This window comes from Pseudomonas sichuanensis, from assembly GCF_003231305.1.
In the GTDB taxonomy this organism is placed as follows: Bacteria; Pseudomonadota; Gammaproteobacteria; order Pseudomonadales; family Pseudomonadaceae; genus Aquipseudomonas; species Aquipseudomonas sichuanensis.
Genome location: NZ_QKVM01000023.1, coordinates 1 through 86627, shown reverse-complemented (window position 1 = coordinate 86627; position 86627 = coordinate 1). Strand labels below are relative to the sequence as shown.

The 86627-nt window shown below is 65.4% G+C and carries 78 protein-coding genes, 1 pseudogene and 1 riboswitch; of the genes and pseudogenes, 40 read left to right on the top strand and 39 right to left on the bottom strand.

Annotated elements, in window-relative coordinates:
- Position 1: 1 nt before the first annotated feature.
- On the bottom strand, positions 2 to 739 hold the full coding sequence (locus tag DM373_RS14265; protein ID WP_110994183.1) for a substrate-binding periplasmic protein: 738 nt from the start codon (positions 737 to 739) through the stop codon (positions 2 to 4).
- Between the two features lie 225 nt (positions 740 to 964).
- Here DM373_RS14265 and DM373_RS14260 point away from each other — a divergent pair, with 225 nt between their 5' ends.
- Complete coding sequence (locus DM373_RS14260) at positions 965 to 1417, top strand: GNAT family N-acetyltransferase (protein WP_110994182.1); 453 nt, start codon at positions 965 to 967, stop codon at positions 1415 to 1417.
- A 202-nt stretch (positions 1418 to 1619) separates the two neighbouring features.
- Here the strand turns inward: DM373_RS14260 and DM373_RS14255 are convergent, their stop codons facing one another.
- The 9 genes from DM373_RS14255 to tkt all read right to left on the bottom strand — a co-directional run bounded on the left by DM373_RS14255 (position 1620) and on the right by tkt (position 11097).
- The gene (locus DM373_RS14255) at positions 1620 to 1922 is read right to left on the bottom strand and encodes a winged helix-turn-helix domain-containing protein (protein WP_110994181.1); all 303 of its coding nucleotides are present in this window, start codon (positions 1920 to 1922) and stop codon (positions 1620 to 1622) included.
- A 14-nt stretch (positions 1923 to 1936) separates the two neighbouring features.
- The gene (locus DM373_RS14250) at positions 1937 to 2437 is read right to left on the bottom strand and encodes a M48 metallopeptidase family protein (RefSeq protein WP_110994180.1); all 501 of its coding nucleotides are present in this window, start codon (positions 2435 to 2437) and stop codon (positions 1937 to 1939) included.
- A gap of 39 nt (positions 2438 to 2476) precedes the next feature.
- Positions 2477 to 4594, bottom strand: a complete 2118-nt coding sequence (locus DM373_RS14245) for a putative bifunctional diguanylate cyclase/phosphodiesterase (RefSeq protein ID WP_110994179.1) — start codon at positions 4592 to 4594, stop codon at positions 2477 to 2479.
- 233 nt (positions 4595 to 4827) lie between these two features.
- Complete coding sequence (gene fba / locus DM373_RS14240; RefSeq protein ID WP_008093958.1) at positions 4828 to 5892, bottom strand: class II fructose-bisphosphate aldolase; 1065 nt, start codon at positions 5890 to 5892, stop codon at positions 4828 to 4830.
- Between the two features lie 100 nt (positions 5893 to 5992).
- Positions 5993 to 6322 (bottom strand): MliC family protein, encoded by a 330-nt coding sequence (locus DM373_RS14235; RefSeq protein WP_110994178.1) that lies wholly within the window; start codon positions 6320 to 6322, stop codon positions 5993 to 5995.
- A gap of 158 nt (positions 6323 to 6480) precedes the next feature.
- Complete coding sequence (locus tag DM373_RS14230; RefSeq protein WP_110994177.1) at positions 6481 to 6699, bottom strand: hypothetical protein; 219 nt, start codon at positions 6697 to 6699, stop codon at positions 6481 to 6483.
- A gap of 32 nt (positions 6700 to 6731) precedes the next feature.
- Entirely contained in the window at positions 6732 to 7895 is a 1164-nt protein-coding gene (locus DM373_RS14225) for a phosphoglycerate kinase (RefSeq protein WP_110994176.1), read from the bottom strand.
- Between the two features lie 12 nt (positions 7896 to 7907).
- Positions 7908 to 8969, bottom strand: a complete 1062-nt coding sequence (epd, locus tag DM373_RS14220; protein WP_110994175.1) for an erythrose-4-phosphate dehydrogenase — start codon at positions 8967 to 8969, stop codon at positions 7908 to 7910.
- A 130-nt stretch (positions 8970 to 9099) separates the two neighbouring features.
- A complete protein-coding gene (gene tkt, locus DM373_RS14210; protein ID WP_110994173.1) occupies positions 9100 to 11097 on the bottom strand; it encodes a transketolase in 1998 nt (665 codons plus the stop codon).
- Between the two features lie 324 nt (positions 11098 to 11421).
- Here tkt and DM373_RS14205 point away from each other — a divergent pair, with 324 nt between their 5' ends.
- From DM373_RS14205 to DM373_RS14190, 4 genes are all read left to right on the top strand, one after another.
- The gene (locus tag DM373_RS14205) at positions 11422 to 12405 is read left to right on the top strand and encodes an ArsR/SmtB family transcription factor (protein ID WP_110994172.1); all 984 of its coding nucleotides are present in this window, start codon (positions 11422 to 11424) and stop codon (positions 12403 to 12405) included.
- A 12-nt stretch (positions 12406 to 12417) separates the two neighbouring features.
- Entirely contained in the window at positions 12418 to 13608 is a 1191-nt protein-coding gene (metK, locus tag DM373_RS14200) for a methionine adenosyltransferase (protein ID WP_110994171.1), read from the top strand.
- Between the two features lie 145 nt (positions 13609 to 13753).
- Positions 13754 to 15424 (top strand): NAD-dependent DNA ligase LigB, encoded by a 1671-nt coding sequence (ligB, locus tag DM373_RS14195; RefSeq protein ID WP_110994170.1) that lies wholly within the window; start codon positions 13754 to 13756, stop codon positions 15422 to 15424.
- 59 nt (positions 15425 to 15483) lie between these two features.
- Entirely contained in the window at positions 15484 to 15879 is a 396-nt protein-coding gene (locus DM373_RS14190; RefSeq protein WP_110994169.1) for a DUF1090 domain-containing protein, read from the top strand.
- A gap of 101 nt (positions 15880 to 15980) precedes the next feature.
- On the opposite strand, the gene DM373_RS14185 is transcribed toward DM373_RS14190, so the two are convergent.
- Positions 15981 to 16427 (bottom strand): c-type cytochrome, encoded by a 447-nt coding sequence (locus DM373_RS14185; protein WP_110994168.1) that lies wholly within the window; start codon positions 16425 to 16427, stop codon positions 15981 to 15983.
- Positions 16428 to 16546: 119 nt separating this feature from the next.
- Between DM373_RS14185 and mltA the strand changes: the two genes are divergently transcribed.
- Entirely contained in the window at positions 16547 to 17698 is a 1152-nt protein-coding gene (mltA, locus tag DM373_RS14180) for a murein transglycosylase A (RefSeq protein ID WP_110994167.1), read from the top strand.
- 64 nt (positions 17699 to 17762) lie between these two features.
- Here the strand turns inward: mltA and DM373_RS14175 are convergent, their stop codons facing one another.
- A complete protein-coding gene (locus tag DM373_RS14175; RefSeq protein WP_110994166.1) occupies positions 17763 to 18149 on the bottom strand; it encodes an MAPEG family protein in 387 nt (128 codons plus the stop codon).
- 30 nt (positions 18150 to 18179) lie between these two features.
- Complete coding sequence (locus DM373_RS14170) at positions 18180 to 19013, bottom strand: DMT family transporter (protein WP_110994165.1); 834 nt, start codon at positions 19011 to 19013, stop codon at positions 18180 to 18182.
- A 240-nt stretch (positions 19014 to 19253) separates the two neighbouring features.
- Between DM373_RS14170 and DM373_RS14165 the strand changes: the two genes are divergently transcribed.
- Positions 19254 to 20492 carry a cation:proton antiporter gene (locus DM373_RS14165; RefSeq protein WP_110994164.1) on the top strand — a complete coding sequence of 413 codons (1239 nt, stop codon included), beginning with the start codon at positions 19254 to 19256 and terminating at the stop codon, positions 20490 to 20492.
- 105 nt (positions 20493 to 20597) lie between these two features.
- Here the strand turns inward: DM373_RS14165 and DM373_RS14160 are convergent, their stop codons facing one another.
- Positions 20598 to 20999, bottom strand: a complete 402-nt coding sequence (locus DM373_RS14160; RefSeq protein ID WP_110994163.1) for an acyl-CoA thioesterase — start codon at positions 20997 to 20999, stop codon at positions 20598 to 20600.
- Between the two features lie 178 nt (positions 21000 to 21177).
- Positions 21178 to 21273: riboswitch (S-adenosyl-L-homocysteine riboswitch) on the top strand.
- 21 nt (positions 21274 to 21294) lie between these two features.
- Between DM373_RS14160 and ahcY the strand changes: the two genes are divergently transcribed.
- From ahcY to rhlE2, 5 genes are all read left to right on the top strand, one after another.
- Entirely contained in the window at positions 21295 to 22704 is a 1410-nt protein-coding gene (gene ahcY, locus DM373_RS14155; protein WP_110994162.1) for an adenosylhomocysteinase, read from the top strand.
- Positions 22705 to 22844: 140 nt separating this feature from the next.
- On the top strand, positions 22845 to 23690 hold the full coding sequence (gene metF / locus DM373_RS14150; RefSeq protein ID WP_110994161.1) for a methylenetetrahydrofolate reductase [NAD(P)H]: 846 nt from the start codon (positions 22845 to 22847) through the stop codon (positions 23688 to 23690).
- Positions 23691 to 23768: 78 nt separating this feature from the next.
- The gene (locus DM373_RS14145) at positions 23769 to 24845 is read left to right on the top strand and encodes a hypothetical protein (protein WP_110994186.1); all 1077 of its coding nucleotides are present in this window, start codon (positions 23769 to 23771) and stop codon (positions 24843 to 24845) included.
- Positions 24846 to 24882: 37 nt separating this feature from the next.
- Positions 24883 to 25683 (top strand): substrate-binding periplasmic protein, encoded by an 801-nt coding sequence (locus DM373_RS14140; RefSeq protein WP_425272582.1) that lies wholly within the window; start codon positions 24883 to 24885, stop codon positions 25681 to 25683.
- Between the two features lie 222 nt (positions 25684 to 25905).
- Positions 25906 to 27819: an RNA helicase RhlE2 gene (gene rhlE2, locus DM373_RS14135; protein WP_208642800.1), complete on the top strand. Its 1914-nt coding sequence runs from the start codon at positions 25906 to 25908 to the stop codon at positions 27817 to 27819.
- A gap of 127 nt (positions 27820 to 27946) precedes the next feature.
- Here rhlE2 and DM373_RS14130 read toward each other — a convergent pair whose 3' ends face one another.
- The 3 genes from DM373_RS14130 to DM373_RS14120 all read right to left on the bottom strand — a co-directional run bounded on the left by DM373_RS14130 (position 27947) and on the right by DM373_RS14120 (position 31265).
- The gene (locus DM373_RS14130; protein WP_110994160.1) at positions 27947 to 28525 is read right to left on the bottom strand and encodes a YceI family protein; all 579 of its coding nucleotides are present in this window, start codon (positions 28523 to 28525) and stop codon (positions 27947 to 27949) included.
- A gap of 34 nt (positions 28526 to 28559) precedes the next feature.
- Positions 28560 to 29111 carry a cytochrome b gene (locus DM373_RS14125; RefSeq protein WP_110994159.1) on the bottom strand — a complete coding sequence of 184 codons (552 nt, stop codon included), beginning with the start codon at positions 29109 to 29111 and terminating at the stop codon, positions 28560 to 28562.
- Positions 29112 to 29393: 282 nt separating this feature from the next.
- The gene (locus DM373_RS14120; protein WP_110994158.1) at positions 29394 to 31265 is read right to left on the bottom strand and encodes a flavin monoamine oxidase family protein; all 1872 of its coding nucleotides are present in this window, start codon (positions 31263 to 31265) and stop codon (positions 29394 to 29396) included.
- Between the two features lie 238 nt (positions 31266 to 31503).
- On the opposite strand from DM373_RS14120, the gene DM373_RS14115 reads away from it, so the two are divergent.
- Both DM373_RS14115 and DM373_RS14110 read left to right on the top strand, forming a co-directional pair.
- The gene (locus DM373_RS14115; protein WP_110994157.1) at positions 31504 to 32910 is read left to right on the top strand and encodes an adenosylmethionine--8-amino-7-oxononanoate transaminase; all 1407 of its coding nucleotides are present in this window, start codon (positions 31504 to 31506) and stop codon (positions 32908 to 32910) included.
- A 105-nt stretch (positions 32911 to 33015) separates the two neighbouring features.
- Complete coding sequence (locus tag DM373_RS14110) at positions 33016 to 33735, top strand: 16S rRNA (uracil(1498)-N(3))-methyltransferase (RefSeq protein ID WP_110994156.1); 720 nt, start codon at positions 33016 to 33018, stop codon at positions 33733 to 33735.
- On the opposite strand, the gene trhA is transcribed toward DM373_RS14110, so the two are convergent.
- The 7 genes from trhA to pilG all read right to left on the bottom strand — a co-directional run bounded on the left by trhA (position 33732) and on the right by pilG (position 43678).
- On the bottom strand, positions 33732 to 34349 hold the full coding sequence (gene trhA, locus DM373_RS14105) for a PAQR family membrane homeostasis protein TrhA (RefSeq protein ID WP_110994155.1): 618 nt from the start codon (positions 34347 to 34349) through the stop codon (positions 33732 to 33734). The genes DM373_RS14110 and trhA overlap by 4 nt on opposite strands.
- 128 nt (positions 34350 to 34477) lie before the next feature.
- A complete protein-coding gene (locus DM373_RS14100; RefSeq protein ID WP_110994154.1) occupies positions 34478 to 34951 on the bottom strand; it encodes a chemotaxis protein CheW in 474 nt (157 codons plus the stop codon).
- Positions 34944 to 40226, bottom strand: coding sequence for an Hpt domain-containing protein (locus DM373_RS14095; RefSeq protein ID WP_110994153.1), 5283 nt, complete (start codon positions 40224 to 40226; stop codon positions 34944 to 34946). The genes DM373_RS14100 and DM373_RS14095 overlap by 8 nt, the downstream gene beginning before the upstream one ends.
- Before the next feature lie 11 nt (positions 40227 to 40237).
- Positions 40238 to 42262: a methyl-accepting chemotaxis protein gene (locus tag DM373_RS14090; protein WP_390966087.1), complete on the bottom strand. Its 2025-nt coding sequence runs from the start codon at positions 42260 to 42262 to the stop codon at positions 40238 to 40240.
- Positions 42263 to 42310: 48 nt separating this feature from the next.
- Positions 42311 to 42865 carry a chemotaxis protein CheW gene (locus DM373_RS14085; protein ID WP_110994151.1) on the bottom strand — a complete coding sequence of 185 codons (555 nt, stop codon included), beginning with the start codon at positions 42863 to 42865 and terminating at the stop codon, positions 42311 to 42313.
- Positions 42862 to 43227, bottom strand: a complete 366-nt coding sequence (gene pilH / locus DM373_RS14080) for a twitching motility response regulator PilH (RefSeq protein WP_110994150.1) — start codon at positions 43225 to 43227, stop codon at positions 42862 to 42864. The genes DM373_RS14085 and pilH overlap by 4 nt, the downstream gene beginning before the upstream one ends.
- 49 nt (positions 43228 to 43276) lie before the next feature.
- Positions 43277 to 43678 (bottom strand): twitching motility response regulator PilG, encoded by a 402-nt coding sequence (gene pilG, locus DM373_RS14075; RefSeq protein ID WP_110994149.1) that lies wholly within the window; start codon positions 43676 to 43678, stop codon positions 43277 to 43279.
- A 183-nt stretch (positions 43679 to 43861) separates the two neighbouring features.
- Here pilG and gshB point away from each other — a divergent pair, with 183 nt between their 5' ends.
- From gshB to DM373_RS13995, 14 genes are all read left to right on the top strand, one after another.
- The gene (gene gshB / locus DM373_RS14070) at positions 43862 to 44815 is read left to right on the top strand and encodes a glutathione synthase (RefSeq protein WP_110994148.1); all 954 of its coding nucleotides are present in this window, start codon (positions 43862 to 43864) and stop codon (positions 44813 to 44815) included.
- 102 nt (positions 44816 to 44917) lie between these two features.
- Positions 44918 to 45817 (top strand): energy transducer TonB, encoded by a 900-nt coding sequence (locus tag DM373_RS14065; protein WP_110994147.1) that lies wholly within the window; start codon positions 44918 to 44920, stop codon positions 45815 to 45817.
- A gap of 189 nt (positions 45818 to 46006) precedes the next feature.
- Complete coding sequence (locus DM373_RS14055) at positions 46007 to 46576, top strand: YqgE/AlgH family protein (protein ID WP_110994145.1); 570 nt, start codon at positions 46007 to 46009, stop codon at positions 46574 to 46576.
- A complete protein-coding gene (ruvX, locus tag DM373_RS14050; RefSeq protein ID WP_110994144.1) occupies positions 46576 to 47001 on the top strand; it encodes a Holliday junction resolvase RuvX in 426 nt (141 codons plus the stop codon). Before DM373_RS14055 ends, ruvX begins: the two co-directional genes overlap by 1 nt.
- A 51-nt stretch (positions 47002 to 47052) precedes the next feature.
- On the top strand, positions 47053 to 47571 hold the full coding sequence (pyrR, locus tag DM373_RS14045) for a bifunctional pyr operon transcriptional regulator/uracil phosphoribosyltransferase PyrR (protein WP_110994143.1): 519 nt from the start codon (positions 47053 to 47055) through the stop codon (positions 47569 to 47571).
- 12 nt (positions 47572 to 47583) lie between these two features.
- Entirely contained in the window at positions 47584 to 48588 is a 1005-nt protein-coding gene (locus DM373_RS14040; protein ID WP_110994142.1) for an aspartate carbamoyltransferase catalytic subunit, read from the top strand.
- Positions 48585 to 49856 (top strand): dihydroorotase, encoded by a 1272-nt coding sequence (locus DM373_RS14035; protein ID WP_110994141.1) that lies wholly within the window; start codon positions 48585 to 48587, stop codon positions 49854 to 49856. Before DM373_RS14040 ends, DM373_RS14035 begins: the two co-directional genes overlap by 4 nt.
- Positions 49857 to 50035: 179 nt before the next feature.
- Positions 50036 to 50566: an ATP-dependent protease subunit HslV gene (gene hslV / locus DM373_RS14030; protein ID WP_011536056.1), complete on the top strand. Its 531-nt coding sequence runs from the start codon at positions 50036 to 50038 to the stop codon at positions 50564 to 50566.
- A gap of 73 nt (positions 50567 to 50639) precedes the next feature.
- Positions 50640 to 51983 carry an ATP-dependent protease ATPase subunit HslU gene (hslU, locus tag DM373_RS14025; RefSeq protein WP_110994140.1) on the top strand — a complete coding sequence of 448 codons (1344 nt, stop codon included), beginning with the start codon at positions 50640 to 50642 and terminating at the stop codon, positions 51981 to 51983.
- Positions 51984 to 52117: 134 nt separating this feature from the next.
- A complete protein-coding gene (locus DM373_RS14020) occupies positions 52118 to 52495 on the top strand; it encodes a gamma-butyrobetaine hydroxylase family protein (protein ID WP_003249306.1) in 378 nt (125 codons plus the stop codon).
- A gap of 336 nt (positions 52496 to 52831) precedes the next feature.
- Positions 52832 to 54511, top strand: coding sequence for a class II poly(R)-hydroxyalkanoic acid synthase (gene phaC, locus DM373_RS14015; RefSeq protein ID WP_110994139.1), 1680 nt, complete (start codon positions 52832 to 52834; stop codon positions 54509 to 54511).
- Between the two features lie 64 nt (positions 54512 to 54575).
- Positions 54576 to 55427, top strand: a complete 852-nt coding sequence (phaZ, locus tag DM373_RS14010; RefSeq protein WP_110994138.1) for a poly(3-hydroxyalkanoate) depolymerase — start codon at positions 54576 to 54578, stop codon at positions 55425 to 55427.
- Positions 55428 to 55604: 177 nt separating this feature from the next.
- Positions 55605 to 57287, top strand: coding sequence for a class II poly(R)-hydroxyalkanoic acid synthase (phaC, locus tag DM373_RS14000; protein WP_110994137.1), 1683 nt, complete (start codon positions 55605 to 55607; stop codon positions 57285 to 57287).
- Between the two features lie 4 nt (positions 57288 to 57291).
- The gene (locus DM373_RS13995; RefSeq protein WP_110994136.1) at positions 57292 to 57906 is read left to right on the top strand and encodes a TetR/AcrR family transcriptional regulator; all 615 of its coding nucleotides are present in this window, start codon (positions 57292 to 57294) and stop codon (positions 57904 to 57906) included.
- Positions 57907 to 57982: 76 nt separating this feature from the next.
- Here the strand turns inward: DM373_RS13995 and DM373_RS29920 are convergent, their stop codons facing one another.
- From DM373_RS29920 to DM373_RS13980, 3 genes are all read right to left on the bottom strand, one after another.
- Complete coding sequence (locus DM373_RS29920) at positions 57983 to 58714, bottom strand: phasin family protein (RefSeq protein ID WP_110994135.1); 732 nt, start codon at positions 58712 to 58714, stop codon at positions 57983 to 57985.
- A gap of 10 nt (positions 58715 to 58724) precedes the next feature.
- Positions 58725 to 59141 carry a phasin family protein gene (locus tag DM373_RS13985; protein ID WP_110994134.1) on the bottom strand — a complete coding sequence of 139 codons (417 nt, stop codon included), beginning with the start codon at positions 59139 to 59141 and terminating at the stop codon, positions 58725 to 58727.
- A 239-nt stretch (positions 59142 to 59380) separates the two neighbouring features.
- Positions 59381 to 59656, bottom strand: coding sequence for a polyhydroxyalkanoic acid system family protein (locus tag DM373_RS13980; protein WP_110994133.1), 276 nt, complete (start codon positions 59654 to 59656; stop codon positions 59381 to 59383).
- A 125-nt stretch (positions 59657 to 59781) separates the two neighbouring features.
- Here DM373_RS13980 and ubiE point away from each other — a divergent pair, with 125 nt between their 5' ends.
- The 12 genes and pseudogenes from ubiE (at position 59782) to DM373_RS13925 (ending at position 70052) form a co-directional block, all read left to right on the top strand.
- Positions 59782 to 60552, top strand: coding sequence for a bifunctional demethylmenaquinone methyltransferase/2-methoxy-6-polyprenyl-1,4-benzoquinol methylase UbiE (gene ubiE, locus DM373_RS13975; RefSeq protein WP_110994132.1), 771 nt, complete (start codon positions 59782 to 59784; stop codon positions 60550 to 60552).
- Entirely contained in the window at positions 60552 to 61175 is a 624-nt protein-coding gene (locus DM373_RS13970) for a ubiquinone biosynthesis accessory factor UbiJ (RefSeq protein ID WP_110994131.1), read from the top strand. Before ubiE ends, DM373_RS13970 begins: the two co-directional genes overlap by 1 nt.
- The gene (ubiB, locus tag DM373_RS13965) at positions 61172 to 62785 is read left to right on the top strand and encodes a ubiquinone biosynthesis regulatory protein kinase UbiB (RefSeq protein WP_110994130.1); all 1614 of its coding nucleotides are present in this window, start codon (positions 61172 to 61174) and stop codon (positions 62783 to 62785) included. The genes DM373_RS13970 and ubiB overlap by 4 nt, the downstream gene beginning before the upstream one ends.
- A gap of 73 nt (positions 62786 to 62858) precedes the next feature.
- Positions 62859 to 63251, top strand: a complete 393-nt coding sequence (gene hisI, locus DM373_RS13960) for a phosphoribosyl-AMP cyclohydrolase (protein WP_110994129.1) — start codon at positions 62859 to 62861, stop codon at positions 63249 to 63251.
- A 2-nt stretch (positions 63252 to 63253) separates the two neighbouring features.
- Positions 63254 to 63589 carry a phosphoribosyl-ATP diphosphatase gene (locus tag DM373_RS13955; RefSeq protein ID WP_110994128.1) on the top strand — a complete coding sequence of 112 codons (336 nt, stop codon included), beginning with the start codon at positions 63254 to 63256 and terminating at the stop codon, positions 63587 to 63589.
- 180 nt (positions 63590 to 63769) lie between these two features.
- Positions 63770 to 64042, top strand: coding sequence for a twin-arginine translocase TatA/TatE family subunit (locus DM373_RS13950; protein ID WP_110994127.1), 273 nt, complete (start codon positions 63770 to 63772; stop codon positions 64040 to 64042).
- A gap of 3 nt (positions 64043 to 64045) precedes the next feature.
- Positions 64046 to 64423: a Sec-independent protein translocase protein TatB gene (tatB, locus tag DM373_RS13945; RefSeq protein WP_110994126.1), complete on the top strand. Its 378-nt coding sequence runs from the start codon at positions 64046 to 64048 to the stop codon at positions 64421 to 64423.
- Positions 64420 to 65211, top strand: a complete 792-nt coding sequence (gene tatC / locus DM373_RS13940; RefSeq protein WP_110994125.1) for a twin-arginine translocase subunit TatC — start codon at positions 64420 to 64422, stop codon at positions 65209 to 65211. Before tatB ends, tatC begins: the two co-directional genes overlap by 4 nt.
- Positions 65208 to 65915, top strand: a complete 708-nt coding sequence (locus DM373_RS13935; RefSeq protein WP_110994124.1) for a 16S rRNA (uracil(1498)-N(3))-methyltransferase — start codon at positions 65208 to 65210, stop codon at positions 65913 to 65915. The genes tatC and DM373_RS13935 overlap by 4 nt, the downstream gene beginning before the upstream one ends.
- A 99-nt stretch (positions 65916 to 66014) precedes the next feature.
- Positions 66015 to 67076, top strand: a pseudogene (locus DM373_RS29665) (methyl-accepting chemotaxis protein); the annotation flags it as partial.
- The gene (locus DM373_RS29660) at positions 67059 to 67931 is read left to right on the top strand and encodes a methyl-accepting chemotaxis protein (RefSeq protein WP_425272583.1); all 873 of its coding nucleotides are present in this window, start codon (positions 67059 to 67061) and stop codon (positions 67929 to 67931) included. The pseudogene DM373_RS29665 and the gene DM373_RS29660, both read left to right, overlap by 18 nt.
- A 168-nt stretch (positions 67932 to 68099) precedes the next feature.
- The gene (locus DM373_RS13925) at positions 68100 to 70052 is read left to right on the top strand and encodes a methyl-accepting chemotaxis protein (RefSeq protein WP_110994122.1); all 1953 of its coding nucleotides are present in this window, start codon (positions 68100 to 68102) and stop codon (positions 70050 to 70052) included.
- Positions 70053 to 70173: 121 nt separating this feature from the next.
- Here DM373_RS13925 and DM373_RS13920 read toward each other — a convergent pair whose 3' ends face one another.
- From DM373_RS13920 to hutU, 12 genes are all read right to left on the bottom strand, one after another.
- A complete protein-coding gene (locus DM373_RS13920; protein WP_110994184.1) occupies positions 70174 to 70908 on the bottom strand; it encodes an amino acid ABC transporter ATP-binding protein in 735 nt (244 codons plus the stop codon).
- On the bottom strand, positions 70901 to 71863 hold the full coding sequence (locus tag DM373_RS13915; protein ID WP_110994121.1) for an amino acid ABC transporter permease: 963 nt from the start codon (positions 71861 to 71863) through the stop codon (positions 70901 to 70903). The genes DM373_RS13920 and DM373_RS13915 overlap by 8 nt, the downstream gene beginning before the upstream one ends.
- Positions 71864 to 72088: 225 nt before the next feature.
- The gene (locus tag DM373_RS13910) at positions 72089 to 72886 is read right to left on the bottom strand and encodes a transporter substrate-binding domain-containing protein (RefSeq protein WP_167409836.1); all 798 of its coding nucleotides are present in this window, start codon (positions 72884 to 72886) and stop codon (positions 72089 to 72091) included.
- Between the two features lie 236 nt (positions 72887 to 73122).
- Entirely contained in the window at positions 73123 to 75690 is a 2568-nt protein-coding gene (mdoH, locus tag DM373_RS13905; RefSeq protein WP_110994119.1) for a glucans biosynthesis glucosyltransferase MdoH, read from the bottom strand.
- Entirely contained in the window at positions 75683 to 77350 is a 1668-nt protein-coding gene (locus DM373_RS13900) for a glucan biosynthesis protein G (RefSeq protein ID WP_110994118.1), read from the bottom strand. Before DM373_RS13900 ends, mdoH begins: the two co-directional genes overlap by 8 nt.
- A gap of 320 nt (positions 77351 to 77670) precedes the next feature.
- The gene (gene dtd, locus DM373_RS13895) at positions 77671 to 78108 is read right to left on the bottom strand and encodes a D-aminoacyl-tRNA deacylase (RefSeq protein WP_110994117.1); all 438 of its coding nucleotides are present in this window, start codon (positions 78106 to 78108) and stop codon (positions 77671 to 77673) included.
- The gene (gene pip / locus DM373_RS13890; RefSeq protein ID WP_110994116.1) at positions 78105 to 79076 is read right to left on the bottom strand and encodes a prolyl aminopeptidase; all 972 of its coding nucleotides are present in this window, start codon (positions 79074 to 79076) and stop codon (positions 78105 to 78107) included. The genes dtd and pip overlap by 4 nt, the downstream gene beginning before the upstream one ends.
- A 509-nt stretch (positions 79077 to 79585) precedes the next feature.
- The gene (gene hutG / locus DM373_RS13880) at positions 79586 to 80401 is read right to left on the bottom strand and encodes an N-formylglutamate deformylase (protein ID WP_110994115.1); all 816 of its coding nucleotides are present in this window, start codon (positions 80399 to 80401) and stop codon (positions 79586 to 79588) included.
- Positions 80402 to 80411: 10 nt separating this feature from the next.
- Positions 80412 to 81617 (bottom strand): imidazolonepropionase, encoded by a 1206-nt coding sequence (gene hutI / locus DM373_RS13875; RefSeq protein ID WP_110994114.1) that lies wholly within the window; start codon positions 81615 to 81617, stop codon positions 80412 to 80414.
- 15 nt (positions 81618 to 81632) lie between these two features.
- Complete coding sequence (locus tag DM373_RS13870; protein ID WP_110994113.1) at positions 81633 to 83036, bottom strand: amino acid permease; 1404 nt, start codon at positions 83034 to 83036, stop codon at positions 81633 to 81635.
- A gap of 151 nt (positions 83037 to 83187) precedes the next feature.
- Positions 83188 to 84720 carry a histidine ammonia-lyase gene (hutH, locus tag DM373_RS13865; protein ID WP_110994112.1) on the bottom strand — a complete coding sequence of 511 codons (1533 nt, stop codon included), beginning with the start codon at positions 84718 to 84720 and terminating at the stop codon, positions 83188 to 83190.
- Positions 84721 to 84828: 108 nt separating this feature from the next.
- Entirely contained in the window at positions 84829 to 86523 is a 1695-nt protein-coding gene (gene hutU / locus DM373_RS13860; RefSeq protein WP_390965750.1) for a urocanate hydratase, read from the bottom strand.
- Between the last annotated feature and the right edge of the window lie 104 nt (positions 86524 to 86627).

The window sequence follows — 86627 nt, the reverse complement described above, 5'->3', positions numbered from 1 at the left end:
ATCAGAAGCCGTGCTGGCGCAACAACCGGGCGTAGCTGCCATCGGCCTTCATCGCGGCGATGGCCTTCTCGAACCGTGCCACCACCTGCCGGTGCTCCGGGTGCTTGAGGCTGACCAAAATGTGCAGGCTGTTCTCGCTCAGCGGCGGGTCGACGAAGCTCACCCCATCGCGCACCTGCTGCGGTTCGCGCTGCAGGTTGTAACGCGCCACGTACTCGTCCTCCACCGTCAGGTTGACCCGCCCGGCCGCGAGCATCCGCACCGCCGACGAGAAACTGCGCACCGGCACTTTGTTCAGACGCTCGTCGCTGTCGAAGCCCGGTGAGTAGGCATAGTCGCGCACCACGGCGATGGTGTAGGGGTAGAGGTCGGCCTGACGCTTGAAGACGAAGCCTTCGCCCTGGCGCTGGAGCAGGCGGATGCGATTGATGAGGTAGGGGCCGGAGAACGCGCCGATGCGCGTGCGCTCATCGTTGTACCAGGCGTTGACCAGTACATCGTAACGCCCCTCGCCAATGCCCATGAGCGCCCTGGCCCAGGGCACTTCCTCGAACGAAGTGGCGAAACCTGCACGGTTCAGCGCCGTGGTGACGATGCTGGTGGCCAGGCCACCGCCAGGCATGGCGGCGTCGGTAAAGGGCGGCCAGCTGTCGGCCACCAGTCGCAGTTTCTCCTGGGCGACTGCCGGCATCGCGCACAACACACCCAGTATTCCAAGAACGCAAAGCAGTGGCCGCATGCTCAAATCCTTTCGCAGTTGGGGGCCCCACGCTGAAGATGGCGATCTCTACTCACAACAGATCTTGCAGATTACACAAGCCGCATCCCGGCGACAGCGGACAATAATGTCATTTAGCCTCTATTTTGGCCGAACGGCATCTGACGTGATTTGCAGCAAAGCCAGGCTCGTGCGCAGCGGCCGGATTTGCGATGATCGAGCGCCCATACAAGGAGCCCATACCCCATGTCCATCGAGTGGATTTGCAAACACCACAGCGACCTCGGCAAGGAACAGCTGTATGCCGTCCTGCAACTGCGTACGGCCGTGTTCGTGGTCGAGCAACGCTGTGCCTACCAGGAAGTCGACGGGCAGGACCTGAGCGGCGACACCCTGCACCTGATGGGTTGGCAGGACGACAAGCTGGTGGCCTATCTGCGCCTGCTCGACCCGCAATCACAGGGTGGCGACGTGGTCATCGGGCGGGTGGTGACCTCACCCGAAGTGCGCGGCCTGAAACTGGGCCACCCGCTTTTGATGAAGGGGTTGGAAGCGGCCGGGCATTGCTGGCCAGGTGTTCCGGTGTACCTGTCGGCGCAGGCGCATTTGCAGGCGTTCTATGCCACACACGGGTTCGTGGCGGTGGGCGAGGAGTATCTGGAAGACGACATTCCCCATATCGGCATGCGCAAGGGTTGAAACTACTGGGGGGCGCGCCGGCAAGCCCACACAATGAACTTGCACGTCCTCTGTAGGAGCGGCCTTGCGCCGCGAAAGGGCCGCATAGCGGCCCCAGCGATTTTTGTTGCGTAGCTGAAAACTGGGGCCGCTTCGCGACCCTTTCGCGGCACAAGGCCGCTCCTACAGTGAGTCAATCCCGGCCACCAGTACCGCGGTGAAATCACGGATAACCCAGCACATCCCTGATCTGGCGCAGATGCTGGATGATCCACTGCTTGTCGATCGCCCCCCAGTCACGGATGCGGTAATGCCCGGCATGGTTGCGGGCGCCGCTCTGCTGCTCGAACTCACAGACGATGTCCAGGTCGGCCAGCGCAGCGATGGTGTCCTGGGCGGTGCGCCGGGGCATGCCGGTGGCCTCCATCAGCGCCGGCACGCTGGTGGCGGTCTGGCTGTCGATCAGCCAGGCCACGTACAGGCGGCGGTAGAAACTGCTGCGGGTCTTGCTCACTTCCGTGGTCATCTGGTGCTTGTCCCTCAGGTGTTGCCCGGCAGCTCCCGATAAGTCAGGTAGACGCGCAGGTCGAATTCCAGTTGGTGGTAGTCCGGCTCCATGTGCTGACAGAGCTGGTAGAAGGCCTTGCTGTGGTCGCGCTCCTTGAGATGCGCCAGTTCGTGCACCACGATCATGCGCAGGAACTGCGGCGCCGCCTCCTTGAACAGCGAGGCGATGCGGATCTCTTTCTTGGCCTTGAGCTTGCCGCCCTGTACCCGCGACACCGCGGTGTTCAAGCCGAGCGCGCGATGGGTCAGGTCCAGGCGGTTGTCGAACAGCACCTTGTCCAGCGGCGGCGCGCTGCGCAGGTATTCCTGCTTGAGATCCTGCGCGTAGCCGTACAACGCCTTGTCATTCTGGACCGTATGCCGCTCGGCATAGCGTTGCTCCAGGTAGGCGCCCAGGCGGCCGCTGGCGATCAGTTGTCGCACCTGATCCTGTAGATGCGGCGGGTAGGCTTGCAGGTAGCGTAAGGCGGTCATCAGGGTGCAGATCGGGGTAAAGGGAGCCGAGTTTACCAATCACTCGCCCCAAGGGAATACCGCCGGGAAGTCGCCGGCATCGGCGGCGGTCATCGGCCTTGCCACCAAAAACCCCTGCACGTAGGCACAACCCGCGCCCTTGAGCCATTGCGCCTGCGCCTGCGTCTCCACGCCCTCGGCAATCACGGTGATGCCATAGGCCGCGCACAGCTCGATGACACTGCGTACCAATGCAATGTCGGCCACCGAATCCGGCAGCCGCGCCACCAGGTGACGGTCGAGCTTGAGGGTATCGATGGGCAGGTCGCGCAGCATGCGCAGCGAGCAGTCACCCGCACCGAAGTCGTCCAGCGCCACGCGGATGCCCATTTCGCGCAGCCGATTCACCTGCTTCACCGCCGCGTCGATGTTGTACATCAGCGAGGTTTCGGCCACCTCGACCTCCAGCTGGGCAGGCAACAGGGCATATTCGTCGATCACCCGCGCCAGTTCGTCGGCAAGGCCCGGCATGGCGAACTGGGCGCGGCTCAGGCTGATGGCCAGTACCAGCCGGGCCCCGAAGCGCGCCCCCCACTCCTTGCGCTGGGCAGCGCCCTTGCGGTAAATCCAGCTGGCCAGGCGATTGATCAGCCGCGCTTCTTCGAGCAAGGGGATGAACAACCCCGGCGGTACATCGCCGACACTCGGGTGCTTCCAGCGCAGCAAGGCTTCGAAGCCCCGCAATTGACCATCGCCGAACGCCACCTGCGGTTGATAGACCAGGTTGAAGTCGTTCTGCTCGATGGCCGCGCGCACGCCATCTTCGAGCATCAGCCGCGAGCGCGCCCGGCCATTGAGCTCCTGGTCATAGAAACGGTACTGCTGGCGCCCGGCCTGCTTGGCGGCGTACATCGCAGCATCCGCCGCGCGCAGCAAGCCTTCGACGCTGGAGCCGCAATCGGGGTAGGTGGCAATGCCGATGCTCACCCCCAGGCTGACCTCCAGCCCATCCACTTCCTGCAGGCCCGACAGGCGCTCCAGCAGTTTCTCGGCGAAGCGCCCGGCCTGCTCCGGGTACGGCAGCCCGTCGAACAGCGCAGTGAACTCATCGCCGCCCATGCGCGCCAGCAGCGCTTCGTTACCCAGGCAATCCTTGAGCTGCTCGCCCACCCAGCGCAGCACCTTGTCGCCGGCTTCGTGGCCAAGCAGGTCGTTGATCCGCTTGAAGCCGTCCAGGTCCATGTACATCAGGGCCCGGGCCTTGTCCGAGCGCTCGTTGCGCAGCAACGCGCCTTCGGCGGCCTGATAGAAGCCACGGCGGTTGAGCAGGCCGGTCAATGGGTCGGTCACCGCCTGGTACTCAAGCTGTTGATGCAGGCTGCGCACCACCGACATGTCCAGCACCGTCACTACCATGGCCCGCTGCTCGGCGGGCAAAGGCGCGCAGGACAGCGCCACCGGCACCAGTTGGCCGGAGACGGTGCGCAACTGGGCGTCATGCACGCGGAAGATCTGCCTGCCCAGATACGCCTGGTAGAAGTCCGACTCGCGCCACAGGCTGGCGCAAGGCAGTTGGATCAAGTCCAGCACGTGGGCGCCCTGCAAGGTGTCCACCGGCGCATTGAGCAGCCGCGAGATGGCGGGGTTGGCAAAGCCGATGGTGCCCGCCTCGTCGACCACCAGGATGCCCTCGGCGGCGTTTTCCAGGATCGATGCGTTGAAGGCCCGTGCCGACTCCAGTTCGCGGGTCAGGCGCTGCAGCATGCGCCGGTTGCGCTGCTGGTCCAGCTGGGCCTGCACCTTGGGCTTGAGGATTTGCGGGTCGAAGGGTTTGAACAGGTAGTCCACCGCGCCACTGGCATAGCCCTTGAGGACAGCGGCATCGGACTGCTCGTTGGCGGTGAGGAAAATGATCGGGGTCAGCCGCGTGCGCTGGCTGCCGCGCATCAGCCGGGCGACCTCGAAGCCGTCCATCTCGGGCATCTGCACGTCGAGCAAGACCAGGTCGACTTCGTGTTCGAGCAGCGCGCTCAGGGCTTCCATCCCTGAGCTGGCGGTCAACACCTGCCAATCCTGCCGGGCCAGCAACGCCCGCATGCTGATGAGGTTCTCTGGATAATCGTCTACGACCAGTAGCACCGACCGACTGTCCGGAGGTTGTGTGTGAGCGACATCCATGCTGCTTCCCATGTTTAGACCGACCCTGGCCCGCTATTGGATCCGATCTTTACTCTAGACAGGGCGACCGAAGACGCAACGCGGGTAGATGGCTAAGCGCCATCGAAATTGATGTTAGCCGACTAACGGTATGGCTGTAGGTTATGTGGGGATATTCCTCATCTGTCGCTCGATTGTTGCAGGCATAAAAAAACCCGCATCTCTGCGGGTTTCTTCAAGCGACTAGCAACGGATCAGTTGACCTTGGCAGCCAGCTCGCCCTTCAGGTAACGCTGGAACATGCCTTCCAGGGAGATCGGCTTGATCTTCGAGGCATTGCCGGCGGTGCCGAAGGCTTCGTAGCGGGCGATGCACACGTCACGCATGGCCTTGACGGTTTCACCGAAGAACTTGCGTGGGTCGAACTCGCTTGGGTTCTGCGCCATCAGGCGACGCATGGCGCCGGTGGAGGCCAGGCGCAGGTCGGTGTCGATGTTGACCTTGCGCACGCCGTGCTTGATGCCTTCAACGATTTCTTCGACCGGTACGCCGTAGGTCTCTTTGATGTCGCCGCCGTACTGGTTGATGATCGCCAGCCACTCTTGCGGTACCGAGGAGGAACCGTGCATCACCAGGTGGGTGTTGGGGATGCGCTTGTGGATTTCCTTGATGCGGTCGATCGCCAGCACGTCGCCGGTAGGCGGCTTGGTGAACTTGTAGGCGCCGTGGCTGGTGCCGATGGCGATGGCCAGGGCGTCGACCTGGGTCTTCTTGACGAAGTCGGCCGCTTCTTCCGGGTCGGTCAGCATCTGGCTGTGATCGAGCACGCCTTCGGCGCCGATGCCGTCTTCTTCACCGGCCATGCCGGTTTCCAGCGAACCCAGGCAGCCCAGCTCGCCTTCTACCGAAACGCCGCAGGCGTGGGCCATGGCAACGGTCTGCTGGGTAACACGGACGTTGTACTCGTAGTCGGTCGGGGTCTTGCCGTCTTCACCGAGCGAGCCGTCCATCATGACCGAGCTGAAGCCCAGCTGGATGGAGCGCTGGCACACGTCAGGGCTGGTGCCGTGGTCCTGGTGCATGCACACCGGAATGTGCGGGAACTCTTCGATGGCCGCCAGGATCAGGTGGCGCAGGAAGGGAGCACCGGCGTATTTGCGGGCACCGGCGGAAGCCTGGACGATGACCGGAGAGTCGGTCTTGTCGGCGGCTTCCATGATGGCGCGCATCTGCTCGAGGTTGTTGACGTTGAAAGCTGGGACGCCGTAACCGAACTCGGCGGCGTGGTCCAGCATCTGGCGCATGCTAATGAGTGCCATGGTGTATCTCTCTCCCGACAAGCGTCGTTTGTTTCGTGCAAGCCTGCCGCAGGGGCGGTTGCTGTTCAAGTAGTGTGGGCCACCGTGGCGGCCCGGCCAGTCACGGTGCCTTGCAGCCCCGCCCAATCAGATCGTTGGTCGCCACCCAGTACACCAGGCCTTCCTGGCCCTTGGTGTGGAAGGCCAGCACGCCATCGCTGTACAGCGCGCCCGAGGCGCCCGGCTCGGACTTGAGCCGGTAGACCTGGTCGCCGCCGCCAAGGCGCACGTCGACCGCATCCTGTTTCACATCAGCGAAGCGCCACAGCACCTCGGCCTGGCTGTCGCAGACCCAACGGGTCCAGTTGTCCGCCACCGGGGCGGGTGCCGGCTGCAACAGCGAGCAGCCTGCCAGGGTCGCCAGGGCCAGTGCGGCCAGAAGCGCTTTCATTACACATCCTCGTAGCAAGCCTGCTGTATCGGCCCCATCGCGGGGCAAGCCCGCTCCCACGCATACAACGTGGGAGCGGGCTTGCCCCGCGATGGGGCCGCAACGGCAGACCCAATGTCCAAGACCACGAAACCCCAGTTAGGTTGCCTGCGGCCCGATCAAGGGCAGCCCGGCGCCTTGCGCTGGTGCTCGTCGTCATACTTTTCCAGGCCGTCCGGGCCCAGGCGCTTGTTGATCACCGGTACCGTCTCGGCCTGCCACTGGGACTGATAGCAGCCGCCCTTGTGGCTCTGCGACGGCTCGCCGTCCGCGCCCTTGTCGCTGGCGCAAGCGCCCAGCAACAAGGCCACGATCATCACAGGCAATTGCTTGACCATCAGGTCGCTCCCTTTGCCAGGCGCCTTCGTACTCAGGCCTTGGCCCGCTCTTCGAGAATCGCCACAGCCGGCAGCACCTTGCCCTCGACAAATTCGAGGAACGCGCCACCACCGGTAGAAATGTAGGAGATATCCGCGCCGACACCATATTTGTCGATGGCGGCCAGGGTGTCGCCACCACCGGCGATGGAGAACGCGGCGCTGTCGGCGATGGCCTGGGCCAGCACCTTGGTGCCGTTGCCGAACTGGTCGAACTCGAACACACCGACCGGGCCGTTCCACAGGATGGTCTGCGACGACTTCAGCAGTTCGGCGAAGTTGGCAGCGGTCTGTGGGCCGATGTCGAGGATCATGTCGTCAGCCGCCACGTCGGCGATCGCCTTGACGGTGGCTTCGGCGCTTTCGGCAAATTCCTTGGCGACCACCACGTCGACCGGCAGCGGCACATTGACCTTGGCGGCGATGGCCTTGGCGGTGTCGACCAGGTCGGCTTCGTACAGCGACTTGCCCACCGGGTGACCGGCAGCGGCGAGGAAGGTGTTGGCGATGCCGCCGCCGACGATCAGCAGGTCGCACACGGTGCTCAGGCTGTTCAGCACGTCCAGCTTGGTCGACACCTTGGAACCGGCGACGATGGCGGCCATCGGCTTGGCCGGGGCCTTCAGGGCCTTGCCCAGGGCGTCCAGCTCGGCGGCCAGCAGCGGGCCGGCAGCCGCGACCTTGGCGAACTTGGCGACACCGTGGGTGGAACCTTCGGCGCGGTGAGCGGTGCCGAAAGCGTCCATCACGAACACATCGCACAGGGCAGCGTACTGCTGCGCCAGCTCGTCGGCGTTCTTCTTCTCGCCCTTGTTGAAGCGCACGTTTTCGAACAGCACCAGGTCACCGGCCTTCACTTCGACACCGTCGAGGTAGTCGGCAACCAGCGGTACCTCGCGGCCCAGGGCCTTGCTCAGGTAGTCGGCGACCGGCTTGAGGCTGTTCTCGGCCGAGAACTCGCCTTCGGTCGGGCGGCCCAGGTGCGAGCAGACCATTACCGCCGCGCCCTTCTCCAGGGCCAGCTTGATGGTCGGCAGCGCGGCCAGGATACGCGCATCGCTGGCAACCACACCGTCCTTCACAGGCACGTTGAGGTCTTCGCGGATCAGTACGCGCTTACCTTGCAGGTCGAGGTCGGTCATCTTCAACACGGTCATGAATGCAGTCCTTCAGGGCTGTTTGCTGCGGGTGGGGTGGACGACGTGCAGATAATGTTCGGCAACGTCGAGCATACGGTTGGCGAACCCCCATTCGTTGTCGAACCAGGCCAGCAGGTTCACCAGGCGAGGGCCGGAAACGCGGGTCTGGCTGGCATCGACGATGGCCGAATGCGGGTCATGGTTGAAATCACAGCTGGCGTGGGGCAGCTCGGTGTAGGCCAGCAGGCCTTTGAGCGGGCCATCCAGGGCGGCCTCGCGCAACACCCGGTTGACCTCGGCCGCGCTGGTGTCGCGGGCGGTCTGCAGGGTGATGTCCAGGCACGACACGTTGACGGTCGGCACGCGTACCGCTTTGGCCTGGATTCGCCCGGCAAGTTCCGGCAGCAGGCGTTCGATGCCGCGCGCAAGCCCGGTGGACACCGGGATCACCGACTGGAACGCCGAACGGGTGCGGCGCAGGTCTTCGTGGTGATAGGCGTCGATCACCGGCTGGTCGTTCATCGCCGAGTGAATCGTGGTGATCTGCACGTACTCGATGCCGAAGGCCTGGTCCAGCACCCGCAGCAGCGGCACGCCGCAGTTGGTGGTGCAGGAGGCGTTCGACACCAGCAGCTCGCTGCCGGTCAGGCAATCCTGATTCACCCCAAAGACCACCGTGGCATCGACGTCGGCCTCGCTGGCCATGGGCTGCGAGAACAGCACGCGCGGTGCACCGGCATCGAGGAAGCGCTGGCCGTCGGCGCGGGTGTTGTAGGCGCCGGTGCACTCGAGCACCAGGTCGATGCCCAGGGCGCCCCAGTCGATGCCTTCGGGGGTGGCGCTGCGCAGCACTTTCACGCAGTCGCCATTGATATGCAGACAGTCGCCATCGACCTTCACCTCACCGGGGAAACGCCCGTGGGTGGAGTCGAAGCGGGTCAGGTATTCCAGGCTGGCCTGATCGGCCAGGTCGTTCAGTGCAACGATCTCGAAACCGGCCTTCGCCCCACGCTCGAACAGTGCGCGCAGGACACAGCGGCCAATGCGGCCGTAACCGTTGAGTGCAACTTTGTAGGGACGCGGGTGGGGCATTCGATACTCACGTGGCAAGTGCGTTGAACGACCATCGCGGGGCAAGCCCGCTCCCACAAGGCACCGGGATGCCTTGTGGGAGCGGGCTTGCCCCGCGATCAGGCGGGAGGCACACGGCCTCCCGGATACATCAGTCTTCCAGCAGCTCTTCAGCGGTACCCAGGATGTTGTCCAGGGTGAAGCCGAATTCTTCGAACAGCGCGGCAGCCGGCGCCGACTCACCGTAGGTGGTCATGCCGATGACGCGGCCTTCGAGGCCGACGTACTTGTACCAGAAGTCCGCGTGGGCGGCTTCGATGGCGATACGCGCGCCCACTTGCAGCGGCAGTACCGACTGCTTGTACGCAGCGTCCTGGGCGTCGAACACGCTGGTGCTTGGCATCGACACCACGCGGACCTTGCGGCCCTGCTCGCTCAGCTTGTCGAACGCCTGAACAGCCAGGCCCACTTCGGAGCCGGTGGCGATCAGGATCAGCTCAGGCTCGCCGGCGCAGTCCTTGAGCACGTAACCGCCACGGGCGATGTCGGCGATCTGCTGGGCGTCGCGATCCTGGTGCTGCAGGTTCTGGCGCGAGAAGATCAGCGCCGACGGGCCGTCCTTGCGCTCCAGGGCGCACTTCCAGGACACCGCGGATTCGACCGCGTCGGCCGGGCGCCAGGTGTCCAGGTTCGGCGTGCTGCGCAGGCTGGTCAGTTGCTCGATCGGCTGGTGGGTCGGGCCGTCTTCGCCCAGGCCGATGGAATCGTGGGTGTAGACGTGGATCACGCGCTGCTTCATCAGTGCCGACATGCGCACGGCGTTGCGGGCGTACTCCATGAACATCAGGAAGGTGGCGCCGTAGGGCACCAGGCCGCCGTGCAGGGCAACGCCGTTCATGATCGCGGTCATGCCGAATTCGCGCACGCCGTAGTACATGTAGTTGCCGCTGGCATCTTCAGCGCTGACGCCCTTGCAACCTTTCCACAGGGTCAGGTTGGAGCCGGCCAGGTCAGCCGAACCACCGAGGAACTCTGGCAGCAGCGGGCCGAACGCATTGAGGGTGTTCTGGCTGGCTTTACGGCTGGCGATGGTTTCGCCCTTGGCCGCGACTTCGGCAATGTAGGCAGCCGCTTTCTCGGCGAAGTCCGCCGGCAGCTCACCGCTCAGGCGACGCTTGAGCTCGCTGGCCAGTTCAGGGAAGGCGCCGGCGTAGGCAGCGAAACGCTGGTCCCACTCGGCTTCGACCTTGGCGCCCAGGGCCTTGGCATCCCACTCGGCGTAGATGTCGGCCGGGATTTCGAACGGGCCGTGGTTCCAGTTCAGTTCCTTGCGGGCCAGGGCGATTTCGTCGTTGCCCAGCGGTGCGCCGTGGCAGTCTTCCTTGCCCTGCTTGTTCGGCGAGCCGAAGCCGATGATGGTCTTGCAGCAGATCAGGGTCGGACGGTCGCTCTTGCGTGCGGTGTCGATCGCGGTACGGATCTCGTCGGCGTCATGGCCGTCGACGTTGCGGATCACCAGCCAGCCGTAGGACTCGAAGCGCTTTGGCGTGTCGTCGGTGAACCAGCCTTCCACTTCGCCGTCGATGGAGATGCCGTTGTCGTCATAGAAGGCAACCAGCTTGTTCAGGCCCAGGGTGCCGGCCAGCGAGGCGACTTCGTGGGAGATGCCTTCCATCATGCAGCCGTCGCCGAGGAACACGTAGGTGTTGTGGTCGACGATGTTGTGGCCTTCACGGTTGAACTGGGCGCCCAGCACTTTTTCTGCCAGGGCGAAGCCCACGGCGTTGGCCAGGCCCTGGCCCAACGGACCGGTGGTGGTTTCGACGCCAGGGGTGTAACCGAACTCCGGGTGGCCCGGGGTGCGGCTGTGCAGCTGACGGAACGCCTTGAGGTCGTCGATGGTGACGTCGTAGCCGGTCAGGTGCAGCAGCGAATAGATGAGCATCGAGCCGTGGCCGTTGGACAGCACGAAGCGGTCACGGTCGGCGAAGTTCGGGTTGCTCGGGTTGTGCTTCAGGTAGTCGCGCCAAAGCACTTCGGCGATATCCGCCATGCCCATGGGGGCACCTGGGTGGCCGCTGTTGGCCTTTTGCACGGCATCCATGCTGAGGGCACGAATGGCGTTGGCACGTTCACGACGGCTGGGCATCGCTGAGTCTCCTGGGGCTTGAATAGATAGTGAAACGAAAAAAGGCGGCCATTTTCGCCCACTGGGGGGGGTGGGGGCAATGACGGATGGTCGCAGTCGGGCATTTTTCCTGTGTTTGCCCGGGAAAACAGTAAAAAGCAGGGTTGTGGGAGCGGGCTTGCCCCGCGATGGCGTCAGCCCTGGCACCTCCTGCGTCTGATCTGACGCCATCGCGGGGCAAGCCCGCTCCCACGAGGTATCCCTGGAAACCACCTATCAGCCAATATCAAAACTTTTTGATATTGCTATTGCGACGACAGCATCGCCTGTCTAGACTCGCGCCCCATGAATCTTCATGCGCCCATTCCCGTTCAACGCAGCGACACGCTGGCCGCCCTGTGCAAGGCCAGCGGCGACCCGTTGCGCCTGAACGTGCTGCGCGCACTGGCCAGCGACTCGTTCGGCGTGCTGGAACTGGCGCAGATCTTCGATATCGGCCAGTCGGGCATGAGCCACCACCTCAAGGTGCTGGCCCAGGCCGAGCTGGTGGCGACCCGCCGCGAAGGCAACGCGATCTTCTACCGCCGCGCGCTGCCCGGCGGGCGCCTGCATGCCGCCCTGCTCGACGAGGTCGATGAACTGGCCCTGGCGCAGGACGTGCAGACCCGCATCGCCCAGGTCCAGCAACGCCGCGCGGCCACCAGCCAGGACTTCTTCCTGCGCGTGGAAGAAAAGTTCCGCGCCCAGCAAGACCTCATCGCCGGCCTGCCGCAGTACCGCGAAAGCCTGCTGACACTGCTCGACAAGCTGAGCTTCGCGCCCACCGCCAGCGCGCTGGAAGTCGGCCCCGGCGATGGTGGTTTCCTGCCCGACCTGGCCCGGCGCTTCGCCCAGGTCACGGCCATGGACAACAGCCCGACCATGCTCGAGTTGGCCCGTCAGGTCTGCGAGCGCGACCGTTTGAGTAACGTAAACCTGCAGTTGGCCGATGCACTGGGTGCAACGGATGTGGAAGCCGACTGCGTAGTGCTGAACATGGTGCTGCACCATTTCAGCGACCCGGCCCTGGCCTTGCGCCTGCTGGCCAAACGAGTGAAGGCGGGCGGCAGCCTGCTGGTCACCGAGCTGTGCAGCCATGACCAGGGGTGGGCGCGCGATGCCTGCGGCGACCTCTGGCTTGGCTTCGAGCAGGACGACCTGGCCCGTTGGGCCAATGCGGCGGGGCTGACCCACGGGGACAGCCTCTACGTTGGCTTGCGTAACGGTTTCCAGATTCAGGTCCGGCATTTCCAGCGGGCCGCTGGCGACACACACATCGGTAATTTTTAGGAACCCCTCGAGATGAGCGAATACTCCCTTTTCACTTCCGAGTCCGTGTCCGAAGGGCATCCGGACAAGATCGCCGACCAGATCTCCGACGCAGTGCTGGACGCCATCATCACCCAGGACAAGTTCGCCCGCGTTGCGTGTGAAACCCTGGTCAAGACCGGTGTCGCCATCATCGCCGGCGAAGTCACCACTTCGGCCTGGGTCGACCTGGAAGACATCGTGCGCAAGGTCATCGTCGACATCGGCTACAACAGCTCCGACGTCGGCTTCGATGGCGCCACCTGCGCCGTGATGAACATCATCGGCAAGCAGTCGGTGGACATCGCCCAGGGCGTCGACCGCAGCAAGCCGGAAGACCAGGGTGCCGGCGACCAGGGCCTGATGTTCGGCTATGCCAGCAACGAAACCGACGTGCTGATGCCAGCACCGATCTGCTTCTCGCACCGTCTGGTCGAGCGCCAGGCCGAAGCGCGCAAGTCCGGCCTGCTGCCGTGGCTGCGCCCGGATGCCAAGTCGCAGGTCACCTGCCGCTATGAAGACGGCAAGGTCGTCGGCATCGACGCCGTGGTCCTGTCCACCCAGCACAACCCTGAAGTGTCGCAAAAAGACCTGCAGGAAGCGGTGATGGAACTGATCGTCAAGCACACCCTGCCAGCCGAGCTGCTGCACAAGGGCACCCAGTTCCACATCAACCCGACCGGCCAATTCATCATCGGTGGCCCGGTGGGTGACTGCGGCCTGACCGGCCGCAAGATCATCGTCGACTCCTACGGCGGCATGGCCCGCCACGGCGGTGGCGCGTTCTCCGGCAAGGACCCGTCCAAGGTCGACCGCTCGGCCGCCTACGCCGGCCGCTACGTGGCCAAGAACATCGTCGCCGCAGGCCTGGCCGAGCGTTGCGAGATCCAGGTGTCCTACGCCATCGGCGTGGCCCAGCCTACTTCGATCTCGCTGAACACCTTCGGTACCGGCAAGATCTCCGACGACAAGATCGTCCAGCTGGTGCGCGAGTGCTTCGACCTGCGCCCGTACGCCATCACCACCATGCTCGACCTGCTGCACCCGATGTACCAGGAAACCGCTGCCTACGGTCACTTCGGCCGTACCCCGCAGCAGAAGACCGTCGGCGACGACACCTTCACCACCTTCACCTGGGAGCGCACCGACCGCGCCGACGCCCTGCGCGCCGCTGCCGGCCTGTAAACCTCCTACGGCGGTACAGGAAGGCCCCTGCCGAGAGATCGGCAGGGGCCTTTTTCATGAAATACCGCCTGACAATCCGACGCGCCGCGGCTGCCCAGCCGTGCCTAGGCTGAGCATTCCCTTTCGCCACGCAAGGATGCCGGCCATGTCGCTCAGGTTGTTGTTTGTTCTGCTGTGCGCCTACCTCGCCCCGGCCAATGCCGAGCCCTGCCCCGACTGGAACACAGCGCGCGCACGTGCTGAAGTCACCCAACTACGCCAGACCCTGGCCCGCTGGGACGACCACTATCACCGCCAGGGCATTGCCCTTGTGGCGGACGAGCTCTATGACCAGAGCCGCCAGCAACTGCTGCGCCTGCAAACCTGTTTCAACCTGCCTGGCAGTGACAACCCGCTGGCCAGCGCACGCGGCCCCGTGCCCCACCCGACCCCTCACACCGGCGTCGACAAGCTGGCCGACGAGCAGGCGGTGCGCAGCTGGTTACAGGGCAAGAAAGACGTGTGGATACAGCCCAAGGTCGATGGCGTGGCCGTGTCGCTGATCTTTCGCCAGGGCCGTTTAAACCAGCTGCTCAGCCGCGGCGATGGCATCCAGGGGCATGACTGGAGCCGGCATATCCCCCGTTTGAGCGGCATCCTGCATGAGCTGCCACAGCCGCTGGACACGGTATTCCAAGGCGAGCTGTACTGGCGCCTCGAAGGCCATGTGCAGGCAGAGGCCGGCAGCGCCAACGCACGCGGCATCGTTGCCGGGCTGCTGGCGCGCAAGCAGCTGAGCGATGTGCAGGGCGCCGGCATCGGCCTGTTCGTCTGGGACTGGCCGACAGGGCCGGACACCCAGGCCGAACGCCTGGCGCAGCTCGCAACGCTGGGGTTTGCCGACAGCCTGCGCCACAGCGTGGCGATCACCACCTTCGAGGAGGCCGCGCACTGGCGCCAGCACTGGCATCGCACTGCCCTGCCCTTCGCCACCGATGGCGTGATCCTGCGCCAGAGCAGCCGGCCACCGGCCGAGCGCTGGCACGCCCGCACGCCCTACTGGATCGCCGCCTGGAAGTACCCGTTCAGGCAGGCGCTGGCACAGGTCCGCGGGGTGCATTTTCGCATCGGCCGCACTGGGCGCATCACCCCGCTGCTGCAACTCGAACCGTTGCGCCTGGATGACCGGCAAATCAGCCAGCTCAGCCTGGGCTCGCTGGCGCGTTGGCAGCAACTGGACATTCGCCCGGGCGACCAGGTGGCGGTGAGCCTGGCGGGGCTGACCATTCCACGCCTGGAGCGCGTGGTGCATCGCAGCCCACAGCGCACACCGGTGATCGCGCCAGACCCGGCCGCTCACCACGCCCTGAGCTGCTGGCAGGCCAGCGAGGGTTGCCAGCAACAGTTTCTTGCCCGGCTGGCCTGGCTCAGCGGCAAGCAGGGGCTGAACATGCCGGGTACGGGGCCCGGCACCTGGCAGCGGCTGATCGACAGCGGGCGACTCACGACCCTGGCCGACTGGCTGGACCTTGACCGCGACACCCTGGCGACCCTGCCGGGCATTGCCCAGGCCCGCGCCGACCACTTGCAGCACGCCTTCGCCAAAGGCCGAAGGCAGCCGTTCGAACGCTGGCTGCGCGCCCTCGGCGTACCCGCCCCGGCCGCCCTGAAGCTTGGGCCCGACTGGCCCACCCTGGCCTCCAGAAACATTGAGCAATGGCTTGCCGAACCCGGCATCGGCCCCGGTCGGGCCACGCAATTGCATGGCTTTTTCAACCATGAGCAGGTACAGGCCCTGGCCCTGCAACTGCGAGAACATGCAATCGAGGGTTTCTAAATTTCGCGGATCAGGGCAGCATTCCGCTTTCTGCTGCCCTGCCCCGAATGGAGCCCTTGATGAAACTGCTTTCGTCCCTCGCCCTGTCCACCCTGCTGGGTTTCGTCGCCAGCCCGCTGATGGCTGCGCAAGAGCAGCCGGCGCTGACTGGATGCGCGGCCAAGCGTCAGGCCATCAGCGAACAGATCGAACAGGCCCGCGCCCATGACAACAAAGAACAACTGGCCGGGCTGGAAACGGCCTTGGGGGAAGTGACCGAGCACTGCACCGATGCCGGCCTGCGCAAGGAGCGCGAGCAGAAGGTGCTCGACGCCCGTCACGAAGTGAACCAGCGTACCAAGGACCTGGACAAAGCCATGAAGAAAGGCGACGCGGAGAAGATCAACAAGCGCAAGGACAAGCTCGCCGAGGCGAAGAAGGAACTGCAGGAAGCGGTGGACGAGCTGGAGCGCTAGCCGACCCGTCTCATGCAGGCGCGAAGCGTTGTGGGAGCGGGCTTGCCCCGCGATGAAGCTATCGCGGGGCAAGCCCGTTCCCACGATGCCCCGTCCTCATCTCAATGATTGCGAAACTCGGTATGACAGGCCTTGCACGCTGCCTCGACCTTGTCCATCGGCCCTTTGAGCTGCGCGGCATCCAGCGGTTGGCTGCGCGTCACGTCCACCAGCTCGCCTGTGACCCCTTCCAACTGCCGGGCCAGGTCGTGAAAACGCGCCTGACGCTCCCAGACATCCGCCCGGGCACTGCTGTCGCCCTCGTCGCGCACCTGTGGGAAGTGCTGCCAGGGCTGGTGGGCAAGGCCATCGAGCTTCACCGCGCCATCGGCGAACTGCGCCCCGTCGAACGGCAGCCGGCCGCGCAGCATGCCGCCCAGGTCTTCGCTGGTCTTGAGCATCGCCTTGAAGATCGCCTTGCGCTGGCCCAGCGGCGAGTTGGGGTCGACCTGGTTACAGGCGCTCAGGGCCAGGGCAGCCAGCAGTACTACGGACAATCGCTTGAACATCATGGTCTCTTCGGCCGGGAACAACGGGGCGCCAGTATCGCCGCCCATCGGCCAAAGACCAATAGCCACACAGAAAACAAGGGCGAATATTCATGTTCACCCCGCACAGGACCACGCTCATGACATCTGCATTGCGCCACCTTGCCTGGGCGCTTCCGGCCCTGGCCCTGCTGGCCGGCTGCAACGGCGGCGAAAACGCCAAGCCCGAACCCCACGCCATCGCCACCTACGCCCCCGCCACCTGGCAGGACCTGCCCGCAGTCAGCGACGACGACCTGCTGGCCGGCTTCAACGCCTGGCGCAACGGCTGCGAGAAACTCAAGCGTGATCCGGTGTGGGCCCCTACCTGTGAAGCGGCCGGCACGGCGACGGCAAGCGCCGAGCAGGTGCGCACCTTCCTCGAACACAACCTGCAGGTGTATGGCCTGCGCTCGGCCGAAAACAACGCCAACGGCCTGATTACCGGCTACTACGAGCCCGTCTACCCAGGCAGCCTGAAACGCACCGACGCGGCCCAGGTGCCGGTGTATGGCGTGCCTGAAGACATGATCGTGGTGGACCTGGCCAGCGTGTACCCCGAGCTCAAGGGCAAGCGCCTGCGCGGGCGCCTCGAAGGCCGCGTGCTCAAGCCCTACGACACCGCCGAGACCATCAACCGCGACGGTGCCAAGGCGCCGATACTGGCCTGGCTGACCGATCCGATGGACCTGCAGTTCCTGCAGATCCAGGGCTCCGGCCGGGTGCAACTGGACGACGAGCGCCAGCTGCGCCTGGGCTATGCCGACCAGAACGGCCACCCATACCGGCCGATCGGCCGCTGGCTGGTGGAGCAGGGTCAGCTGAAAAAAGAAGAGGTGACCATGGGCAGCATCCACAGCTGGGCCCAGGCCAACCCGCAGCGGGTACCGGAGCTGCTGGCGAGCAACCCCAGCTACGTGTTCTTCAGCACCCGCCCGGACAGCAACGAAGGCCCGCGCGGCTCGCTCAACGTGCCCCTGACCGCAGGCTACAGCGTGGCCATCGACCGCAAGGTGATCCCGCTGGGCAGCCTGTTGTGGTTGTCCACCACCCGCCCTGACGGCAGCCCGGTGGTACGCCCAGTAGGCGCACAGGACACCGGCGGCGCCATCACCGGCGAAGTGCGTGCGGACCTGTTCTGGGGCACCGGGCCCGAAGCCGGCGAGTTGGCGGGCAACATGAAGCAGCAAGGGCAGATCTGGATGTTGTGGCCCAAGGGTGTAGCGCTGCCCGAGGTGCCGAAGGTGCCCTGAGGGCCACATCGCGGGTCAAGCCCGCTCCCACAGGTCCTCGTGGGAGCGGGCTTGACCCGCGATTTCAAACCGACACGACAAAGAACGCCACGATCAACGCCAGCCCGGCGAACCACACGATCGAGCGCAGCGCCGCCCAATCGGCCAGGTAGCAGATGATGTAGAGCAACCGGCTGGTGATATACATCACGCCCAGCACATCCTGGGTCACCTGCTCGGCGTTGCCGACGATATCCGCCACCAGCACCGCCGCGGCGAACGCCGGGAACGCCTCATGGCTGTTCTGCTGAGCGGCATGGGCCCGTCGCGGCAGGCCGGACAGCGTGTCGAGGAAGGCGCGCGGATCATGGTTGTCACGCAAGCCGAAGCGCCCGCTGCTGACTTTCGCGATCAACGCGCAGAGCGGCGGCAGAACCAGGGCAATCAGGATGCACCACAGGGCTACGGTCATGGACAGGACTCCTTGTTCAAGAATGATCGATCAGAGCTTCATCACCAGCATGCCCGCCAGCACCAGCCCGCAAGCTAGGAGTCTCGGCCCGCCAAAAGGTTCTTTCAGGTAGCGCATGCCCAGCACCACCACAAGGATCACGCTGAGCTCGCGCAACGCCGCCGCCTCGGCCACCGACCCCAGGTGCATGGCCCACAGCACCAGGGCATAGCTCAACAGCACGCACACCCCCACCGCCAGGCCCAGGCGCCACTGGGTGCGCCAGAACAGCATGAACGGTGCACGCCGGGCAACGCCGGCCAGCAACGGAAAAGGCCAGGCGCTGAGCAGGGTCAGCCACACCAGGTAATCCAACGGCTTGCCCCACAGCTGCACGGCCCGGCCATCGAACCAGGTGTAGCAACCGATGCACAGGCCGATCAGCGCCACCACCGGCAGCATCGACCAGGGCAACCGGTCGCCGCCGCCGCCCTGCCACAGCAGGCAAGCCATGCCACAGGGGATCAGCAGGATGCCGATGATCTGCTGTTGGGTCAGGGACTCACCGGCGAAAGCCAGGGTCAGCCCCAGCACCACCAGCGGCGACAGCCCGCGCATCAGAGGGTAGACCAGGCCCAGGTCACCGACCCGGTAGGCCTTGATCAGCAGCACGCGATACAGCTGCTCGGCCAGCGCCGAAGCCAGCAACCAAGGCCAGATCTCGCCCGGCGGGAAGTCGACGAAGGCCACGGCCAGCACCGCGAACACCAGCGCCACCAGGTCCATGCTGGCGATCACCAGCAGGCGCTCGCCGCTGAATTTGATGAGAGTATTCCAGGTGGCGTGCAGCAGGGCTGCGACCAGTACGAGGGAGGTTGCCAGCACGCCTTGGGATCCTTGTCTCTTTTATGTGGCGATCACTATATAGCCTGATAGAGCGTTTGCCTCATCGCGGGTCAAGCCCGCTCCCACGCAGCCATCGTGGGAGCGGGCTTGACCCGCGATGATCGGAACCATCCCGACAATTCTGGTCATAAGGTGTGTCCCGAACGCCGCGCCAGATCATCCAAGAACTGCCCGAGCCATTCGGGTAATGACTTGGAAGCCACTGCCACAGGATTCGGGATGCTTGAATTAGTTGCCGCGTTTATCTGCCTCACCACCCTCCTCACCTATGTGAACTACCGCTTCATCGGCCTGCCACCCGCCATCGGCGTGATGGTCACGGCACTGCTGTTCTCCCTGATGCTCCAGGGCCTGAGCCTGATCGGCTTCCCCGGCCTTGAAGAACGCGTCGAAGGGCTGATGAACCAGATCGACTTCAACGACCTGCTCATGCACTGGATGCTGGCGTTCCTGCTGTTTGCCGGCGCCCTGCACGTCAACCTTGCCGACCTGCGCAGCTACCGCTGGCCGATCGGCCTTTTGGCCACCCTCGGCGTGCTGATCGCCACCGTGGTGATCGGCTACCTGGCACACTGGGTGTTCGGCCTGTTCGGCTGGAACGTGCCACTGATCTACTGCCTGCTGTTCGGCGCGCTGATCTCGCCGACCGACCCGATCGCCGTACTCGGCGCACTGCGTACCGCCAACGCGTCGAAACCACTGAAGACCACCATCGTCGGCGAGTCGCTGTTCAACGACGGCACCGCGGTGGTGGTGTTCACCGTGCTGTTGGGCATCATCCAGCTGGGCGAGACGCCGAGCGTTGCCGACACTGCCCTGCTGTTCGCCCGTGAAGCGATCGGCGGCGTGGTCTTCGGTGGCCTGATCGGCTATGCCACCTACCGCATGATCAAGAGCGTCGAGCAGTACCAGGTCGAGGTGATGCTGACCCTGGCGCTGGTGATCGGCGGCTCGGCGATGTGCTACGAACTGCACGTCTCGGCGCCGATCGCCATGGTGGTGGCCGGCCTGATCATCGGCAACCTGGGGCGCAACCTGGCAATGAACGACATGACCCGCCGCTACATGGACGGCTTCTGGGAATTGATCGACGACATGCTCAACGCCCTGCTGTTCGCCCTGATCGGCCTTGAGCTGTTGCTGCTGCCGTTCAACTGGCTGCACCTGGCGGCGGGGGGCGTGCTGGCGGTGGCGGTACTGGCCTCGCGCCTGCTGACCGTGGCACCGGCGATCGTGCTGCTGCGCCGCTGGCGCACAGTGCCGCAGGGCACCATTCGCGTGCTGACCTGGGGTGGTTTGCGCGGGGGCGTTTCGGTGGCGCTGGCGCTGTCGTTGCCGATGGGTGAAGAGCGCGACCTGCTGCTGTCGATCACCTACATCGTGGTGTTGTCGTCGATCCTGATTCAAGGCCTGACGGTCGGCAAGGTGGTGCGCAGGGTCAGCACACAACCCGAGTAATAGCGTGGGAGCGGGCTAGCCCCGCGATAACGTCAGCACAGGCATCGATGTTGATCCTGCCGGCGCCATCGCGGGGCAAGCCCGCTCCCACAAAGACTCCAGCGCTTATTCCACCGCGCTGTCCGGGAACTGGTCCTGGATGTACTTGATCTCGGTGCGCCCATGGGCGGCCGGCAAGCCATCTTCACCCAGGTTGACGAAGACCATCTTGTCCACCGTGAGAATGGCCTTGCGGCTGATCTTGTTGCGCACTTCGCACTTGAGGGTGATGGAGGTGCGGCCAAACTCGGTGGCGGTGATGCCCAGCTCGATGATGTCGCCCTGGCGCGAGGCGCTGACGAAGTTGATTTCGGAAATGTACTTGGTCACCACACGCTGGTTGCCCAGCTGGACGATGGCGTAGATCGCCGCCTCCTCGTCGATCCAGCGCAGCAGGCTGCCGCCGAACAGCGTGCCGTTGGGGTTGAGGTCTTCGGGTTTTACCCATTTGCGGGTGTGAAAGTTCATCGTGACTCCTGACCTGCCAGTTTGACGTGCGGTAATGATGGCAGACCGGCGAGTCACGCTCCATTTACCATCGACTATCGTCGCGATTAATCGACAGAAAGTCTTGGGTGTGTCACACGCGCACGGCTATAATCGCTGCCGATCAAAATGGCCCCCGCAGCGGTGGCCATCCCGCCACCCGACCGAGGGGCGCTGCAGCAGGTTCGTCCTGTCAGGCTCGGTTGGGGCGTTGTCCGCCTAGCGGACGCTCAACGCACAACGGCGCCCATTCGCACACTACGAATGGAGGCTCTTGATGAGCGCTGCAAACACGCCTGCCGGCTTTACCGATTTCAAAGTCGCCGACATCTCCCTGGCCGCCTGGGGCCGTCGCGAAACCATCATCGCCGAGTCGGAAATGCCTGCACTGATGGGCCTGCGTCGCAAGTACCTGGCCGAGCAACCGCTCAAGGGTGCGAAGATCCTGGGCTGCATCCACATGACCATCCAGACCGCCGTGCTGATCGAAACCCTGGTCGCCCTGGGTGCCGAAGTGCGCTGGTCGTCCTGCAACATCTTCTCCACCCAGGACCAGGCCGCCGCTTCGATCGCTGCCGCCGGTATCCCGGTTTTCGCCTGGAAAGGTGAAACCGAAGAAGAGTACGAGTGGTGCCTGGAGCAGACCATCCTCAAGGATGGCCAGCCATGGGATGCCAACATGATCCTCGACGACGGCGGCGACCTGACCGAACTGCTGCACAAGAAGTACCCAGCCGTCCTGGACCGCGTCCACGGCGTGACCGAAGAAACCACCACCGGCGTTCACCGCCTGCTGGACATGCTGGCCAAGGGCGAGCTGAAAGTCCCGGCGATCAACGTCAACGACTCGGTCACCAAGAGCAAGAACGACAACAAGTACGGCTGCCGTCACAGCCTGAACGACGCCATCAAGCGTGGTACCGACCACCTGCTGTCGGGCAAGCAAGCCCTGGTGATCGGCTACGGTGACGTGGGCAAGGGCTCGGCCCAGTCCCTGCGTCAGGAAGGCATGATCGTCAAGGTCACCGAAGTCGACCCGATCTGCGCCATGCAGGCCTGCATGGACGGCTTCGAGCTGGTCTCGCCGTTCATCGACGGTAACAACGACGGCACCGAAGCGAGCATCGACAAGGCCCTGCTGGGCAAGATCGACCTGATCGTCACCACCACCGGTAACGTCAACGTCTGCGACGCCAACATGCTCAAGGCCCTGAAGAAGCGCGCCGTGGTGTGCAACATCGGTCACTTCGACAACGAGATCGACACGGCCTTCATGCGCAAGAACTGGGCGTGGGAAGAGGTCAAGCCGCAGGTGCACAAGATCCACCGCACCGGCGCTGGCGACTTCGACCCGCAGAACGACGACTACCTGATCCTGCTGGCCGAAGGCCGCCTGGTGAACCTGGGCAACGCCACCGGTCACCCAAGCCGCATCATGGACGGTTCGTTCGCCAACCAGGTCCTGGCCCAGATCTTCCTGTTCGAGCAGAAGTACGCCGACCTGTCGGCCGAGAAGAAAGCCGAGCGCCTGACCGTAGAAGTACTGCCGAAGAAACTCGACGAAGAAGTGGCCCTGGAAATGGTCCGCGGCTTCGGCGGCGTGGTCACTAAACTGACCAAGCAGCAAGCCGACTACATCGGTGTGACCGTCGAAGGCCCGTTCAAGCCGCACGCCTACCGCTACTAAGCGGCTGGCTGCCGGCATCAGGCACACGCCCGATGCCGGCAGGCAACGTTTCGAACCGATGTCCGAGCCAGGCCGGCCCCCACCGCCCTGGCTTTTATTTGCAGGCAGCAGCCGATGGCCCACTGCCGAAGGAACGAGTGATGTCACAAGAACGCCGCTACAGCTTCGAATTCTTCCCCACCAAGACCGACGCCGGCCACGAAAAGCTGATGGGCGTCGCCCGCCAGCTGGCCAGCTACAACCCGGACTTCTTCTCCTGCACCTACGGTGCCGGTGGTTCCACCCGCGACCGCACGCTCAACACCGTGCTGCAGCTGGAGAACGAAGTGAAGGTGCCCGCCGCCCCGCACCTGTCCTGCGTGGGTGACAGCAAGGACGACCTACGTTCGCTGCTGGCCGAATACCAGGCCGCAGGCATCAAGCGCATCGTTGCCCTGCGTGGCGACTTGCCTTCGGGCATGGGCATGGCCAGCGGCGAGCTGCGTTACGCCAGCGACCTGGTCGAGTTCATCCGCCAGGAAACCGGCGATCATTTCCACCTGGAAGTGGCCGCGTACCCGGAGATGCACCCACAGGCACGCAATTTCGAGAGCGATCTGGCCAACTTCGTGCACAAGGTCAAGGCCGGTGCCGACAGCGCCATCACCCAGTACTTCTTCAACGCCGACAGCTACTTCTACTTTGTCGAGCGCGCACAGAAGCTGGGCGTGGACATCCCGGTGGTACCCGGCATCATGCCGATCACCAACTACAGCAAGCTGGCGCGCTTCTCCGACGCCTGCGGCGCCGAGATCCCGCGCTGGATCCGCAAGCAGCTGGAAGCCTATGCCGACGACACCGCCAGCATCCAGGCCTTCGGTGAAGAAGTGATCACCCGCATGTGCGAGCAACTGCTGCAAGGCGGCGCACCGGGCCTGCACTTCTACACCCTGAACCAGGCCGAGCCGAGCCTGGCGATCTGGAACAACCTGAAACTGCCGCGCTGAAAATCGTCGCCATGAAGAAGGCTTTGGCTTAGGCTAAAGCCTTCTTCATTTTTGCCTCGCGATAGGTTAATGGCCCGTATGCAGCACCCAGTCTCCGCCAATCCTCAGCTTGTCTACCTGGCATTCGGCCCGGCCACCTATCACCAGGAAGCCTGTTTCAGCATCGTCAGCGCCCTCGCGCACCTGCGCAGCACGCCTGGCGAAGCCATCGACATCCAGGTCTACACCGACAACCTCGAGCCCTATCGCCAACTGCCGGTAACCGCCCACCTGCTGGACGAAGCCACCCGCAAGGTCTGGAACCAGCCCCACGGCTATCACTTTCGCAGCAAGCACGTGCTGATCCGCCAGATCCTCGAACAGCACCCGCTGGCGGTGCTCATCGACACCGATACCTTCTTCCGCGCCTCGCCCATGCAGCTGTTCCGCCGCGTCGTGCCCGGCACACTGCTGTGCAACGCCATCGGCGGGCGTTTTGGCGACAACCCGCACTGCGTACTGCACCAGGTTCTGGCGGGCCTCCTCGAGGAGCGCGGCCTGGCCGATGAGCAGATGCCGCTGCTCAACTCCGGCGTGATCGGCCTGAACGCCAGCGACGCGGCGCTGCTCGACCAGTCCATCGCCCTGATGGACGAGTTCCACCCGCTCGCTCCGAAAGCCTACACGCTCGAGGAATTCTGCCTGGCGGTGGCGGCCTATCGCACACTCAAGGTCAGCGCGTGCACCGACGTCATCCACCACTACTGGAGCCGCAAGGCCCAGTTCCGCGCCAAGATCCAGGCCTGGCTGCGCAAGCACGGCGAAGCCATGCTGAGCGAGGCGGCGCTGGCCGATGTGCCACTGGTCAACGACCAACTGCCACGGCCACCCACCCTGCACCGCTTGAGCTACAAGGCATTGACCTACATGCTCCCCGACCAGCATCGGCAGTTCGCCCGCGAACTGCTGTACGGCTGCTACCCATATGCCAACGAATTCGACCGCGCCTGCGCCTCGGCCTGGTGGGACAAGGCCCTGGAGAACCTCAGCCAGCGTCATGGCCGGCCAAACCCGGAGCAACTGCGACGCTGCCTGCGCCATCCAGGCCTGCGCCTGTCACTGGGCAGCCGCCGCGGCGAAGTCGAGTCCCACCTGCTGAATCAGCACCAAGGCTGATCGGCATGCCGGGCACGCCATCGCGGACTCGCCAGCCTTGACCCTGCCCCGCGCCCTGCTCAGCCTGTTACGCCCCTTAAGCCTGTTGCTGCTTGCCTGCCTGAGCCCACTGGCGCACAGCGAACGCCTGCGCATCGTCAGCGACGACTGGGCGCCCTACCTCTATCAGGAGAACGGCCAGCCCAAGGGCATCGACTACGAGGTTACCAACGAAGTGTTCAAGCGCCTCGGGGTCGATGTGCAATGGGAGTTCATGCCCTGGAAGCGCTGCCTGGCGATGATCCAGCAGGGCTTGGCCGACGGTGTGATGGACATCTTCCGTGTCGACTCGCGCGAGGCCTACATGGTCTACCCGGACGAGCCGATGTCCGACGTCGAGTTCGTCCTGTACCAGGCCCGTACCCGCCGCCATGCCGTGCAGGCACTCGAAGACCTCGCCGGCCTGACCGTGGGCACCTCACCGGGGTACGCCTACGGCGATGCCTTCAACGAATCCACGCTGTTTCGCCGCGAATCGGCGCCCAGTCACGAAGCCAACTTCGGCAAGCTGGCGCTGGGGCGCATCGACCTGCTGATCACTGACCGCAAGGTCGGGCGCTACCTGAGCCGCAGGCTCGGGCTTGCCCAGCAGGTCGAAGCGCTGCCTCTGGTGATCGCCCGCCAGACCCAATACCTGGGCCTGGCCCGCAAGCCGGGCCGCGAGCAACTGGCCCAGGCGTTCTCCGATGAGCTGCGACGCTTCAAGCTGGAGCCCGGTTACGCCGCCATCAATGCGCGCTATATCGGCGAAGACACTATTCCTTTCGCCGTTGAGCAGCAGGAACGCAGCACGCGCTGATTGCTCTGTTATACTCGGGCCTTCCCGCCCGGCTCACGCCCGGACGCTCGGCCTCACTGCAGGCATCTCGAGCAGCGGCGCAGCACACACAGTGCCCACCCGCCACCGCCAGGATGCACAGTAAACGCCCAGCTGGACCGGACGCGATCGCATCCCTCCGATGCCCGTCGCGCCAGGCAGAACACCCCATAGGGCCTAGCCCCCACGAGAACAGGATTGCCCATGTCCTTTGCTTCCCTCGGTCTCTCCGAGGCACTTGTCCGCGCTATCGAAGCCGCGGGCTATACCCAGCCCACTCCAGTGCAACAGCGGGCCATTCCCGCCGTGTTGCAAGGCCGCGACCTGATGGTTGCCGCCCAGACAGGTACAGGTAAAACCGGCGGCTTCGCGCTCCCTATTCTCGAGCGCCTGTTCCCGGGTGGCCACCCCGACAAATCGCAACGCCACGGCCCACGCCAGCCACGCGTGCTGGTGCTGACCCCGACCCGTGAGCTGGCAGCGCAAGTGCATGACAGCTTCAAGGTCTATGCCCGCGACCTGAACTTCATCAGCGCCTGCATCTTCGGCGGCGTCGGCATGAATCCGCAGGTCCAGGCCATGGCCAAGGGCGTCGACGTGCTGGTGGCCTGCCCTGGTCGCCTGCTCGACCTGGCCGGCCAGGGCAGCGTCGACCTGTCCCACGTCGAGATCCTGGTGCTGGACGAAGCAGACCGCATGCTCGACATGGGCTTCATCCACGATGTGAAGAAAGTGCTGGCGCGCCTGCCGGCCAAGCGCCAGAACCTGCTGTTCTCGGCCACCTTCTCCAAAGACATCACCGACCTCGCCGACAAGCTGCTGCACAACCCCGAGCGCATCGAGGTCACGCCGCCGAACACCACCGTCGAGCGTATCGAGCAGCGCGTCTACCGCCTGCCCGCCAGCCACAAGCGCGCGCTGCTGGCACACCTGATCACCCTCGGTGCCTGGGAGCAGGTGCTGGTGTTCACCCGTACCAAGCACGGCGCCAACCGCCTGGCCGAGTACCTTGAAAAACACGGCCTGACCGCCGCCGCGATCCACGGCAACAAGAGCCAGAACGCGCGCACCAAGGCGCTGGCCGACTTCAAGGCCAACACCGTGCGCGTGCTGGTGGCCACCGATATCGCCGCCCGTGGCCTGGACATCGACCAGTTGCCCCATGTGGTCAACTTCGAGTTGCCCAACGTCGAGGAAGACTACGTTCACCGCATTGGCCGTACTGGCCGTGCCGGCCGTTCCGGCGAAGCCATTTCGATGGTCGCCCCGGATGAAGAGAAGCTGCTCAAGAGCATCGAGCGCGTCACCAAGCAGAAGATCCCGGATGGCGACTGGATGGGCTTCGATGCTTCGCAAGTCGAGGCAGAGAAACCGGAGGTGCGCGAGCGCCAGCCAAACGCCGGTCGCGGTGGCCGCAACCAGCAGGCGCGCGGCGAAGGCAAGAAAGAAGGCAGCGGCGGGCGCAAGGACAAAGGCAAGGATCAAGGCAAGAGCAAGCCGGCAGCCGAGAAGTCGGCTGACAAGGACAAGGCCGACGACAAGCCGCAGCAGGGCCGCCAGCGCAAGCCTCGCGATGGCAAACCCCGCCAGCAGCAGGGCGGCCAAGGCCAGAAAGTTGCGCAACCAGCGCCAGCCAACCGTGATCCCGAAGAGTTCCTGGACGACGACGTCGACAACTTTGGCAACCGTGCCGACTACGTCAGCCCCTACCAGAACACCAAGAACCAGGGCCGTAATCGTCGCCCGGGTGGTACTGGCGGCCAGGGCCAAGGCCAAGGTCAGCGTAGCGGTGCCGGCGGCCAGGCTCAGGGCCAGGGTCGCGGCAATGGCCAGCAGCGCCAGGGCCAAGGGCAGAACCAGGGCTCGGGCGAAAAACGCGCCCGTAACGGTGGCGGCAGCAATGGCGGCGCCCGTCGCGACAACAACGGTGGCCGTAACCGGCGTGACGATTCGGCCCGCCAAGAGCCGGCCGTGCGCAATCCGCGCGATTCGCAGCCGGCACCGGTCATCATCCGCAAGGAGTCCAAGCTCGATCGTTACCCAACGCCCGAGCAACTGGATGACCTGCCAAGCCGCCCACGCGGTGAGCGCCCGGCGCTGTTGACCCGCAAGGGTTAACAAGCGATCGCGGGGCAAGCCCGCTCCCACAAAGCCAGGCTGGCTGTTGTGGGAGCGGGCTTGCCCCGCGATGAGGCCAGAAATGAAAACGCCGCCCAATGGGCGGCGTTTTCGTTACCGAGGCAAATTACTTCTGCTTCACGCCTTCAACACTGATGTCCAGGTCGAGGGTCTGGGAAGTCGCGCCCGGGCCCTTGATGCCAAAGTCATTCAGGTTGAGGGTGGTGGTGGCGTTGAAGCCGGCACGCTCGCCGCCCCATGGGTCCTTGCCCTCACCGTTGAAGGTGGCCTTGAAGGTCACAGGCTTGGTCACACCGTGCATGGTCAGGTCGCCGGTCACGTCGGCGGTCTTTTCACCAGTGGACTTGACGCTGGTGGAAACGAACTTGGCTTCCGGGTACTTCTTCACATCCAGGAAGTCTTTGCTGGCGATGTGCTTGTCACGCTCGGCGTGGTTGGACCACAGGCTGGCGGTTTTCAGATCGACGTTGATCTTGCTGGCCTCGGGCTTGGCGCTGTCCCAGGTGAAGTTGCCGTCGAAGTCCTTGAAGGTGCCGTGGATGAAGCTGTAACCCAGGTGGCTGATTTTCCAGTCGACGAACGCGTGCTGGCCTTCCTTGTCGATCTTGTATTCGGCGGCCATGGCCTGGCCGGCGGAAAGCAGAGCGGTACCGAGCGCCAGAGCGGCAAAAGTCTTTTTCAACATCCTTACTTCCTTCCTTTGCAATTGAGGTTGAGAGTCAAGCTTTGCGGCCCAGCATACGAGTCAGGGTCGCGTCACGGTCGATGAAATGGTGCTTGAGTGCCGCCAGTGCATGGAGCACGGCAAAGATCACCAGGCCCCAGGCCAGCCACAAATGGATGACCCCGGCAGTGTCGGCCTGGTCAGGCAGGTCGCTGATCAATGCCGGCACCTCGAACAGCTCGAACACCGGGATGCCGACGCCGTCGGCGGTAGAGATCAGGTAACCGGCGATCATCACCGCGAACAGCCCCAGGTACAGCGCCAGGTGCCCGAGTTTGGCGGCCAGGCGCGTCACCTTGCCATGGTTGGCCGGTGCCGGCGGCGGTGGACTGACGAAACGCCAGATTACGCGCAGCAGCATCACCGCCAGCAGCACCAGACCAATGCTCTTGTGCAGGTCGGGCCCGGACTTGCGCCACGGATCGTAGTAATCCAGACCGACCATCCACAGCCCCAGGCCGAACAACCCGAAGACCGCCAGCGCCACACCCCAGTGCAGGACGATGCTGACCAGGCCATAGCGAGAAGATGAGTTGCGCAGTTGCATGTTGGCGTATTTCCCCGTGAAAGCTGTGCACAAGACTAGCGGGTAACGTATCGAATAAAAGCGTAAAAAATTGCTTGGGATTATCGAGAAATCCGATAACAATTTTGCAAGCTTGCCATTAAGGAAACGTTAACGATAGCCGCTGGCGGTCTGGACGCCAGGGTAGTTATGCCTGGCCCGACCCCATCGCCGGCAAGCCGGCTCCCACACGGACCGCACCAAATTCAAAGCTATGGGAGCCGGCTTGCCGGCGACGGGGCCTGGCAGGGCGACGGCGAAGGCTCAGTCAGCCTTGGCCTGGCTGTTCACCACCGCCTTCTTCGCCGGCTCGCTCTTGGCCGTGGCTTTCTTCACCGGCGCAGGCTTGGCAGCAGGTTTGTGTGCCTGCTTGGCTGCCGGCTTCTGCGCAGCAGGCTTGGCCGGCGCGGCTTTGGCAGGGGCGGCCTTGACCGGCTCTTCCTTGGCCACCACGGCAGGGGCTGCCGGAGCCGGAGCCGGAGCCGGAGCCGGAGCCGGAGCCGGCGCCACCTCTTCAACCTTGGCGACCGGCGCGGCCTTGACCTCTGGCTTGTCGCCAGCACCGAACAGACGCGAGAAGAACCCCGGTTTGTCCTGCTTGGCCTCTTCAACCTTCACCGGTTCTGGCTTGGCAGGCGCCTTCTCGGCCTTGTCCGACGAGCCGCCGAACAGGTTGGAGAAGAAACCGCCCTTGTCCTTGGCCGCCGCTGCCGCCACGGTACCTGCCGCTGCGGTGGCTGCGACCGCTTTGACCGGGTCGAACGACTTGCCCGCCGCCAGGTCCTGCACTTGGCCTGCGGCGCGCTGGCCACTGCGCAGGGCACCTTCAAGGGTGCCCGGGTACAGCGCGTCGGTGTGTTCGCCGGCAAAGGTGATGCGTTGCACCGGGCGCTCCCACAGGCGCCAGTACTTGCTGATCTGGCCGGGGCCGAAGGCCAGGTAGGCACCACCCATGCCGGCGTCGGTGCTGTAGCGGCGCACTTCGTAGCCGGTGAAGGCACCACGGGCCTGCGGATAGAACGCATGCAGGCGGATCAGCACCTGATCGACCATCTGCTTGTCGCCGAACGCCTGCAGCAGGCGGGCATTGTCACCGGACAGGTTGATCACCACGTTGGCGCCACCCTTGAGCGCCGGCTCGATCCACAGCATGCCCAGGCCGGTATTGCTGAAGATTTCACCCGACATGCGCGCGCGGCTTTCCCAGACCGGGCTCTTGAACTTGAGCATCAGCTGGTCGCGCCAGCCGTAGTTGGTGCCCTTGAGCGCGGCCAGGTGCTGGTTGTCCAGGCCCGGGGTCATCTGGATCTTGGCCAGCGCGCGCAGCGGCACGGCCATCACCAGGTAATCGGCCTGGTAGCCGACCGAGCCGACCTTGACCGTCACGCCGTCCTTGTCCTGAACGATGGCAGTGACCGGCGAGCTGGTCTTGATGGTCTTGAGCTGCTTGACGAAGGCCTGGGCCAGCACCGGGCTGCCACCGGGCAGGCGTGCGGCGCGCAGGTCACGGTCGCTGACATTGCGGTACACACGGCTCTGCTGGGCGAAATACAGCAAGGACAGGCGCGACGGTTCGTCGTATCGGGTGCGGATCTGCTGGTTCACCAACTGACGCGCGGTCGCAGGCAATTGCAGCTTGTCGAGCCAGGTCGAGACGTTGATCTGGTCGAGGGCGAACAGGGTGCTGTTGGCCGCCGGGTTCAGTGGGTCCTCGATCGAGCGCGCCAGGTCATCCAGGGTCTTCTCATAGCGCTTGAGCGCCTCGGCCGTGGCCGGCTGCTTGGTGGCCAGGTCGGTGGCGCTGAAATACTCGCCGTCGATCAGGTAGCCAGGGGTACGGACGAATTCCGGCGCGGGCAAGGTACCGACCTTGAAGCGCTCCAGGTACTGGTTGAGCACCGGCTGGGTCTTGTTGTTGCCGATCCACTCGCTGGTGGCCAGGCCCGAACGCCCGCCCATGCCCGCCTTGGCTTCCAGCAGGGTGACCTGCCAGCCCTTGCTCTGCAGCTCATAGGCGGCCGTCAGGCCCGCCAGGCCACCACCGACGACGATCGCCGTCTTGTCCTTGGCCAGCGCGCCAGCGCTGGACACACCAATCAATACCAACGCGCACAGGCGCACCCAAGCAGCAGCCATGTCGGCGAACTCCGGTTCAGAAATCACTGAGAAAAAAGGGGAGGAATACCCCAGGGAAAGTAGCGCTAAGAATACGTCAGGTCCGCACACCCTGCCAGTTGGTCGCAGCAAGTGCTTTTAGCGGCTGGGATTTTTGTCTGAAGCCGCCCTGTAGCAATGCATCCGGCGGTTGTCCCGCCTGCCCGCTTTGCTTAGGCTTACGCGGTCAAGCCACGCCGCCAAGCCAGGAGAAGTGCCCATGGGCCTCAACGATCAGTGGATGCAACGCGACCTCAAGGTCCTGTGGCACCCCTGCACCCAGATGAAAGACCACGAGCAGCTGCCGCTGATCCCGATCAAGCGCGGCGAAGGCGTATGGCTCGAGGACTTCGAGGGCAAGCGCTACCTGGACGCGGTCAGCTCCTGGTGGGTCAACGTGTTCGGCCATGCCAACCCACGCATCAACCAGCGCATCAAGGACCAGGTCGACCAGCTCGAACACGTGATCCTGGCCGGTTTCAGCCACCAGCCGGTCATCGAACTGTCCGAGCGCCTGGTGGCCATGACCCCGGCCGGCCTGGACCGGGTGTTCTACGCCGACAACGGCTCGTCGTGCATCGAAGTGGCGCTGAAGATGAGCTTCCACTACTGGCAGAACATCGGCAAACCTGGGAAGAAGCGCTTCGTTACCCTGACCAACAGCTACCACGGCGAAACCATCGCCGCGATGTCGGTGGGTGACGTGCCGCTGTTCACCGAAACCTACAAGGCGCTGCTGCTGGACACCATCAAGGTACCCAGCCCGGACTGCTACCTGCGCCCCGAGGGCATGGGCTGGGAGGAACACTCGCGCAACATGTTCGCCGCCATGGAGCAGACCCTGGCCGAGCACCACGCGACCATCGCCGCCGTGATCGTCGAGCCGCTGATCCAGGGCGCCGGCGGCATGCGCATGTACCACCCGGTCTACCTCAAGCTGCTGCGCGAGGCCTGCGACCGCTACGACGTGCACCTGATCCACGACGAGATCGCCGTGGGCTTCGGCCGCACCGGTACGATGTTCGCCTGTGAACAGGCCGGCATCCGCCCGGACTTCCTGTGCCTGTCCAAGGCGCTGACCGGCGGCTACCTGCCGCTGGCCGCCTGCCTGACCACCGACAAGGTCTACCAGGCCTTCTACGACGACTACCCGACCCTGCGCGCGTTCCTCCACTCGCACAGCTACACCGGCAACCCGCTGGCCTGTGCCGCCGCCCTGGCGACCCTGGACATCTTCGAGCAGGACAACGTGATCGAGGCCAACAAGGCCCTGTCGGCACGCATGGCCAGTGCCACCGCGCACCTGGCCGACCATGCCCACGTCGCCGAGATCCGCCAGACCGGCATGGCCCTGGCCATCGAGATGGTCCAGGACAAGGCCAGCAAGGCCGCCTACCCCTGGCAGGAGCGTCGCGGCCTGAAGGTGTTCGAGCACGCCCTGACCCGTGGCGCGCTGTTGCGCCCGCTGGGCAGCGTGGTGTATTTCCTGCCGCCTTACGTGATCACCCCGGAGCAGATCGACTTCCTCGCCGAAGTGGCCAGCGAAGGTATCGACATTGCTACCCGCGACAGCGTCAGTGTGGCGGTACCGGCCAACTTCCACCCCGACTTCCGCGATCCGGGCTAATCCTCCGTGGGAGCGGGCTTGCCCCGCGATGGCGTCAATCCATGCCTGCGCCATCGCGGGGCAAGCCCGCTCCCACGAGCCCCGTCCAAATTTCAGAGCATTGACATGAGACTCTCCCGCTTCTTCATCGACGCCCCCCTGGCCCTCGGCGAGCACGACCTGCCCGAAGCCCAGGCCCACTACATCGGCCGCGTGCTGCGCATGGCTGCCGGCGACGCCGTGCAGTTGTTCGACGGCAGCGGCCAGGAATACCTTGGCCAACTGCTCGAGGTCGGCAAGAAAAGCGTGCGCGTCAGCCTCGACCAGGCCCTCCCCGGCCAGGCCGAATCGCCCCTGCACATCCACCTCGGCCAGGGCCTGTCCCGTGGCGAGCGCATGGACTGGGCCATCCAGAAAGCCACCGAACTGGGCGCCAACGAAATTACCCCGATCGTCAGCGAACGCTGCGAAGTACGCCTGAAGGACGAGCGCGCCGACAAACGCCTGGCCCACTGGCGCCAGGTGGCCATCAGCGCCTGCGAGCAGTGCGGCCGCTCGACCCTGCCGGTGATCCACCCGCCGCTCACCCTGGCCGAATGGCTCAAGGCCTGCGAGGCCGACCTCAAGCTGGTGCTGCACCCGGTGGCCGAGCCGTTGACCAGCCACCCCAAGCCCGCACGCCTGGCCTTCCTGATCGGCCCCGAAGGCGGCCTGAGCGATGCCGAAGTCGAGCAGGCCAAGGCCGCCGGCTACCACGCCGCCCGCCTCGGCCCGCGCGTGCTGCGCACCGAGACCGCGCCGGTGGTGGCGCTGTCGGTAGCGCAACAGCTGTGGGGCGATTTCTAACTGACGTAGAAGAACACCGCGACGAAGTGCATCAGGCTGCCGGCGATGACGAACAGGTGCCAGATGCCGTGCCAGTGGCGGAACCGGCTGTCGAAGGCGAAGAACAGGATGCCGACGGTGTAGAACACGCCGCCGGCCGCCAGCCAGGTGAAGCCGGCGGTGCCCAGGCTGTACAGCAACGGCTTGACCGCCACCAGCACGATCCAGCCCATCACCGCATAGATGACGATCGACAGGATGCGCGCCTCCGAGCGCGGCTTGATCTCCTGCAGCATGCCGATCAGCGCCAAGCCCCAGACCACCCCGAACAGGCTCCAGCCCCACGGCCCGCGCAGGCTGACCAGGCAGAACGGCGTGTAGCTGCCGGCGATCAGCAGGTAAATCGACAGGTGGTCGAGCTTGCGCATGACCCGCTTCGCCCTGCCGCGGGTGCTGTGATAGAGGGTGGAGATGCTGTAGAGCAGCAGCAGGGTGAAGCCGTAGATGGAAAAGCTGACGATCTTCCAGGGGTCACCCTGCAGGCCCGCGACGACGATCAGCCACACCGCGCCGATGCAGGCCAATACCGCGCCGACCAGATGGGTCCAGGCGTTGAAACGTTCACCGTAATACATGCAAGCACAGACCTCCGAGGGCCAGCAGGGTTCCTGACGGCCTCATCGCGGGGCAAGCCCGCTCCCACGGTTTGCTCTCGAGCGTGGGAGCGGGCTTGCCCCGCGATAGGGCCGGGACTGCCTACATCCTAACCAAGGCCAGGTTGCAATTGCGCGTCACGCACCATCCGTTCCAGCGCCGCCAGGTCCGGCACCCGCGCCACCTGCTCGCCCACCTGCACCGCCGCCAGCTCCAGCGCGGCCAGCGGCACATCCACGTAATTGAGCTGGCTGTCGAGCTTGCACGAACGCGGAATCCCCTGCAGCAGCAGCGCCAGGTAACGCAGCCCGGTATCGCCCAAGGCATTGAGCACGACGATCCGCGCTCGCTCACCGCACGGGGTATGCCCACCGCAGGCGGCCTCGAAACCGACCAGCGGCAAACGCTGCTGGCGCCAGTCGACCCAGCCCAGGTGCCAGCCGGGCTCGCCCGGCTCACAGGCGATGGCGCGCTGGCCGATCAATTCGGCCACCGCCACGTTCGGCAGCACCAGGGCACGGTCGCCCAGGGGCAGCAACAGCCCGGTCAGGCTGCTGCGCTGGCCGGCGATATGGTCAAGCATGGTGCTGGCTCCAGTGGGCGATGCTCTGCAACAGGACCGACTCCTGGTACGGCTTGCCAAGGTACTCGTTGACGCCGATGGCCATGGCCCGCTCACGGTGCTTCTGCCCCGTGCGCGAGGTGATCATGATGATCGGCAGCTGCTTGAGGCGCTCGTCACGGCGGATGCGCGTGGCCACTTCGAAGCCGTCCATGCGCGGCATCTCGATATCCAGCAACAGCACATCCGGGCGGTGCTCTTCGAGCAGGGCCATGGCATCGACACCGTCCTTGGCGGTCAGCACGCTCATGCCGTGGCGCTCCAGCAGGCGGCTGGTGACCTTGCGCACGGTCACCGAGTCATCCACCACCATCACCAGCAACGCCCGGCGCGGCGCAGGCCCGGTCAGCGCGCGCTGGCCGTCGCCGGCACCCGGCAGGCGCGCCAGGCGCCGTTGCTGGCCGCGCAACTGGCCCAGCAGGTCGAGAATCAACACCACCCGGCCATCGCCCAGCAGCGTCGCCCCCGACAGCCCCGGCACGGCCGCGAACTGCGGCCCGAGGCTCTTGACCACGATCTCGCGGCTGGGCGACAGGCTGTCGACCTGGATGGCGAACGACTGCTCCTGGGAGTGGGTGAGCAGCACCGGCAGCGGCACGCTCTGGCCCAGCAGCCCGGGCTGGCCACCGCCCTGCACCAGCTCGCCGAGATAGCGCAGGGCATAGTCGTGGCCGGCGTAGGTGTAGCGCGGCGGGTCGAGGCGGTAGCAGGCCTCGAGCTCTGCGGCCGGCACCCGCACTATCCCTTCGATGGTGTTGAGCGGGATGGCGTACTGCTCGTCGCCCAGGTGCACCATCAGCGCCCGGTTCACCGACACGGTGAACGGCAGGCGGATGAGAAAACGCGCGCCCTTGCCAGGGCTGGACTCGATGCTCATCGAACCGCCCAACTGCTTGACCTCTTCATGGACCACGTCCATGCCCAGGCCGCGCCCGGAAATCTGGGTGATCTTTTCGGCCGTGGAAAACCCGGGGCGCAAGATGAACTGCAGGATCTCGTGGTCGCTCAAGCGCGCAAGGGGGTCGAGCAGGCCGCGCTTGATCGCCTTGTTGCGCACCGCCTCCAGCGGCACCCCGGCGCCGTCATCGCTCATTTCGATGACGATGTCGGCGCCTTCATGCAGCAGGTTGAGGTGGATGGTGCCCAGTTCCGGCTTGCCGGCAGCCAGGCGCGCCTCGCGGCCTTCCAGGCCGTGGTCGACGGCGTTGCGCAGCATGTGCTCCAGCGGCGCCACCATGCGCTCCAGCACACTGCGGTCGAGCTCGCCCTCGGCGTTGCCGACCACCAGCTCGACTTGCTTGCCCAGCTCGCTGGCCACCTGCCGCACCACCCGCTGCAAGCGCGGCACCAGGCGTTCGAACGGCACCATCAGGGTGGCGGTCAGGCCTTCCTGCAACTGGCTGTTGACCCGTGCCTGCTGCTGCAGAAGGCTGTGGGTTTCCTGCGAGCGCTGCAGCAAGGTTTCTTTCAGGTCGAGCAGGTCCGACGCCGATTCGAACAGGGCCCGCGACAGCTGCTGCAGCTGCGAGTGGCGGTCCATTTCCAGCGGGTCGAAATCGTCGTAGGCATCGCCCTCGAACTGCTGGCGGCTGGATATGCGTCCCTGGGTTTCGATGTCCAGGCGCAGCAGCTGGTCGCGCATGCGCTCCAGCGTGGTCTCCATTTCGTTGAGGGCGAACTGCGCATCGTTGACCTGCTGTTCGATGCGCCCACGGATCACCGTATGCTCGCCGGCCAGGTTGCCCAGGTCGTCGAGCAGCTCGGCATCGACCTTGATCATGTCCCCGGCCCGCTCCGGCGCGGCGGCCGGCAGCTCGGCGGGCGTGGCCTCGACCTGCGGCGCAGCGGCAGCGCTGTCGGTCAGCGCGGCGCTGGAGAAGTTGCGAATGTAGTCGATCAGCGCCGTGGCGGCATGCAGCGGCTGGCCCAGGCGCACGGCATCGAGCATGTGGGCCAGGCGGTCGTGGCAGTTCTGCAACAGGCTGAACAAGGCCGGCGTCGGCGGCAGTCTGCCGGCGGCCAGCAACTCGTAAAGAAATTCCAGTTCATGGGCCAGGTCGCCAATCGCGGCGATCTCGACCATCCGCGCGCCGCCCTTGAGGGTGTGCAGGTCACGCAGCAGGTTCTCCAGCTCGACCGTGCTACGCGGGTCGGCCTGCCAGCGGTCCAGGGCATCGGCGGCGCTCTCGACGATGTCCGAGCTCTCTTCGAGGAAGACTTCCAGCAGCTCCTTGTCGCCTGCGGCCTGGGCCTGCTCTTCGAGCGTGCCGGGCAGCTCGGCCGGGCTGGGCGGCGGCGCGGTCTGGCGAAACTCGCGCAGCTCGCCCAGCAGCGTCACTGCCGAGACCGGCGCCTCGCCCTGGCGCAGGCTGTGCAGCATTTCGGCCAGTGCCGCATGGCTGCGCCGCAGCAAATCGAACAGTACCGGGCTGGCCCCGTGGCGGCGGTCCACCAGCCCTTCGTAAAGCAGCGCCAGCTCCTGGGCGAGCACTTCCACCGCGCCGATCGCGGCCATCTGCGCCCCACCCTTGAGGGTTAGGGCATCATGCTGCAGCGAAGACAGCACCGAGACGTTGCCCGGCTCGCTTTGCCACTGTTGCAGGGCCTGGTTGGCGCTGTCGAGGATATCCCCGGTCTCCTCCAGGAACAGTTCGACCAAGGCTGGCGCCGGCAACGGCGTCACCCCCTCGGCGCCGACCACACCCATCACCGACGGGTCGAGCGCATCGTCGAGCAGCCCGCGCAAGGCCGCCAGGCACTCGGGGCGCGCGTTCAGGTCCTGCCCGGCGGCGATCTCGTCGAGCATGTCGAGCAGCACTTCATGGGCCTGGCCGGCCACTTCGAAGAACCTCGGCGTGGCCGCCAGGCTGCCCTCTTCCACCGCGCCATACAGGTCGAGCAAGCCTTCGCAGATTTCATCCACCTGCCACAGCTCGGCCTGGTGGGCGGCATGGCTGAGGCTGGTCATGGCATCCAGCAAGGGGTCCAGCGCCTGACGCAGCGCCGGCTGTTGCTGCCAGTGCGCCAGCTGCGCCTCGGCGTCGAGCAGGGTGTCCATGCCGGCGGCCAGGAAAGCGGCGATCAACTGCGGATCGCGACGGCTGCGGCGCACCTGGTGGGGGTCGCTGTGCAGCTGCGCCAGGCGTGCATCGACGGTCTGCCCGACCTGTTCGATCAGCCCGGCGGCACCGGGGATCGGCGCCAGCGGCGTGTTGCCCAGTTGCGCCAGCCCCAGGTGGAACAAGGCCCTGGCCGCTTCCAGCAGTTCGATTTCCACCAGCAGCAGGGGCAGTTCGTGGCCCTTGTACTCACGCACCAGGCGGTCGAGCGCGGTGGCAAGCTCGGCCACCGGCATCACCCCGGCCATGGCCGCACTGCCCTTGAGCGTGTGCAGCGCGCGCTGCAGGCCGTCGCTGACCGGAGTGCCTTCGGCGCTGGCCGTGTGCAGGAAGGCATCGAGGCCGGTCAGATGGCCCTGGGCCTCGTTACGGAAGATCTCCAGCAGTTGCGGGTCGAGCCCGTCGATGCTGGCGCCGGGCGCCGCGTCGTTGAGCGCCAGCGCATGCAGGTGGGCGGCCAGTTGCTCGATCTCGGCGCTGGCCGGCAACTGGCTGGCGGCGAAATCGGCCAGCAAGTCGGGCAGGCGCACGAACACCTGCTGCAGCGCGACCAGCCCCTCGGCGCTGAGCGCGATGCGCCCCTCCAGCACCCGGTTGAGCAGGTGCTCGGCGCCCCATGCCAGCTCCGCCACGGCCTCGGCATGGACCATGCGCCCACTGCCCTTGAGGGTATGCAAGGCGCGCCGCACTTCGATCAACGCATCGCGCAGGCTGTTGTCAGCGCGCCAGCGTAGCCAGTGGCGTTCGATTTCCGGCAGCAGCTCGCCGGCTTCTTCGAGGAATACGTCGCGCAGCTCGTCATCGATGCCATCCACGGCCCGGCCGCTGCTGGCCGACGGCTCCAGCGCCTGGCACTGCACACCCAGTGCTGCCAGGCTGGCGCGGGCCATCTCGATGAAGGGTTGCGCATCGGCCAAGGGGTCGGCCACGCGCCATTGGAGGTATGCCTCGGCGGCGCACAGCGCGTCGGCCAGGTGCGCCAGCTCATCGGGCAGTGGCTCGTCCTCCAGGTGCACCAGCCAGCCCTGCACGTAACCGGCGGCCCCCGCGAACACCTCGGCGGCGGCCGGCAGCATCAGCATCGCCAGGGCGCCGCGCACCTGCTGCAACAGCCCCGGCAGGGCTTGCAGACGTTGGCGCGACCAGTCCGACTCGAGGCAGTCGCCAATCAGGTCCTTGGCCTGCTGCAAGACGTTGAGCGACTCGTGCAGTACCAGCTGGCGGATCTCGGCAAGGTCCGAGCCGGGCAGGCTGCCCGGCTGGCTTTCTTCCAGCGGGCCGACCATGCCGTTGAGCGTCGCTTCCACATACAGCAACGCCCCGGCCACATCCATCAGCACCGCTTCATTCACGCTGTCGTCCTGCTCCACCAAGGCCTGCAACGCCAGCACCTGGTCGATGATCACCCGCCGCGGCTGCTGGAAGCCCAGCACCGCCAGGGTATCGGCCACGTGGCGCAGCGGTGCGATCAAGGCTTGCAGCGGCGCGCGCGGCGGCCGCTCGTCACTGACCAGGGGGTCGAGCTGGTCCTTGATGCGCATCAGGTCGTCGCACAGGGCCGACACCACCGAACGCAGGGCATCGCGCCCGGCACCGGCCTGCATGTGCTCGCGCCAGTTGCCCAGCGACAGGTCGAGGTTGGCCAGGTCTTCGGCACCGGCCAGGCGCTGGCCGAGCTCACCCAGGAGGCTGCCCTGGGCCAGCGGCTCGGCGCCCCGGCATGCGCGCAGCTGGTTGAGCAGCGGCATTACCACCAGCGGCAGGTCGTGGCGCGCACCGCGCAGCCGGTCAAGGTACGGCGGCAGTTGCTCCAGGCCCCGGAACAGCGCGCCCAGGCACTCGCCACGGGGGCTGACCTGGCCCTCGGCCATGGCCCGCCCGAGCAGTTCCAGCTCTTCGGCCAGGCGCGTGGCGCCGGGCAATTCGAGCATGCGCAGGCAACCGTGCACCTGGTGCAGGTTGTCGACGAAGAAGGTCAGGTTCGACAGGTCGTCCGGCGCCCCGGTGAAATGCTCCAGGGCCTGACGCGCCTGGCCCAGGCAATCGAGGATGGGCGCCTTGGTCCAGGCCAGGGCGACCGTGTCGTGCCGTTCGCTGTTCACCGCCACCGACGTCATGGGCGCCTCCATCACTGACGCTCGGCCGCAGCCGGCAGGGTGAAGCCCGACACCGAGCGGCGCATTTCACTGGCCATGCGCGCCAGGTGGCGGATGCTGTCGGCGGTGGCGCCGGAACCGGCGGAGGTCTGCGCGGTGATCTGCTGGATCACCGCCATGGTGTGGGAGATCTGCCCGGCGGACGAAGTTTGCAGCTGGGCAGCGTCGGAGATGCTGTGGATAAGCTCGGCCAGGGTCTGCGATACCCCTTCGATCTCGGCCAGCGCCACCCCGGCGTCCTGCGCCAGGCGCGCGCCGCGCACCACTTCGGCGGTGGTCTGCTCCATGGAAATCACCGCCTCGTTGGTATCGGCCTGGATGGTGCGCACCAGCGCCTCGATCTGCCGGGTGGCCGACGACGAACGTTCGGCCAGGCGCTGCACTTCGTCGGCGACCACGGCAAAGCCGCGCCCGGCCTCGCCGGCCAGCGAGGCCTGGATCGCCGCGTTGAGGGCGAGGATGTTGGTCTGGTCGGCAATGTCGTCGATCAGGCTGACAATGTCGCCGATTTCCTGGGAAGACTCACCCAGGCGCTTGATCCGCTTGGCGGTGTCCTGGATCTGCTCACGGATGTTGTCCATGCCATTGATGGTGTTGTGCACCACCTCGTTGCCCTTGTTGGCGATGGCGACCGAACGCTCGGCCACCTTGGCCGACTCGTAGGCGTGGGCCGATACCCGGTCGATCGACTCGACCATGTCGCCCACCGCCTCGGAGGCCTCGCTGATCTGCGCGGCCTGGTGCTCGGAGGCCTTGGCCAACTGGCGCGCGGTGTTCTGGGTGTCCTGCACGGCGGCGGCGACCTGCTCGGCGCTGTGGTTGATGGTGGCGACCAGGTCGCGCAGCTGGTCGACCGAGTAGTTGATCGAGTCGGCGATGGCGCCGGTGAAGTCCTCGGTGACCGCCACCGTGACGGTGAGGTCGCCGTCGGCCAGCTCTTCGATTTCGTCGAGCAGGCGCATGATCGCCTGCTGGTTGCGTTCGTTCTTCTCGGCGGTTTCGCGCAGCTGGCGGTGGGTGGCGCGCACCATCACCAGGCCGATGAGGATGATCGAGGCCAGCGCCAGCAGGCCCAGCACGTAGCCGCCGACGGTGTCGAGGGTGCGCCCGCTGGCCAGGTTTTCGAAGCCGTTGGCCAGGTGCGAGGCCTCGTCGAGCAGGGTTTGCGAGAGGCTGAAGATGTTGCCGGCGGCTTCGCGCACACGGAACAGCTCGGGCGAGGTTTCGAGAATTTCGTCTACCGAGCCGGCAACGAACTGGAACAGCTCGGCGATTTCAGCCAGGCGTGCGCGGGCATCGGCGTCTTCGACCCGGGTCACCTGGATCGCCGGGTTGCCGGCGAGCATGCCTTCGAGCACCTGGCCGAAACGGCTGGCGTCGCGGCCGAAGGTGTCGGCGGCCTGCACCGAGCTGTCGTCGCCGGCCAGCACGGTATTGACCGAGCCAAGAATGCGCTCGGCCAGCAACAGCTGGCGCTGGGCCACCGCCACCTGGCTGGCCGGGGCACCGCTTTGCAGCAGGATCTCCACCACCTTTTCGTACTCGACCTGCAACTGCGGCACGGTCTCGGCCAGGGTGGCCGCCACCTGGTGCAGCGACAGCACGGTCTGTTCGCTGGCCAGGATGGTGTCGGTGTTCTTGCGCAGGTTTTCCCAGTCCTGGCGCACCGCGTCCATTTCGTCGCGCACGGTGGCCGGGGCGGCGGGCAGGCCGGTGGCCTTGTCGCCCTCGCGCAGGTAGCTCCAGCGCCGCTCGAAATCGTTGCGCGCATCACTGAGCAATCGGAATGCCAGGGCCTTGCCGGCTGCCGCCTCGGTGGCGTTCTTGGCGATGCGCTGGGACAGCACGCGCAGCTCGCCGGCGTGGCCGATGTATTGCTTGTCGTGGTTGGCCTGGGTGTTGAGGTAGGCGAAGTTGGCGAACAGCAGCACGATCGACAGGATCAGCACCACGAACAGCACGGTGATCTGCGCGCTGCTGCGCGGGCGCTGGGCCACGGCGGCGGGGGAAACGGAGGGGCCAGGCTTGTTCACGTCGAAAGTCCTCTACAACGCCACATCGAGAAAGCCCGGTGCCTGGGCCAGGGCGAACGGGCTGAAGATCGCCCAGTTGCGCTCACGGGGGAAATGCCCCTGCACGAAGGGTGCGGCGGCGCGGATCAAAGGCTGCGGCGGCGACAGTTCGAGGCTGCTCAGGGCGAAGTGCTGCAGGCCCACCACCTCGTCCACCAGCAGCCCGGCGAACAGCTCTTCGTGGTCCAGCACCAGCACCCGCCGCTGCTTGCCCGCCGCGGCAGGGCCAAGGCCGAAGAACGCGCTCAGGTCCATCACCGGCAACAGCCGCCCGCGCAGGTTGGCCACCCCGCGCACCCAGGGCTGTACCCCCGGCACCCGGCTGCTGCGCGGCTCACGCAGCACTTCGGCAATCTCACCCATAGGCGCGACGAACCATTGCCCGGCAATGCGAAAGCCGATGCCGCTCCACTGCTGCAGACGGGTGTCCTGGGGCGGCTGGTCGGCCACCAGCAGGCGGCAACGCCGGTCGATGTCCAGCAGCAGCTCGAAGGCGGTCAGTGCCGCGCCCTGAGGGCGAGTGGTCAAGCGCCGAGCACCTCGACCAGCTTGGCGATCAGCGCGTCTTCTTCCACGGGTTTGGTCAGAAAGTCGCGGGCGCCCTGGCGCGTGGCCCAGATGCGATCGGTTTCCTGGTCCTTGGTGGTGACCACGATCACCGGGATGGCGCTGGTTTCCGGGTCCTTGCTCAGCTGGCGGGTGGCCTGGAAACCGTTCATGCCGGGCATGACGATGTCCATCAGCACCGCATCGGGCTTCTCCTGACGGGCCAGGGCCACGCCGTCGGCGCCGTTGCTGGCCTTGAGCACCTGGTGGCCGTGTTTTTCCAGCCACTCGGTCAAGCGGTACATCTCGGTCGGCGAATCGTCGACAATCAGAACTCGGGCCATGCTGTTTCCCCATGAGGAACGTGAGACGCCGCCTTTGGCTGGGGCGGCGTCAGGGTGCGATTGGGTCCTGCGCGGCGAAACCGGGCACATGGGCGCGGATTGCGTCGAGCAGTTCTTCCTTGCTGAAAGGTTTGGTCAGGAACTGGTCGGAGCCGACCACCCGGCCGCGGGCCTTGTCGAACAGGCCGTCGCGCGAAGAAAGCAGGATCACCGGGGTGTCCTTGTAGGCGCTGTTGTGTTTGATCAGCGCGCAGGTCTGGTAGCCGTCCAGGCGTGGCATCAGCACATCGACGAAGATGATCCGCGGCTTGTGGTCGATGATCTTGGCGAGGGCATCGAAGCCATCGCTGGCGGTGATCACCTCGCAGCCCGCCTCGCCGAGCAACATCTGGGCAGTGCGGCGGATCGTGCGCGAATCGTCGATCACCATCACCTTCAGGGGTTGTTCCATAGTTGCGCTTCTGCCTGGTCGCGAATTCGCCGAAGGGCCGTGCAGGCCACGTGCCAGGCCTTTTTAGCACACTCCGCAGGGCCATTCCATCTGCCCGCCCCCTTGACCGGGCGCGCGCCCGGCGCCACCCTGAGCCACTTTTTCGTGCCATCGCGGCCACCCGCCGCCAAGAGGAATTACCCCATGAGCATTCGCCTCGGGATTGTCATGGACCCTATCGCGTCCATCTCCTATAAAAAGGACAGCTCGCTGGCCATGCTGCTGGCCGCCCAGGAACGTGGCTGGAGCCTGTTCTACATGGAACAGCGCGACCTGTATCAGGGCGAAGGCAAGGCCCGCGCGCGGATGCGCCCATTGAAGGTGTTCGCCGACCCGGCGCGCTGGTTCGAGCTGGGCGACGAGCAGGACAGCCTGCTCAGCGAGCTGGACGTGATTCTGATGCGCAAGGACCCGCCGTTCGACATGGAGTTCGTCTACAGCACCTACCTGCTGGAGCAGGCCGAGGCCGACGGCGTGCTGGTGGTCAACCGCCCGCAGAGCCTGCGCGACTGCAACGAGAAGCTGTTCGCCACACTGTTCCCGCAGTGCACGCCGCCGACCCTGGTCAGCCGCCGCCCGGACATCATCCGTGAGTTCGCCGCCAAGCACGGCGACGTGATCCTCAAGCCGCTGGACGGCATGGGCGGCACTTCGATCTTTCGCCACCGGGTCGGCGACCCCAACCTGTCGGTGATCCTCGAAACCCTGACCGCCCTGGGCGCCCAGCAGATCATGGCCCAGGCCTACCTGCCGGCGATCAAGGACGGCGACAAGCGCATCCTGATGATCGACGGCGAGCCGGTGGACTACTGCCTGGCGCGCATCCCGGCCAGCGGCGAGACCCGCGGCAACCTGGCCGCCGGTGGCCGTGGCGAAGCCCGCCCGCTGAGCGACCGCGACCGCTGGATCGCCGCGCAGGTTGGCCCAACGCTGCGCGAAAAGGGCCTGCTGTTCGTCGGCCTGGACGTGATCGGCGAGCACCTCACCGAAATCAACGTGACCAGCCCGACCTGCATCCGCGAGATCGACGCCGCCTTCAACACCAATATCGGCGGCAAGCTGATGGATGCCATTGATCGCAAGCTGCAAGCGCGCTGACCGAGGACAGGTGGCAACACCGCCCAGTGGGGTATGATGCCGGTCCTTTTCGACTGAGCTGCTACCCCGCTTAGGGTTTGCCTAGCGGTTGCTGGATACCCGATGACGCTCCCCGCCGACATCCCCGTTGACCTGCTGCCACCGCGCGTTCGCCCGGTGGACCGGCTCGGCTTTACCTTGTTCCTGGCCGCGCTGGTGCACCTGGCGCTGATCCTGGGCGTCGGTTTCACGGTGATCAAACCCGCTGAAATCCGCCACACCATGGACATCACCCTGGCCACCTTCAAGAGCGAGAAGGCGCCCGACAAGGCCGATTTCCAGGCCCAGGAAAACCAGCAGGGCAGCGGCACCCTGGACAAGAAAGCGGTACCCAAGACCACCGAGGTGGCGCCGTTCCAGGACAGCAAGATCAACAAGATCACCCCGCCGCCGGCCGCGAAAGTAGAGTCGCCGCCCGCGCCGTCGAAGTCCGTGGTTGCCACCCAGGCGCCGAAACCGCAGAAAGTCGAGCCCAAGCCGAAGGAAAGCAAGCCACAGCCCAAGGCTGAGGCGAAGGTGCCGGACTTCGACAGCTCGCAGTTGTCCAGCCAGATCGCCAGCCTTGAGGCCGAACTGTCCAACGAACAGCAGCTGTACGCCAAACGCCCACGCATCCATCGCCTGAATGCGGCCTCGACCATGCGCGACAAGGGCGCCTGGTACAAGGAAGAGTGGCGCAAGAAGGTCGAGCGCATCGGCAACCTCAACTACCCCGACGAAGCACGACGCCAGCAGTTGTACGGCAGCCTGCGGTTGATGGTGTCGATCAACCGCGATGGTTCGCTGTACGAAGTGCTGGTGCTGGAATCGTCCGGCCAGCCGGTACTGGACCAGGCGGCCCAGCGCATCGTGCGGCTGGCCGCGCCGTTCGCGCCGTTTACCGGAGACATGGCGGAGTTTGATCGGTTGGAGATCATCCGCACCTGGCGGTTTGCCCGCGGGGACAGGCTGTCGAGCAATTGATTTCAAGCCTGCCAAATCCCTGTGGGAGCGGGTTTACCCGCGAACACCGGCGAAGCCGGTGCCATACACCGCGCTGCCTGCTTCGCGGGTAAACCCGCTCCCACAGGGCTGGGTGATCTCCCACAGGTACTCCGGCATGCCTCGTCGAGCACCTTGCCAGCCCCGCCACCTGGCGCCACACTAGCGCTCATGAAAACCTTCGCCCCCAGCTACCTCAAGCACCAGTTCCTGATCGCCATGCCGCACATGGCCGACCCGAACTTTGCCCACACCCTTACCTACATCGTCGAGCACAACGCCAACGGCGCCATGGGGCTGGTGGTCAACCGCCCGCAGGAGCTGAACCTGGGCGACATTCTCGAACAGTTGCGCCCCGACGAAACGCCCCCGGCCAGCACGCTGCAGGTGCCCATCTACCTGGGCGGCCCGGTGCAGACCGACCGTGGTTTCGTGCTGCACAGCGACGAGTGCAGCTTCCAGGCCACCGTGGCCCTGGAAGGCCTGTCGCTGACCACCTCCCAGGACGTGCTGCTGGCCATCGCCGCCGGCGTGGGCCCGAAAAAGAGCCTGATCACCCTCGGCTATGCCGGCTGGGAAGCCGGCCAGTTGGAAGCGGAGCTGGCCGACAACGCCTGGCTCAACTGCCCGTTCGACCCCGCGATCCTGTTCGGCATGGACAGCGAACAGCGCCTCGGCGCGGCCGCCGCCAGCCTCGGCATCAACCTGAGCCTGCTCACCAGCCAGGCGGGGCACGCCTGATGGCCGAACTGCGCCTGCTGCTGGGCTTCGACTACGGCAGCAAACAGATCGGCGTGGCCGTCGGCCAGGTGATCACCGGCCAGGCCCGCGAGCTCTGCGTACTCAAGGCACAGAACGGCGTGCCGGACTGGAACCAGGTCGAAAAACTGATCAAGGAATGGAAACCCGATGCCATCGTCGTCGGTCTGCCGCTGAACATGGACGGCACCCCCAGCGAGATGAGCGAGCGCGCCGAGAAATTCGCCCGGCGCCTCAACGGCCGTTTCAACCTGCCGGTGCACACCCACGACGAACGCCTGACCACCTTCGAAGCCAAGGGCGAGCAGATGGCCCGTGGCGGCCGTCACGGCAGCTACCGCGACAACCCGGTCGACGCCATCGCCGCCGCCCTGCTGCTGCAAGGCTGGCTGGAGGCCAACGTTTAATTCCGCTTTGCCGCCGGAGCTACCCGGCGCCCGCCTTCCGAGGAGCACGCAATGAGCCTACCCAATCCCGCCGACCTGATCCGGCAGATGGCCGTCGACCTTCGCGCCCACCTGGCCCGCCGTGAAATTACCGAGCCACGCTTCATCGGCATCCGCACCGGCGGTGTATGGGTGGCCCAGGCGCTGCAGCAAGAGCTGGCCGACGAGAGCCCGCTGGGCACCCTGGATGTCTCGTTCTACCGCGACGACTTCAGCCAGAACGGCCTGCACCCGCAAGTGCGCCCTTCCGAACTGCCGTTCGAGATCGAAGGCCAGCACCTGGTACTGGTGGATGACGTGCTGATGAGCGGACGCACCATCCGCGCCGCCCTCAACGAACTGTTCGACTATGGCCGCCCGGCCAGCGTGACGCTGGTGTGCCTGCTGGACCTGGATGCCGGCGAATTGCCGATCCGCCCCAATGTGCTCGGTGCCACCCTGTCGCTGGCCGCCCATGAACGGGTAAAATTGACCGGACCCGCACCGCTCGTCCTCGAGCGCCAGGACCTCGCTTCCGCTTCCGCCCTTTAAGAGTCCCCCGCGATGACGCCATTCGACGCCAAGCGCCCGCTGCAGCTCAATGATCAGGGCCAGCTGCGCCACTTCCTCTCGCTCGACGGTTTGCCCCGCGAACTGCTCACCGAGATCCTCGACACCGCCGACTCGTTCCTCGAAGTCGGCGCCCGGGCCGTGAAGAAAGTCCCGCTGCTGCGCGGCAAGACCGTGTGCAACGTGTTCTTCGAGAACTCCACCCGTACCCGCACCACCTTCGAACTGGCCGCCCAGCGCCTGTCGGCCGACGTGATCAGCCTGAACGTGTCGACCTCCTCGACCAGCAAGGGCGAGACCCTGTTCGACACCCTGCGCAACCTCGAAGCCATGGCCGCCGACATGTTCGTCGTGCGCCACTCCGACTCCGGCGCCGCCCACTTCATCGCCGAGCATGTATGCCCGGACGTGGCGGTGATCAACGGCGGCGACGGCCGCCACGCGCACCCGACCCAGGGCATGCTCGACATGCTGACCATCCGTCGGCACAAGGGCAGCTTCGAGAACCTGTCGGTGGCCATCGTCGGCGACATCCTGCACTCGCGCGTAGCCCGCTCGGACATGCTCGCGCTCAAGGCGCTGGGCTGCCCGGACATCCGCGTGATCGGCCCGAAAACCCTGATCCCGATCGGCATCGAGCAGTATGGGGTGAAGGTCTACACCGACCTCGCCGAAGGCCTCAAGGACGTCGACGTGGTGATCATGCTGCGCCTGCAGCGTGAGCGCATGGCCGGCGGCCTGCTGCCCAGCGAGGGCGAGTTCTACCGCCTGTTCGGCCTGACCACCGCACGCCTGGCCGGCGCCAAGCCCGACGCCATCGTCATGCACCCCGGCCCGATCAACCGGGGCGTGGAGATCGAGTCGGCGGTGGCCGACGGCAAGCACTCGGTGATCCTCAACCAGGTCACCTACGGCATCGCCGTGCGCATGGCCGTGCTGTCCATGGCCATGAGCGGGCAGAACGCGCAACGTCAAATCGAGCAGGAGAACGCCCAGTGACCCTCAGCATTATCGGCGCTCGGGTGATCGACCCGGCCAGCGGCCTGGACACCATCACCGACCTGCACCTCGAAGGCGGTCGCATTGCCGCCATCGGCGCAGCCCCGGCAGGCTTCAGCGCCAGCCGCACGATCCAGGCCGACGGCCTGGTCGCCGCGCCTGGCCTGGTCGACCTCGGCGTCTCGCTGCGCGAGCCGGGCTACAGCCGCAAGGGCAGCATCGCCAGTGAAACCCGCGCGGCGGTTGCCGGCGGCGTCACCAGCCTGTGCTGCCCGCCGCAGACCAAGCCGGTGTTGGACACCTCGGCAGTGGCCGAACTGATCCTCGACCGCGCCCGCGAAGCGGCCAACAGCAAGGTGTACCCGATCGGTGCCCTGACCAAAGGCCTGGAAGGCGAGCAACTGGCCGAGCTGGTGGCCCTGCGCGACACCGGTTGCGTGGCCTTCGGCAACGGCCTCAAGGAAATCCCCAACAACCGCACCCTGGCCCGCGCCCTGGAATACGCGGCGACCTTCGACCTGACCGTGGTGTTCCACTCCCAGGACCGCGACCTGTCCCAGGGCGGCCTGGCCCACGAAGGGCCGATGGCCAGCTTCCTCGGCCTGCCCGGCATCCCCGAGAGCGCCGAGACCGTGGCCCTGGCCCGCAACCTGCTGCTGGTCGAGCAGAGCGGCGTGCGCGCGCACTTCAGCCAGATCACCAGCGCCCGCGGCGCCCGGTTGATCGCCCAGGCCCAGCAACTGGGGCTGCCGGTCACCGCCGACGTGGCGCTGTACCAGCTGATCCTCACCGACGAAGCGCTGCGCGATTTCTCCAGCCTGTACCACGTGCAGCCGCCGCTGCGCAGTGCCGCCGACCGTGACGGCCTGCGCGAGGCGGTGAAGTCGGGCGTGATCCAGGCGATCTCCAGCCACCACCAGCCCCACGAGCGCGATGCCAAGCTGGCGCCGTTCGGGGCCACCGAGCCTGGTATCAGCAGCGTCGAGCTGTTGCTGCCGCTGGCCATGACCCTGGTCGAGGACGGCCTGCTCGACCTGCCGACGCTGATGGCGCGGCTGAGCAGCGGCCCGGCGGCGGCCATGCGCCTGCCGGCGGGTGAGCTGAAAGTGGGTGGCGCGGCCGACCTGGTGCTGTTCGACCCGAAAGCCTCGACGGTGGCGGGCGAACAATGGCTGTCGCGTGGCGAGAACTGCCCGTTCATCGGCCACTGCCTGCCGGGCGCGGTGCGTTATACCTTGGTCGATGGGCATATCTGCTTTGAGGCCTGAGTAACCGCCATCGCGGGGCAAGCCCGCTCCCACGCACTGCCGTGGGAGCGGGCTTGCCCCGCGATGGGGTCGGCAAAGACCTGAAACAACCATTCATCCCTCTCGGTTGAAATCCTTCCCCCCTCCCCCCATATGAATCTGCATCAGGCATTTTCGCCCCGCTGCGTGGAGACTCTCCCTTGACTACCATCGTTTCTGTCCGCCGTAACGGCAAAGTCGTCATGGGCGGCGACGGCCAGGTTTCCCTCGGCAACACCGTGATGAAAGGCAACGCCAAGAAAGTCCGTCGCCTGTACAACGGCCAGGTCATCGCCGGCTTCGCCGGTGCCACCGCCGACGCCTTCACCCTGTTCGAGCGCTTCGAAGCCCAGCTGCAGAAACACTCCGGCCACCTGGTGCGCGCCGCCGTAGAGCTGGCCAAGGAATGGCGTACCGACCGCTCCCTGAGCCGCCTGGAAGCGATGCTGGCGGTAGCCAACAAGGACGCCTCCCTGATCATCACCGGCAACGGCGACGTGGTCGAACCCGAAGACGGCCTGATCGCCATGGGTTCCGGCGGCGGCTACGCCCAGGCCGCAGCCCGCGCCCTGCTGAACAAGACCGACCTGTCGGCCCGGGAAATCACCGAGGCCGCCCTGAACATCGCCGGCGACATCTGCGTGTTCACCAACCACAACCTGACCATCGAGGAGCAGGACCTGGCCGAGTGATCAGTTGTTTTGGCGTCCCGCCCACGGCGGGACTTTTCCACACTGATGACTGCGCCTTAGGACCCTATTGATCATGTCCATGACCCCCCGCGAAATCGTTCACGAACTCAACCGCCACATCATCGGCCAGGACGACGCCAAGCGCGCCGTCGCCATTGCCCTGCGCAACCGCTGGCGGCGCATGCAGCTGCCTGTCGAGCTGCGTGCCGAAGTCACGCCGAAGAACATCCTGATGATCGGCCCCACCGGCGTGGGCAAGACCGAAATCGCCCGTCGCCTGGCCAAGCTGGCCAACGCGCCGTTCATCAAGGTCGAAGCGACCAAGTTCACCGAAGTCGGCTACGTCGGCCGTGACGTCGAGTCGATCATCCGCGACCTGGCCGATGCCGCGCTGAAGATGCTCCGCGAGCAAGAGATCGTCCGCGTGCGCCACCGCGCCGAAGACGCCGCCGAAGACCGCATCCTCGACGCCCTGCTGCCGCAGGCGCGCACCAGCAGCTTCGCCGAAGAGGCCGCACCGTCGAGCAGCGATTCCAACACCCGCCAGCTGTTCCGCAAGCGCCTGCGTGAAGGCCAGCTGGACGACAAGGAAATCGAGATCGAAGTGGCCGACGCGGTCGGTGTCGAAATCGCCGCGCCGCCCGGCATGGAAGAGATGACCAACCAGCTGCAGAGCCTGTTCGCCAACATGGGCAAGGGCAAGCGCAAGGCGCGCAAGCTGAAGGTCAAGGACGCGCTGAAGATGGTCCGCGACGAAGAAGCCGGCCGCCTGGTCAATGACGAAGAGCTCAAGGCCAAGGCCCTGGAAGCGGTCGAGCAGCACGGCATCGTGTTCATCGACGAAATCGACAAGGTGGCCAAGCGTGGCAACGTCGGCGGCGCCGATGTGTCCCGCGAAGGCGTGCAGCGCGACCTACTGCCGCTGATCGAAGGCTGCACCGTCAACACCAAGCTGGGCATGGTCAAGACCGACCACATCCTGTTCATCGCCTCCGGTGCGTTCCACCTGAGCAAGCCGAGCGACCTGGTGCCCGAGCTGCAGGGCCGCCTGCCGATCCGCGTCGAGCTCAAGGCCCTGACCCCGGAAGACTTCGAGCGCATCCTCAAGGAACCGCACGCTTCGCTGACCGAACAGTATGCAGCGCTGTTGAAGACCGAAGGCCTGAACATCGAGTTCGCCGACGAGGGCCTCAAGCGCCTGGCCGAGATCGCCTTCCAGGTCAACGAGAAAACCGAGAACATCGGTGCCCGCCGCCTGCACACCCTGCTCGAGCGCCTGCTCGAAGAGGTGTCGTTCAGTGCCGGTGACCTGGCCAGCGCCCACGACGAGACGCCGATCCACATCGACGCCGCGTATGTGAACAGCCACCTGGGTGAGCTGGCGCAGAACGAAGACCTGTCGCGCTACATCCTGTAAGACCATCGCGGGGCAAGCCCGCTCCCACGCAGGATCAAGCTGCGTGGGAGCGGGCTTGCCCCGCGATCTGGCCCTTGAATCCATGCGCCAGAACCTCGAAGCTAATCCCACCAGCTCCCGAGAGATTCCAGCCCATGGCCCGCCTGCCCACCGCCATCAACCTGCACAAAGCCTCGAAAACCCTCAGCCTCACCTACGCCCCCGGCGAGGTCTACCACCTGCCTGCCGAATTCCTGCGGGTGCACTCCCCTTCCGCCGAGGTCCAGGGCCACGGCAATCCCATCCTGCAATTTGGCAAGATCAACGTAGGCCTCAGCGGCCTGGAGCCTGCCGGCCAATACGCACTGAAACTGACCTTCGACGACGGCCATGACTCAGGGTTGTTCACCTGGGAATACCTCGAACAACTGTGCCTGCGCCAGGAACAGCTGTGGGCCGAGTATCTGGATGAACTGCACAAGGCCGGCAAATCCCGCGACCCCGCCGAGTCGGTCGTCAAGCTGATGCTCTAGCGCGGGGCCTCCAGGTTTTAGAGCGCATTTTCTAATCTCATCTGCTTGAATGCGTGGATGGCGGCCAAAGACTGGCTGTCTTGCGCATTACATGAAAGTCGGGTAACCAATGGAGCTGGCAAGTTCCCTGCATCGCTTTTTCGGCAGGCAGGGCCAGGCCGGTATGTAGAGGTCGCGAGCGAAAGCAGGTTGTCTTCACACGCAGAAACCCCCGCAGCTCATCATCGACACGCATCCGGTCGCAGCACCGCTGTTCCTTATCACTGGTCACCCGAGTAGCAGTACCGGGCTGTCACAGCACACCGGTACTCGTCTCAGGACAACGGAGCGTCGTAGATGAGTAACAAGAACAACGATGAGTTGCAGCGGCAGGCCTCGGAGAACACCCTGGGGCTGAACCCGGTCATCGGCATTCGCCGCAAGGATTTGCTCACGTCGGCGCGCACGGTATTGCGCCAGGCGGTTCGCCAGCCATTGCACAGTGCCAAGCACGTGGCGCATTTCGGCCTGGAACTGAAGAACGTGCTGCTGGGCAAATCCAGCCTGCAGCCCGGTGGCGACGACCGTCGCTTCCAGGACCCGGCCTGGAGCAACAACCCACTGTACCGTCGCTACCTGCAGACGTACCTGGCCTGGCGCAAGGAGCTCAACGACTGGATCGGCGAAAGCGACCTGTCGCCCCAGGACATCACCCGTGGCCAGTTCGTCATCAACCTGATGACCGAAGCCATGGCCCCGACCAACACCCTCTCCAACCCGGCGGCGATCAAGCGCTTCTTCGAAACCGGCGGCAAGAGCCTGCTCGACGGGCTGTCCAACCTCGCCAAGGACATGGTCAACAACGGCGGCATGCCCAGCCAGGTGAACATGGAAGCCTTCGAGGTGGGCAAGAACCTGGGCACCAGCGAAGGCGCGGTGGTGTACCGCAACGACGTGCTCGAACTGATCCAGTACAAACCCATCACCGAGCAGGTGCACAGCCGCCCGCTGCTGGTGGTGCCGCCGCAGATCAACAAGTTCTACGTGTTCGACCTGAGCCCGGAAAAGAGCCTGGCGCGCTTCTGCCTGCGCTCGCAGCAGCAGACCTTCATCATCAGCTGGCGCAACCCGACCAAGGCCCAGCGCGAGTGGGGCCTGTCCACCTACATCGACGCCCTCAAGGAAGCGGTCGACGCGGTGCTGGCGATCACCGGCAGCAAGGACCTGAACATGCTCGGCGCCTGCTCCGGGGGCATCACCTGCACCGCGCTGGTGGGCCACTACGCGGCCCTGGGCGAGAAGAAGGTCAACGCCCTGACCCTGCTGGTCAGCGTGCTCGACACCACGATCGACACCGAGGTGGCGCTGTTCGTCGACGAGCAGACGCTGGAGGCCGCCAAGCGCCACTCCTACCAGTCCGGGGTGCTCGAGGGCAGCGACATGGCCAAGGTGTTTGCCTGGATGCGCCCCAACGACCTGATCTGGAACTACTGGGTAAACAACTACCTGCTGGGCAATTCACCGCCCGTGTTCGACATCCTGTTCTGGAACAACGACACCACGCGCCTGCCGGCCGCCTTCCACGGCGACCTGATCGAAATGTTCAAGAACAACCCGCTGATCCGCGCCAATGCCCTGGAAGTGTGCGGCACCGCCATCGACCTGAAGCAGGTCGACTGCGACATCTTCAGCGTCGCTGGTACCGCCGACCACATCACCCCATGGCAGTCGTGCTACCGCTCGGCGCACCTGTTCGGCGGCAAGATCGAATTCGTGCTGTCCAACAGCGGCCATATCCAGAGCATCCTCAACCCGCCGGGCAACCCCAAGGCGCGCTACATGACCGGTGAAGACCGCCCGGACGACCCGCTGGCCTGGCAGGAGAACGCGGTCAAGCACGCCGACTCCTGGTGGCTGCACTGGCAGACCTGGCTGGGCGATCGCGCCGGGGAACTGAAGAAGGCGCCGACCCGGCTGGGCAACCGCACCTATGGCGCAGGCGAGGCCGCACCGGGAACCTACGTGCACGAGCGTTGAGCCCAACCGCCGCGATGTGCCGGCAGGCGCATCACGGCGCTACCTTCACCCCAGAGTCACGCGTATGCCGCAACCCTACATCTTCCGCACCGTCGAGCTGGACGACCAGTCCATCCGCACCGCGGTGCGCCCGGGCAAGCCGCACCTGACGCCGCTGCTGATCTTCAACGGCATCGGCGCCAACCTCGAACTGGTGTTCCCGTTCATCGAGGCGCTGGACCCGGACCTGGAAGTGATCGCCTTCGACGTACCCGGGGTCGGCGGCTCGTCGACGCCGCGCCACCCGTACCGCTTCCCCGGCCTGGCCAAGTTGACCGCGCGCATGCTCGACTACCTCGACTACGGCCAGGTCAATGCCATCGGTGTGTCCTGGGGCGGGGCGCTTGCCCAGCAGTTTGCCCACGACTACCCCGAGCGCTGCAAGAAGCTGGTGCTGGCCGCCACCGCCGCCGGTGCGGTGATGGTGCCGGGCAAGCCCAAGGTGCTGTGGCTGATGGCCAGCCCCCGGCGTTACATTCAGCCCTCCCACGTGATCCGCATCGCCCCGATGATCTATGGCGGCGCCTTTCGCCGCGACCCGGACCTGGCGCTGCACCACGCCTCGAAGGTGCGCTCCGGCGGCAAGGTGGGCTACTACTGGCAGCTGTTCGCCGGGCTCGGCTGGACCAGCATCCACTGGCTGCACAAGATCCAGCAACCCACCCTGGTGCTGGCCGGCGACGACGACCCGCTGATCCCCCTGGTCAACATGCGCCTCTTGGCCTGGCGGATTCCCAATGCCCAGCTACACATAATCGACGATGGCCACCTGTTCCTGATCACCCGGGCCGAGGCCGTCGCCCCGATCATCATGAAATTCCTCCAGCAAGAGCGCCAGCGCGCGGTCATGCACCCCCGGCCCGCTTCGGGCGGCTGATGCAGACACGCTGGCGTCTGTGGGAGCGGCTTTAGCCGCGAAGCAAGCGACACGGTGAATGGCACCGGCTACGCCGGTGTTCGCGGCTAAAGCCGCTCCCACAGGTCTCTGGTGGGTCAGGCAGTGATGCGCAGCACCACCAAACCGGCCCGATTGCTATAACGATGGAGTGTTGGCATGAAAGACAAACCGGCAACAGGGACGACACCAGCCCCGGCCACCAGCATGAACGTGCGCAACGCCATCACCGGCCTGCGCGGCCGCGACCTGCTTTCGACGCTTCGCCATGTCGGCCGCCATGGCCTGCGCCACCCGTTGCACACGGCAAAACACTTGCTGGAGCTGGGCGGCACCCTGGGCCGGGTGATGCTCGGCGACGCCCCATTCCAGCCGCACGCCCGCGACAGCCGCTTCAGCGACCCCACCTGGAGCCAGAACCCGTTCTACCGGCGCAGCCTGCAGGCCTACCTGGCCTGGCAGAAACAGACCCGCCTGTGGGTCGAGGAAAGCTCGCTGTCCCACGACGACCGCGTGCGCGCGCAGTTCCTGTTCAATCTGATCAACGACGCCATCGCCCCGAGCAACTCGCTGCTCAACCCGCTGGCGGTCAAGGAGTTGCTCAACACCGGCGGCCAGAGCCTGCTGCGTGGCGTTGGCCACTTGCTCGACGACCTGCGCCACAACGACGGGCTGCCACGCCAGGTGGACGAGCGCGCCTTCGAGGTCGGCGGCAACCTCGCCGCCACGCCGGGCGCGGTGGTGTTTCGCAATGAGCTGCTGGAGCTGATCCAGTACAAGCCGATGAGCGAAAAGCAGTACGCCCGGCCAGTGCTGGTAGTGCCGCCGCAGATCAACAAGTACTACATCTTCGACCTCAGCCCGACCAACAGCTTCGTCCAGTACATGCTCAAGAACGGCCTGCAGGTGTTCATGATCAGCTGGCGCAACCCCGACCCGCGCCACCGCGAGTGGGGGCTGTCGAGCTACGTGCAGGCCCTCGAAGAAGCGCTCAACGCCTGCCGCAGCATCAGCGCCAGCCGCGACCCGAACCTGATGGGCGCCTGTGCCGGCGGCCTGACCATGGCCGCGCTGCAGGGCCACCTGCAAGCCAAGAACCAACTGCGCAAGGTGCGCAGCGCCACCTACCTGGTGAGCCTGCTCGACAGCCAGTTCGACAGCCCCGCCAGCCTGTTCGCCGACGAACAGACCCTCGAGGCGGCCAAGCGCCGTTCGTATCAGCGCGGCGTGCTCGACGGCGGTGAAGTGGCACGGATCTTCGCCTGGATGCGGCCCAACGACCTGATCTGGAACTACTGGGTCAACAATTACCTGATGGGCAAGACCCCGCCGGCCTTCGACATCCTCTACTGGAACGCCGACAACACCCGCCTGCCGGCCGCCCTGCACGGCGACCTGCTGGACTTCTTCAAGCACAACCCCTTGCCCCACCCCGACGGGCTGGAGGTGTGCGGTACGCCCGTCGACCTCAAGCAGGTCGACCTGGACAGTTTCACCGTGGCTGGCAGCAACGACCACATCACCCCCTGGGACGCGGTGTACCGCTCGGCCCTGCTGCTGGGTGGCGAGCGGCGCTTCGTGCTGTCGCACAGCGGGCATATCCAGAGCATCATCAACCCGCCCGGCAACCCCAAGGCCTACTACCTGGAAAACCCCAAGCTGTCCGGCGACCCGCGCGCCTGGTTCTACGATGCCGAGCGCCGCGACGGCAGCTGGTGGCCGCAATGGCTGGAGTGGATAGGCCAGCGCTCCGGCACGCTCAAGGCACCGCGCAGCGAGCTGGGCAACGCCACCTACCCACCGCTGGGCCCCGCGCCAGGCACCTACGTACTGGCACGCTGACCGAATGAAGACCCGCGACCGCATCCTCGAATGCGCCCTGCTGCTGTTCAACCGCCAGGGCGAGCCCAACGTCTCGACCCTGGAGATCGCCAACGAACTGGGGATCAGCCCAGGCAACCTGTACTACCACTTCCACGGCAAGGAGCCGCTGGTGATCGGCCTGTTCGAGCGCTTCGAAGAACAGCTGATGCCGCTGCTCGACCCACCGCTGGACGTGCGCCTGGATGCCGAGGACTACTGGCTGTTCCTGCACCTGATCGTCGAGCGCATGGCCCAGTACCGCTTCTTGTTCCAGGACCTGTCCAACCTCACCGGGCGCCTGCCCAAGCTGGCGCGCGGCATGCGCAGCCTGATCAACGCGCTCAAGCGCACCCTCGCCGCGCTGCTGGCCAGCCTCAAGGGCCAGGGCCTGGTGACCAGCGAAACGCAAGCCTTGGGGCAACTGGTGGAACAGATCGCCCTGACCCTGATCTGTTCGCTGGATTACCAGCGGGTACTGGGGCGTGAAGGCGATGTGGGGGTGGTGGTGTACCAGGTGATGATGCTGGTGGCGCCGCACTTGCAGGCGCCGGCGCGCACGGCGGCTGAGCAGCTGGCGATGAGGTATCTGGAGGGGTGAAATGATCGCGGGGCAAGCCCGCTCCCACGGTGTACGCGTGGGAGCGGGCTTGCCCCGCGATGAAGGCGACGCGGTATCAGGCCTGGGCGGCCACGTTCACCGGTGCCGACGGGGTGGCGCTGGCCGGGGCCGCGCTCGGCGCCGGGGCGGCGGTGGCGGCAGGTGCCGCTGCTACCGGCTTGGCTGCCGCAGGCTTGGCCGCAGGTGCTTTCTTGACTGCTGGCTTCTTCGCCGCTGCCGGCTTGGCCGCAGGCTTGGCAGCAGCCGGCTTGGCTGCAGCAGTTTTAGCCGCAGGCTTGGCTGCAGGTTTCGCCGCGGCGGTCTTGCCGGCCGGTTTGGCAGCTGCCTTGGCCAGTGGCTTGGCAGCCGTCTTGCTGGCGGCGGCCTTGGACACCGGCGTGACCGAAGCTCCGGTCAGCTTCTCGATCTGCTTGGTCAGCGTATCGACCTGCTGGTGCAGTGCCTTGATCTCGTTGCGGCTTGGCACGCCCAGGCGCGAGATGGCGCTGTTCAGGCGCTTGTCGAAGGCCTCTTCGAGCTCGCTCCACTTGCCCAGTGCGCGCTCCTTGACGTCCGATACCCGCGAGGTGGTGGCGGACTTGGCCGAGTCGGCTGCCGAGTCGACGCTTTTCTTCGCCTGCTTCTCGGCTTTCTCGCCATCCTTTACCAGCGAATCGAACAGCTTCGGACCGTCCTGGTCGACCTTGGAATAGATACCCAGGCCAGCCAACCAGATCTTGCGGGAGTACTTCTCGATTCCGCCGATCCAGGAGCTGCCTTCTTTCTCGGTGTTCTTCTTGCCAGCCATCCTGCTCTCCTTATGGTTTGTGCGCGACGCGCTCGAGCAGCTCGTGCAGCTGTTCAAGCTTGATGGACAACGCCTCAACGTCATGTTTAGACGGAATGCCGAGGCGATTCAAGGCGCGGCCGACGCGCTCGTCGAAGGCTTTCTCGATTTTGTCCAGCTGGACCTCGACCTTGCCCCGCACGCGGGTCACTTCCTGGCCAGCTTCGTCGAGCTGGTGATTGGCCGCATCGAGTTCTTTATCGATGCGTTTCTTGCCACGCTTCTCGACGCCTTCACCGGCCTTGACCAGTTCCTTGAAGTAGTCGGAGCCTTCCTGGCCGACACGGGCGTAAGCGCCGATGCCCGCCAGCCAGATCTTGCGCGCGTAGCCGCGCACTTCGCCCAGGGTGCCCTGGGCGTCGTCCTGCTTGAGATTCACTTTGGCCATGCTCTGTACCTCATGCTCATTTGGGGAGGGAGGATGAGCCCAGGGTGGTAGGGCTTGAGCGTGAAGGTAGGCGGAATAATTAGAATCCTCACCCTAAGGTGCGGCGATGCGGGATTAGTGCGTGCGGGTATTGTGGGAGCGGGCTTGCCCCGCGATAGCGCCAGCCCCGGCAATCGCTATCGCGGGGCAAGCCCGCTCCCACAAAGCCTGCTCGCGCAAACAGCAAGGACCTCGCGGCCTCAGGCCAGGGCTTTGTCCAGCGCCCGCTCGATCTCGCCCTTGATGGTGCCGCCCATCATCGACAGCATCATGCCCAGCTTGAGCTCGACGCGGATGCTGTCGTCAAAGATGTGCACGCTGCCATTGGCGCCGCTGCGGGTCACGTCGACCCGGTCGCCGTTCCAGCTGGCCTTGAGGTCGTATTCGCGGCTGAGCTTGTCCACCAGCGCTTCGGCCTTGGCGCGGGCGGCTTCGCGGCCGAGGGAGTGTTTGCGTTCGACGCTGATCTGGGTCATGCGGGTGTTCCTGCTGATGTAGACATAATCGCCATTATGCCCGCCACCCCGCCACGGCACACCCCGCGAAGACAAATCCGCCCGATGCCCCTAGAATGGCGGTAATTTTTTTCTGGTGAAGCGAAATGACCGACCAGCGCAAAGGCGACCACGCCGAACCCACCACCCACTTCGGCTACCAGGACGTGCCCGAGAGCCAGAAGGCGAAGAAAGTCGCCGAGGTCTTCCACTCCGTCGCCGCCAAGTACGACCTGATGAACGACGTGCTGTCCGGCGGCATGCACCGCCTGTGGAAGCGCTTCACCATCGAGCTGTCCGGCGTGCGCAGCGGCAACCGGGTGCTGGACATCGCCGGCGGTACCGGCGACCTGGCGGCCAAATTCTCGCGCCTGGTCGGCCCGACCGGCCAGGTGGTGCTGGCCGACATCAACGATTCGATGCTCAAAGTCGGCCGTGACCGTTTGCTCGACCGTGGCGTGGCCAGCAACATCGAGTTCGTCCAGGCCGACGCCGAGAAGCTGCCGTTCCCGGACAACCACTTCGACTGCGTGACCATCGCCTTCGGCCTGCGCAACGTGACGCACAAGGACGAAGCCATTCGCTCGATGCTGCGCGTGCTCAAGCCCGGCGGCCGGCTGTTGATACTGGAATTCTCCAAGCCCACCAACAAGCTGATGTCCAAGGCCTACGACGCCTACTCGTTCGCCTTCATGCCACTGGCCGGCAAGCTGATCACCAACGACTCCGAGAGCTACCGCTACCTCGCCGAATCGATCCGCATGCACCCCGACCAGGAAACGCTCAAGAGCATGATGGTCGAGGCCGGCTTCGACCGCGTCACCTACCACAACATGACCAGCGGCATCGTCGCCGTGCACCGGGGGATCAAACCCTGATGCTCCTGGCCGGCCTTCTCGCCAGCGTCGAACACGGCCTCAACCGGGTCCTGCGCATGGACAGCACGGCACTGCCGCGGCTGGCCGCGCTGGAGGGCCAGGTCATCGAGATCGACTGCGTGCAGCCGGCCCTCAAGCTGTTCGTGCTGCCCGATGAAGAAGGCCTGATGCTGGCCGCCCACTGGGAGGGCGAGGTCGATTGCACCCTGCGCGCCCCGGCCGGGCGCCTGGCCCAGTTGGCCCTGAGCAAGGACAAGAGCGCCGTGCTGCACAGCCCGCAGGTCGAACTGCACGGCGACAGCGCCGCGCTGCTCGACCTGGTCGCGGTGCTGCAGGACCTGGAGCTGGACTGGGAACACGAGCTGCAACGCTGGCTCGGCCCGGTACCCACCGCACTGCTCGCCGGCCACGTGCGCCTGCGCGCGCGCTGGACCAGGCAAGGCCTGGCCCGTTTCAGCCAGAATCTCTCCGAGTATCTGGCCGAAGAGTCCCGCACCCTGGTCGGCAAACGCGAAGCCGAAGCGGCGTTCAGCGAACTCGATGCGCTGAAAGTCGACATCGAACGTCTCGAGGCGCGCCTGCGCCGCCTCGCCCACACTCTTGATACCAGCGATAACGCATGAAGCTGCTCGCCGTCCGCCGTCTGTTGCGCATCCAGCGCGTCGTGATCCGCTACCGCCTCGATGACCTGCTGTTCGAACAGCCCCTGCTGCCCTGGTGGCTGGCCAGCCTGCGCCTGCTGATGCCCTGGCGCTGGCTGCCGCGCAAACCCCTCGAGCTCAGCCGTGGTGCGCGCATGCGCTTGGCGCTGCAGGACCTGGGGCCGATCTTCATCAAGTTCGGCCAGCTGCTGTCCACCCGCCGTGACCTGCTGCCCACCGACATCGCCGACGAGCTGATGCTGCTGCAGGACCGGGTGCCGCCGTTCGACCCGCAGCACGCCGTGGCGCTGATCGAAGAGCAGCTGGGGGCCAAGGTTGGCGAGGTGTTCAGCCGCTTCGACGTCGAGCCGCTGGCCTCCGCTTCGGTCGCCCAGGTGCATGCCGCACGCCTGAAAAGCGGCGAGGAAGTGGTGGTCAAGGTGGTGCGCCCGGGCCTGAAGCCGGTGATCGCCCAGGACCTGGCCTGGCTGTTCCTGATCGCCAAGGCCGCCGAGCGCGCCTCGGCCGATGCCCGCCGCCTTCACCCGGTAGAGATCGTCGGCGACTACGAAAAGACCATCTACGACGAGCTCGACCTGCTGCGCGAGGCGGCCAACGCCAGCCAGCTGCGGCGCAACTTCGAAGGTTCGGAGCTGATGTACGTGCCCCAGGTGTACTGGGACTTCTGCCGGCCCAAGGTGCTGGTCATGGAGCGCATCTACGGGGTGCCGGTCACCGACATGGCCACCCTGGCCGACCAGCGCACCGACATGAAGCTGCTTGCCGAGCGCGGTGTCGAGGTGTTCTTCACCCAGGTGTTCCGCGACAGCTTCTTCCACGCCGACATGCACCCGGGCAACATCTTCGTCAGCACGGTCAAGCCGTGGAGCCCGCAGTACATCGCCATCGACTGCGGCATCGTCGGCAGCCTCACCGCCGAGGACCAGGACTACCTGGCGCGCAACCTGATCGCCTTCTTCAAGCGCGATTACCGCCGCGTGGCGCAACTGCACATCGACTCGGGCTGGGTACCGGCGCAGACCAAGGTCAACGAGTTCGAAGCGGCGATCCGCACCGTGTGCGAGCCGATCTTCGAAAAACCGCTCAAGGACATCTCCTTCGGCCAGGTGCTGATGCGCCTGTTCCAGACCGCCCGGCGCTTCAACATGGAAGTCCAGCCGCAGCTGGTGCTGCTGCAGAAGACCCTGCTCAACATCGAAGGCCTGGGCCGCCAGCTGTACCCCGACCTGGACCTGTGGAGCACCGCCAAGCCGTTCCTCGAACGCTGGATGCGCGAGCGCATGAGCCCCAAGGCGGTGTTCGGCAACCTGTACAGCCAGGCCGAGCAACTGCCGCACCTGGCCGACATGACCCGCGACCTGCTCGAACGCCTGTCGCAGCCGCACCTGCACGACCCGCAGCTGCCCGAGCGCCGGCGCCAGGGCGACAACTGGGCGCTGCGCCTGCTCGGTGCCGGCCTGCTGGCCGGCGGTGCCACGCTCGCCGCCGGCGCCGTGAGCCTGAGCGCCCCGGCGGCGTGGCCGGCCTGGCTGATGCTGGCCGCAGGCTTGTACCTGATCGTGCGCCGATAGCCAGCCGCGCGGCTGGCTGGCACACTAGCGCACAGGGGCCCGGTACGGGAGCGGGCCCGGTTTGGAGTCGACGATGAAAGACTGGCTGGACGAGATCAAGTGGAACAGCGATGGCCTGGTACCGGCTATCGCCCAGGACCACAAGACCGGGCGCGTGCTGATGATGGCCTGGATGAACCGTGAATCCCTCGTGCTGACCGCCGCCGAAAACCGCGCCATCTACTGGTCGCGCTCGCGGGGCAAGCTGTGGCGCAAGGGCGAAGAGTCGGGCCATGTGCAAAAGCTGCACGAAATGCGCCTGGACTGCGACGCCGACGTGATCATCCTGATGGTCGAGCAGTTGGGCCATATCGCCTGTCATACCGGCCGCGAAAGTTGCTTCTACCGCGTCTTCGAAGACGGCCAGTGGAAAATCGTCGATCCGGTCCTGAAGGACCCGGACGCCATCTACAGCGCAGGACACTGAACATGAGCGACACGCTGAACCGCCTCGCCGAAGTGCTGGAAGAACGCAAGCAAGCAGCCCCCGACAGCAGCTATGTGGCCAGCCTCTATCACAAGGGCCTGAACAAGATCCTCGAGAAACTCGGCGAAGAATCGATCGAGACCATCATCGCCGCCAAGGATGCCGCCGCCAGCAAGGATTACAGCGATGTCATCTATGAGACCGCCGACCTGTGGTTTCATAGCCTGGTCATGCTCAGCGCGCTGGGCCAACACCCGCAGGCGGTGCTGGACGAACTGGATCGCCGGTTCGGGCTGTCCGGCCACGACGAGAAGGCGGCGCGACAGCCGTCTGCCTGACTTATCACAGCCCCTGTGGGAGCGGGTTCACCCGCGAAGCAGGCGCCGCAATGCCGGGCAATGGTTTCACCCGTATTCGCGGCGGTTCGGCGCCCCGATGAACCCGCTCCCACAGGTCCTGCATGGCCTGTAGGCGCTTGATCGGTCTCGCTGGCCGACACACAATTTCAGGAGTTTGAGATGGGCATTTTCGACTGGAAACACTGGATCGTCCTGCTGGTCGTGGTGGTACTGGTATTCGGCACCAAGAAGCTGAAGAACTTCGGCAGCGACCTGGGCGAATCGATCAAGGGCTTTCGCAAGGCCATGAACGAAGAAGAAACCAAGCCGGCCGAGCAGACCCCGCCGCCCGCCCAGCCCGTGCCACCGGTACAGAACACCGCACAGCAGGCCCAGGGCCAGACCATCGAGGGCCAGGCGCAGCCGGTCCAAGAGCCGCAGCGGAAAGACTGACCCATGTTCGGCATCAGTTTCAGTGAGCTGCTGCTCGTCGGCCTGGTCGCCCTGCTGGTGCTCGGCCCCGAGCGCCTGCCGGGCGCCGCGCGCACCGCAGGCCTGTGGATAGGCCGGCTCAAGCGCAGCTTCAACGCGATCAAGATGGAGGTCGAGCGCGAAATCGGCGCCGACGACATCCGCCGCCAGTTGCACAACGAGCACATCCTGCAGATGGAACAGGAAGCCAAGCGCATCCTCAATCCACTGGCGCCGCCTGCCGCCCAACCCGGCACTGATGCATCCGTAGCACCCGCAGCACCCGCCGCCGACGCAGCGCCGACGCCACCTGCCGCTGCGCCGCAACCCTCCGAGCCGCCACCACCGCCGCGAGCCCCATGAGCGATAACCCGGAAAACGACCAGCCGATGCCGCTGGTTTCGCACCTGACCGAGCTGCGCACCCGCCTGCTGCGATGCGTCGCCGCCATCTTCCTGATCTTCGCCGGGCTGTTCTCCTTCGCCCAGCAGATCTACACCCTGGTGTCGGCGCCGCTGCGCGCGCACCTGCCGGCCAACGCGACGATGATCGCCACCGACGTGGCCTCGCCGTTCCTCACGCCGTTCAAGCTGACCATGATCGTCTCGCTGTTCCTGGCGATCCCGTTCATCCTCCAGCAGATCTGGGGCTTCATCGCGCCAGGGCTGTACCGCCACGAAAAGCGCATCGCCATCCCGCTGCTGGTGTCGAGCATCTTCCTGTTCTACGCCGGCATGGCCTTCGCCTACTTCCTGGTGTTCCCGCTGATCTTCGGCTTCTTCGCCAGCGCCACCCCCGAGGGCGTGTCGATGATGACCGACATCGCCAGTTACCTCGACTTCGTCATGACCTTGTTCTTCGCCTTCGGCGTGGCCTTCGAGATCCCGGTGGCCGTGGTGCTGCTGGTGTGGATCGGCGTGGTCGACGTGCAGTATCTGAAGAAGATCCGCCCGTACGTGATCATCGGCTGCTTCGTGGTCGGCATGGTACTGACGCCGCCGGACATCTTCTCCCAGACCCTGCTGGCCGTGCCCATGTGGCTGCTGTTCGAGATCGGCGTGCTGTGCGGCAGCCTGATCCGCAAGCGCAGCCACGAACGCGACGAACACAACGAAGACCACAACGACCAACCGCCTGCGACCCAACCGTGAACCTGTTGCTTCTCGAAGAGGCCGACTTCGTGTCGGCCGACCGCGTCATCCTCGCCGACCGCCGTTTCACCCACATGCAGCAGATCCACGGCGTGGCGGTGGGCGACAGCCTGCGCGTCGGGCGCATCAACGGTTTGATGGGCAAGGCCGAGGTGGTCCGCCTCGAAGGCCATGAAGCCGAGCTTCAGGTGGCCTTCCACCAGCCGCCACCCGCCAAGCTGCCGCTCACCCTGGTGCTGGCCGTGCCCCGGCCGAAAATGCTCCGCCGGCTGTTCCAGACCATCGCCACCCTCGGCGTTGAACGGCTGATCCTGGTCAACAGCTACAAGGTCGAGAAGAGTTTCTGGCAGACGCCGTTCCTCAACCCCGAATCGATCCGCGAGAACCTCATCCTGGGCCTGGAACAGGCCCGCGACACGGTCTTGCCGGAAGTCATCATCGAAAAACGCTTCAAACCGTTCGTCGAAGACCGCCTGCCCGCCATCGCTGCCGGCACCCTCGGCCTGGTCGGCCACCCCGGCCCCTACCCGGCCTGCCCGCGCGGCGTGGAAGGCCCGGTAACCCTGGCGATCGGCCCCGAAGGCGGCTGGATCCCGTATGAAGTCGACCTGCTGCACAAAGCCGGCCTGGCGCCGGTGCAGCTGGGTGATCGCATCTTGCGGGTCGAGACGGCTGTCACTGCCCTGCTTTCGCGAATTTTCTGACAGCCGGGTCAGCTTTCGCCCATCAAGTTTCCCCGACGCACGCCGATGGCCTTGGCAACAGAACAATAATCCGCACTGCCACGCGCCGGGGAGTCGTCTATGTACCGTTGGTTTGCCCAGTCACTGGGGAATGTAAGCGTCAATCGCAAGTTGGGGATCGGCTTCGGCCTGGTGCTGCTGTTCACCCTGGGCATCACCTTCACCGGGTGGATGGGCATCGACAGCGTGACCAGCCGGGGCGACAAGCTCGGCAATATCTCGGTCATCCACCAGTACACCCAGGACCTGCGTATCGCGCGCCAGCACTATGAGCGCAACCGCGACGAGGCCTCGGTGGCCGAGCTGGAGAAAGCCCTGGCCAACCTCGAACGCCAGGTACAGCTGATGCTCGGCCAGATCGAGCTCCCCGCCGACCGCCAGCGCCTGGACCAGCAACAAGGCGCCGTACGCGAATACCAACAGGCCTTCGCCGAGCTCAAGCAGGCCGGCCTGCGCCGCGAAGCCAGCCGTGGCCTGCTGGGCGACAGCGCCGACAAGGCCGCCGCATTGATCGGCAAGGTCCAGCAGCGCCTGCTGCAGGGCGGCGATATCCAGCAATACCAGCAAGCGGTGGAAACCAGCGCCTTGCTGCAGCAGGCGCGCTTCCAGGTGCGCGGTTACACCTACAGCGGCAAGGCCGAGTTCCAGCAGACCGCGCTCACCGCCATCGACCAGGCCATGGCCGTGCTCAAGGCCTTGCCGGCCAAGCTCCCCGCCGAATACGCCGCCAGCCTCGACGATGCCGCCGAGGCCCTGGCCGCCTACCGTGACGCAGTGAACCAGTTCGGCAGCGCCCAGTCCGCCAGCGAACAAACCCTGCAGCGCATGGCCGCCCAAGGCCAGTTGCTGCTCAGCGCCAGCCAGGAAATGACCCAGTCGCAGACCGAAGTCCGCGACCAGGGCACCCAGCAAGCCAAGACCCTGCTCGCCGGCGCCACCGCACTGGCACTGCTGCTGGGCGTGCTGGCCGCCCTGGCCATCACCCGGCAGATCATCGTGCCCCTGCGCCAGACCCTGACCGCCGCCGAGCGCGTGGCCAACGGCGACCTCAGCCAGAACCTGCAGGCCGACCGCCGCGACGAGCTGGGCCAGCTGCAGGCCAGCATGCAGCGCATGACCCAAGGCCTGCGCCAGCTGATCAGCGGCATCGGCGACGGCGTCACGCAGATCGCCAGCGCCGCCGAGGAGCTGTCGGCGGTGACCGAACAGACCAGTGCCGGGGTGAACAACCAGAAGGTCGAGACCGACCAGGTGGCCACCGCCATGAACGAGATGGCTGCCACCGTGCAGGAAGTGGCGCGCAATGCCGAACAGGCCTCGGAGGCGGCGCTGATGGCCGACCAGCAGGCCCGCGAAGGCGACAAGGTGGTGACCGAGGCGATTACCCAGATCGAACGCCTGGCCCACGAAGTGGTGAACTCCAGCGAAGCGATGAACCAGCTCAAGGCTGAAAGCGACAAGATCGGCAGCGTGCTCGACGTGATCAAGTCGGTGGCGCAACAGACCAACCTGCTGGCGCTCAACGCTGCCATCGAAGCCGCCCGTGCCGGCGAAGCCGGGCGCGGTTTCGCCGTGGTCGCCGACGAGGTGCGCAGCCTGGCCCAGCGCACCCAGCAGTCGACCGAAGAAATCGAAGAGCTGATCGCCGGCCTGCAAAATGGCACCCAGCGCGTGGCCAGCGTGATGGACAGCAGCCGCAGCCTCACCGACAGCAGCGTCGAGCTGACCCGCCGCGCCGGCGGCTCGCTGGAAACCATCACCCGCACCGTCTCGTCGATCCAGGCGATGAACCAGCAGATCGCCACGGCTGCCGAGCAGCAGAGCGCGGTGGCCGAGGAGATCAACCGCAGCGTGATGAACGTGCGCGATATCTCCGACCAGACCTCCGCCGCCAGTGAAGAAACCGCCAGCTCCAGCGTCGAGCTGGCACGGCTGGGCACCCACCTGCAGGGTCTGGTCGCCAAGTTCAGGCTGTAACGCCCGGCGTGGCCGGTCCCCTTGGGGCAATCCGGCCACGACTTCTCCTATGCGCCTAGGGGAATTCTCCTACGCCATTCGCAGGTACAGTCTTACACCTCCCCAGCCGATGAGCAGGATGTACACGCCCCGCGTCACGCAGGGCGCCCTCATCGCCGGAGACTCACCATGCTCGGACCGCTCAACCGCATGCTCGGCCACCTCAGTGTGCGCCTCAAGCTGGCCATGGGCTTTGCCCTGGTCCTGCTGCTCACCCTGCTCACCACCCTGACCGGCTGGCAGGCACTGGGTGATGCCATCGACCGCTCGGAAAAGCTCACCCAGATCGCCCAGCTCAACGACTTGGCCAAGGACCTGCGCGCCGAGCGCATCACCTTCCGCGTGCTCGAAGATGACCAGAGCCGCACACAGCTTGGCAAGACGATCAACCAGCTCGAAGTGCTGATCGAAGCCATGCGCCCGCGCTATCTGGCACCGGAGAACGTGCGCCTGATCGCCGCAAAGCGTGATCTGGTGGCACGCTACCGGGCCGACTTCGAAAAGCTCCAGCAGATTGCGCTGACCCGCCGCCAGCAACGCGAAAACCTGCTTGGCCGGGCCTCCGAGCTGGACCAGCAGATCAGTGCCCTGCAGGGCCAACTGATCAACCGTTTGAGCCAGCTGGACCAGCCAGCCGCCCAGGGGCGGGCGCTCAACCTGATCGAGGCACTCGGCCGGCATGTGGAAATGGCCGGCCAACGCGCCGCCGTACCCGCCTACTTCAGCGAGCCGCTGCAAAGCTTCGCCGAGGTCGGCCAACCCGCCCTGGACGCAGCCAAAGCCACCCTCGGTGAGCTCGATCAACTGATCCAGGGCCTTGGCCTGGACACGCGCATCGCCGCCCCTGTCGCCGAAGGCCTGGCCCGCTATCGCGAGCAGTTGGGCCAGTACGCAGGCGCGGCGATCGCCGTCGAGCTGCAGCAGAACGACATGGAACAGCTGGGCAACCAGCTCACCACCAGCAGCCGCGAACTCAGCGACAACCAGATTGCCCTGCGCGACGAACAGGCGCTGGCGTCACTGAGCCTGATGACCAGCGTCGCCCTGCTCGCCCTGCTGATCGGCAGCCTGGCGGCCTGGCTCATCAGCCAACAGATCACCGTACCGCTCAAGCAGACCCTGCGCTTGGCCGAACGCATTGCCAAAGGCGACTTGAGCCAGGTTGACGACGTCACCCGCAACGACGACCTGGGGCATCTGCAGGGCAGCATGCGCAGCATGGCCCTGAGCCTGCGCGAGCTGCTGGGCGGCATCGACCAAGGCGTCAACCGCTTGTCGCAGGCGGTCGACGAGCTGGCGACGGTCAGCGAGCAGACCCAGCACCGAATCGGCCAGCAGAAGGAAGAGACCGAGCAAGTGGCCACGGCGATGAACCAGATGAGCGCCACGGTCCAGGAAGTGGCCCAGAACGCCGAACAAGCCTCACAAGCCGCAACCGTCGCCGATCACCAGGCGCAACTGGGCGACCAGGTGGTTGGCCAGGCCATCGAACGCATCGAGCAGTTGGCCGCGCAGATGGAGCACTGCCAGCAAGCCATGACCCACCTGGCGGAGGAGAGCCAGCGCATCGGCTCGATCCTCGACGTGATCAAGTCGGTGTCCGAGCAGACCAACCTGCTGGCGCTCAACGCGGCCATCGAAGCTGCGCGGGCCGGCGAGGCGGGTCGCGGCTTCGCCGTGGTCGCCGACGAGGTGCGTGGCCTGGCCCAGCGCACCCAGCAGTCGACCGAAGAGATAGAGCAACTGATCGGCAACCTGCACAGCGGCACCGAGCAGGTCATGGGGCTGCTCGACGACAGCAAGCGCCTCACCGGGCAGAGCGTCGAGCTCAGCCGCAAGGCCGGTGAAGCGCTCGGGCAGATCACCGCGACCGTCTCGACCATCCAGGGCATGAACCAGCAGATCGCCACGGCCAGCGAAGAGCAGAGCGTGGTGGCCGAGCAGATCAACCGCAGCGTGATGAACGTGCGCGAAGTGTCGGACCAGACCAGCACGGCCAGCGAGCAGACGGCGGCGTCCAGCGTTGAATTAGGGCAGTTGGGGCGGGAATTGCGGGGGATGGTGGGGCGGTTCAGCTTGTAACGCAGACGACCCCATGGGAGCGGCGGTGCGGCGGCGCGCCGCTGCGACTTGGCCCGCGATCGAACCAGCGTTACCTGCTGGGCCCATCGCGGGGCAAGCCCGCTCCCACGGTTGAGCGTGTTTACAACACCTGGCGCAGGAAGGCTTGCGCCCGCGGATCCTTCGGCGCGTCGAAGAACTGCCCGGGCGGTGAATCTTCCAGGAGCTTGCCGTGATCGAAGAACAGCACACGGTCGGCCACTTCGCGGGCGAAGCCCATTTCGTGAGTTACGCAGACCATGGTCATGCCCTCTTGGGCGAGGGTCTTCATCACGTCCAGCACCTCGCCGACCATTTCCGGGTCGAGCGCCGAGGTCGGCTCGTCGAACAGCATCACCTTGGGCTCCATCGCCAGGGCACGGGCAATCGCCACCCGCTGCTGCTGGCCACCGGACAGGCGCGACGGGAACTCGTTGGCCTTCTGCGAAATGCCAACCTTCTGCAACAACGCCAGGGCCTTGGCTTCACGCTCGGCCTTGCCGCGCTTGCGCACCACCTTCTGTGCCAGGCACAGGTTCTCCAGCACGGTCATGTGCGGGAACAGGTTGAAGTGCTGGAACACCATGCCGACTTCGCGGCGGTAGGCGTTGATGTCGGTTTTCGGGTCGGCCAGTTGCAGGCCGTCGATCGCGACATGGCCCTGGTCGAAGTGTTCCAGGCCGTTGAGGCAGCGCAGGAAGGTCGACTTGCCCGAACCGGACGGGCCGAGCACCACCACCACTTCGCCCTTGGCGACCTGGGTGGTGACGTTGTCGACCGCGCGTACCACCTGGCCACGGGTGTCGAAGACTTTCAGCAGGTCACGAACTTCAATCACTTTGCGCAAGCCTCCGCTCGAGCCGGCTGGCGATGTGCGACAGCGGCAGGTTGATCAGCAGGTACAGGCCTGCCACGCAGAACCAGATCTCGAAGGTCGAGAACGAAGTGGTGATGGCTTCGCGGCCGCTCTTGGTCAGCTCGGTGATGGCGATCACCGACACCAGCGAGGTGTCCTTGACCAGGCTGATGAACTGCCCGGCCAGCGGCGGCAGCACGCGCTTGAACGCCTGCGGCAGGATCACGTGGCGCATCGACTGGGCGCCGTTGAGGCCCAGCGAGCGTGCCGCCTCGTTCTGGCCCTTGGCGATCGACTGCACGCCGGCGCGGACGATCTCGGCCACATAGGCGCCAGTGAACAACGCCAGCGCCGCCACCCCGGCGAACTCGCGGCTCAGGTTGAGCACGGTGCCGATGAAGAAGTAAAAGATGAAGATCTGCACCAGCAACGGCGTGCCGCGCACCAGTTCGACGTAGACCGTGGACAGGTCACGCAGGGTCGGGTTGCTCGACAGCCGGCACAGCCCGGCAAACAGGCCGATCACCAGGCCCAGGGCGCCGGACACCACCGACAGCCACAGCGTGGTCCACAGGCCCCAGGCCAGGGGGCCCGCGGCCCAATGGCGGGTGACACCGATGGCATCGCCTTCGGCGACGTCGTCGCCACGGGCCAGCAGCATGCTGTCCTTGGCCACTTCGATCACCTGGGTATCGCCACTTTCATCCTTCAGGGTGACCCGGGCGTTGTCGCCGGACACCACGATTTCCTCGACCGTGCCTGGGTTGGCGGCACGCTGGGTTTCCTCGGCCTTGTAGGCGAAGTATTGCGGAACGCGGTTCCAGCGCCACTCATAGGAAATCATCGAGGTGGCCAGGTACAGGCTGAACGCCAGGCCCACCAGGACCAGCGCGGTCAGCCCATGCCAGGGCCACTGTGCTTTCTTGTGTTTGATCACGTGGGGTACTTCCGTAAATGCGAAACGCGCAAGGTGAGCTTGTGTGATGGCCAGTGAGGTTGCGTAAATTTCTTCGCGGGTAAACCCGCTCCCACAGGGCTTGGCGATGCCTGTGGGAGCGGGTTTACCCGCGAAGAGGCCGTCGAATGCAGCCGCTATCCTCGACCAACCACCCTCAGCGCCACCTGCGCGTCGGGGTCAAAGCCTGGGCTTGTGGCCTGGGCCTTATTCCATTTCCTTCAGCCAGTCCTTGTTCTTGAACCACTTGTCGTGGATACGATCGTAGGTCCCGTCATGCTTGATCTGGTGCAGGAAATTGTTGATGAAGTTGATGCTGTCGTAGTCGCCTTTCTTCAGGCCGAAGGCCAGCGGCTCGTAGGTGAAGGGCTCTTCGAGGAACAGCAGCTTGCCGGCGCCGGCCTTCTCCACCGCCACCACGTTGTACGGCGCGTCGTAGACGAAGGCGTCAGCCTTGCCGTTGACCACGTCCATCACTGCTTCCTGCTCGTTGTCGTAGCCGTGGTACTTGGCTTTGCCGATCAGCTTCTTGGAAACCATCTCGCCGGTGGTACCGAGCTTGGAGGTGATGCGGTACTTCTCGTTGTTCAGGTCTTTGTACGACTTGATCTCGCCCGCCAGTTCCTTGCGGATCAGCAGGGTCTGGCCGACCACGATGAAGGGTTCGCTGAAGTTCAGGCGCAGGTTGCGCTCTTGAGTGAGGGTCATGCCGCTGCCGATGAAGTCGAACTTGTCGGTGAGCAGGGCCGGGATGATGCCGTCATAGGCAGTGGAGACAGTCTCCAGCTTGACGCCCATGGACTTGGCCATGGCCTTGAGGATGTCGACTTCGAAGCCGATGATCTCGCCGCGCTTGTTGGTCATCTCGAACGGCATGTAGGTCGGGTCCATGCCGACCCGCAGGGTGCCGCGCTTGACCGCGTCGTCGATGGCGCCGGCCTGGGCGGCGGTTACCGCGATGAGGGCGGTTGCACCCACCAGCAGTCGCGACAGGTATTTCTTCATCATCACCAAGTCCCCTAGCAAGAAGTACGCAAATTTCTTTTTGTAGGCACGGCCTGACAGGCCGATGCGTAATGTCGCGTAGGATGCTAACGCATGCGCGGGCTGGGACCTAGCGCTCGGGGGGACTTTGTTGGCCAAAATCGGCCTGAAAAGCATCGCGGGGCAAGCCCGCTCCCACGCTGGCGTTAACCATTCGCGTGGGAGCGGGCTTGCCCCGCGATTTCAGTCGACCAGGCTTACGCCAGAGCTGGCTGTGCCTGGCTCTCCGGATGCAACGGCAGCAACGGCGAGTGCGGGTCGTTGTCGATCGACGCACGCCACACATCGATCCACGCCGCGTTGTGCTCGGCCCAGACCTGCCCGTGCAGGCGCGACAGCGCCACCGGGTCGCTCAGCAAGGCCAGGCGGGTGTTGCCGTCCAGGCCTTTGGGGCCCACTTCCAGCGCCTTGGCCACGCGCTCGTCACGCAGGGTTTCGATCGCTGCGGACTGACCATGGCGCGCAGTGGCCATGGCGCAGGCCAGGGCGTTCTGGCGCGGGTCGACCACGGCGCGGACGAAGCCGTCGTGCAGGGCGTGCCAGCGGTTCTCGTGGGTGTACTGGTCGGTGGCCAGCAGTTCCTGCGGCGTGGCGTACTCCTCGGGGATGAGGAACAGCTTCTCGTCCTTGGCCGCCAGGCCCAGGCGCGTGCGGCTGGAGATCACCGACACCGGGATCGACAGCAACAGCGAGCCAACGATAGGCGCCAGCCACCACAGGAAGCTTGGGTTCAGCCAGGCCACCAGGGCGGCCCAGGCAAAGCCCAGCAGGGTCTGCGGGCCGTGGCGACGCACCGCTTCGCTCCACGGCGTGGAGTCGTCGTCACGCTGCGGCGAGTTCCAGGTCGCGGCCCAGCCGAGGAACGCGGCCAGTACGAAACGGGTGTGGAAGATCATCCGCACCGGCGCCAGCAGCATGGAGAACAGCATCTCCATCAGCATCGACAGGGTGACCTTGATGCGCCCGCCAAACTCGGTGGCGCCCTTGGCCCAGATCAGGATGACGCTGAGCAGCTTGGGCAGGAATAGCAGCACGATGGTGGTGGAGAACAGCGCGATGGCTTTCTCCGGGTGCCACTGCGGCCACAACGGGTAGAGCTGGAACGGCTCGATGAAGTACTGCGGCTCCATCAGGGTGTTGGTCGCCAGCAGCGCGGTCGACAGCACCAGGAACAGGAACCACAGCGGCGCCGACAGGTACGACATCACCCCGGTGAGGAACACCGCACGGTGCACCGGGTGCATGCCTTTGACCAGGAACAGGCGGAAGTTCATCAGGTTGCCGTGGCACCAGCGGCGGTCACGCTTGAGCTCGTCGAGCAGGTTCGGCGGCAGCTCTTCGTAACTGCCCGGCAGGTCGTAGGCGATCCACACGCCCCAGCCGGCACGGCGCATCAGCGCGGCTTCGACGAAGTCGTGGGAGAGGATGGCCCCTGCGAACGCGCCCTTGCCGGGCAACGGCGCCAGGGCGCAGTGCTCGATGAACGGCTTCATGCGGATGATCGCGTTATGGCCCCAGTAGTGCGACTCGCCCAGCTGCCAGAAGTGCAGGCCGGCGGTGAACAGCGGGCCATACACGCGGGTGGCGAACTGCTGCATGCGCGCATACAGGGTGTCCATGCCCGAGGCTTTCGGCCCGGTCTGGATGATGCCCGCGTCCGGGTTGGCCTCCATCAGGCGCACCAGGCTGCTCAGGCACTCGCCGCTCATGACGCTGTCGGCGTCGAGCACGACCATGTACTTGTACTCGCCACCCCAGCGACGGCAGAAGTCGTCGAGGTTGCCGCTCTTGCGCTTCACGCGGCGACGGCGGCGGCGGTAGAAGATGCGGCCGAAGCCCTTGGCCTCACGGCACACGTCCAGCCAGGCCTGCTGTTCGGCCACGGCGATGTCGGTGTCGTTGGTGTCGCTGAGCACGAAGAAGTCGAAGCGGTCGAGGTTGCCGCTGGCAGCCACCGACTCGAAGGTGGCGCGCAGGCCGGCAAACACCCGTGGCACGTCTTCGTTGCAGATCGGCATCACCAGCGCGGTGCGCGCCTCGGCGGGGATCGGCTCGTTGCCGGCACTGCTGCCGGAAATGCGGTACTTGTCACGCCCGGTGAGCAGCTCGAGGAAGCCCATCAAGGCGGTCCAGAAGCCCGCCGACACCCAACAGAACAGGATGCCGAAGAGGATCAGGATGGAGGTCTGCAGCGCGTACGGCCACACCTGTACCACGGTGTCCCACAGCGGCTGGTGCAGCACTTCCTCGAGGTCGACGAACGACCAGCCCTGGTACGGCAGGATGCCCTTCATGTACCAGCCGGCGACGATGGTCTGGCCGATCATCAGGGTCAGCAGGATATAGCGGCGGATCGAGCCGACCGTGCGCCAGCGCGCCGGCGGCAGTTCGCGCTTGGGCGGCTGCGGGGCGTTGGTGCGGCCGGTCATGCGCCGCCACATGCGGATCAGCACGTTGGTGCGCCATGGCTCGGGTACGACCTTGGTGCGCTTGATCGGCGGCGCGATCTTCAGGCACAGCCGCCCGCTGCCGTCGACGCCGAGCATCTCGGCCTCTTCCAGCTCGGCGGCGCTGCCGACGGTAAGACGGGAGCCCACCGAGGCCTGCACGGCCTCGGCGGTGCCGGCGGCCGGGTTGGCCGCCAGACGTTGGTGCAGCTCGTTGAACGAGGTGCAGCTGGCGAGTTCCGCGCGCTGCTCGTCGCTCAGGGGGAGATGGGCCAGGTATTCGCCAAGCGATTCCGGCCTTGCGCTTGAGTTACTCATCGGCAGGCAACTGATAGCTCCAGGTCTCGGTCAGCACTTTTTCGGTGGTGGCCGGGGTACCGGTGGTGGATGCCGCGTCGGCGGCGGGTTGCTCGGCCTTGGCTTTCTCGGCCTTGGCCTGGGCGTGCTTGGCCGCAGCCTTGTCCTGCTTGGTTTCCTTGGCGGGCTTCGGTTGTTCGACCGGAACGTCACGCAGCAGCGCGGCGCGCATCTCGGTGGACTTCTTCGGATCCTGCACCTTCAGGCGCAGGGTGAGACGCCAGCCTTTGGTCTCGGGGTTGTAACGCAGGTTGTTCTCGACCACTTCGGCGTTGTCGCCGACGCTGACCTGGCTGCGCACGGCGGTGTCTGCCGGCAGTGCCGCCAGGTTCGGGCCGACGAAATCGACCAGCAGGGCGACGCTGCCGTCGGTCTGGCGGATCAGGTTGGACTGCTTGACGTCACCGGCGGAACGCAGGGTCTGCTTGACCCAGCCCAGTTCCTGGGAGTGCAGCTGGTCTTCCTTGATGGTCCAGCGCAGGCGGTAGTCGTATTCGAACGGCTTGCCTGGCTCAGGCAGGGTTTCGGGGCTCCAGAACGCAACGATGTTGTCGTTGGTTTCGTCGGCGGTCGGGATCTCGACCAGGTCGACGGTGCCTTTGCCCCAGTCGCCTTTCGGCTCGATCCAGGCGCTCGGGCGCTTCTCGTATTCGTCGTCGAGGTCTTCGTAGTCGCTGAAGTCGCGCTGGCGCTGCAGCAGGCCGAAACCACGCGGGTTCTCGACGCTGAAGTTGCTCACGGCCAGATGTTTCGGGTTGTTCAGCGGGCGCCACAGCCACTCGCCGTTGCCGGCATGAATCGCCAGGCCTTCGGAGTCGTGCAGGGCCGGGCGGTAGTTCATGATCTTCGACGGCTGGTTGGGGCCGAACAGGTACATGCTGGTCAGCGGGGCAACGCCCAGGCGGCTGACGTGGTCACGCAGGTAGACGCGCGATTTGACGTCGACCACGGTGTCTTCACCCGGACGCAGGGTGAGCTTGTAGGCACCGGTGGAGCGCGGCGAGTCGAGCAGTGCGTAGATCACCAGGTGCTTGTCGGTCGGCTTCGGCTTCTCGATCCAGAACTCGGTGAAGCGCGGGAATTCTTCGCCCGACGGCAGCGCGGTGTCGATGGCCAGGCCACGGGCCGACAGGCCATAGCGGTGGCCCTTGCCGACCACGCGGAAATAGCTGGCGCCCAGCAGGGTCATGATCTCGTCCTGCTTGTCGGCCTTGTTGATCGGGTAGAGCACCCGGAAGCCGGCGTAGCCGAGGTTCTTGGTGGCGTCGGGGTCATGCGGCACGTCACCGAACTCGAAGCGGCTCGGGTCGTACTTGATCTCTTCGACTTTCTTGGCGCTGATCTGGTTGATCTTGACCGGCGTGTCGAAATGCATGCCCTGGTGGTAGAACGAGAGCTTGAACGGCGTCTTGTCCTTGGCCCACTCGGCCTTTTCCTGCAGGAAGCGGATCTTCTGGTAGTCGGCGTACTTCATGTCGCGGAACACCGGCGGCAGGTTGCTCTTCGGTGCTTCGTACTTCTGGCCGGCCAGATCCTTTGCCTTGGCTGCAACATCATCCAGATTGAATGCCCACAACTGGCCCGCGCTCATCAGGCCGACCAGCGCGACGCCGGCGAGCATCGCCTTGCGCAGCCGTGTGCTGGGGATTCTTGGTGCAAAACTGGGGCTAACAATCACGAGCAATCCTCGCCGAAAACAGATCATGAAACCAACGGCCAGCGACCAATGCCGGGTTGGCGAGCACTGTTCGGACCCCGTGAGGGCGTAATGATTCCCCAAACGGATCCAGACAATACTCGGGTCAAAGTGAAACGAACCTGCGAACGCAGGTTCAAGCAGCGCGCGATTATCCAGCAGGTCGCGTTACAACGCATCAGGCTGGAGTAACTATTTATCGTACAAAACCCCTTGTTTTCATACAAACAAGGGGTTTTTTGACCTCATATTTGTAACATAAATGTTACCGGGCCATCATTGACCAGATGCACCTGCATGTCTGCACCGAAGCGACCGCTCGCCACCTCGGGGTGCTGGCGCTGTGCCTGCTGCAAAAGATAGTCGAAAAGCTCGGCGCCGAGGGCCGGCGGCGCGGCCGTCGAAAAGCTTGGGCGCATGCCATTGCGGGTGTCGGCGGCCAGGGTGAACTGCGACACCAGCAGCAAACCGCCGCCGACATCCTTGAGCGAGCGGTTCATCTTGCCCTGCTCGTCACTGAATACCCGATAGTTAAGCAGCTTGTGCAACAGCTTGTCGGCGTGCTCGGGCGAATCTTCAGGCTCGACCGCGACCAATGCCAGCAGGCCTTGGTCGATGGCGCCGACGATCTCCCCGGCCACTTCGACCCGGGCACCGCGCACGCGCTGGATCAGGCCCTTCATGCCTCTTCCAAAGGCAGGTCGAGCAGGCGCCGGGCCATCTGGTCGGCGGCACGCACCAGGGCGTCGGTGATGCCTGGCTCGGAGGCGGCGTGGCCGGCATCGCGAATCACCTTGAGCTCGCTGTTAGGCCAGGCCTGGTGCAGCTCCCAGGCGTTGTCCAGCGGGCAGATCACATCGTAGCGACCATGCACGATCACCGCCGGCAGGTGGGCGATCTTCGGGATGTCGCGGATCAGCTGGTTTTCTTCGAGGAAGGCGTTGTTGGTGAAATAGTGGCATTCGATACGCGCGATCGACAGCGCGCGTTGCGGCTCGGAGAAACGGTCGACCACCAGCGGGTTCGGGCGCAGCGTCGCGGTGCGGCCTTCCCAGGTCGACCAGGCCTTGGCGGCGTGCATCTGGGCGATCTGGTCGTTGCCGGTGAGGCGCTTGTGGAAAGCCGTGACCAGGTCGCCGCGCTCTTCCGGCGGGATCGGCGCGATGTAGTCCTGCCAGTAGTCGGGGAACAGGCGGCTGGCGCCTTCCTGGTAGAACCAGCTGATTTCCTGCGGGCGGCACAGGAAGATGCCCCGCAGGATCAGGCCATGGACGCGCTCGGGGTGGGTCTGGGCGTAGGCCAGGGCCAGGGTCGAGCCCCAGGAGCCGCCGAACAGCACCCACTTGTCGATCCCCAAGTGCTCGCGGATACGCTCGAGGTCTTCGACCAGGTGCCAGGTGGTGTTGTTCTCCAGGCTCGCATGGGGCGTGGAGCGGCCACAGCCGCGCTGATCGAAGGTGATGATGCGGTACAGGTTGGGGTCGAAGTAGCAGCGGCTCTGGGCATCGCAACCGGCGCCCGGGCCGCCGTGGATGAACACCACCGGCAGACCTTCCGGCGAGCCGCTTTCATCGACATACAGCACATGCGGCGCTTCCACGGCCAGATCGTGCCGGGCGTAGGGTTTGATCTGCGGGTAGAGGGTCTGCATTGCGCACTCCGTGTGAGGAATTATTCTGCCGTTGGGCATCATAAACCTGAATTGCGCGCAGAGCATGTGTCCGTGTGAAACGTCGGGGTTTTGGGGTTGTTGGGGATGGGGGAATGGTGGGGCGTGATGCTTTGGAGGGCATGGTTTTGGATTGCGTCAGGGCTGGCAGGTGTTCGACAAGGGATCTTCAGCGCCCTCGAGATCGAGCGCCGCCCGCGCGGCGCTTCGCGGGTAAACCCGCTCCCACATCTGTTTCGGGCCAATTATGCCTGTGAGGGTACCGCTGCCCGCCTTGGTGCATGCCTCAAGTCAGGTGAGACGCCAGTGGCGCCCACCTCACTACCGCGTCGTGCCCACAGGGCGGACCAGGTAATGGCCCAGGAGAGACTGGCCCGAAACAAACTGTGGGAGCGGGTTTACCCGCGAAGCGCCGCGCGGGCGGCGCTCGATCTCATAGGCGCTGCAAGGCTTGCGGCGAACACCTGCCAGCCCTGACGCGATAAAACGCCCTACCCTCGCGAACCACCTTGGTACCGCTCCTCACCCCACGCCAGCACCGTCTCCAACAGGCGCTTGAGCACCACCTGCGTCGGCTGCGCCAGATCTTCGCGATAGCCGAACGGTTCCACCTCATTCATATAGGTGCACTGCCCCAGCTCCAGCTGCACCGCATGGATATGGTTGGCCGGATCACCGTAATGGCGAGTGATATGCCCACCCTTGAAGCGGCCATTGAGCACATGGCTGTAGGCCGGGAACTCGGCACAAACACCCTGCAGCCGCTCAGCCAATACCGGATCGCAACTGGCGCCATTGAAGGTCCCCAGGTTGAAGTCCGGCAACTTGCCGTCAAACAGATGCGGGATCACCGACCGGATCGAGTGCGCATCCCACAACAACGCATAACCAAACTCTTCACGCATCCGCGCCAGCTCGCGTCGAATCGTGTCGTGGTACGGCCGCCAGATCTGCTCCAGGTACACGCCCCGCTGCTCAGGACTGGGCGCCTGGCCTTCCTTGAACAACGGCTCCCCCTCGAACAGCGTCGCCGGATACAACCCGGTAGTGGCGCCGGCGTACAACGGCTTGTCGTCATCCGGCCGGTTCAGGTCGATGACGAACCGCGAATACTCCGCTGCCACCACGCTGCCCCCCAACTCGCGGGCAAAGTCGTACAACTGCGGAATATGCCAATCGGTGTCGGGCAGGCTGCGCGCCGCGTCGACCAGGCCATCGCGCACCGCGTCGGTCAGGCCAAGCCCGGCATGGGGCATGCTGATCAACAGCGGCAGGCGGCCCTGATGGAAACTCAATACCTTGTCCATGTCGCCTCGCTCAGTGGTTTATCTCGTGACCCAGGCGCACCACGCGCTTGGGCAGGTCGCCGCCGAGCCAGTAGCTGAGGTCGGCGGGGCGCTCGATCTGCCAGGCGACGAAGTCGGCCACCTTGCCGGCTTCCAGCGAGCCATGGCTGTCGCCCAGGCCCAGTGCCGTGGCGGCATGCACGGTGACGCCGGCCAGCGCCTCTTCCGGGGTCATGCGGAAACAGGTGCAACCCATGTTCAGCATCAGGCGCAGTGACAGCCCCGGCGATGTGCCTGGGTTGAGGTCGCTGGCCAGGGCGATCTTCACCCCATGGCGGCGCAGGGCCTCCATGGGTGGCAGCTGGGTTTCACGCAGGAAGTAGAAGGCCCCCGGCAGCAGCACGGCAACGGTGCCGGCCTCGGCCATGGCGATGGCGTCTTCCTCGGTCATGAACTCCAGGTGGTCGGCCGACAGCGCCTGGTAACGCGCCGCCAGGCTCGAGCCATGCAGTGACGACAGCTGCTCGGCATGCAGCTTGACCGGCAGCCCTAGCTCTCGCGCCTTGATGAACAGGCGTTCGACCTGGGCCGGGGAGAACGCCAGGTGTTCGCAGAACGCATCCACCGCATCCACCAGGCCCTCAGCCGCCAGCGCCGGGAGCATTTCGTCGCAGATGTGGGCGATGTAGTCGTCCGCCCTGCCCGCGTACTCCGGCGGTAGCGCATGGGCCGCCAGGCAGGTGCTGCGCACGGTCAGTGGCAGCGCTTCGCCCAGGCGCCGGGCCACGCGCAGCATCTTGCGCTCGTTGGCCAGGTCCAGGCCGTAGCCGGATTTGATCTCGAGGGTGGTGACGCCATCGCGCATGAGCGCCAGCACCCGCTGCCGGCCACTGGCGAACAGTTCGTCCTCGCTGGCCGCGCGGGTAGCCCGCACGGTGCTGGCGATGCCGCCGCCCTGGGCGGCGATCTCGGCGTAGCTGACGCCCTGCAGGCGCTGCTCGAACTCACCGCTGCGGTTGCCACCGAATACCGCGTGGCTGTGGCAGTCGATCAAGCCGGGGGTGACCCAGGCATAGCCCAGGTCCACCGTACGCTCGGCCGCAACCGGCGGCAGTTCACCCCGTGGGCCGATCCATTCGATCAACCCGTCGCGGGTGACGATGGCCGCGTCCTCGATGATCGAGTAACGGCCCTCGGCCATGGTTGCTGCATGGCAGTGCTGCCAGAGGGTTCTCATTTGCAATCTCCTGAACTAGCGGTGCAGCTCGGCCGCTGCCTGGGCCGACCCGCCCTGCCCTGCGCGCGGCTTGCACCACAGCAGGTAGGAGGCGACCAGGAACACCACCCAGATCACGCCGACGATCAATGCCGCCTGGGTATCCGGGAAGTAACCGAGCACACCGAAGATGAACACCATGAAGGCAATGGCCAGGGCCGGGCCATAGGGCCAGAACGGTACCGGGAATTTCAGTTGTGCCACCTGCTCACGGCTCATGCTGCGACGCATGGCCACCTGGGTGACCAGGATCATCAGCCAGACCCACACGGTAGCGAAGGTGGCGATGGAAGCGATCAGCAGGAACACGTTTTCCGGGATCAGGTAGTTGAGCAGCACGCCGATCAGCAGCGCCCCGCCCATGACGACCACGGTCATCCACGGCACGCCGTGCTTGGACAGCTTGCCGAAGCCACGCGGCGCCTGGCCGTGCTGGGACAGGCCGTACATCATGCGGCCAGCGCCGAAGATGTCGCTGTTGATCGCCGAAATGGCAGCCGAAATCACCACTACGTTGAGCACCGCTGCCGCCGAGCCGATCCCCAGGTTGCTGAAGATCTGCACGAACGGGCTGCCTTGGCTGCCGATCTGCGGCCAGGGGTACAGGCACATCAGCACGAACAGGGTCAGCACGTAGAACAGCAGGATGCGCAGCGGCACGGCGTTGATCGCCTTGGGGATGACGCGTTGCGGGTCTTTCGCCTCACCGGCGGTAACGCCGATGATCTCGATGCCGCCGAAGGCGAACATCACCACGGCGAACGAGGCGATCAGGCCGCTGACGCCATTGGGCATGAAGCCGCCATGCTCGAACAGGTTGCTCACGCCGACCGCGTGGCCGCTGCCCACCTGGCTGAAACCGAAGGCCATGATCCCAAGGCCTGCGAGGATCATCGCGACGATGGCGCCGACCTTGAGCAGCGACAGCCAGAACTCCATCTCGCCGAACACCTTGACGTTGCACAGGTTCAGGCCGCCGATCAGGAACACGATGCCCAGCACCCAGATCCAGCGGGCGACTTCGGGGAACCAGAAGCCCATGTAGATACCGAAGGCGGTCACGTCGGCGATGGCGACGATGACCATCTCGAAGGCGTAGGTCCAACCGAGGATGAAGCCGGCCATGGGACCGAGGTAGGTACTGGCGTAGTGGCCGAAGGAGCCGGCCACCGGGTTGTGCACGGCCATCTCGCCGAGGGCGCGCATGACCATGAAGACGGCGGCGCCACCGATCAGGTAGGCCAGCAGCACGGCGGGCCCGGCCATCTGGATGGCCGAGGCGGAACCGTAGAAAAGCCCGGTACCGATTGCCGAACCGAGCGCCATGAAACGGATATGCCGGGCAGATAGCCCGCGGGTGAGGCCTTGAGCTTGTTGCATGTCACGTCCCTATATTGTTCTTGTGGTCGTGATGTCTGGATGGGGTCTGCTGCGCAACCCTTCGCGGGTAAACCCGCTCCCACAGAGGTTGCGCTGAACCTGTGGGAGCGGGTTTACCCGCGAAGGGGCCGCAAAGCGGCCCCCGAAGGCATTACAGGCTTGGCAGGACGCCCGCCGGCAGCAGGCCGGTCAAGGTGCCTTGGGCCAGCAGCGCGGCGGCTGCCTCGATGTCCGGCGAGAAGAAGCGGTCGCGGTCATAGTGCGGCACTTCACGGCGCAGGGCATGACGCGCCTGCTCCAGCTTGGCGGAGGTCTTCAGCCCCTTGCGCAGGTCCAGGCCCTGGCAAGCGCCCAGCCATTCGATGGCCAGCACGCCGCGGGTGTTCTCGGCCATTTCCCACAGGCGCTTGCCGGCAGCCGGCGCCATAGACACGTGGTCTTCCTGGTTGGCCGAGGTTGGCAGGCTGTCAACGCTGTGCGGGTGCGACAGCGCCTTGTTCTCGCTGGCCAGCGCGGCGGCGGTGACTTGGGCGATCATGAAGCCGGAGTTGACCCCACCGTTTTCCACCAGGAATGGCGGCAGCTGGGACATGTGCTTGTCCATCATCAACGAGATGCGGCGTTCGCTCAGCGAACCGATCTCGGCGATGGCCAGGGCCAGGTTGTCGGCGGCCATGGCCACTGGCTCCGCGTGGAAGTTGCCACCGGAGATCACGTCGCCTTCGGCGGCGAATACCAGCGGGTTGTCCGACACGGCGTTGGCTTCGATGCCCAGCACTTCGGCGGCCTGGCGGATCTGGGTCAGGCAAGCGCCCATGACCTGTGGCTGGCAGCGCAGGGAGTACGGGTCCTGGACTTTGTCGCAGTTCTTGTGCGACAGCGACACTTCACTGGAATCGCCCAGCAGGTCGCGGAAGCAGGCGGCGGTGTCGATCTGGCCACGCTGGCCACGCACTTCATGGATACGGGCGTCGAACGGCGAACGCGAACCCAGTGCCGCCTCAACGCTCAGGCCACCACAGGCGATGGCCGCGGCGTACAGGTCTTCGGCCTGGAACAGGCCGCGCAGGGCGTAGGCGGTGGAAGCCTGGGTGCCGTTGAGCAGGGCCAGGCCCTCTTTCGCAGCCAGGGTCAGCGGCTCCAGGCCGGCAACGGCCAGGGCCTCGGTAGCGTTCAGCCACTGGCCCTTGTAGCGGGCCTTGCCTTCGCCCAGCAGCACCAGCGACATGTGCGCCAGCGGGGCAAGGTCGCCGGAGGCGCCGACCGAACCTTTGAGCGGGATGTGTGGGTAGACTTCGGCGTTGACCAGGGCGATCAGGGCATCGATGACTTTGCGGCGGATGCCGGAGAAACCACGGCTGAGGCTGTTGATCTTCAGCACCATGATCAGGCGCACCAGGTCGTCGTCCAGCGGCGCGCCGATACCGGCGGCGTGGGACAGCACCAGCGAGCGCTGCAGGTTTTCCAGGTCATGGCTGGCGATGCGGGTCGAGGCCAGCAGGCCGAAACCGGTGTTGATGCCGTAGGCGGTGCGGTCTTCGGCAATGATCTGCTCGACGCAGGCGACGCTGGCGTCGATGGCCGGGGCGGCGCTGGCATCCAGTTGCAGGCGCACGGGCGCTGCATGGATGGCGCGCAGCTGGGCCAGGGTCAGGGTGCCAGGCTTGAGGGTCAGTTCGGTCACTTCGCTACTCCAATCGCTTGTGGCCGCAGGCCCTGTGTTCAGGGTGCCCGCAGGCCACTTCTTGTTGTTCAGTATCACCCTTGTGGGGTGCGATCCAAAGCGCGGCAATCAGCCGGTGATCATTGGCAGGTCGAGGCCCTGCTCCTTGGCGCAGTCGATGGCGATCTGGTAACCGGCATCGGCGTGGCGCATCACGCCGGTGCCCGGGTCGTTGGTCAGTACGCGGGCGATCCGCTCGGCCGCCTCGTCGGTACCGTCACAGACGATGACCATGCCCGAGTGCTGGGAGAAGCCCATGCCCACGCCACCGCCGTGGTGCAGCGAAACCCAGGTGGCGCCGCCTGCGGTGTTGAGCAGGGCGTTGAGCAGTGGCCAGTCGGAGACTGCATCGGAGCCGTCGCGCATGGCTTCGGTTTCACGGTTGGGGCTGGATACCGAGCCCGAATCCAGGTGGTCGCGGCCGATGACGACCGGCGCCGACAGCTCGCCGCTGCGGACCATTTCGTTGAAGGCCAGGCCCAGCTTGGCGCGCAGGCCCAGGCCAACCCAGCAGATACGGGCCGGCAGGCCCTGGAAGCTGATGCGCTCGCGGGCCATGTCCAGCCAGCGGTGCAGGTGGGCGTCGTCCGGGATCAGTTCCTTGACCTTGGCGTCGGTCTTGTAGATGTCCTCGGCGTCACCGGACAGCGCAGCCCAACGGAACGGGCCGACACCGCGGCAGAACAGCGGGCGGATATAGGCCGGAACGAAGCCTGGGAAGTCGAAGGCGTTGGCTACGCCTTCTTCCTTGGCCATCTGGCGGATGTTGTTGCCGTAGTCGAAGGTCGGGATGCCCTGCTTCTGGAAGTCGAGCATGGCTTGCACGTGCACGGCCATCGATTGCTTGGCGGCCTTGACCACGCCAGCCGGGTCGGTCACCGCGCGGTCGCGGTACTGTTCCCAGGTCCAGCCAGCCGGCAGGTAGCCGTTGAGCGGGTCGTGGGCGCTGGTCTGGTCGGTGACCATGTCCGGGCGCACGCCACGCTTGACCAGCTCCGGCAGGATTTCGGCGGCGTTGCCGTGCAGGGCGATGGAGATGGCCTTGCCTTCGGCGGTGTACTTGGCGATGCGGGCCAGGGCGTCGTCGAGGTCAGTGGCCTGTTCATCGACGTAGCGGGTTTCCAGGCGGAAATCGATGCGGCTCTGCTGGCATTCGATGTTCAACGAGCAGGCTCCGGCCAGGGTGGCGGCCAGTGGCTGGGCACCGCCCATGCCGCCCAGGCCGGCAGTCAGTACCCACTTGCCTTTCAGGCTGCCATTGTAGTGCTGGCGGCCGGCTTCGACGAAGGTTTCGTAGGTGCCCTGGACGATGCCCTGGCTGCCGATGTAGATCCAGCTGCCGGCGGTCATCTGGCCGTACATGGCCAGGCCCTTGGCATCCAGCTCGTTGAAGTGTTCCCAGTTGGCCCAGTGCGGTACCAGGTTGGAGTTGGCGATCAGCACGCGCGGGGCGTTGCTGTGGGTCTTGAACACACCGACCGGCTTGCCCGACTGCACCAGCAGGGTTTCGTCGTCTTCCAGGCGGGTCAGGGTCTCGACGATCTTGTCGTAGCACTCCCAGTTACGCGCGGCACGGCCGATGCCGCCGTACACCACCAGTTCCTTGGGGTTTTCGGCGACCTGCGGGTCGAGGTTGTTCATCAGCATGCGCAGCGGCGCTTCGGTCAGCCAGCTCTTGGCGGTCAGCTTGTTGCCACGCGGGGCACGGATTTCAACGTCACGGTATTTGTTGTTGTCAGTCACGGGGATGTCCTCTGCGGTCATGCGACGGCATGTGTGTGTGTCGTGGTGCTATACAAACACATCTTTACTTGTATGTACAAGCATGGACAACCAAAAAAACCGGACCGCTCCTCCGAAATGCATCG

Bases quoted from the DNA above. Each gene is read 5' to 3' on its own strand.
- hutU (WP_390965750.1), bottom strand. From the start codon at position 86,523: ATGACCGCAGAGGACATCCCCGTGACTGACAACAACAAATACCGTGAC.
- gshB (WP_110994148.1), top strand. From the start codon at position 43,862: ATGAGCATTCGCCTCGGGATTGTCATGGACCCTATCGCGTCCATCTCC.
- mdoH (WP_110994119.1), bottom strand. From the start codon at position 75,690: ATGAGTAACTCAAGCGCAAGGCCGGAATCGCTTGGCGAATACCTGGCC.
- hutI (WP_110994114.1), bottom strand. From the start codon at position 81,617: ATGAGAACCCTCTGGCAGCACTGCCATGCAGCAACCATGGCCGAGGGC.
- DM373_RS13870 (WP_110994113.1), bottom strand. From the start codon at position 83,036: ATGCAACAAGCTCAAGGCCTCACCCGCGGGCTATCTGCCCGGCATATC.
- DM373_RS13970 (WP_110994131.1), top strand. From the start codon at position 60,552: ATGCTCCTGGCCGGCCTTCTCGCCAGCGTCGAACACGGCCTCAACCGG.
- pip (WP_110994116.1), bottom strand. From the start codon at position 79,076: ATGCAGACCCTCTACCCGCAGATCAAACCCTACGCCCGGCACGATCTG.
- DM373_RS14265 (WP_110994183.1), bottom strand. From the start codon at position 739: ATGCGGCCACTGCTTTGCGTTCTTGGAATACTGGGTGTGTTGTGCGCG.
- DM373_RS13955 (WP_110994128.1), top strand. From the start codon at position 63,254: ATGAGCGACACGCTGAACCGCCTCGCCGAAGTGCTGGAAGAACGCAAG.
- DM373_RS14255 (WP_110994181.1), bottom strand. From the start codon at position 1,922: ATGACCACGGAAGTGAGCAAGACCCGCAGCAGTTTCTACCGCCGCCTG.
- DM373_RS14245 (WP_110994179.1), bottom strand. From the start codon at position 4,594: ATGGATGTCGCTCACACACAACCTCCGGACAGTCGGTCGGTGCTACTG.
- DM373_RS13925 (WP_110994122.1), top strand. From the start codon at position 68,100: ATGCTCGGACCGCTCAACCGCATGCTCGGCCACCTCAGTGTGCGCCTC.
- DM373_RS14095 (WP_110994153.1), bottom strand. From the start codon at position 40,226: ATGACGTCGGTGGCGGTGAACAGCGAACGGCACGACACGGTCGCCCTG.
- DM373_RS14100 (WP_110994154.1), bottom strand. From the start codon at position 34,951: ATGCTTGACCATATCGCCGGCCAGCGCAGCAGCCTGACCGGGCTGTTG.
- metK (WP_110994171.1), top strand. From the start codon at position 12,418: ATGAGCGAATACTCCCTTTTCACTTCCGAGTCCGTGTCCGAAGGGCAT.
- DM373_RS14230 (WP_110994177.1), bottom strand. From the start codon at position 6,699: ATGGTCAAGCAATTGCCTGTGATGATCGTGGCCTTGTTGCTGGGCGCT.
- tkt (WP_110994173.1), bottom strand. From the start codon at position 11,097: ATGCCCAGCCGTCGTGAACGTGCCAACGCCATTCGTGCCCTCAGCATG.
- DM373_RS14120 (WP_110994158.1), bottom strand. From the start codon at position 31,265: ATGGCTGCTGCTTGGGTGCGCCTGTGCGCGTTGGTATTGATTGGTGTG.
- hslU (WP_110994140.1), top strand. From the start codon at position 50,640: ATGTCCATGACCCCCCGCGAAATCGTTCACGAACTCAACCGCCACATC.
- tatC (WP_110994125.1), top strand. From the start codon at position 64,420: ATGAGCGATAACCCGGAAAACGACCAGCCGATGCCGCTGGTTTCGCAC.
- DM373_RS14165 (WP_110994164.1), top strand. From the start codon at position 19,254: ATGCTTGAATTAGTTGCCGCGTTTATCTGCCTCACCACCCTCCTCACC.
- ruvX (WP_110994144.1), top strand. From the start codon at position 46,576: ATGGCCGAACTGCGCCTGCTGCTGGGCTTCGACTACGGCAGCAAACAG.
- pilG (WP_110994149.1), bottom strand. From the start codon at position 43,678: ATGGAACAACCCCTGAAGGTGATGGTGATCGACGATTCGCGCACGATC.
- DM373_RS14205 (WP_110994172.1), top strand. From the start codon at position 11,422: ATGAATCTTCATGCGCCCATTCCCGTTCAACGCAGCGACACGCTGGCC.
- DM373_RS29920 (WP_110994135.1), bottom strand. From the start codon at position 58,714: ATGGCTGGCAAGAAGAACACCGAGAAAGAAGGCAGCTCCTGGATCGGC.
- tatB (WP_110994126.1), top strand. From the start codon at position 64,046: ATGTTCGGCATCAGTTTCAGTGAGCTGCTGCTCGTCGGCCTGGTCGCC.
- metF (WP_110994161.1), top strand. From the start codon at position 22,845: ATGTCACAAGAACGCCGCTACAGCTTCGAATTCTTCCCCACCAAGACC.
- hutG (WP_110994115.1), bottom strand. From the start codon at position 80,401: ATGGACAAGGTATTGAGTTTCCATCAGGGCCGCCTGCCGCTGTTGATC.
- phaC (WP_110994139.1), top strand. From the start codon at position 52,832: ATGAGTAACAAGAACAACGATGAGTTGCAGCGGCAGGCCTCGGAGAAC.
- DM373_RS13985 (WP_110994134.1), bottom strand. From the start codon at position 59,141: ATGGCCAAAGTGAATCTCAAGCAGGACGACGCCCAGGGCACCCTGGGC.
- ubiB (WP_110994130.1), top strand. From the start codon at position 61,172: ATGAAGCTGCTCGCCGTCCGCCGTCTGTTGCGCATCCAGCGCGTCGTG.
- DM373_RS14115 (WP_110994157.1), top strand. From the start codon at position 31,504: ATGGGCCTCAACGATCAGTGGATGCAACGCGACCTCAAGGTCCTGTGG.
- ligB (WP_110994170.1), top strand. From the start codon at position 13,754: ATGTCGCTCAGGTTGTTGTTTGTTCTGCTGTGCGCCTACCTCGCCCCG.
- DM373_RS14020 (WP_003249306.1), top strand. From the start codon at position 52,118: ATGGCCCGCCTGCCCACCGCCATCAACCTGCACAAAGCCTCGAAAACC.
- mltA (WP_110994167.1), top strand. From the start codon at position 16,547: ATGACATCTGCATTGCGCCACCTTGCCTGGGCGCTTCCGGCCCTGGCC.
- DM373_RS14190 (WP_110994169.1), top strand. From the start codon at position 15,484: ATGAAACTGCTTTCGTCCCTCGCCCTGTCCACCCTGCTGGGTTTCGTC.
- epd (WP_110994175.1), bottom strand. From the start codon at position 8,969: ATGCCCCACCCGCGTCCCTACAAAGTTGCACTCAACGGTTACGGCCGC.
- DM373_RS13980 (WP_110994133.1), bottom strand. From the start codon at position 59,656: ATGACCCAGATCAGCGTCGAACGCAAACACTCCCTCGGCCGCGAAGCC.
- DM373_RS14125 (WP_110994159.1), bottom strand. From the start codon at position 29,111: ATGCAACTGCGCAACTCATCTTCTCGCTATGGCCTGGTCAGCATCGTC.
- rhlE2 (WP_208642800.1), top strand. From the start codon at position 25,906: ATGTCCTTTGCTTCCCTCGGTCTCTCCGAGGCACTTGTCCGCGCTATC.
- ubiE (WP_110994132.1), top strand. From the start codon at position 59,782: ATGACCGACCAGCGCAAAGGCGACCACGCCGAACCCACCACCCACTTC.
- DM373_RS14160 (WP_110994163.1), bottom strand. From the start codon at position 20,999: ATGAACTTTCACACCCGCAAATGGGTAAAACCCGAAGACCTCAACCCC.
- trhA (WP_110994155.1), bottom strand. From the start codon at position 34,349: ATGTATTACGGTGAACGTTTCAACGCCTGGACCCATCTGGTCGGCGCG.
- phaC (WP_110994137.1), top strand. From the start codon at position 55,605: ATGAAAGACAAACCGGCAACAGGGACGACACCAGCCCCGGCCACCAGC.
- DM373_RS13950 (WP_110994127.1), top strand. From the start codon at position 63,770: ATGGGCATTTTCGACTGGAAACACTGGATCGTCCTGCTGGTCGTGGTG.
- pilH (WP_110994150.1), bottom strand. From the start codon at position 43,227: ATGGCCCGAGTTCTGATTGTCGACGATTCGCCGACCGAGATGTACCGC.
- DM373_RS13995 (WP_110994136.1), top strand. From the start codon at position 57,292: ATGAAGACCCGCGACCGCATCCTCGAATGCGCCCTGCTGCTGTTCAAC.
- DM373_RS14065 (WP_110994147.1), top strand. From the start codon at position 44,918: ATGACGCTCCCCGCCGACATCCCCGTTGACCTGCTGCCACCGCGCGTT.
- DM373_RS14130 (WP_110994160.1), bottom strand. From the start codon at position 28,525: ATGTTGAAAAAGACTTTTGCCGCTCTGGCGCTCGGTACCGCTCTGCTT.
- DM373_RS14040 (WP_110994142.1), top strand. From the start codon at position 47,584: ATGACGCCATTCGACGCCAAGCGCCCGCTGCAGCTCAATGATCAGGGC.
- DM373_RS14185 (WP_110994168.1), bottom strand. From the start codon at position 16,427: ATGTTCAAGCGATTGTCCGTAGTACTGCTGGCTGCCCTGGCCCTGAGC.
- DM373_RS14110 (WP_110994156.1), top strand. From the start codon at position 33,016: ATGAGACTCTCCCGCTTCTTCATCGACGCCCCCCTGGCCCTCGGCGAG.
- DM373_RS13900 (WP_110994118.1), bottom strand. From the start codon at position 77,350: ATGCTCGCCGGCGTCGCGCTGGTCGGCCTGATGAGCGCGGGCCAGTTG.
- ahcY (WP_110994162.1), top strand. From the start codon at position 21,295: ATGAGCGCTGCAAACACGCCTGCCGGCTTTACCGATTTCAAAGTCGCC.
- DM373_RS14250 (WP_110994180.1), bottom strand. From the start codon at position 2,437: ATGACCGCCTTACGCTACCTGCAAGCCTACCCGCCGCATCTACAGGAT.
- DM373_RS13910 (WP_167409836.1), bottom strand. From the start codon at position 72,886: ATGAAGAAATACCTGTCGCGACTGCTGGTGGGTGCAACCGCCCTCATC.
- DM373_RS14055 (WP_110994145.1), top strand. From the start codon at position 46,007: ATGAAAACCTTCGCCCCCAGCTACCTCAAGCACCAGTTCCTGATCGCC.
- phaZ (WP_110994138.1), top strand. From the start codon at position 54,576: ATGCCGCAACCCTACATCTTCCGCACCGTCGAGCTGGACGACCAGTCC.
- DM373_RS14175 (WP_110994166.1), bottom strand. From the start codon at position 18,149: ATGACCGTAGCCCTGTGGTGCATCCTGATTGCCCTGGTTCTGCCGCCG.
- DM373_RS14225 (WP_110994176.1), bottom strand. From the start codon at position 7,895: ATGACCGTGTTGAAGATGACCGACCTCGACCTGCAAGGTAAGCGCGTA.
- DM373_RS14260 (WP_110994182.1), top strand. From the start codon at position 965: ATGTCCATCGAGTGGATTTGCAAACACCACAGCGACCTCGGCAAGGAA.
- dtd (WP_110994117.1), bottom strand. From the start codon at position 78,108: ATGAAGGGCCTGATCCAGCGCGTGCGCGGTGCCCGGGTCGAAGTGGCC.
- DM373_RS14145 (WP_110994186.1), top strand. From the start codon at position 23,769: ATGCAGCACCCAGTCTCCGCCAATCCTCAGCTTGTCTACCTGGCATTC.
- fba (WP_008093958.1), bottom strand. From the start codon at position 5,892: ATGGCACTCATTAGCATGCGCCAGATGCTGGACCACGCCGCCGAGTTC.
- hisI (WP_110994129.1), top strand. From the start codon at position 62,859: ATGAAAGACTGGCTGGACGAGATCAAGTGGAACAGCGATGGCCTGGTA.
- DM373_RS29660 (WP_425272583.1), top strand. From the start codon at position 67,059: ATGCAGCGCATGACCCAAGGCCTGCGCCAGCTGATCAGCGGCATCGGC.
- pyrR (WP_110994143.1), top strand. From the start codon at position 47,053: ATGAGCCTACCCAATCCCGCCGACCTGATCCGGCAGATGGCCGTCGAC.
- DM373_RS14235 (WP_110994178.1), bottom strand. From the start codon at position 6,322: ATGAAAGCGCTTCTGGCCGCACTGGCCCTGGCGACCCTGGCAGGCTGC.